The organism is Streptomyces sp. A01 (genome assembly GCF_059026195.1).
The window spans coordinates 1-111,710 of the sequence record NZ_JBWLKN010000013.1 but is presented as its reverse complement, the minus strand read 5'-3'; the positions used below and the strand labels follow the sequence as shown (position 1 = coordinate 111,710).

Annotated in this window: 104 protein-coding genes, 1 tRNA gene, 4 pseudogenes and 1 riboswitch (1 of these 110 running past the window's edge); of the genes and pseudogenes, 55 read left to right on the top strand and 54 right to left on the bottom strand. The window is 71.4% G+C overall.

Features of this window, described 5'->3' with window-relative positions:
- On the top strand, nt 1–294 hold the 3' portion of the coding sequence (locus tag AC5P1B_RS19340) for an amino acid permease (RefSeq protein WP_493888543.1). It extends 1,140 nt beyond the left edge of the window; the window shows 294 of its 1,434 coding nt (coding positions 1,141–1,434); the start codon falls outside the window, past its left edge; its stop codon occupies nt 292–294.
- On the opposite strand, the gene AC5P1B_RS19335 is transcribed toward AC5P1B_RS19340, so the two are convergent.
- Together AC5P1B_RS19335 and AC5P1B_RS19330 are read right to left on the bottom strand one after the other, a co-directional pair.
- Complete coding sequence (locus AC5P1B_RS19335; RefSeq protein ID WP_493888542.1) at nt 222–983, bottom strand: SDR family NAD(P)-dependent oxidoreductase; 762 nt, start codon at nt 981–983, stop codon at nt 222–224. The two genes, AC5P1B_RS19340 and AC5P1B_RS19335, sit on opposite strands and share 73 nt — an antisense overlap.
- A 166-nt stretch (nt 984–1,149) precedes the next feature.
- On the bottom strand, nt 1,150–1,731 hold the full coding sequence (locus AC5P1B_RS19330; protein WP_493888541.1) for a TetR/AcrR family transcriptional regulator: 582 nt from the start codon (nt 1,729–1,731) through the stop codon (nt 1,150–1,152).
- Between the two features lie 181 nt (nt 1,732–1,912).
- On the opposite strand from AC5P1B_RS19330, the gene AC5P1B_RS19325 reads away from it, so the two are divergent.
- Nucleotides 1,913–5,158: a chondroitinase family polysaccharide lyase gene (locus AC5P1B_RS19325; protein WP_493888540.1), complete on the top strand. Its 3,246-nt coding sequence runs from the start codon at nt 1,913–1,915 to the stop codon at nt 5,156–5,158.
- A gap of 64 nt (nt 5,159–5,222) precedes the next feature.
- Here AC5P1B_RS19325 and AC5P1B_RS19320 read toward each other — a convergent pair whose 3' ends face one another.
- Together AC5P1B_RS19320 and AC5P1B_RS19315 are read right to left on the bottom strand one after the other, a co-directional pair.
- Nucleotides 5,223–7,823, bottom strand: coding sequence for a SpoIIE family protein phosphatase (locus AC5P1B_RS19320; RefSeq protein WP_493888539.1), 2,601 nt, complete (start codon nt 7,821–7,823; stop codon nt 5,223–5,225).
- Between the two features lie 276 nt (nt 7,824–8,099).
- Nucleotides 8,100–9,491 (bottom strand): aldehyde dehydrogenase family protein, encoded by a 1,392-nt coding sequence (locus AC5P1B_RS19315; RefSeq protein WP_493888538.1) that lies wholly within the window; start codon nt 9,489–9,491, stop codon nt 8,100–8,102.
- Between the two features lie 266 nt (nt 9,492–9,757).
- Between AC5P1B_RS19315 and AC5P1B_RS19310 the strand changes: the two genes are divergently transcribed.
- Nucleotides 9,758–10,186 carry a MarR family winged helix-turn-helix transcriptional regulator gene (locus AC5P1B_RS19310; protein WP_493888632.1) on the top strand — a complete coding sequence of 143 codons (429 nt, stop codon included), beginning with the start codon at nt 9,758–9,760 and terminating at the stop codon, nt 10,184–10,186.
- Between the two features lie 79 nt (nt 10,187–10,265).
- Here the strand turns inward: AC5P1B_RS19310 and AC5P1B_RS19305 are convergent, their stop codons facing one another.
- Nucleotides 10,266–11,210 carry a YobF C-terminal domain-containing protein gene (locus AC5P1B_RS19305; protein ID WP_493888537.1) on the bottom strand — a complete coding sequence of 315 codons (945 nt, stop codon included), beginning with the start codon at nt 11,208–11,210 and terminating at the stop codon, nt 10,266–10,268.
- 261 nt (nt 11,211–11,471) lie between these two features.
- Here AC5P1B_RS19305 and AC5P1B_RS19300 point away from each other — a divergent pair.
- Nucleotides 11,472–12,050: pseudogene (locus AC5P1B_RS19300) on the top strand (class I SAM-dependent methyltransferase); the annotation flags it as partial.
- A gap of 425 nt (nt 12,051–12,475) precedes the next feature.
- Nucleotides 12,476–13,201 (top strand): nucleoside/nucleotide kinase family protein, encoded by a 726-nt coding sequence (locus tag AC5P1B_RS19295; protein ID WP_493888536.1) that lies wholly within the window; start codon nt 12,476–12,478, stop codon nt 13,199–13,201.
- 45 nt (nt 13,202–13,246) lie between these two features.
- Here the strand turns inward: AC5P1B_RS19295 and AC5P1B_RS19290 are convergent, their stop codons facing one another.
- Nucleotides 13,247–13,978, bottom strand: coding sequence for a GAF and ANTAR domain-containing protein (locus AC5P1B_RS19290; RefSeq protein ID WP_493888535.1), 732 nt, complete (start codon nt 13,976–13,978; stop codon nt 13,247–13,249).
- Between the two features lie 69 nt (nt 13,979–14,047).
- On the opposite strand from AC5P1B_RS19290, the gene AC5P1B_RS19285 reads away from it, so the two are divergent.
- From AC5P1B_RS19285 to AC5P1B_RS19275, 3 genes are all read left to right on the top strand, one after another.
- The gene (locus AC5P1B_RS19285; protein WP_493888534.1) at nt 14,048–14,251 is read left to right on the top strand and encodes a hypothetical protein; all 204 of its coding nucleotides are present in this window, start codon (nt 14,048–14,050) and stop codon (nt 14,249–14,251) included.
- A 161-nt stretch (nt 14,252–14,412) separates the two neighbouring features.
- Nucleotides 14,413–14,871: an SRPBCC family protein gene (locus tag AC5P1B_RS19280; protein WP_493888533.1), complete on the top strand. Its 459-nt coding sequence runs from the start codon at nt 14,413–14,415 to the stop codon at nt 14,869–14,871.
- 457 nt (nt 14,872–15,328) lie between these two features.
- Nucleotides 15,329–15,712 carry a nuclear transport factor 2 family protein gene (locus tag AC5P1B_RS19275; RefSeq protein WP_493888532.1) on the top strand — a complete coding sequence of 128 codons (384 nt, stop codon included), beginning with the start codon at nt 15,329–15,331 and terminating at the stop codon, nt 15,710–15,712.
- Between the two features lie 116 nt (nt 15,713–15,828).
- Here AC5P1B_RS19275 and AC5P1B_RS19270 read toward each other — a convergent pair whose 3' ends face one another.
- A complete protein-coding gene (locus AC5P1B_RS19270) occupies nt 15,829–16,632 on the bottom strand; it encodes a helix-turn-helix domain-containing protein (protein ID WP_493888531.1) in 804 nt (267 codons plus the stop codon).
- Between the two features lie 103 nt (nt 16,633–16,735).
- Here AC5P1B_RS19270 and AC5P1B_RS19265 point away from each other — a divergent pair, with 103 nt between their 5' ends.
- The gene (locus AC5P1B_RS19265; protein WP_493888530.1) at nt 16,736–17,041 is read left to right on the top strand and encodes a 4a-hydroxytetrahydrobiopterin dehydratase; all 306 of its coding nucleotides are present in this window, start codon (nt 16,736–16,738) and stop codon (nt 17,039–17,041) included.
- 156 nt (nt 17,042–17,197) lie between these two features.
- On the opposite strand, the gene AC5P1B_RS19260 is transcribed toward AC5P1B_RS19265, so the two are convergent.
- From AC5P1B_RS19260 to AC5P1B_RS19250, 3 genes are all read right to left on the bottom strand, one after another.
- Nucleotides 17,198–17,536 carry an Asp23/Gls24 family envelope stress response protein gene (locus AC5P1B_RS19260; protein WP_493888529.1) on the bottom strand — a complete coding sequence of 113 codons (339 nt, stop codon included), beginning with the start codon at nt 17,534–17,536 and terminating at the stop codon, nt 17,198–17,200.
- Complete coding sequence (locus tag AC5P1B_RS19255) at nt 17,533–17,775, bottom strand: hypothetical protein (RefSeq protein ID WP_493888528.1); 243 nt, start codon at nt 17,773–17,775, stop codon at nt 17,533–17,535. Before AC5P1B_RS19255 ends, AC5P1B_RS19260 begins: the two co-directional genes overlap by 4 nt.
- Nucleotides 17,776–17,868: 93 nt before the next feature.
- Nucleotides 17,869–18,363 (bottom strand): Asp23/Gls24 family envelope stress response protein, encoded by a 495-nt coding sequence (locus AC5P1B_RS19250; protein ID WP_493888527.1) that lies wholly within the window; start codon nt 18,361–18,363, stop codon nt 17,869–17,871.
- A 261-nt stretch (nt 18,364–18,624) separates the two neighbouring features.
- On the opposite strand from AC5P1B_RS19250, the gene AC5P1B_RS19245 reads away from it, so the two are divergent.
- The 3 genes from AC5P1B_RS19245 to AC5P1B_RS19235 are packed head-to-tail and all read left to right on the top strand — an operon-like array spanning nt 18,625 to nt 20,623.
- Entirely contained in the window at nt 18,625–19,170 is a 546-nt protein-coding gene (locus AC5P1B_RS19245; protein ID WP_493888526.1) for an RNA polymerase sigma factor, read from the top strand.
- Nucleotides 19,161–20,255 (top strand): hypothetical protein, encoded by a 1,095-nt coding sequence (locus AC5P1B_RS19240; RefSeq protein WP_493888525.1) that lies wholly within the window; start codon nt 19,161–19,163, stop codon nt 20,253–20,255. Before AC5P1B_RS19245 ends, AC5P1B_RS19240 begins: the two co-directional genes overlap by 10 nt.
- Nucleotides 20,252–20,623 (top strand): Asp23/Gls24 family envelope stress response protein, encoded by a 372-nt coding sequence (locus AC5P1B_RS19235; protein WP_493888524.1) that lies wholly within the window; start codon nt 20,252–20,254, stop codon nt 20,621–20,623. The genes AC5P1B_RS19240 and AC5P1B_RS19235 overlap by 4 nt, the downstream gene beginning before the upstream one ends.
- Before the next feature lie 444 nt (nt 20,624–21,067).
- Here the strand turns inward: AC5P1B_RS19235 and AC5P1B_RS19230 are convergent, their stop codons facing one another.
- The 5 genes from AC5P1B_RS19230 to AC5P1B_RS19210 form a co-directional block, all read right to left on the bottom strand.
- On the bottom strand, nt 21,068–22,231 hold the full coding sequence (locus tag AC5P1B_RS19230) for a S1 family peptidase (RefSeq protein ID WP_493888523.1): 1,164 nt from the start codon (nt 22,229–22,231) through the stop codon (nt 21,068–21,070).
- 192 nt (nt 22,232–22,423) lie between these two features.
- Nucleotides 22,424–23,416 (bottom strand): LysR family transcriptional regulator, encoded by a 993-nt coding sequence (locus AC5P1B_RS19225; RefSeq protein WP_493888522.1) that lies wholly within the window; start codon nt 23,414–23,416, stop codon nt 22,424–22,426.
- A 259-nt stretch (nt 23,417–23,675) separates the two neighbouring features.
- Entirely contained in the window at nt 23,676–24,509 is an 834-nt protein-coding gene (locus AC5P1B_RS19220) for an aldo/keto reductase (protein WP_493888521.1), read from the bottom strand.
- A 127-nt stretch (nt 24,510–24,636) separates the two neighbouring features.
- Entirely contained in the window at nt 24,637–26,460 is a 1,824-nt protein-coding gene (locus AC5P1B_RS19215) for an AMP-dependent synthetase/ligase (RefSeq protein ID WP_493888520.1), read from the bottom strand.
- A 549-nt stretch (nt 26,461–27,009) separates the two neighbouring features.
- Nucleotides 27,010–27,906, bottom strand: coding sequence for a LysR family transcriptional regulator (locus AC5P1B_RS19210; protein ID WP_493888519.1), 897 nt, complete (start codon nt 27,904–27,906; stop codon nt 27,010–27,012).
- Between the two features lie 169 nt (nt 27,907–28,075).
- Between AC5P1B_RS19210 and AC5P1B_RS19205 the strand changes: the two genes are divergently transcribed.
- A complete protein-coding gene (locus tag AC5P1B_RS19205) occupies nt 28,076–29,143 on the top strand; it encodes a bile acid:sodium symporter family protein (RefSeq protein WP_493888518.1) in 1,068 nt (355 codons plus the stop codon).
- A 57-nt stretch (nt 29,144–29,200) separates the two neighbouring features.
- Here the strand turns inward: AC5P1B_RS19205 and AC5P1B_RS19200 are convergent, their stop codons facing one another.
- On the bottom strand, nt 29,201–31,234 hold the full coding sequence (locus AC5P1B_RS19200; RefSeq protein WP_493888517.1) for an exo-alpha-sialidase: 2,034 nt from the start codon (nt 31,232–31,234) through the stop codon (nt 29,201–29,203).
- 147 nt (nt 31,235–31,381) lie between these two features.
- Nucleotides 31,382–32,323, bottom strand: a complete 942-nt coding sequence (locus tag AC5P1B_RS19195) for a quinone oxidoreductase family protein (protein WP_493888516.1) — start codon at nt 32,321–32,323, stop codon at nt 31,382–31,384.
- A 90-nt stretch (nt 32,324–32,413) separates the two neighbouring features.
- On the opposite strand from AC5P1B_RS19195, the gene AC5P1B_RS19190 reads away from it, so the two are divergent.
- A complete protein-coding gene (locus AC5P1B_RS19190; protein ID WP_493888515.1) occupies nt 32,414–32,881 on the top strand; it encodes a MarR family winged helix-turn-helix transcriptional regulator in 468 nt (155 codons plus the stop codon).
- Between the two features lie 26 nt (nt 32,882–32,907).
- Here AC5P1B_RS19190 and AC5P1B_RS19185 read toward each other — a convergent pair whose 3' ends face one another.
- Together AC5P1B_RS19185 and fdhD are read right to left on the bottom strand one after the other, a co-directional pair.
- The gene (locus tag AC5P1B_RS19185; protein WP_493888514.1) at nt 32,908–34,308 is read right to left on the bottom strand and encodes a serine hydrolase domain-containing protein; all 1,401 of its coding nucleotides are present in this window, start codon (nt 34,306–34,308) and stop codon (nt 32,908–32,910) included.
- Nucleotides 34,309–34,564: 256 nt separating this feature from the next.
- Nucleotides 34,565–35,533, bottom strand: a complete 969-nt coding sequence (gene fdhD, locus AC5P1B_RS19180) for a formate dehydrogenase accessory sulfurtransferase FdhD (protein WP_493888513.1) — start codon at nt 35,531–35,533, stop codon at nt 34,565–34,567.
- A gap of 288 nt (nt 35,534–35,821) precedes the next feature.
- Here fdhD and AC5P1B_RS19175 point away from each other — a divergent pair, with 288 nt between their 5' ends.
- From AC5P1B_RS19175 to AC5P1B_RS19150, 6 genes are all read left to right on the top strand, one after another.
- The gene (locus tag AC5P1B_RS19175) at nt 35,822–37,369 is read left to right on the top strand and encodes an aldehyde dehydrogenase family protein (protein WP_493888512.1); all 1,548 of its coding nucleotides are present in this window, start codon (nt 35,822–35,824) and stop codon (nt 37,367–37,369) included.
- A gap of 450 nt (nt 37,370–37,819) precedes the next feature.
- Nucleotides 37,820–37,907, top strand: a tRNA-Leu gene (locus tag AC5P1B_RS19170).
- Between the two features lie 388 nt (nt 37,908–38,295).
- Nucleotides 38,296–39,513: a helix-turn-helix domain-containing protein gene (locus AC5P1B_RS19165; RefSeq protein WP_493888511.1), complete on the top strand. Its 1,218-nt coding sequence runs from the start codon at nt 38,296–38,298 to the stop codon at nt 39,511–39,513.
- Between the two features lie 376 nt (nt 39,514–39,889).
- Entirely contained in the window at nt 39,890–40,069 is a 180-nt protein-coding gene (locus AC5P1B_RS19160) for a DUF7848 domain-containing protein (RefSeq protein WP_493888510.1), read from the top strand.
- Between the two features lie 742 nt (nt 40,070–40,811).
- On the top strand, nt 40,812–40,964 hold the full coding sequence (locus tag AC5P1B_RS19155) for a hypothetical protein (RefSeq protein WP_493888509.1): 153 nt from the start codon (nt 40,812–40,814) through the stop codon (nt 40,962–40,964).
- 46 nt (nt 40,965–41,010) lie between these two features.
- Complete coding sequence (locus AC5P1B_RS19150; protein WP_493888508.1) at nt 41,011–41,505, top strand: NUDIX domain-containing protein; 495 nt, start codon at nt 41,011–41,013, stop codon at nt 41,503–41,505.
- Between the two features lie 294 nt (nt 41,506–41,799).
- On the opposite strand, the gene AC5P1B_RS19145 is transcribed toward AC5P1B_RS19150, so the two are convergent.
- On the bottom strand, nt 41,800–41,991 hold the full coding sequence (locus tag AC5P1B_RS19145) for a hypothetical protein (RefSeq protein ID WP_493888507.1): 192 nt from the start codon (nt 41,989–41,991) through the stop codon (nt 41,800–41,802).
- A gap of 661 nt (nt 41,992–42,652) precedes the next feature.
- Here AC5P1B_RS19145 and AC5P1B_RS19140 point away from each other — a divergent pair.
- Entirely contained in the window at nt 42,653–43,555 is a 903-nt protein-coding gene (locus AC5P1B_RS19140) for a radical SAM/SPASM domain-containing protein (protein ID WP_493888506.1), read from the top strand.
- A gap of 20 nt (nt 43,556–43,575) precedes the next feature.
- The gene (locus AC5P1B_RS19135; protein WP_493888505.1) at nt 43,576–44,382 is read left to right on the top strand and encodes a protein kinase; all 807 of its coding nucleotides are present in this window, start codon (nt 43,576–43,578) and stop codon (nt 44,380–44,382) included.
- Nucleotides 44,383–45,260: 878 nt separating this feature from the next.
- Here AC5P1B_RS19135 and AC5P1B_RS19130 read toward each other — a convergent pair.
- Together AC5P1B_RS19130 and AC5P1B_RS19125 are read right to left on the bottom strand one after the other, a co-directional pair.
- Complete coding sequence (locus tag AC5P1B_RS19130) at nt 45,261–46,505, bottom strand: MFS transporter (RefSeq protein ID WP_493888631.1); 1,245 nt, start codon at nt 46,503–46,505, stop codon at nt 45,261–45,263.
- Nucleotides 46,502–47,866 (bottom strand): FAD-dependent oxidoreductase, encoded by a 1,365-nt coding sequence (locus tag AC5P1B_RS19125; RefSeq protein WP_493888504.1) that lies wholly within the window; start codon nt 47,864–47,866, stop codon nt 46,502–46,504. Before AC5P1B_RS19125 ends, AC5P1B_RS19130 begins: the two co-directional genes overlap by 4 nt.
- A 106-nt stretch (nt 47,867–47,972) precedes the next feature.
- On the opposite strand from AC5P1B_RS19125, the gene AC5P1B_RS19120 reads away from it, so the two are divergent.
- Entirely contained in the window at nt 47,973–49,046 is a 1,074-nt protein-coding gene (locus tag AC5P1B_RS19120) for a flavin-containing monooxygenase (protein ID WP_493888503.1), read from the top strand.
- 7 nt (nt 49,047–49,053) lie between these two features.
- Here the strand turns inward: AC5P1B_RS19120 and AC5P1B_RS19115 are convergent, their stop codons facing one another.
- The 4 genes from AC5P1B_RS19115 to AC5P1B_RS19100 are packed head-to-tail and all read right to left on the bottom strand — an operon-like array spanning nt 49,054 to nt 51,747.
- The gene (locus tag AC5P1B_RS19115; RefSeq protein WP_493888502.1) at nt 49,054–50,109 is read right to left on the bottom strand and encodes an ArsO family NAD(P)H-dependent flavin-containing monooxygenase; all 1,056 of its coding nucleotides are present in this window, start codon (nt 50,107–50,109) and stop codon (nt 49,054–49,056) included.
- Nucleotides 50,106–50,321: a hypothetical protein gene (locus AC5P1B_RS19110; RefSeq protein ID WP_493888501.1), complete on the bottom strand. Its 216-nt coding sequence runs from the start codon at nt 50,319–50,321 to the stop codon at nt 50,106–50,108. The genes AC5P1B_RS19115 and AC5P1B_RS19110 overlap by 4 nt, the downstream gene beginning before the upstream one ends.
- A complete protein-coding gene (arsB, locus tag AC5P1B_RS19105) occupies nt 50,321–51,442 on the bottom strand; it encodes an ACR3 family arsenite efflux transporter (RefSeq protein WP_493888500.1) in 1,122 nt (373 codons plus the stop codon). The genes AC5P1B_RS19110 and arsB overlap by 1 nt, the downstream gene beginning before the upstream one ends.
- Entirely contained in the window at nt 51,439–51,747 is a 309-nt protein-coding gene (locus AC5P1B_RS19100) for an ArsR/SmtB family transcription factor (RefSeq protein WP_493888499.1), read from the bottom strand. Before AC5P1B_RS19100 ends, arsB begins: the two co-directional genes overlap by 4 nt.
- Before the next feature lie 90 nt (nt 51,748–51,837).
- On the opposite strand from AC5P1B_RS19100, the gene AC5P1B_RS19095 reads away from it, so the two are divergent.
- Together AC5P1B_RS19095 and AC5P1B_RS19090 are read left to right on the top strand one after the other, a co-directional pair.
- Nucleotides 51,838–52,257 carry an arsenate reductase ArsC gene (locus AC5P1B_RS19095; RefSeq protein WP_493888498.1) on the top strand — a complete coding sequence of 140 codons (420 nt, stop codon included), beginning with the start codon at nt 51,838–51,840 and terminating at the stop codon, nt 52,255–52,257.
- Between the two features lie 416 nt (nt 52,258–52,673).
- A complete protein-coding gene (locus AC5P1B_RS19090; protein WP_493888497.1) occupies nt 52,674–53,003 on the top strand; it encodes a hypothetical protein in 330 nt (109 codons plus the stop codon).
- A gap of 390 nt (nt 53,004–53,393) precedes the next feature.
- On the opposite strand, the gene AC5P1B_RS19085 is transcribed toward AC5P1B_RS19090, so the two are convergent.
- Nucleotides 53,394–53,987 (bottom strand): TetR/AcrR family transcriptional regulator, encoded by a 594-nt coding sequence (locus AC5P1B_RS19085; RefSeq protein WP_493888496.1) that lies wholly within the window; start codon nt 53,985–53,987, stop codon nt 53,394–53,396.
- A gap of 93 nt (nt 53,988–54,080) precedes the next feature.
- On the opposite strand from AC5P1B_RS19085, the gene AC5P1B_RS19080 reads away from it, so the two are divergent.
- Nucleotides 54,081–54,506: a nuclear transport factor 2 family protein gene (locus AC5P1B_RS19080; RefSeq protein ID WP_493888495.1), complete on the top strand. Its 426-nt coding sequence runs from the start codon at nt 54,081–54,083 to the stop codon at nt 54,504–54,506.
- A complete protein-coding gene (locus tag AC5P1B_RS19075; protein ID WP_493888494.1) occupies nt 54,503–55,357 on the top strand; it encodes a Rossmann-fold NAD(P)-binding domain-containing protein in 855 nt (284 codons plus the stop codon). The genes AC5P1B_RS19080 and AC5P1B_RS19075 overlap by 4 nt, the downstream gene beginning before the upstream one ends.
- An 88-nt stretch (nt 55,358–55,445) precedes the next feature.
- Here AC5P1B_RS19075 and AC5P1B_RS19070 read toward each other — a convergent pair whose 3' ends face one another.
- Together AC5P1B_RS19070 and AC5P1B_RS19065 are read right to left on the bottom strand one after the other, a co-directional pair.
- Nucleotides 55,446–56,273: a M55 family metallopeptidase gene (locus AC5P1B_RS19070; RefSeq protein ID WP_493888493.1), complete on the bottom strand. Its 828-nt coding sequence runs from the start codon at nt 56,271–56,273 to the stop codon at nt 55,446–55,448.
- 179 nt (nt 56,274–56,452) lie between these two features.
- Complete coding sequence (locus AC5P1B_RS19065; protein ID WP_493888492.1) at nt 56,453–57,046, bottom strand: MBL fold metallo-hydrolase; 594 nt, start codon at nt 57,044–57,046, stop codon at nt 56,453–56,455.
- A 94-nt stretch (nt 57,047–57,140) separates the two neighbouring features.
- Here AC5P1B_RS19065 and AC5P1B_RS19060 point away from each other — a divergent pair, with 94 nt between their 5' ends.
- From AC5P1B_RS19060 to AC5P1B_RS19045, 4 genes are all read left to right on the top strand, one after another.
- Nucleotides 57,141–58,085: a GlxA family transcriptional regulator gene (locus AC5P1B_RS19060; protein ID WP_493888630.1), complete on the top strand. Its 945-nt coding sequence runs from the start codon at nt 57,141–57,143 to the stop codon at nt 58,083–58,085.
- A 770-nt stretch (nt 58,086–58,855) separates the two neighbouring features.
- Nucleotides 58,856–59,014, top strand: coding sequence for a hypothetical protein (locus AC5P1B_RS19055; protein ID WP_493888491.1), 159 nt, complete (start codon nt 58,856–58,858; stop codon nt 59,012–59,014).
- 487 nt (nt 59,015–59,501) lie between these two features.
- A complete protein-coding gene (locus tag AC5P1B_RS19050; RefSeq protein ID WP_493888490.1) occupies nt 59,502–59,792 on the top strand; it encodes a DUF2690 domain-containing protein in 291 nt (96 codons plus the stop codon).
- Between the two features lie 316 nt (nt 59,793–60,108).
- Nucleotides 60,109–60,304, top strand: a riboswitch (cyclic di-AMP (ydaO/yuaA leader).
- A gap of 7 nt (nt 60,305–60,311) precedes the next feature.
- Nucleotides 60,312–61,496 (top strand): transglycosylase family protein, encoded by a 1,185-nt coding sequence (locus tag AC5P1B_RS19045; RefSeq protein ID WP_493888489.1) that lies wholly within the window; start codon nt 60,312–60,314, stop codon nt 61,494–61,496.
- 115 nt (nt 61,497–61,611) lie between these two features.
- On the opposite strand, the gene AC5P1B_RS19040 is transcribed toward AC5P1B_RS19045, so the two are convergent.
- On the bottom strand, nt 61,612–62,151 hold the full coding sequence (locus AC5P1B_RS19040; RefSeq protein ID WP_493888488.1) for an AAA family ATPase: 540 nt from the start codon (nt 62,149–62,151) through the stop codon (nt 61,612–61,614).
- 184 nt (nt 62,152–62,335) lie between these two features.
- On the opposite strand from AC5P1B_RS19040, the gene AC5P1B_RS19035 reads away from it, so the two are divergent.
- From AC5P1B_RS19035 to AC5P1B_RS19010, 6 genes are all read left to right on the top strand, one after another.
- A complete protein-coding gene (locus AC5P1B_RS19035) occupies nt 62,336–62,953 on the top strand; it encodes a sigma-70 family RNA polymerase sigma factor (protein ID WP_493888487.1) in 618 nt (205 codons plus the stop codon).
- A gap of 508 nt (nt 62,954–63,461) precedes the next feature.
- Nucleotides 63,462–64,733 (top strand): S1 family peptidase, encoded by a 1,272-nt coding sequence (locus AC5P1B_RS19030; RefSeq protein ID WP_493888486.1) that lies wholly within the window; start codon nt 63,462–63,464, stop codon nt 64,731–64,733.
- A 107-nt stretch (nt 64,734–64,840) separates the two neighbouring features.
- A complete protein-coding gene (locus AC5P1B_RS19025) occupies nt 64,841–65,701 on the top strand; it encodes an RNA polymerase sigma factor SigF (protein ID WP_493888485.1) in 861 nt (286 codons plus the stop codon).
- A 385-nt stretch (nt 65,702–66,086) separates the two neighbouring features.
- Nucleotides 66,087–67,598, top strand: coding sequence for an MFS transporter (locus AC5P1B_RS19020; RefSeq protein WP_493888484.1), 1,512 nt, complete (start codon nt 66,087–66,089; stop codon nt 67,596–67,598).
- 195 nt (nt 67,599–67,793) lie between these two features.
- Nucleotides 67,794–68,516, top strand: a complete 723-nt coding sequence (locus tag AC5P1B_RS19015) for a response regulator transcription factor (protein ID WP_493888483.1) — start codon at nt 67,794–67,796, stop codon at nt 68,514–68,516.
- Nucleotides 68,513–69,973: a sensor histidine kinase gene (locus AC5P1B_RS19010; RefSeq protein ID WP_493888482.1), complete on the top strand. Its 1,461-nt coding sequence runs from the start codon at nt 68,513–68,515 to the stop codon at nt 69,971–69,973. Before AC5P1B_RS19015 ends, AC5P1B_RS19010 begins: the two co-directional genes overlap by 4 nt.
- 9 nt (nt 69,974–69,982) lie before the next feature.
- Here the strand turns inward: AC5P1B_RS19010 and AC5P1B_RS19005 are convergent, their stop codons facing one another.
- The 4 genes from AC5P1B_RS19005 to AC5P1B_RS18990 form a co-directional block, all read right to left on the bottom strand.
- Nucleotides 69,983–71,056 (bottom strand): TAXI family TRAP transporter solute-binding subunit, encoded by a 1,074-nt coding sequence (locus AC5P1B_RS19005; RefSeq protein WP_493888481.1) that lies wholly within the window; start codon nt 71,054–71,056, stop codon nt 69,983–69,985.
- 134 nt (nt 71,057–71,190) lie between these two features.
- Nucleotides 71,191–71,619: a hypothetical protein gene (locus AC5P1B_RS19000; protein WP_493888480.1), complete on the bottom strand. Its 429-nt coding sequence runs from the start codon at nt 71,617–71,619 to the stop codon at nt 71,191–71,193.
- Nucleotides 71,619–72,254, bottom strand: a complete 636-nt coding sequence (locus tag AC5P1B_RS18995) for a hypothetical protein (RefSeq protein WP_493888479.1) — start codon at nt 72,252–72,254, stop codon at nt 71,619–71,621. The genes AC5P1B_RS19000 and AC5P1B_RS18995 overlap by 1 nt, the downstream gene beginning before the upstream one ends.
- Before the next feature lie 529 nt (nt 72,255–72,783).
- Nucleotides 72,784–73,347 (bottom strand): dihydrofolate reductase family protein, encoded by a 564-nt coding sequence (locus tag AC5P1B_RS18990; protein ID WP_493888478.1) that lies wholly within the window; start codon nt 73,345–73,347, stop codon nt 72,784–72,786.
- Between the two features lie 240 nt (nt 73,348–73,587).
- Between AC5P1B_RS18990 and AC5P1B_RS18985 the strand changes: the two are divergent.
- Together AC5P1B_RS18985 and AC5P1B_RS18980 are read left to right on the top strand one after the other, a co-directional pair.
- Nucleotides 73,588–73,743 (top strand): annotated as a pseudogene (locus AC5P1B_RS18985) (helix-turn-helix domain-containing protein); the annotation flags it as partial.
- 16 nt (nt 73,744–73,759) lie between these two features.
- Nucleotides 73,760–73,999 (top strand): annotated as a pseudogene (locus tag AC5P1B_RS18980) (radical SAM protein); the annotation flags it as partial.
- 80 nt (nt 74,000–74,079) lie between these two features.
- Here AC5P1B_RS18980 and AC5P1B_RS18975 read toward each other — a convergent pair.
- The gene (locus tag AC5P1B_RS18975) at nt 74,080–74,883 is read right to left on the bottom strand and encodes an alpha/beta fold hydrolase (protein WP_493888477.1); all 804 of its coding nucleotides are present in this window, start codon (nt 74,881–74,883) and stop codon (nt 74,080–74,082) included.
- A gap of 293 nt (nt 74,884–75,176) precedes the next feature.
- Here AC5P1B_RS18975 and AC5P1B_RS18970 point away from each other — a divergent pair.
- Nucleotides 75,177–75,896, top strand: a pseudogene (locus AC5P1B_RS18970) (phosphatase PAP2 family protein); the annotation flags it as partial.
- Here the strand turns inward: AC5P1B_RS18970 and AC5P1B_RS18965 are convergent.
- The 3 genes from AC5P1B_RS18965 to AC5P1B_RS18955 all read right to left on the bottom strand — a co-directional run bounded on the left by AC5P1B_RS18965 (nt 75,876) and on the right by AC5P1B_RS18955 (nt 79,668).
- Nucleotides 75,876–76,526 carry a response regulator gene (locus AC5P1B_RS18965; RefSeq protein WP_493888629.1) on the bottom strand — a complete coding sequence of 217 codons (651 nt, stop codon included), beginning with the start codon at nt 76,524–76,526 and terminating at the stop codon, nt 75,876–75,878. The pseudogene AC5P1B_RS18970 and the gene AC5P1B_RS18965 overlap by 21 nt on opposite strands.
- Before the next feature lie 40 nt (nt 76,527–76,566).
- Entirely contained in the window at nt 76,567–78,267 is a 1,701-nt protein-coding gene (locus tag AC5P1B_RS18960) for a sensor histidine kinase (protein WP_493888628.1), read from the bottom strand.
- Between the two features lie 198 nt (nt 78,268–78,465).
- Nucleotides 78,466–79,668, bottom strand: a complete 1,203-nt coding sequence (locus tag AC5P1B_RS18955; RefSeq protein ID WP_493888476.1) for a DUF1266 domain-containing protein — start codon at nt 79,666–79,668, stop codon at nt 78,466–78,468.
- Between the two features lie 248 nt (nt 79,669–79,916).
- On the opposite strand from AC5P1B_RS18955, the gene AC5P1B_RS18950 reads away from it, so the two are divergent.
- On the top strand, nt 79,917–80,423 hold the full coding sequence (locus AC5P1B_RS18950) for a hypothetical protein (protein WP_493888475.1): 507 nt from the start codon (nt 79,917–79,919) through the stop codon (nt 80,421–80,423).
- Between the two features lie 252 nt (nt 80,424–80,675).
- Here AC5P1B_RS18950 and AC5P1B_RS18945 read toward each other — a convergent pair whose 3' ends face one another.
- Nucleotides 80,676–80,936 carry a hypothetical protein gene (locus AC5P1B_RS18945; RefSeq protein WP_493888474.1) on the bottom strand — a complete coding sequence of 87 codons (261 nt, stop codon included), beginning with the start codon at nt 80,934–80,936 and terminating at the stop codon, nt 80,676–80,678.
- 318 nt (nt 80,937–81,254) lie between these two features.
- Between AC5P1B_RS18945 and AC5P1B_RS18940 the strand changes: the two genes are divergently transcribed.
- Nucleotides 81,255–82,526: a sensor histidine kinase gene (locus tag AC5P1B_RS18940; RefSeq protein ID WP_493888473.1), complete on the top strand. Its 1,272-nt coding sequence runs from the start codon at nt 81,255–81,257 to the stop codon at nt 82,524–82,526.
- A gap of 56 nt (nt 82,527–82,582) precedes the next feature.
- The gene (locus AC5P1B_RS18935) at nt 82,583–83,287 is read left to right on the top strand and encodes a response regulator (RefSeq protein WP_493888472.1); all 705 of its coding nucleotides are present in this window, start codon (nt 82,583–82,585) and stop codon (nt 83,285–83,287) included.
- Nucleotides 83,288–83,458: 171 nt separating this feature from the next.
- Here the strand turns inward: AC5P1B_RS18935 and AC5P1B_RS18930 are convergent, their stop codons facing one another.
- From AC5P1B_RS18930 to AC5P1B_RS18905, 6 genes are all read right to left on the bottom strand, one after another.
- Nucleotides 83,459–83,719, bottom strand: a complete 261-nt coding sequence (locus AC5P1B_RS18930; RefSeq protein ID WP_493888471.1) for a DUF5988 family protein — start codon at nt 83,717–83,719, stop codon at nt 83,459–83,461.
- 219 nt (nt 83,720–83,938) lie between these two features.
- Nucleotides 83,939–85,642, bottom strand: a complete 1,704-nt coding sequence (locus AC5P1B_RS18925) for an ABC transporter ATP-binding protein (protein ID WP_493888470.1) — start codon at nt 85,640–85,642, stop codon at nt 83,939–83,941.
- A 116-nt stretch (nt 85,643–85,758) separates the two neighbouring features.
- Nucleotides 85,759–86,637, bottom strand: coding sequence for an ABC transporter permease (locus tag AC5P1B_RS18920; RefSeq protein WP_493888469.1), 879 nt, complete (start codon nt 86,635–86,637; stop codon nt 85,759–85,761).
- Nucleotides 86,634–87,689 (bottom strand): ABC transporter permease, encoded by a 1,056-nt coding sequence (locus AC5P1B_RS18915; protein ID WP_493888468.1) that lies wholly within the window; start codon nt 87,687–87,689, stop codon nt 86,634–86,636. Before AC5P1B_RS18915 ends, AC5P1B_RS18920 begins: the two co-directional genes overlap by 4 nt.
- Entirely contained in the window at nt 87,674–89,224 is a 1,551-nt protein-coding gene (locus AC5P1B_RS18910) for an ABC transporter substrate-binding protein (protein WP_493888467.1), read from the bottom strand. Before AC5P1B_RS18910 ends, AC5P1B_RS18915 begins: the two co-directional genes overlap by 16 nt.
- Nucleotides 89,225–89,531: 307 nt before the next feature.
- Nucleotides 89,532–91,223 carry a helix-turn-helix domain-containing protein gene (locus AC5P1B_RS18905; RefSeq protein ID WP_493888466.1) on the bottom strand — a complete coding sequence of 564 codons (1,692 nt, stop codon included), beginning with the start codon at nt 91,221–91,223 and terminating at the stop codon, nt 89,532–89,534.
- A gap of 149 nt (nt 91,224–91,372) precedes the next feature.
- Here AC5P1B_RS18905 and AC5P1B_RS18900 point away from each other — a divergent pair, with 149 nt between their 5' ends.
- Nucleotides 91,373–92,227, top strand: a complete 855-nt coding sequence (locus AC5P1B_RS18900; RefSeq protein ID WP_493888465.1) for an isocitrate lyase/PEP mutase family protein — start codon at nt 91,373–91,375, stop codon at nt 92,225–92,227.
- Here the strand turns inward: AC5P1B_RS18900 and AC5P1B_RS18895 are convergent.
- Both AC5P1B_RS18895 and ssgD read right to left on the bottom strand, forming a co-directional pair.
- Nucleotides 92,188–93,273, bottom strand: a complete 1,086-nt coding sequence (locus AC5P1B_RS18895) for a PP2C family protein-serine/threonine phosphatase (RefSeq protein ID WP_493888464.1) — start codon at nt 93,271–93,273, stop codon at nt 92,188–92,190. The two genes, AC5P1B_RS18900 and AC5P1B_RS18895, sit on opposite strands and share 40 nt — an antisense overlap.
- A gap of 4 nt (nt 93,274–93,277) precedes the next feature.
- Nucleotides 93,278–93,691: a spore wall synthesis regulator SsgD gene (gene ssgD / locus AC5P1B_RS18890; RefSeq protein ID WP_493888463.1), complete on the bottom strand. Its 414-nt coding sequence runs from the start codon at nt 93,689–93,691 to the stop codon at nt 93,278–93,280.
- Between the two features lie 203 nt (nt 93,692–93,894).
- Between ssgD and AC5P1B_RS18885 the strand changes: the two genes are divergently transcribed.
- A complete protein-coding gene (locus AC5P1B_RS18885) occupies nt 93,895–95,367 on the top strand; it encodes a sigma factor (protein ID WP_493888462.1) in 1,473 nt (490 codons plus the stop codon).
- Between the two features lie 44 nt (nt 95,368–95,411).
- On the opposite strand, the gene AC5P1B_RS18880 is transcribed toward AC5P1B_RS18885, so the two are convergent.
- The 3 genes from AC5P1B_RS18880 to AC5P1B_RS18870 are packed head-to-tail and all read right to left on the bottom strand — an operon-like array spanning nt 95,412 to nt 96,428.
- Entirely contained in the window at nt 95,412–95,831 is a 420-nt protein-coding gene (locus AC5P1B_RS18880; RefSeq protein ID WP_493888461.1) for a (4Fe-4S)-binding protein, read from the bottom strand.
- A gap of 31 nt (nt 95,832–95,862) precedes the next feature.
- Nucleotides 95,863–96,165 carry a GNAT family N-acetyltransferase gene (locus AC5P1B_RS18875; protein WP_493888460.1) on the bottom strand — a complete coding sequence of 101 codons (303 nt, stop codon included), beginning with the start codon at nt 96,163–96,165 and terminating at the stop codon, nt 95,863–95,865.
- Nucleotides 96,162–96,428 carry a DUF2630 family protein gene (locus AC5P1B_RS18870; protein ID WP_493888459.1) on the bottom strand — a complete coding sequence of 89 codons (267 nt, stop codon included), beginning with the start codon at nt 96,426–96,428 and terminating at the stop codon, nt 96,162–96,164. The genes AC5P1B_RS18875 and AC5P1B_RS18870 overlap by 4 nt, the downstream gene beginning before the upstream one ends.
- A 129-nt stretch (nt 96,429–96,557) precedes the next feature.
- Here AC5P1B_RS18870 and AC5P1B_RS18865 point away from each other — a divergent pair, with 129 nt between their 5' ends.
- Nucleotides 96,558–97,688, top strand: a complete 1,131-nt coding sequence (locus tag AC5P1B_RS18865) for a WD40/YVTN/BNR-like repeat-containing protein (protein WP_493888458.1) — start codon at nt 96,558–96,560, stop codon at nt 97,686–97,688.
- 337 nt (nt 97,689–98,025) lie between these two features.
- Here the strand turns inward: AC5P1B_RS18865 and AC5P1B_RS18860 are convergent, their stop codons facing one another.
- Nucleotides 98,026–98,325: a YciI family protein gene (locus AC5P1B_RS18860; RefSeq protein WP_493888457.1), complete on the bottom strand. Its 300-nt coding sequence runs from the start codon at nt 98,323–98,325 to the stop codon at nt 98,026–98,028.
- A gap of 75 nt (nt 98,326–98,400) precedes the next feature.
- Here AC5P1B_RS18860 and AC5P1B_RS18855 point away from each other — a divergent pair, with 75 nt between their 5' ends.
- On the top strand, nt 98,401–99,117 hold the full coding sequence (locus AC5P1B_RS18855) for an endonuclease V (protein ID WP_493888456.1): 717 nt from the start codon (nt 98,401–98,403) through the stop codon (nt 99,115–99,117).
- A gap of 47 nt (nt 99,118–99,164) precedes the next feature.
- Nucleotides 99,165–99,329, top strand: a complete 165-nt coding sequence (locus AC5P1B_RS18850) for a hypothetical protein (RefSeq protein ID WP_493888455.1) — start codon at nt 99,165–99,167, stop codon at nt 99,327–99,329.
- Between the two features lie 13 nt (nt 99,330–99,342).
- Here the strand turns inward: AC5P1B_RS18850 and AC5P1B_RS18845 are convergent, their stop codons facing one another.
- Together AC5P1B_RS18845 and AC5P1B_RS18840 are read right to left on the bottom strand one after the other, a co-directional pair.
- Nucleotides 99,343–99,885, bottom strand: coding sequence for a DUF1203 domain-containing protein (locus AC5P1B_RS18845; RefSeq protein WP_493888454.1), 543 nt, complete (start codon nt 99,883–99,885; stop codon nt 99,343–99,345).
- Between the two features lie 98 nt (nt 99,886–99,983).
- On the bottom strand, nt 99,984–101,177 hold the full coding sequence (locus AC5P1B_RS18840; protein WP_493888453.1) for a saccharopine dehydrogenase family protein: 1,194 nt from the start codon (nt 101,175–101,177) through the stop codon (nt 99,984–99,986).
- A 278-nt stretch (nt 101,178–101,455) separates the two neighbouring features.
- Here AC5P1B_RS18840 and AC5P1B_RS18835 point away from each other — a divergent pair, with 278 nt between their 5' ends.
- The 7 genes from AC5P1B_RS18835 to AC5P1B_RS18805 all read left to right on the top strand — a co-directional run bounded on the left by AC5P1B_RS18835 (nt 101,456) and on the right by AC5P1B_RS18805 (nt 110,650).
- The gene (locus AC5P1B_RS18835; protein WP_493888452.1) at nt 101,456–102,394 is read left to right on the top strand and encodes a dihydrodipicolinate synthase family protein; all 939 of its coding nucleotides are present in this window, start codon (nt 101,456–101,458) and stop codon (nt 102,392–102,394) included.
- Nucleotides 102,391–103,926 carry a sialate:H+ symport family MFS transporter gene (locus AC5P1B_RS18830; protein ID WP_493888451.1) on the top strand — a complete coding sequence of 512 codons (1,536 nt, stop codon included), beginning with the start codon at nt 102,391–102,393 and terminating at the stop codon, nt 103,924–103,926. Before AC5P1B_RS18835 ends, AC5P1B_RS18830 begins: the two co-directional genes overlap by 4 nt.
- A gap of 58 nt (nt 103,927–103,984) precedes the next feature.
- Complete coding sequence (locus AC5P1B_RS18825; protein WP_493888450.1) at nt 103,985–104,386, top strand: MmcQ/YjbR family DNA-binding protein; 402 nt, start codon at nt 103,985–103,987, stop codon at nt 104,384–104,386.
- Nucleotides 104,387–104,659: 273 nt separating this feature from the next.
- Nucleotides 104,660–105,790, top strand: a complete 1,131-nt coding sequence (locus AC5P1B_RS18820; protein WP_493888449.1) for a CaiB/BaiF CoA transferase family protein — start codon at nt 104,660–104,662, stop codon at nt 105,788–105,790.
- Between the two features lie 72 nt (nt 105,791–105,862).
- Complete coding sequence (locus AC5P1B_RS18815; protein WP_493888448.1) at nt 105,863–107,005, top strand: acyl-CoA dehydrogenase family protein; 1,143 nt, start codon at nt 105,863–105,865, stop codon at nt 107,003–107,005.
- Nucleotides 107,006–107,063: 58 nt separating this feature from the next.
- The gene (locus tag AC5P1B_RS18810) at nt 107,064–108,278 is read left to right on the top strand and encodes an acetyl-CoA C-acetyltransferase (RefSeq protein ID WP_493888447.1); all 1,215 of its coding nucleotides are present in this window, start codon (nt 107,064–107,066) and stop codon (nt 108,276–108,278) included.
- A 188-nt stretch (nt 108,279–108,466) separates the two neighbouring features.
- Nucleotides 108,467–110,650 (top strand): 3-hydroxyacyl-CoA dehydrogenase NAD-binding domain-containing protein, encoded by a 2,184-nt coding sequence (locus AC5P1B_RS18805; protein ID WP_493888446.1) that lies wholly within the window; start codon nt 108,467–108,469, stop codon nt 110,648–110,650.
- A gap of 78 nt (nt 110,651–110,728) precedes the next feature.
- On the opposite strand, the gene AC5P1B_RS18800 is transcribed toward AC5P1B_RS18805, so the two are convergent.
- The gene (locus AC5P1B_RS18800; protein ID WP_493888445.1) at nt 110,729–111,478 is read right to left on the bottom strand and encodes a MerR family transcriptional regulator; all 750 of its coding nucleotides are present in this window, start codon (nt 111,476–111,478) and stop codon (nt 110,729–110,731) included.
- Nucleotides 111,479–111,710: the final 232 nt, after the last annotated feature.

The window sequence follows — 111,710 nt, the reverse complement described above, 5'->3', positions numbered from 1 at the left end:
GACGTCCGCCCGGGGCGCCTGGTGCGCGACGCGGCGCTGGCCCTGACCGCCTTCGGTTTCTCGCTGTGGCTGGTGGCAGGCGCCGGGTACGCGGCGGTCTACCAGGGCGTGCTGTTCCTCTTCGCCGGAATCCCGGTCTACGTCTGGCTGGCGGCCCGGCGCCCCTCCACGACGCCTTCCGGCGCCGGTCCTTCTCCCGGCGCCGGGCCGCCCGCGCCCCGTCAGGCGCTGACGCCGCCGTCCACCACCAGGTCGGCGCCGACCGTGGAGGCCGCGTCGTCGGAGGCGAGGTAGAGCACCGCGGCGGCGATCTCGGCCGCGTACGCCGCGCGCCCCGTGGGCACCTGCTGCCGCATCCGTGCGGCCTTCGCCTCGGGCGTCTCGCCCGGCAGCGTGGACATCGGCGCGTCGACCTTGCCCGGGCTCACGGCGTTGATGCGCACCCCCTCGCCGATGTGGTCCAGCGCGGCGTTGCGGGTCAGCGCGCTGACGGCGGCCTTGCTGGTGACGTACGCGGCGACGTTCGCCTGCCGCCTGTGCGCGCCGAGGTTCGAGGCGATGTTCACGATCGCCCCGCCGCCGTGCTGCCGCATGTAGCCGATCTCGTGCTTCATCGACAGCCAGACCCCGGTCAGGTTCACGTCGATGACGCGCCGCCAGTCGTCCTCGGCGACATCGGCCACCGGGGCCGGGGGAAGGGACAGACCGGCGTTGTTCACCGCGACGTCGAGGCTGCCGAAGCGCGCTACGGCCTCCTCGACCATCCGTGCCATGTCCGGGGCGCGCGTCACGTCGGCGACGACGGCCGCGGCCTCGCCGCCCTCGGCCTCGATCAGCGCGACGGTCTCCTTCAGCGGCCCCGTCTCCCGTCCCGCGACGACGACGCGGGCACCTTCACGCGCGAAGGACAGCGCTATGGCCCGGCCGATACCCGAACCGCCGCCGGTGACGAGGACGGTCTTGCCGGTGAAGCGTGCGTTCATGATGACAACTCCTTGAGGAGGTGGGCATGGAGGCCGGAGGCGGTTGGTGCTGGGACGCGTCGTGCTATACGAGATCGGTCGGTCTTGAATTGGTGCGTACGTATGCGCATGTACGCGTACGCGTGGGTGTCAGCGGCTGTCCGTGGGGCGGCCGCCCGGAGGGTCTTCAGTCCAGCAGGGTCAGCGCCTGGTCGGCGGCGTCGGTCAGCCGGCCTGGCCGCTCACCCGATCTGCTGATCACGCGCAGCCCCTGGAACACCACGAGCAGCATCCTGGCCAGGGCGCGCGGGTCGCGCTCGGCGGACAGCTCGCCCTGCGCCTTCGCGCGGATCAATGCCGAGGTGAGCGCGGTCTCCAGGGAGTCCCAGCTCGCCCCGACCAGGCGGGCCATCTCCGGGTCGTGCGGGGCCAGCTCCACCGCCGTGTTGGTGACGAAGCAGCCGCGGTGCCGTCCGGCGCCGGTGGCCTCGGTGGCGAAGCGCCGCACCACGGCCCGCACGGCGGGCAGGGCGGGCCCCGGCTGGGACAGCGCCTCGACGAGGCTCGGGCCGTGCTGCTCGTCGTACCGCTCAAGCGCCTTGGCGTACAGCTCGCGCTTGCCGCCGAAGGTCGCGTAGAGGCTGGCCCTGGCGATGCCGAGGTGGGAGACGAGATCCGCCATCGACGTCGCTTCGTAGCCGCGCCGCCAGAACAGTTCAAGGGCTGCCTGGAGCGCGGCGTCCGGATCGAATTCCTTGGTCCTGGCCACGACCAAGACCGTACTTCTATCGAGAACGATCGGTCAATAATTGAGAGGCTGTCAGGCTGCCGGGCCGTCAGCGACGCGGGGCACCGTCCCTGGCGGGGCGCGAACGGCCCGTCTTGGGCGGGCCGGAGCCGCGCGGCGGGTATCACTCCCGTCAGGAACCCGCGACGACCGAAGGAGTCCCATGGACGCGCGCCCCGCATCGCCCGTTTCCCGGCGCAGACTGCTCGCGTACGGTGCCGCCGCCACCGGAGCCGTCACGGTGCCGTTCCTCCCGGACGCCTTCGGCGCCCAGCCGGCCGACGCGGCCGGTGCCGCCTCCGGCGCCGGGGCCGGTCGCTCCGCGCCCTCCGCCGACCCCACCGCACTGGAAGAACGCGCGCTGGCCCTCACCCCGCCCGCGTTCCTCCTGGAGAGCGCGGTCCCGGAGCGGATCACGGCCGACGCGGGCAGCGAACTGTCCATCACCGACGACCACGGCGCGGTCTGCGGCCGCCACGCCCTGCGCTGGGACCACGGCCCGCGCTCCACGATCACCGTCAAGGCCGACCTGGCCTGGGCCCCCGACCCGTACCGCACCAAGCCGCTCGCCGACCAGGCGTGGCAGGGCACCGTCGACACGTTCGCGGTGTGGATCTACAACGAGACGGCCGGGGACGACGTGGTGCGGTTCGAGTTCGGGCGGGGCGACCGCACCGACTGCTGGTTCGCGTTCCGGCTGGACTTCACCGGCTGGCGGACCACCTGGGTGCGGTACGCCTACGACACGCACGGCCATCCACGGCGCGGCATGGACACCCTGCGGATCATCGCGCCGCGCCGCCCCGGCACGCTGTGGATCGACCAGTTGCTGCTGAACGTCGCGCTGCGCCCCGACGCCCCCTGCCGCGACGCCCAGGTCACCGAGATCGGCATCGAAGGCGACGGCTGGGACCAGCAGCACTGGCAGGCGCTGTACCTCTTCGACCGGCTGCTGACCCGTACGCCCGTGGAGACCCCCGCCCCGTCCCCGGCGGAGCGCGCCGCACTGCGCACCGTGGTCAGCCGCTACCGCGAGGACTACCTGCCCGGCGGGCCCCCGGTCACCGACGCCTACGTCGCCGAACTGACCAGCAGGACCAGCGAGCTGACGGAAGGCCGCGCGGCCTTCGCGTACCAGTCGCAGATCTACCCGCCCGAGATCAGCGCCGACCTGAAGGCCTTCGTGGGCGCCGCCGAGCTGAAGGCCGTCACCGACCACCTGCGGAAGATCGCGCAGGCGTACGACGCGGCGGGCGCCCCGCACCGCGGGGAGCTGGGCGCGCTGTACGTGCGGATCGTGCGGCGGCTGCGCGAGCTGGGCTGGACGTACGGCAGCTGCCAGGGCACCATCCACCACCTCGGCTTCAGCATGACCGGCTACTACGACTCCGTCTTCCTCATGCGCGACGTGCTGCGCGACGCGGGACTGCTGGCAGCGGTACGGGCGGACCTGACCTGGCTGGTGGGGTTCGGCCGCATCCGCAGGGGCTTCGGCTTCCGCAACGGCCACGGCTCCACCGCGGACATCCTCAACACCAATCTGCGCGGCATGTTCGCGGTCGCCCTGCTCCAGGACGGCACGGCCCGCCGATGCGGATACCTGCGGGCGCTGCGGGACTGGCTCAGCGCGTACCTCATGCCCACCGACGGCATCCAGGACGGCCTCAAGACCGACGGCACCACGTTCCACCACGTCGGCTTCTATCCCGACTACGCGCGGGACGGCTTCACCGGCGCCACCCCCATCGTCTACCTGCTCAGCCGCAGCGCCTTCCGGATCTCCGCCGAAGCCCACGAGACGCTGCGGCGCGCCGTGCTGACGCTGCGCGTGGTCGCCAACACCTACCACTGGCCCATCCCCCTCAGCGGCCGCAACCCGTCGGGCACCACCGGGATGTTCCTCGCCCCGTACCAGTGGCTGACGATCGCGGGCACCCCCGACGGCGGCGCCGAACTCGACCCGGAGCTGGGCGCCGCGTTCCTGCGGCTGCTGCCCGTCGCGCCCGCCGCGCCCACCCCGGCCCAGCAGAGGATCGCCGAACGGCTCGCGGCCGCGGGAATCAGCGCCGAGAGCGCCCCGTCGGGCGCCTGGGCGTACAACTACGCCGCCCTGGCCGTTCAGCGCCGCGACGAGTGGCAGGTCACCGTCCGGGGTCACAACCGCTACCTGTGGTCGACCGAGGTGTACGAGGCCGCCAACTGGTACGGCCGCTACAACACCTACGGGCACATCCATGTCCTGCACCGCGCCAGTCCCAGCAGCCCCGACGGTCGCAGAGCCCCCATCAGCAACCTCGCCAGCGGCTACCAGCACGACGGCTACGACTGGAACCGCCGCCCCGGCACCACCACCCTGCACAAGCCCTGGGACGAGCTGAAGGCCGACCTCACCGGCACCATCGAGGAGATGCTGCTCGCTGAGGAGCGGTTCGCCGGGGCGCACACCATCGACGGCCGCCACGGCATGTTCGCCATGCGGCTGCGCGAGCACCCCAAGCACGACCCCACGCACCACGCGCGCACGTCGGTGTTCCTGTTCGGCGACCGGGTCATCGCCCTCGGCACAGGCATCGGCAACAGCGACCGCCGCAACGAGACCGAGACCACCCTCTTCCAGACCCGCCTCGCCACCACCGCCGACCCCACCTACATCGGCCGCGCCGACCCGGTCACCGACTTCCCCTACGAGCACCCCGACCGCCCGCTCACCGCGCCGACCTGGCTGCTGGACGACAAGGGCCTCGGCTACTACCTCCCGGCCGGGCAGCGCCTCGGCCTCACCCGTTCCCGCCAGAGCTCCCGACACCACGGCACCGGCGCCGAGACGCACGGCGACTTCGCCACCGCCTGGCTGCGCCACGGCACGGCGCCGCGCGCCGCCACCTACCAGTACGCACTGCTCGTCGGCGCCACCCCGCAGTCGATGGCCGCCTTCACCCGGGACATGGCCGACGCGGCCACCGCCCCGTACACCGTGCGCCGCGCCGACGACACCGCCCACATCGTCAGCGACCGCGCCACCGGCATCACCGGCTACGCCGCCTTCGAGGCCACGGACTCCCTCGGCGCCGGTGCCGTACGAGCCGTCGACACCCCAGCCCTGCTGCTGACCCGAGCCGACGGCGAGCGTGGGCTGGTGCTGTCGGTGTGCGACCCGGACCTGCGGCTGTACGAGGGCCGCGACCCCGACCAGTACGAGAACGGCCGCTACACCGGCCACTGGACCGCGTACTCCCGGCCCTGGATGACCAGTCCCAGCAAGGAACACACCCTCCGGGTGACGCTGGAAGGCCACTGGCGCGCCGGGGACGGACAGCCCTGCACGGCGCTGATCCGGGGGAGTCGCACGGTCGTCAGCTTCCGCACCGTGCACGGCCGCCCCGTACAGGCCAGGCTCGTGCGAGGCTGACCTGGCGCCCGCGCGCGCGTGCCGGCCGGGCCCCGGCATGGCACCAGCGGGCGGAGCGGACCGCTCACGCCCGCTGGGCGGTCCGCAGCAGGACCATGGCGATGTCGTCGTGCGGCGTCTGCGCCGCGGCGGGCGTGACGATGAGATCGGCCAGCCTGTCGAGACTGCCGCGCGGGCCGCCCGCCCCGCCCGGTGCCGCCTGGCCCGGCGTCGTGACGTCCTCCGCACCGGGCGGGGCCGTCGCCTCCCCGGCCGCGGCGTCCGCACCCGCCGCCGAGGCGGCCCACGCGCTGAGCTGGTCCCTGAGCCGGGCGACGGCGGCGCCGTAGTCCTCACCCACCCGCTCCACCAGGCCGTCGGTGTACAGCAGCAGCGTCGCCCCGGGCGGCAGGTCGTGCCGCATGACCGGGTACACACTGTCGGCATAGCAGCCGAGGGGCAGCCCGCCCGGGACGTGCAGTTCCCCCGCCGAGCCGTCGGGGCGCAGCAGCAGCGGGTAGGGATGCCCGGCCCTGACGAGCTGGCAGGAGCCGTCGGCAGGGGAGATGTCCACGATGCAGCAGGTCGCGAGGAGCTCGGTGTCCAGCTCGTACAGCGCCTGGTTGCCGCGGCACATCAGCTCGCTGAGCGTGTGCCCCTCGCGCGCGTGCGCGCGCATCGCCGTACGCAACTGCCCCATCACGGCGGCCGCCTGCGCGCTGTGCCCCTGCACGTCCCCGATGACCAGGGCGACGCGGTCGTCGCGGCCCAGCAGCACGTCGTACCAGTCGCCGCCCACCTCAAGCCCCTCCGAGCCCGGCAGATAGCGGACACACAGGTCAAGGCCAGGCACCCGCGGGTGGTCGCGGGGCAGCATCATCCGCTGTAGTTCGGTCATCTGGCTGCGGCGCTCGTCGAAGAGCCTGGCCCGCGCCAGCGACTGGGCGAGGATGCCGGAGACCGTGGTGAGCGTCAGATGGTCGTCCCCGCTGAACACCCGCGGCCTGCCGAAGCTGAGGCTGCACACCCCGACCAGGCCATCGGCGGTGGCCAGCGGCAGCAGGCACCAGGCGTGCTCGTCGGGCAACGGCCGCAGCCGCTCGTCGGGGAACAGCTCCCGGTGCTCCCGCCTGCTCTCGATGAGGACGGGCTGCGCGTCCCGGATACGCGCCAGGCGCGGGTGGTCGTGGGTCATCTCGCTGGCGATACGTAGCCTGCGCAGCCCAGCCTCGTCGTAGCCGTGCGCCCCCGTCAGGCGCATCTCGCCGCCGTCGCTGAGGTAGACGGCGAGCCGCAGCGCCTCGAACGCGGGCAGCAGGGTGCGCGCCACGGTGGAAATGACGTCCTGGGTGGAGAGCGAGGCCGCGAACCCGCGGGTCAGGGCGAGGATGAGCTCCTTGCGCTCGCGGGTGCGCCGCTCCCGCTCGTACTCCTCCGTGCGGTCCTGGGCGACGCCGAGCATGCCCTGCGGGCGCCCGGCGGAATCGCGGAAGACCTGTCCGCTGGCGTCGATCCACCGGATCGCCCCGTCAGGGCGCACGATGCGGTAGACCGCCTTGAAGTCACCGCTCTCCTCGCTCTCCTCAAGCGCGGTGTGGACGGCGTCACGGTCGTCCGGGTGGACGGCGGAGAAGAACGTCTCGATCCGCTCGTCGAACTCCTCGGGCCTGAAGCCGAACAGGCGGCACAGCCGCTCGTCCCACACCACCCGGTGCGAGGAGTAGTCCCAGTCGAACGCGCCGATAGCCGCGTTGGTCATCGCCAGTTCCAGCCGCGCGGCCCGGGTGCGGCTTTCCACCATCCGCACCGCTTGGCTGAGCCGTGCGCCGTGCGCGGGGCGCAGCCCCGTCCGCAGGGACAGCAGATGCGCGAGACGGTGCGCCATCACACTTGCGATGAGGGCGAGCGCCAGCCGGTCGCCGTCGGTCGCGGTCCGCAGCCGGAAGGTGAGCGTGCCCAGGCACTCGGTGTCCACCAGCAGCGGGAGTACGGCGCATCCGGCGGTCTCCGCCTGGCTGGGGTCCGGCGGTGGGGCGGGGCCAGGGGCGGGGAGGTAGACCGCTCGCCGGGTCCGGACGGCCTCGGCCGCGGGCAGGTCGGCGGCCGGGTTGATCATGAGGCGGGAGACGGCTGAGCCCTCGCTGAAGCCGCGCGAGGTCGCCAGCCGCAGCCAGCCGTCGTCCTGCCGGAAATGCAGCGCGCCGACGTCCGGATCGATGGCGGGCACACCGGTGTCCACGGCCGCTGTCAGCAGGGTCTGCGGGTCATGGCAGGAAAGCATCCTGATCAGCGCGCCGCTCGGCACGTCCACGGGCGCGGCCGGAGGCCGACCGGGTGCGAAGCCCGCGGTCTGGGCCGGTGCCCCTTCGGAGGTCTCGTCACACCCGTCGTCGGCCGAGGTGCCGCTCGCCGTGCCGCCGGCGGTGTCGTTTCGAGTGCCCTTCGCGGTACCGGTCGGCGGCCCGGCCGGGGAGCCGGAGGCGCCGCCGTCCGGTCCGGGGTCCGCAGCGGAGTCGCCCGTACCGGCGACCGGAGCGGAGGGCGGTGCGGCGGGCCGCGGCTCCCCGGCGGCCGCCGCGGCGGATGCGGCGTCCTCGGCGACGGAGGCGGCGGGCGGGGCGTCGCCGGAGGACGGCATATCGGCGTCCGGCGCACCGGGTGGAGACCCGTCCGGGACTTCGGTCATGTCGCGCGTCCTTCGTGACCGTGTGTGCGGTGGACCCCGGGCGGTCACATCGCCTGGGGCGTCAGTCTCCTCCTCACCAGGACCCGAGAGCACACCTGCTCTTATCAGAACACCAGCCCGGCATGGGGGCGACCGGAGGCGGTCACCGACTGACTGCCCGGCAAGCGCCACCCGGACACCATGCCGTCGTCACATGCCCCGCGAGACCTCCTTCCCCACCGCGGCCCACACCGGCCACCATGCGGCGCGCCGCTCCCTCGCGGCCCACCGCCCCGGTCAGCCGAGCGGCTTGTCGAGGACGGCCTTGCGGTGGCTGAACGTCTCGATCGAGTACCGGCCGTGGTAGCTGCCCATGCCGCTCTCGCCGACGCCGCCGAAGGGCAGGTCGGAGACCGTCAGATGGGCCAGTGGCAGACCGAGTCCGAGGGCTCCCGAAGAGGTCTCGGCGGCCAGCCGCTCCCGGGTGGTCCGCGAGTCGGTGAACGCGTAGAGGGCCAGCGGCTTGTCCCGGTCGTTGATGAAGCGGATGGCCTCGTCGAGCCCGGCGACCTCGATGATGGGCAGCACCGGGCCGAAGATCTCCTCCCGCATGACGGGCGCGTCGGGCGACACGTCGGCGAGCACGGTGGGCGCGATGTACTTCGTCGCCCGGTCATGGGCGCCGCCGACCACCGTGCGGCCGGAGCCGAGCAGGGCCGTGAGCCGGTCGAAGTGCCGCTCGTTGACGATGCGCCCGTACTCGGGGGACTGCGCCGGTTCGGTTCCGTACAGCGCCTCGACGGCCTTCGTCAGCGCGCCTTCCAGCGCCTTGGCCGTGTCCGGGTCGGTCAGCACGTAGTCCGGGGCGACACAGGTCTGCCCGGCGTTGAGGAACTTGCCCGCTGCCAGCCGCGTGGCGACGACCTCCAGGTCGACGCCCCGGTCCACATACGCGGGTGACTTGCCACCGAGTTCGAGTGTGACCGGGGTGAGGTGCTTGGCGGCGGCGGTCATCACGATGCGCCCCACGGTGCCGTTGCCGGTGTAGAAGATGTGGTCGAAGCGCTCTGCCAGCAGGGCGGTGGTCTCAGGAACGGCGCCTTCCACCACGGCGACAGCATCGGTGTCCAGGAACGCGGGCAGCAGCCTGGCCAGGGTGGCCGAGGTGGCGGGGGCCAGTTCACTGGGCTTGGCGACCACGCAGTTGCCCGCTGCCAGGGCGCCGACCATGGGCGCGAGGAGCAGCTGGGCCGGGTAGTTCCACGGCGCGATCACGAGCACGACGCCGAGCGGGTCGTAGACCGTCCACGCGCTCGCCTCGCCCAGCGAGGCCGGTACGGGGGCGGGCTCGGGCCGCAGCCACTCCGCGAGGTGTTCGAGGGTGTGGTCGATCTCGCGGAGCGTGAAGTCGATCTCGGAGCGGTACGCCTCCGTGCGGCTCTTGCCCAGGTCGGCGCGCAGGGCCTCGGCGAGGTCGGCGCCGTGCTCGGTGAGCAGGGCCCGCAGCGCGCGCAGCTGCCCCGTGCGCCAGGCCAGCGGTGCCGTACGGCCCGTACGGAAAGTGGCGCGCAGCCGGGCGACGATCTCGGCGGCCGACTGGGGCGACGCGGCCGACTCGGGCGAGGCGTTCGGGCCGGGGCTGCCAGTGCTGCTGGGGATGCCGGTGCTGCTGGAGGCGGGGAGACTCATGGATCTTCCTTCTGTGGCGCTGCGAGGGCGTTCGGCGCGAGGCGGGCGCGGGGCGGCCGCCCCGGCGAGCGCCGCTGCGGGTGGCCCGGGGCGCGCGAGAGTGACGGCGGAGCCCCGGACGGCGGGCCGGGTGTGGCGTGACATCCCGACCTGGCGGTCACTTGATATGCTCAATGAACTAGAAACATGTAAACGCCAAATATTAACGATGTCAAGTGACTGTCCCGGGCGATGGTCAAGCGACAGGAGTACGCGAAGTGGACCCCATGGCCAACCCGACGCCCCCCGTGGCGGCCGACCTGCTGGAGCCGCTGGCCCTGGTGGTGCGGGGCCACTACGACGACCTCGCCGCCGCCGCCACCCGGCACGGCCTCAGCACGTCCCAGGCCCGCGCCCTCATCGCGCTGAACGAGCCGATGCCCATGCGCGCCGTCGCCGACCACCTGGTGTGCGACGCCTCCAACGCCACCGGCCTGATCGCCCGCATGGAAGCCCGTGGCCTGGTCCGTCGCACGCCGTCCCCCGACGACCGCCGCAGCAAGATGGCCAGCCGCACACCGGAAGGCACCGCACTGGCGTCCCGCCTGCGGGCCGAGATGCACGCGGTGCACGCCGCCCTTGAGGCGCTCACCCCGCAGGAACGCGCGGACCTGCTGCCCCTGCTGAACCGGCTGGGGCAACTGCTCAGCCGGTGAGCCACCGCGAGGAGCCGCGGGGCGGCTGACCCTGGTGGGTGGGTCCGCTACCCGGCGGCCTCGCGACAGGGGCGGCGGCTCAGCCGGAAGCGGTGACTCCGATGGCCGCCGTGAGCGCCGCTCGCAGCTGCTCGTACGTGGGCGCCAGCCGTCGCAGTCCCGCTGCCAGTGTCTGCTCGTCCCCGACGACAAGAGGGTGCTGCAGGCTTCCGAGAATCCGGGCCTGACCGGCCGCCACCGCCGCGGCGTCAGCCAGGCCCAGCATGGCCAGGCAGGCGGCCGCGTCGCTGAGGCGGCGGGCGCCGACGCGGATGCCGAACGCCTCCAGCAGCGTGCGGTTGTCCGGGCTGAGTCCCTGGAGCACCAGCGCGACCAGCCCCTCCACCGCGGCGGCGCCACCGAGCGATCCCGGCGGCACCGGCAGATCCTCACGCCCGGCCAGCCATCGCACGGCCCGGGGCAGCGACTGCCGCAGCGCCTCGGGGGCGGTGACCTCGCGCTTCCGGACGAATCCGGTGCGCATCACGAACGGTGCGTCGGTATAGATGATCGCCTTGGCTTCCCAGGAAGCGGCGAACGCGGCGGTCGGCAGCGTCGCATAGGGATGCCCGTACGGGTCGTGGAGCAGCACGGTGTCATCTTCGACGCCGAGAACCACGACGTAGTGGTCGCCGCCCTCGGCGGCCGGTGTGCCGGGCTGGTAGAGCAGCAGACCCATGTCCAGCGGCCCCACCATGACGGGCCCCCGGGCGCAGGCCGTGCGCAGCCGGGCCAGCGCCTCCTCGGGGGTCCCGCCGTCGCTTCGCTCGCAGCTCCAGCCGAGCAGCTCGATGGCGTCGTCCACACCGATCTCCGGGTCCCAGCCGTACGGGTCGAAGAACGGCAGGGTCCCGGCCACCAGCTGGGCGCCGAAGGGAGAGCCGGTCAGCGTCTCGGTGACCGCCGGTGCGGGGGCCTCGGGGCCGAGCAGCATCGTCAGGCAACTGGTGTAGCAGTAGGGGCCGGAGCCGACGTAGGCAAGCATGCGGGACCTTCCATCTGTGCGGGTGGCTGACGTGCCGGGGCCGGTCACCCGGCTGCCGGGAGGGGCTGAGCACGACTCCGTCAGTACAGGGCCTCACACGAGGGGAGAGTCAACGCCCACAGACGCGGAAGGTTCTTCGGCGCGGGCATCGGGCCGGCTTCCTCTGCCGTGGCTCCGTGCCCCGTGCTTGGAGCCCCGTGCCTCCGGGCCCGCCCCCGTGCCCCGTCCCCCGCGCGGCATGATGGGCCGTGAGCGACGACCATGACCGGGAGCGGCCATGGCCCCTCGCGGCCGTCGCGGTGGCCACGGCGCCGCAGGGGCCGCCGCGGCGGCACACGGCACCGGCAGGGGCCGCCCGCGCTCGCCGCGGGATGCTCCAGGGCGGTTTTCAGGAGGAGGTGGCGCATGACCACGCGCGCGCAGGCGCAGTCGTTCGACCGTGTCGCTGAGGACTACGACCGGTTGGGCGAACTGACCGGGGACACCATCGGGCAGTGGCTGCCCGGGGTTCTGCCACGCGCGGGCGGGCGCGCGCTGGATCTCGGCTGCGGAGGCGGGCGGCACGCGGTGCTGCTCGCTCAGCGGTTCGCTCACGTCGATGCCGTCGATCTGTCCGCCCCGATGATCGACCTCGCCCGCCGCCGAAGGCCCCGGCCCAACATCACGTACCGGCAGGCGAGTCTGCTCGACGTCGAGGGACCCGGCCGCTACGACGTCGTCCTCAGCGTCGCCACCCTCCACCATGTGCCCGACCTCGCTGCCGCACTGCGCCACATCAGGACCCTGGTCGCCCCCGGCGGGCGGGCCGTCCTCGTCGACACCGTCTCGCCACGCCCGGTCAACCCGCGCTGGTGGCTGTACGGCGGCGTGGTCCGCGCGCTGGCCCGTAACCTCGTGCGCCGTGGCCCGGCCGAGGCGTGGGAGATCTACCGGCTGTCCTCCGGCGCGTGGCTCGATCACCGGGTCAGCGACCGCTACCTGAGCCGCGAGGGGTTCGAGCGCGTGTATCAGGACGTCTTCCGCACCGGCCGCTGCTGCCGCGTGAACGGGGCGCACGCCCTGGTGTGGGACGCCCCCGCGGCCGCGCCGCCGACGAGGCGTAGCGCGGCAGCGTGTGACCCGCCGCCGCGGGCGACAACCCGTAGGCGTGTACCGGCCTTGGAAGCAGAGCAGAGCAGAGCAGAGCAGAAGCAGAAGCAGAAGCAGAAGCCGGAGCCAGGGCCAGGGCCAGAGCCGGAGCCGGCGCCGACCGGTACTTTTCCCCCATGGGATCTCCACGGGTGGACGTACGTCATGCGGTTTCGACCTGGCAGCAGCCGTGTCCTCCGGCCGCCTCCGCCGAACGCAGCGCGCTGGTCGAGTCGATCGCGCAGCGCGTCGCGACGCTCGGCGAGGGCCGTCTGCTCGTCGGAATCGACGGTTTCACCGCCGCGGGCAAGACGAGCTTCGGGCACGAGCTGGCGCAGCGTGTCAGCGCCGCGGGGCGCCCCGTGCTTCGGGCGACCCTCGATGACTTCAAGAAGCCGTGGAAGGACCGGCATCTGTATGACCGGGAGTCAGGAGAGGGCTACTACCGCAACGCGTATGACTATGACGCGGTCAGGCGCCTGTTGCTGGACCCCTGCCGTACGCTGGAAGCGTCCTCCGCCGTGCTGTGCTCCATCGATCCGCTCACGCAGCAGGACCACACGTCGGAGGCGATATCGCTCGCTCCGGACGCGGTGCTGATCGTGGACGGGGTGTTCGCCTTCCGGCCCGAGATCAACGACTACTGGGACTTCCGCGTCTGGCTGCGGGTGGACGCGGAACTGTCCGTTCGGCGAGGCGCTGAACGTGACCAGGACTGGGCCGGGTCCGACGCGGAATCGATCCACCGCGACAGATACCTGGTGGCGGAGCACATCTATCTGCGGGAGGTCGACCCGCTGCCGATGATGGACGTCGTCATCGACAATTCGACGTTCGCCAAGCCACGCGTCGTGACGCCGTAGCGTCGCGGCCGTTGCGCGCTGACGCCGCCATGCCCGCGTAGCGTCTCACCGCGGTGCGTCGGTACCGATGCGGACCGTGCCGTCGATGACCTGCCGGGCCATCGTGGCGAGGTTTCGCTGGTCATGGCGTGCCTGGCCGCGCAGGAGCGCGAATGCCTCGTCGGGGGAGCGGTTGAGGCGCTCGGCGAGAATGCCCTTGGCCTGCTCGATGACGACTCTGCTGTCCAGCGCCTGCTGCAACTGCTCGGCGCGAGTGCGGAGTGTCGTACGGGTCCGCTGGTGGACGAGGCTGGCCGCCGTGGCGTCGGCGAGATGCTGCGCCATGTCGATATGGGTGCTGGTGAGGCCGCCGAAGTGGTGCTGGAAGAGATTCAGCGCGCCAAGGACCCGGCCCCCGTCGTCCAGCGGTACGGCGGCGGTCGCCTGGAGGCCGAAGCCCAGGGCCTTGGGCGCGAAAAGTGGCCAGCGCGCCCGGCAGTGGGGGTGCGCCAGCGGCAGTTCCGCCAGCACCCGGCCCGTACGAACGCAGTCGAAGCTGGGGCCCTCGCCCAGGTCGAGCTGGGTGTGCTCCAGTGCGCTGACGGCCTCATCGGACGCGTTCGCACAGGAGAGGCGGCCGTCCGTGTCGTTGTGGACGACGGCGGCACCGGCTATGGGCAACACGTCCACGCAGACGGTGGTCAGCTGAAGCAGCACTTCGTCACCGCCCACAAGGGAGGCGGCCGCCAGGTCGGCGAAAGCCCTGCCTACCCTCTGTCCGAGTGCCGTGCCGGCCATGGCTTTCCCCATCCGTCGTCCGTAAGCCAGCTTGAGGCTGCCCTTGGTCCCGCTCCCAGCCTTCCAGGCATGAGCTCCCATGCCAAGGCGTACGAAATGGCGCGCGCCCCGCGCCCCTTCGCTGTCCGTCGCCGATGGCCCAGCGGCGGCTGCGGCGGCACGTGCCCCCGCCTGGGCGAGCACACCGGCGAGGCGCTGACGCTCTCGGCTGCCGCCCGGCCGGTGGCGGGCCTGAGAGGGGCGCGCCGGGTGGACTGGCGTGGCTTTCCGTGACTTCTCGCGCCATAGACCAGCGCGGCGGCAGGCGAACCGTGCATCGACTGGAGATCGCTGTTGTAGATGAGCGGTGATCGGGTACCCGTCGCCGCGTAGCAAGATCCGGCGCGGCGGACAGACGGACGCCGCGTGGCAGTCACCACGGAGGAGGCGCAGCGATGAGCACGGTGAAGGAGACGGTCGAGGTCGAGGTCCCCGTCAGCACCGCCTACAACCAGTGGACGCAGTTCGAGGAGTTCCCGAACTTCATGGAGGGCGTGGAGCGGATCACGCAGCTCGATGACCGCCACAACCATTGGACGACCAAGATCGGAGGAGTCCGGCGGGAGTTCGACACCGAGATCGTCGACCAGCTCCCTGATGAGCGGATCACCTGGCGCACGACCAGCGGCGACACCCAGCAAAAGGGCATGGTCCGCTTCCAGCGCCTGGACGACACGCACACGCGGGTTGAGCTGGTGATGGATATCGAGCCCAGTGGAGCCGCGGAGAAGACCGCTGACATGACAGGGCTCATCGACCGGCGCGTCAAGGGCGACATGCGGCGCTTCAAGGACTTCATCGAACACCGAGGCGGCGAAACCGGCTCCTGGCGCGGCCGCATCAAGCCCGGCTGACCTGACCCCTGCACGACCCGCTGCCGACCGTCTCGCCCACCCGCCTCCCGGGACCGGTTCCCCGGCCAGGGAGGCGGGCAGCGCGAGCGCCCGGGCCGCCGCGGGCACGCCCGGCACGTACAGCACAGCGGTACGGACCCGCACGGCCCGTACCGCATACCCGTAGGCGGTATCAACGGCATCCGGTCTCAAAGACACCCGGTCTCAACGACACCCAATCTCAACGACACCCGGTCTCAACGGCATCAAGAACATCACGGACACAGACCCCCGCCCCGTCGGTCCGCTGCGGCCGCCGCACTCGCGGGGCGGAGGCGTCGTGCGCGGCGACCGCCATTACCTGGGCGGTAATCGCGCCCACGGCGCGTTCTCGGCAGAGTGAGGGCCAACGGATTCCGGCACGGCGCACTCCGCGGCGGAAACCGTTCCCTGGACCTTCGCACCGAGGAGAACCGACATGTCCGAGACCGTCACCACCAGCTATGAGACCGCCGTCGCGCGCTACTTCGAGGCGTGGAACGCGACCGACCCTGCGGAGCTGGCCAAGGCCGTCGCCGCCGCTTGGGCGGAGGACGGTTCGTACACCGACCCGCTCGCCGATGTCAGCGGGCACGACCAGCTGGCGGCTGTGATCAGCGGCGCCCATGCGCAGTTCCCCGGGTTCACCTTCCGGCACACCGGCACCGTCGACGGGCATCACCACACCGCACGCTTCGGCTGGGAACTGGTATCTGACGCCGACGGATCGGCGCCCGTCGCCGGATTCGATGTGATCACGCTTGCCGAGGACGGCCGCATCCGGTCCGTGTTGGGTTTCCTTGACCGGCTGCCCGCCGCCTGAGCGTTCCCGGAGGCGTACGTCCGGGCGCCGTACGCCGGGACGCGGGGCGAGTGCCCCGCGTCCCGGACGACGGGCGATCAGCGGCGCGGGCCGGTGATCAGCGTTTCAGTGCCCGTTCACGGGCGCTGCCCGCGCAGGTACTCGGCTGTCTCCCGGTCGGCGGGCAGCAGGGTCTCCACCGCCAGCTCGGAAACGGTCACGTCCATCGGGGTGTTGAAGGTGGCGATGGTCGAGATGAGGGACAGCACCCTGCCGTCGTGCTCGATGACCATCGGCAGCGCGAAGGGCACATGATCCGCGCTGTACACGGCGGTCTGCGCCCCGCCGTCCGGCAGCGGGTAGGCGCTGACCTCGTCATACAGCGCGCGCAGCGGCGAGGACCGCATCAGCGCCAGTTGCCGCTCCATCTGCTCCAGCAGATGTCCCCGCCACTCGCGGTAGTTGAGGATGCGCCGGGACAGCCCCTCCGGGTGCATCGTGACGCGCATGGCGTTCATCGGCGGCCGCAGCAGATGCTCCGCGATGCCCGCGGCCAGCATGCCGATGCCCGCGTTCGCCGCGACCACGTCGTACGTACCGTCGACCACGAGCGCCGGATACGGCTCGTACCCCGTCAGCAGTCGTTGCAGTCCATCGCGGAGCCCGTCGAGACAGGGGTCGTCCATGGCGGACTCCGGGTAGTGCGGCGCGTAACCCGCTGCGATGAGCAAGGCGTTGCGCTCCCGTACGGGGACGTCGAGATGGTCGGCGAGCCGCAGCACCATCTCCTGGCTCGGCCGGGACCTGCCGGTCTCGATGAAGCTGATATGCCGGGCGGAGGAGTCGGCGCGCAGCGACAGCTCCAACTGGCTGATGCGGCGCCGGTCCCGCCATTCGCGCAGCAACGCGCCCACACCCGGAGCAACAGCGACGGTCGTCATCCCCTGACCGTAACCCGTCCCATGTCACGCTGGGTACTCAGTATCCGCGCACGCTGCCGAGCCGCCCGCCGCCCGCGCGTGCTTCGACGAAGGGGAAGCCCCCATGGCTGTAGAACCGCTGTCGCGGAAGGAGATCGAGGAGCGGCTTGAGGAGCTGCCCGGCTGGTCGCTGGACGGCGACCGGATCACCCGGACCTTCGCGTTCGGCAAGCACCTTCCGGCCGCGGCGATGGTCGTGCATGTCGCCCAGATCCAGGAGGAGCTGAATCACCACGCGGACTTGCTGCTCAGCTACAACAAGCTGACCGTCACCGTGAACACCCACAGCGTCGGCGGCAAGGTCACCGAGCTCGACTGCGAGCTGGCGCGCCGCGTCACCGAGATCGCGCCCGGGCACGGGGCGAGCTAGCGCGGCGCCGTGTCACCGCCCCGCGCCGGACGCTTCCCGGCCGGGCCCGGCCGGGAGGCCGCGGGGCGGCCTCACCGGGCGGGCCCGTCTGCCCGTCTGCCCGTCTGCCCGTCTGCCCGTCTGCCCGTCTGCCCGTCCGCCGGTCCGCGCGGTCGGTCAGCGCACCTCCCGGCGGCCGGACTTCGGCTGGGCCGGCAGGATCAGCCGTTCGACGCGCACGCGGACGGCCGCGACGGGCAAGCCCGTCAACCACGCCGTCCGGTCGGCGACATGCCGCTGGACCGCGGCGGCGATCGCGGCGATGTCGGTCGGGTAGGGAAGGTCGAGCGACAGGCAGACGCGTGCGCTCCCGCGCCGGACACCGGCGCTGCCACGGGCGGCGGCGACGTCACCCTCGACCTTCTCCAGTGCCTCACGGGCCGCGCCCGTGGCGATGCGCGCCACGACCCGGTCGGCGATGACCGTCGCGCCGCGCTCGGCGGCCGGGACCTTCACTTGACCCTGCCGCTGCGACCGGAGCCTCCGGCCGGGCCGCGCCCCGTCCCGCCACCGGAACCACGGCCCTCCCGGGGCCGGACGAACTGCGTCCAGTCCAGTTCGCCCTCGACCAGGCGGCCCACGATGAAGCCCACCGCGCCCAGCGCGGCGACCAGCAGGAACGCCGTGAACCCGCCGAAGTACCCGGCGAACCCCAGCGCCATGCCGACCGCGAGCCCCACGACCGCTCTACTCATGACCTGCTCCTCGGAGTCCTGGTTCTGCCCGGCGGGGCCCAGCCCGCGGGCCTGTCGGTCCGCTCGGCGTGCCGGGCCCGCCGGGACGGGTGACTACTGGACGCGGGCTTCGTCGTCGTCAGCGTCGTCGTAGGGCAGGTGTACGTCGATCACAGCGACGTTCACCTCGACGACCTCAAGACCCGTCATGCGCTCCACGGCGGCGATGACGTTCTCCCTGATGTCACCGGCGACCTCGGTGATCGGCACCCCGTACTCGACCACGATGTCCAGGTCGACGGCGGTCTGCCGCTCGCCGACCTCGACCTTCACGCCTCGCCCGATGTTCGGGCGGCCACCGGGAACCCGGTCCCGTACGGCGCCGAGCGTGCGCGCGAGGCCACCGCCCAGGGCGTGCACGCCGGACACCTCACGAGCCGCCATACCGGCGATCTTCTCGACCACGCCGTCGGCGATCGAGGTCTTGCCGCGAGTCGCCGGCTGGCCGTCAGGGCCCGAGGTGCTCACGTCGAGAGTGGTGCCCGGGGACGACTGGCCCCCGCCGGTGCGGGGCTCGTTGATCGAAGGGCTGACCGTCTTCGTCGTCATGAGACTGCGCTCCTTGTTGGTTGTTGCCTCGTTGGGGGTTACCGACGCTTGTTCATATCGCCGATCGGGGCGTTCCGGCAGGGACTTGGACCCGCCTGTACCTCGTTTGTCACGCAGTAGCCGCGTTTCTCTTCGCAGGTACCCCAGGAGCCGTACCGTGACGCAGCCCACACGTGACAGAAGCGGCCCGCTCGTGTCGAAGCGAAAAGCGGTAGGTGACGTAGCAGGCTGTAGTGGTAGGAAACGGAGAGGAGCCGATGAGTGCCCGAACCCAGCGACACCTTGCTGGCCGTGCGGGCCGGGGAAGGCGACGAGGCGGCTTTCGAGCTGCTGGTGCGTCGGCACAGCGGGCAGTTGCTCAGCCTGGCGACCCGGCTCCTCGGCAGCCGGGCGGACGCGGAGGACGCCGTGCAGGAGGCCTTCGTGAGTGCCTGGCGAAGACTGCCGGACTTCCGGGCCGACGCGGCCTTCTCGACGTGGATGTACCGCATCGTGACCAATCGGTGTCTGAATCTGCTCCGCTCCCGCCGCCCCACGCAGGATCTCAGCTCCGTCGCCGAGCCGTCCGCGCCCGAGCATGCCGCGTCCCCCGTACGAGCCGCCGAGTCCACCGCGGCCGTCCGGGCCCTGGCGGACGCCTTGACCGGGCTCACTCCCGAACAACGTGCTTGCTGGGTGCTGCGAGAGCTGCACGGCCTGTCGTACGAGGAAGTCGCCGACGTGGTGCACATCAGCCAGCAGGCCGCACGCGGCAGGATTTTCCGAGCACGGCGCTACCTGACGGAGGCGATGGGCGCATGGCGCTAGGCATGTACCGCGGTTCGCCCGGCGACCGGCTGGACCGGGACCCCAACCGGAACCATGAGCGAGACGGAGACACCGCACACGTCCACGGGGACGGCGCGTACACCAGCGCGAGCGACGGCGCGATCCCCGGCGGCGAGGGCAGTCGGCGCGAGCACGGTGACGAGCAGCGCGCGGCGCACGATCACGAGCAGCGGAGCGCGGACGGTGCGAGCACCGGCTCCGGCTCCGGCTCCGGCACCGGGAACGGCTCCGGCACCGGGAACGGCTCCGCCACGGGCGCGCACGAAATCGGAAGCGGAACCGGAACCGGAACCGGAAGCGGAACCGGCAGCGGCGCCGAGGGTGCTGGAAGCAACGGCCGTGGCGGTGATGACCACGGCTCCGGCGGTCACGACGGCGGCCATGCCGAAGACGACGGCGAAGACGACGGCGACGGCGACGGCGACGGCGACGGCGACGAGATCCTGCTGTGCGGGCGCTCGCTTTCAGCCGTCTGGGAGTCGAGTGAGGCGCCCGACGCGCACGCCGCCGAGTGCCCGTACTGCGAGCAGGCGCTGGCCGGTCTCGGGGTGCTCGACCAGTACGTCCGTGAGGAGCGGTCCGCGACGGAGCCGCCCGCCGAGGCCATCACGGCCCGGGTGATGGGCCTGGTCCGCGCTGAGCTGCGCCCGGGGCGGCTGCTGCCGCTCGGTGAGCCCGCCGAGGACGCGTGGATCGCCGAGGTCGCCGCGGCCAAGGCGTTCCGGGCGGCCGCCGAGACCCTGCCGGGTGTGTTCGCGGGCAGCTGCAAGGTCGTGCCGGTCGACGCGGGGGCGGCGCGCCGTTCCCTCCTGCCCGGCGGGAGTCCCCACCGCGGTCCGGCGCGTGTGTCGCTGCAACTGGCGGCGACGCTCGACTGGACCGTTCCCGACCTGGCAGGTCTCGTCCGGCAGCTGATCGCCGACGCCGCGCGGGATGCCGTGGGCATGGACATCGCGGAGATCGACGTGACGGTCGTCGATGTGCTCGGGGACGTCCTCGGAGATGTCGTCGGGGGCGACCTCGGTGACCAGCCTCCGTTCTTCCGTGAAAGGAGAGACCAGTGATCCCCTCGCGGGAAGAGGCCAAGGAGTACACGGCGGTGCTTGAGGCGGTGGCTGAGGCGGCCCGTCAGACGCCCGGCGTCGCCTACCTGCGGCCGGGATTCGGCGATCTGGTGCGCGGCGCCGCCGCTCGCTACCGCGGCCGCTCGGCCACCCCGCCCGCCCGCATAGCGGGCGTCCGGGCGGACCGTCTCACCAGCCCGCCCGGGTGGGACCTCCGGGTCCATCTCGCCGTCGTACGCGGGCACCGCGCACTGGACGTCACCCGGGCGGTCCGCGCCGCTGTCACCTCGGCGGTACGGGATCTCGCCGCCGAAGGCGCCGCCGAGCCACGGGTGAGTGTGAGCATCACCGTCACCGACATCGCCTGATACCCGAGCGGAATACGTCACCGCCCGGCTCCACGCGTGCCGCGCTCGCTCGGGACCCGCCCAGGGGCGGTTTCGACTGGCGGGACTTCCCGGCGGACCACCTCGCGAAGGTCCAGGCCGACGTTCCTTCCCATCCCCGCCCGACGCCTGCCGGGACCCCAGCGAGTCGGCAGCGGTGCGGCTGACCGGTGCCAACACCGGACGCCGCCGCCCGGAAAGGGGCGACGGCGTCGGTGATATGGGGTGAGCGGGCGCGACGAACACCGCACAGCCGCGTGAGCTGGGTGATGTGCTCGACCGGCTGCGTCGGGCCGTCGAGCTGTCGAGCCGTCGATGGATTGGATTGTCAGACGTGTGGGACTAGCGCGCCGTCCGGAGCGCCGGGGGGTTCAGCGTGCCGGGCTGCCCGGCTGCTGAGGGCGCCGGAGCGCCGCGGTGGTGTGGTCAGCCCGTGGTCAGGGTGAGTCCGTAGGCGGAGAGGATCGGGTTCACCGGCTGGTAGTAGGTCGTACCGCCGCTGCGGCAGTTGCCGGAGCCGCCGGAGGTGACGCCCTGCGCCTGGCTGCCGGAGATGTACGAGCCTCCGGAGTCGCCGGGCTCGGCGCAGACGCTCGTGCGGGTCACACCGGAGATGGTGCCCTGCGGGTAGGTGACGCTGGTGTTGTGCTGCTGGATGGTGCCGCAGTGCCAGCCGGTGGTGGAGCCGGAGCGGCAGACGGACGAGCCGACCGGTGCCTGCTGTGAGCCGGAGACCGTGACGTTGCTGTTGCCGGACTTCACCCAGGGGCGGGGGGTCCACTGGCTGTTGGTGGCGACCCAGGCCATGTCGCTGCCGGGGAAGCGGGACGCCTGGAAGGTGCCCTGCGCGACGCGGTTGTAGCCGGTGGTGGTCGCCCCGGCCCGGCCGCAGTGACCGGCGGTGACGAAGCCGCCCTGGCTGCCCTTGGTGATGGAGAAGCCGATGGAACAGCGTGAGCTGCTGCCGATGTAGTACGCGTCGCCGCCACGGAGGTCATAGAACGTCCGCGGCTTCTCGGCGGACTTGACGACACGTACCAGCGAGCTGTCCGCGCCGCTCGCGGCGATCAGGGCGCGGGCGTCGGCGGTCTTGGCCGCCCGTACGACGACACTGTTGCTCTGGACATCGACGTACCAGACGGGCGCGGCGGTGGAGCCGTCGGAGTGGGCGGCCCGGTCCAGGGCCTTCTTCGCGGCGTTCAGCTCACTCAGGCTGTGCTTGACGACCTGCGCCTTGGCGCCCGCCGCTGCGATGGCCGCGCTGTCACTGGCGTCGGTGGTGGCGACGACGAGCTTCGCGGTCTTGCCTGTGGTCCAGGAGCCGCCGAAGTCGGCGGCGAGGGACTTGCGGAGGGTGGGCTCAAGGGAGCCCGCCTTGAACTCGTTGGCCATCCGCGATGTGGCCTCGGCGGGGGTCAGACCGAGGTCGCGTTCCATGGCCTTGAGCATTCCGGCCGGGATCTTCGGCGCGGCGCTCTCGGTGGGGGGAGTGGATGAGGGGCCGTTGACGGCCGATGCGGGGAGAGCAGTCAGGGAGAAGGCGGTTATCGCGATGGCGCAACCGGCGATCAAGCCACGTCTGCGGGGCATCTCAGGTTCTCCTCATGTCGGGGGTGGCGTCACCGTAATGCGGAGAGCGCTCGTCGCGGACCTGTCAACTGACCCATAACATCGTGGTATGGACCTCTAGGCGCGCCCCGGGTGCCCCGCATGACGCCTCCGGGTACGCCGCTTGCTCCGCGAACACGTCCCGCCGTCGCGCGGGGCCCAGGGCGGCGCGCCTCAGGATGTGGCCGTCGAGGCGCCGACCGCGGTCCCGTAGGCCGCGCCGCACTGCGGGTTCGACGCCAGCCAGGTCGTGTACGGCACGCTGCGGCGCACCGCGTCGGCGTGCGCCGCCCGCGCGTGACCGGCCACGGCGGGCGCGGTGTCGGCGGCGGGCGCCCCGGGGTGCCAGCCGATCAGATGCCGCCAGCTCAGGGGCGTGCCCGCGAGCGGACGTACGACGACGCCGGGTGTCGGCGGGAACGTCGCACGGCACAGGCCCACCGCCCGCCCCACCTGCACCAGATGGACACACGAGGCGGTGTCGGTCTCGAAGACCGAGACCGGGGTGAATCCGGCGCGCGCGCAGGCCGCGGCGAAGCAGTCGGCGAAGCAGCCGTCGCCTGGTACGTCCGTCCAGGACTCCGAGGCGAGAGAGCTGAGCTTCAGCTCCATGTCCCCGGCGAGTGGGTGGTCCTCCACCAGCATCACGAAGACCGGGTCGGTGCCCACGGGCTGCCACGTCAGCTGGTCGTTCGCCGGGGGCGGGCTCTGGCCGCAGGCGCCGACGAGGGCGAAGTCGAGCCGTCCCTCGGTGACCATCGTGCTGAGTTCCTCAACGGACCAGGAGGTGTACGTGCTGACGGGCGCCGAGGGGTGCGCGGTCGCGAGCCGGTCGATCAGCCCGCCGAGCAGCGGGCCATGCGTCCCGCCGATCCGGAAGCGCTGGACCTGCACCCACGCGTTCGCGAACCGTACGGCCTCCTCCTGGAGTTCACGCACGGCGGGCAGCAGCACCCTGGCCCGGTCGAGAACCAGCTCCCCCAGCGGGGTCGGACGGGCGCCCGTCCGGTCCCGGATGAACAGCGGGCCGCCCAGCGCCCGCTCGATCCGCTTGAGCTGGGTGCTGAGCGCGGGCTGGGCGAGGCCCAGCGAGGCGGCGGCCTTGGTGAGCGAGCCGGTATCGGCTATCGCGCGAATCGCTCTGAGGTGCCGCAGCTCAAGCTCCATGTCCGAAAGTTATGGGCACCGTGGCGCGGCAGCAATACACGTGCCTGTCCCTCTCGTACGACCTGGGCCGCCGCGTGTGCCCACTGGCCGCATACCGGTGGAATTCCTCCCCGGGGGCGGTGGCCGGCCCATGCGAACACTCCACTCGGGCCTGCTGCCGCGCACCGCGCTGACGTGTCCGGGTACGGCAGGACCGGCCCGGTCGATGACCGGGCCGGTCCTGTGCGGGCCCGAGCTCGCGCTCAGACCAGGCTCGTGCTCAGACCAGGTCGAAGGTGTCCGGGTCGGGACCCAGCCGCTTGCCTTCATCCAGGGCGGCGATGGCCGCCATGTCGTCGGCGTCCAGCTCGAAGCCGAAGACGTCGATGTTCTCCTGGATACGGGACGCAGTCACGGACTTGGGGATGACCACGTTGCCCAGCTGGATATGCCAGCGGAGAACGACCTGAGCGGGCGTCTTGTCGTGCTTGCGCGCGACGCTGCTGATCGTCTCGTCACCCAGGAGGCCCTTGCCCTGCCCGAGCGGGGACCACGCCTCGGTGGCGATGTCGTGCTCGGCGTGGAAGGCGCGGGCGTCGGACTGCTGGAGCTGCGGGTGCAGCTCGATCTGGTTGAGCACCGGGACGACGGACGTCTCGCTGATCAGCCGCTGAAGATGGGCGGGCTGGAAGTTGGACACGCCGATCGACTTGGCACGGCCGTCGGCGAGGATCTTCTCCAGCGCCTTGTACGTGTCGATGTACGTGTCGCGGGCGGGCAGCGGCCAGTGGATGAGGTAGAGATCCACAAAGTCGAGGCCGAGCTTGCCGAGCGAGGTGTCGAAGGCGCGGAGCGCGGAGTCGTAACCCTGATCCGTGTTCCACAGCTTCGTGGTGATGAACAGTTCGTCGCGCGGGATGCCCGACTCGGCGACCGCTTTGCCCGTGCCCTCTTCGTTGCCGTAGATGGCGGCGGTGTCGATGCTGCGGTATCCGGCCTGGAGGGCCGTGGACACCGCGGCGGTCGCCTCGTCGTCCGCCACCTGCCAGACGCCGAACCCGAGCTGCGGGATCTGCACGCCGTTGTTGAGGGTGATGGAGGGGACCTTGCTCACGAGCAATCGATCCTTACGTTGGAGATGTGGTACTCCAGCCTCAACGATCAGTGCCGTGATCGCATTCCTGGGCAAGCATGCGAATTTCCGACGCGTGCCATCGCGTGCCATCGCGTTTCAGATGTGCTCACGTGTGGTAGAGGGCGTCAACTTCCGTTGCGTACGCCTGTTCGATGGCCTTGCGCTTGAGCTTCAGGGAAGGGGTGAGCAGCCCGTGTTCCTCGTTGAACTGGGCGGCCAGTATCCGGAACGTACGGATGGACTCGGCCTGTGAGACGAGGGTGTTGGCCGCGACCACGGCCCGCCGGATCTCGGTCTCCAGATCCGGGTCACGGACCAGTTCGGACGGCGGCAGCTCGGGCTTCCCGCGCATCTGGAGCCAGTGCTTGACGGCGTCAGGGTCGAGAGTGACCAGGGCGGCGATGAACGGGCGGTCGTTGCCGACGACGATGCACTGGGCCACCAGTGGGTGGGCGCGGACCCTTTCCTCCAGGGCCACGGGGGAGACCGTCTTGCCGCCGGAGGTCACCAGGACCTCCTTCTTGCGGCCGGTGATCGTGAGGTAGCCGTCCTCATCGAGCGCGCCGATGTCGCCGGTGGCGAGCCAGCCGTTCCGCAGCGTGGCGGCCGTGGCCTTCGGGTCGCCGAGATATCCGGAGAAGATCTGGCCGCCGCGCAGCCACACCTCGCCGTCCTCGGCGATGCGCACGGTGGTGCCGGGGATCGGCTGGCCGACGGTGCCGAACCGCGTCTGCTCCGGTGGGTTGGCGGTGGCCGCCGCCGTGGACTCCGTGAGGCCGTACCCCTCGTAGATCGTGACGCCCGCGCCCTGGAAGAACAGGCCGAGCCGCCGCCCCATCGCCGAGCCGCCCGACATGGCGTGCCGGAGGCGGCCGCCCATCGCCTCGCGAATCTTGCTGTAGACGAGCTTCTCGTACAGCTGATGCTGCATGCGCAGTGAGGCGCCGGGGCCGCCACCGGTGCCGAACGCCTTGTGCTCGCTGGCCTCCGCGTGCCGCACGGCGACCTCGACGGCCTTGTCGAAGGGGCCCGCCTTGCCGTCCGCCTCGGCCTTGCGCCGGGCCGAGGCGAAGACCTTCTCGAAGACGTACGGCACGGCCAGGATGAACGTGGGCCGGAACGAGCGCAGGTCGGGCAGGAGCGCGGCGGCGGACAGCTCCGGCTGGTGCCCCAGCTTCACCCGGGCGCGGACGGCGGCGACCTGCACCATGCGGCCGAAGACGTGGGCCAGCGGGAGGAAGAGCAGCGTGCTCGGCTCGTCGCCCGGCCGGGTGTGGAACACCGACTCGTAGCGCGCGACGATGTTGTCGGTCTCCGCCATGAAGTTGGCGTGGGTGATGACGCAGCCCTTGGGACGGCCCGTGGTGCCGGAGGTGTAGATGATCGTGGCGGGGGAGTCCGGCGTCAGGGCGAGCCGGTGCCGGTGCACCACCTCGTCGTCGATGCCCTCCCCGGCCGCCAGCAGCTCGTCCAGGGCTCCCGCGTCAAGCTGCCACAGCCGCGCCAGCCGGGGCAGCCGGTCGATCACCGAGCCGACCGTCATGGCGTGGTCCTCGTGCTCGACCACGCACGCGGAGACCCCCGCGTCGTGCAGCATCCAGAACACCTGGTCGGCGGAGGACGTCGGGTAGAACGGCACCGACTGGGCGCCGATCGACCACAGCGCGAAGTCGATCAGGGTCCACTCGTAGCGCGTACGGCACATGATCGCGACCCGGTCGCCGAACCGCACGCCCTGCGCGAGAAACCCCTTGGCCAGTGCGAGCACCTCGTCCCGGAACTCCGCAGAGGTCACATCCCGCCATCGGCCGTCCAGCTTGCGGGCGAAGGCCACGCGCCCCGGATCGTCGGCGGCATTGTCGAACACGGCGTCCGCCAGTCCTCCGACCTGGGGCGCCGTCGCCAAGGCAGGGACGGTGAACTCGCGCAACGATTGCCTCCTCGGGCTCCACGCAGCGCCGCGACCGTACCCGATCGCAAGCCCGGCCGGGAGGGGGGTTCACCAACCGGAATACTCGGCATCGGCGCTGGTCAATGGGGAAAGACTGGTCCGTTCGCAGAGCCCCGGCCGCCCGATGGGCGCATGGCGCGATCTTTGCGGCCGAATTCTGCACCGAATCTTCCCAGGCGAGGCACCGTGGCTCTACAGTCGCGCGCCGTCGACCGGGCCCGCGTGCCACGCCCGCGCGGCACGCGGCACAAACCCTCCCAACCGTGATGCCGTCCTCGTCGCCCCGGCTCGCGTGATCCGCGCCACGCCCTGGCTTCAGGGGCGGTTATCGGCCGTCCCACGCCCCGTCCCACGCCGTCCCGCCCACCGACCGCGGCCGGTCCGCCGGCGAGCCGTACGGGCGGCCGCCACGGGCGCCGCAGAGAGGCGCGGCCCCGCCTGCCGATACGTCGATACAGGGAGCGGTCGCAGAGTCCGGTTGCGGAGACCGGTTGCCGGGACAGGTTGCAGAGTCCGGTCAGGGACCGGTTACAGGGACCGGTGCAGTCGGTCGCCGCCCGCCAGGATGGCCGCAGCCAACTCCGTCGCGGCCGCATGCGCGGCGTCCTCCGCGGGCACGCCCGCACCCGTCCCCGCGCGCCGCTCACCGCGCAGCAGCGCGAACTCCACCGGGCCCAGGTCCGGCAGGCCCACGCGGTCAGGGACCCGGGCCAGGCCGGGCGGGATCATGCCCTGGGTGTGCGCCATCACGCCGAGCCCCGCCCGTGCCGCCGCCACCAGGCCGTTCAGGCTGCCACTGGTGCAGGCGATCCGCCACGGGCGGCCGTGCTGCTCCAGAACGTCCAGGGCGCGGGCCCTGGTGAGGCCGGGGGGCGGGAAGAGGATCAGCGGCAGCGGCCGGTCCGGGTCCACGCGCAGCCGGTCGCCGCCGATCCACACCAGCTTGTCCCGCCACACCAGCTGACCCCCCGGCCGGTCGGCGGAGCGCTTGGCGAGCGCGAGGTCGAGCCGCCCCGCGTCCAGCAGCTCGTGCAGCGTCCCCGACAGCTCGACGGTCAGCTCCAGGTCCACCTCGGGGTGGTCGCGGCGGAAACCTTCCAGGATCTCCGGGAGCCGGGAGAGGACGAAGTCCTCGGAGGCGCCGAAGCGCAACCGGCCGCGCAGCCTGGTGCCGGCGAACCAGTTCGCCGCCCGCTCGTTCGCCGCGAGGATCGTCCTGGCGAAGCCGAGCATGGCCTCCCCGTCCTCGGTCAGCTCCACGCTGTGCGTATCGCGGGTGAACAGCTGCCGCCCCGCCGCCGCCTCCAGCTTCCGCACCTGCTGGCTGACGGTGGACTGGCGCAGGCCGAGCCGCTGGGCGGCCTGCGTGAAGCTCAGGGTCTGCGCGACCGTACGGAAGGTACGCAACTGCGCCGGATCGAACACACCACGAGCCTACTCCGCTATCGCATCCCGTGATGGCAGTGAGAGCGGTGAACGCCTTTCCCGATGGGCTGGGCGCGCGGCAGGGTGGAAGGCATGCGCAGGGTGGAGTGAGAGCGTCCGTCCGCGCCCCGTCGCGCGCGGCCGAGGAGAGGCACAGGTAAGAGAGATCATGCGTCGGCCCAAGCTCGCGTTCCCGTCCTGGCTGCCCCTGGACGGATACCTCCTGGCGCTCCTCGGGACCGTCCTGCTCGCCGCCCTCCTGCCCGCCACCGGACAGGCGGCGGCCGTCGCCGACGACTCCACGACCGTCGCCGTCGCCGGTCTCTTCTTCCTCTACGGGGCACGGCTGTCCACGCAGGAGGCCCTGCGCGGGCTGCGCCACTGGCGGCTGCATCTCACCGTGCTGGCCTGCACGTTCGTGCTCTTCCCCGCCCTGGGCCTGGCCGCGCGGGGCCTCGTGCCCTACGTGCTGACCCAGCCGCTCTACACCGGCCTGCTCTTCCTGTGCCTGGTGCCCTCGACCATCCAGTCGTCGATCGCCTTCACCTCGATCGCGCGCGGCAACGTCGCCGCCGCCATCTGCGCGGGCTCGTTCTCCAGCCTGATCGGCGTCCTGGTGACGCCCGTACTGGCCGGGCTGCTGCTGGGCGGGAGCGCCGGGTTCTCGGCCGGTTCCCTCCTGTCGATCGTGCTGCACCTGCTCGTACCGTTCCTCGCCGGACAGGTGCTGCGGCGCTGGATCGGCGCCTTCATCACCCGTCACAAGCGGACGCTCGGCTTCGCCGACCGGGGCTCGATCCTCCTCGTCGTGTACACCGCGTTCAGCCAGGGCATGGCGGAAGGCGTCTGGCACCAGGTCACCCCGCTGCGGCTGCTGGCGCTGCTCGGTGTGGAGGCCGTCCTGCTCGCGACCATGCTCAGCGTCACCTCGTACGGCTCACGCAAGCTCGGCTTCCCGCGCGCCGACCGCATCACGATCGTCTTCGCCGGATCGAAGAAGAGCCTGGCGGCCGGGCTGCCCATGGCGAGCGTGCTGTTCGGCGCCGAGGCGAGTCTGGCGGTACTGCCGCTGATGCTCTTCCACCAGATGCAGCTGATGGTCTGCGCGGTACTCGCCAAGCGGTACGCGGCACAGGCGCCACCACAGGAACAGGAACAGCCACCGGAAAAGCGACAGGGAAAGCCACCGGAAGAGCCACAGGAACAGGAACAGGCCGCAGGACGGGCTTCCCGCTAGCCGCACCCCCGGCCCGTGCGGCCAAGAGCTGAGCCCCGGGCCGCACGGAGGCGCGCCCTACTTCGGCGGGCGCACCCGGTCGAGCGGCAGCCACAGCACCGCGCCCTCACGGGCGACGGACCGCGCCGACGACGTGCCCAGCCGCCGCACCTCGGCGTCCGGCAGCGCGCGGCCGACGACAAGCACCTCATCCAGCGCGCCCGCCAGATGCGACCTGCTGTCCACCTTCTGGCCGACATGCACACCGAACACGGAGCCGCGGCTGACCGCGCCGGGCTGAGCCTTCGCGCTGACCGGGGTGCCGTCCACGAAGAGGGTGAGCTCGCCGCCGCCACGCCGCAGCGCCAGATGGTGCCAGTGCCCGTCGTTGTACGCCTGCGTGGTGCGCACCGTCGTGGTGACGGGCGGGGCGGCACCGGCGACCGTGAGGGTCGATGCCGTGATCCGGTTGCTTCCCGGCTCTCCCCGCACCGCCACCTGCGGGGACTTGTTGCCCACCCCGCCCATCCAGAGGAAGGGCTGTTCGCCGGAGGTGGCGGCGTACCGGAACCACAGGCTCACGGTGAAGTCCCTGTCGCCCAGCGGCAGCGACTCGCGGAACGGCAGCCGCACCGCGTCGTCCGCACCGTCGAACTCCACCGCCCCGCCGAACCGCCCCTTGCCCGTACGGGCCCCGCCGAGCACCGCCGCGGGGCGGGCGTGCCGTGCCCCGTCCGCCGTCGTCGGGTCGGGGCCCCGGCGAGAGCCGAGCCAGGACTCGGTGAACCGGGCGAAGCGGATCTCATCGCGGGCGTCGGCCGCCCCGCCCTCGTAGAGCAGGCCGACCGTGCCGTCGGAGACGCGGACCATGTCCGAGTAGCCGGACCAGTCGGTCGTGACGACCTTCCCCCGGTCGACGCTCTCCCAGCTGCGCCCCTCGTCGTAGGAGGAGCGGATCATCATCGTCCGCCGCCGGTCCGGGTCGGCGGGCGCGGACATGAGCATCCGCCCCGGGTGGTGCCCCTGGCGGCCGCGCAGCTTCACGATGGCGCCCTGCACCATGGGGGTGTAGAGGCTGGGCAGTGCCCGGAAGGGCCTGCTGAAGCTGTCGCCGCCATCCTCGCTGACCGTGTGGTCGCGGTGCCCGAGGTCTGTGCCGTCCTGTTCGCGGCCGTTGACGTAGATGGTGCCGTCGTCGTGTTCCACCAGGGTCATCTCGGACGGTTTCTGACGGAACGTTCCGTTCGCCGCGAGTGGCCAGCTGTCCACCGCGCCGACTTTCCAGCTGTCGCCGCCGTCGTCGCTGTGGACCAGGGCCGCGTGGTTCTCGGTGATCCGGCCGCCCTTGTAGCTCTCCGCGTTGACGCCGAAGACCAGCTGCCCGGCATCCTTGCCATGGCGGAGCTGAACGCCGTGCACGGGTCCCGTGGCATACCAGGCGTTCCACTCGGGGTCGCGGATGTCACCGGTCAGATCGCGGGGAGTGGACCAGGTCGCGCCGTCGTCGTCGCTGTGTTGCAGATGCGGCCTGCGGTCACAGGGGACCTCGCAGTTCCCGGCGTCGTCCCGGCCCTTGTTGTACGTGGTGGCCAGCACGATCCGGCCCGTGTTCCGGTCGACGATCGGCGCCGGGTTGCCGTGGGTGTCACCGTTGCCCTCGTCGATCACCTGGAGCGGGCTCCAGGTGCGCCCGCCGTCGAAGGAGCGCTTGAGGACGAGGTCTATGTCCCCGGCGTCCCCGCAGGTGTCCACCCGGCCCTCAGCGAAGGCCAGCAGCGTCTTGTCCTTCGTCTCGACGATCGCCGGAATGCGGAAGCAGGCGTACCCACCGTCCTGGGAAGCCTTGAAGAGCACCTGCTGTTCGAAGTCCGCGCGGGCCGCGGCCCCGGACGCTGAGTCATCCGGGGCCGCGGCCCACACGGGGGCCGGAAGGAGGCTGAGCGCCACGGCGGCCACCAACGCCGGAAGGCGGAGCCGCCCGAAGGCCCGCGAGCCCCGCCGGCCCCACGCGTCACGCGAGCCGGGTGCCGCGGGTGTGCCGGGTGGTGTACGTAAGGAGTAGGGGTGAGGTCTGCCGCGTCTTGCGGGATCTGACTGAAGCTCTGACGCCATATTCGGACCTGCCCTTCGAAGGCATCTGGACATCAAGACATCCCACGTCCCATGTGCGCTGCGCAGAAGTTACTTGCCTCGTGCCCGTCCCCACAAGAACCGCGCGTGCCTGCGCTTCACCCGCTCAGTGACCCGTGCTTCACCCGCTCAGGGGACCAGGACGACCTTTCCGAGACCCGTGCGGGATTCGACGATCCGGTGGGCCTGCGCTGCCTGGGCCAACGGGAGTTCGGCATGCACGGGGACGCGCAGCCGACCGGCGTCGAGCAGGGCCCACAGCGAGCGGTGGCGCTCGGCCAGCAGCGCGGGCCGGGTGGTGGCGAGCCGGGCCATCGACATCCCGGTCACCGTCTTCGAACCGGCCAGCAGGTCGAAGGCCGGGACAGTGCCACCGCCTGAGCTGAAGGCGACCAGCCTGCCGAAGGGCGCGAGCGCCGCCACAGCGCGCGGCAGCAGGTCGCCGCCGACACCGTCCAGCACGAAGTCCACGGGCTCGCCCCAGCTCTCACGGTCGTACGTCACCACCTCGTCGACACCGAGACCGAGCAGGAATTCCGCCTTGCTCGGTGAGCTGGCGGCGGCGACGACCCGGGAGGCCCCGCGCAGCCTGGCCAGCTGGACGGCGAGCTGCCCGACTCCGCTGGCGGCGGCCGTGACCAGCGCCGACTCTCCCTCGGTGGGGCGCGCGGCGTGCAGTGCGGCGAGCGCGACCTGGCCGCTACGGGCCAGGGCGACGGCGGTGGCGGCGTCGGCTCCCGGCGGTATCGGCGCGGCCGTGAAGGCGGGGGCGGTGACCAGTTCGGCGTACGAGCCGGTGAACGAGATGGCGGTGACGCGCTCGCCCACCGCGACGCCGGTGACGTCCGGCCCGGTCGCCACGACCTCCCCGGCGACCTCGCCGCCGACCGTGGCGGGCAGCGGGACCCCGCCTCCGCCGGGCTCGCCACGTGTCTTCCGTACCGCGGGAAGGCTGACACCGATCGCCTGCGTACGGATGAGAAGTTCGCAGGGGCCGGGCACGGGCGGCTCCGCTTCCTCCACGCGCAGAACCTCGGGGCCGCCGTACTCATGAAACCGGACTCTGCGCATGGGGCCTCCCGTAGGCGATATTCATTGGGGGGTCCAACGGTACACGCCTTTCGTTGGTCGCCCCAATGGATATCGGGATAGCATCGGGGCATGGCCGACACCCCCTTCGCCCCCTCCCGTATCCGTGCCCTCCCCAGCTGGCTGCTCGGCCGCGCCGCCGCCCGCGGGCACCGGCTCGTCGGCGAGGCACTGGCCCGCGAGGGGATGCGGATGATGCACCACGCCGTGCTCTCCGCCGTCGCCGAACTCGGCCCGGTCTCGCAGGCGGAGCTGGGCCGCTGTGTCCGTATCGACCCCAAGGACATGGTCGCCGTCCTCAACGACCTGCAAGGCGACGGACTTGTCACGCGCAGCCCCGATCCAGCCGACCGCAGGAAGAACGCCATCACCGTCTCCGCGGAGGGTGAGCGACGCCTGCGGCGTACGGAGAAGCTGGGCGACGAGGCGAACGACGAACTGACCGCCCCACTGACCGATGCCGAACGCCGACAGCTCGTCGCCCTGCTCACCCGCCTGGTCGAGGCGGGAGAACAGGGCGAGCGAGGCGAGCGGGGGTAGCGCGGCCTGGTCAGGCGGCGAGCCGATCAGATGGTGGGTCGTACGGGGCGGGCGACGGCAGTGACGGTGGCGTGGCTGGTGCCGGTGCTGGTGCTGGTGGCGCCGCTGCCGGTACTGCTGGTGCTCTCAGCGCTGCCGGTGCGGTGGGCGCTGTCGCTGTCGTTGCTGCTGTCGCTGTCGCTGTCGCCGCCGGTGTCGCACAGCGCGCGGTCGATGAGCGCCTTGACCGCGGCGTCGGTGCGATCCTGCTTCTCGCCGTCGACGGTGTCGAAGCTGTTCACCGAGACGGTCACGGCGCGCCGCCCGTCAGTGGTGATGCCGTTCTCGCTGGCGTAGCCGAGGGCATTGCCACCGTGATGCCAGTAGGAGCCACCGCAGCTGAGCGGGGTGGTCTCCAGCCCCAGGCCGTAGCCGCGCCCCGGCTCGTCCGGTATCGGATGTGTCTTCTGCATCTCGGTCAGTTGGGCCGGGCGGAGCAGACGGCCGTTGATCAGTGCGGTGAAGAACGTGTTGATGTCGCGGGGCGTACTGACCACCGCGCCCGACGCGTCCGCGACGGTGGCGTTCATCAGGGTGGTGTCGAGCTGACGGCCGGGTCCCTGCCCGTCCTCGGCGGGGTAGGTGTGATAGCCGTGTGCGTACGGCCCCCGCAGACGGGGGTCGTCGCCGGGCAACCAGGTGCCCTTCAGCCGCAGCGGGCGGATGACCCGCTCGCGCACCTCGCCCTCCCAGGAGTTCCCCGTGACCTTGTCGATGATCATCCCGAGGAGTACGTAATTGGTGTTGGAGTAACGCCAGTTGGTGCCGGGCTCGAAGTTCGGCGGATGCCGCAGCGCCCCACTGACCAGCTCGCCCGAGGTCACATGCCGGTACCGGTTCTCGTAGTAGCCGCGCGCGGAGTGCCCGGCGGGGAAGCTTTCCGGATAGCTCGTGTAGTTGGCGAGACCGCTGGTGTGCCGCATCAGCTGCCGGACCGTGACGCGGCGGCCGTCGTTCCCGTCGCCGCGGACGACACCGGGCAGCCACTTCTCGACACTGTCCGACAAGGACAGCTCGCCCTCGCCCACGAGCTGCAACGCGACGGCGGCGACGAAGGTCTTCGTCGTGCTGCCCGCCCGGTAGCGGGCGTCGGTGGGTACGGGTCCGCCGGTGCCGAGTCGGGCCTCACCGCTACTGGCGGCCGTGATCCCCACCGGGGTGGAGAGCGTCGCGGTGACACCGACCGCCCCCGTGCGGTGGACGGCGGCGACGTCGCGCTCCAGTGCCGAGCGCCGACGGTCAGGGCCCGGGTCGGTGTGCGCGGCCGAGGCGGGAGCCGCGGCGGCCAGCGCGGCGACGGCGGCACCGCACACGAGGGCGGCGACACCGGCCCGCGCGGCACGCCTCGTACGGCGCTGCGCCGGGGAGACGGATGGCGCTGAGGGCATGACAGGGACCTCCTGGGCGTGGGATCTCCTGGAGCGGGGCGAGGACGAGGGCCAGGGTGGCGATCGGTGCATGACCGCCACTGTGCGGGCCGGACCGGCCGCGAAGCGATCGGGCAGGCACCCCGTTCGCGCGTAGGGCTGGCCCGTACAGGACTGCTGGGGCCTGCCCACCCCTAGAGATGAGGGCAACCCGAACAGCGCGCACCCGCACCCGCCGACGGCAATGCGTTGACGTGCCGAGTGCACCTGCCCCTGCTCAGAGGTCGAGGACGATCCTGTGCTCTCCCGCGTACACGTTCATGTCCTGCCCCCGCAGGAAGCCCACGAGCGTCAGCCCTGTCTCGGCGGCCAGGTCCACGGCGAGGGAGGACGGCGCGGAGACGGCGGCGAGCACCGGGATGCCCGCCATCACGGCCTTCTGCGCCAACTCGAACGAGGCACGCCCGGAGACGAGCAGCACGCTCGTCGTCAGGGGCAGCCGCCCCTGTTGCAGCGCCCGGCCGACGAGCTTGTCCACGGCGTTGTGACGGCCCACGTCCTCCCGTACGTCCAGGAGTTCGCCGTCCGCCGTGAAGAGCGCCGCCGCGTGCAGGCCCCCCGTACGGTCGAACACACGCTGCGCCGCACGCAACCGGTCGGGCAGTGCGGAGAGCGTGGCGGGGGAGACCATGACCGGGGAAGCGGGATCACCGACCGGCCACCGGGCGATCGTCCGTACGGCGTCCAGACTGGCCTTGCCGCACAACCCGCAGGAGGACGTGGTGTAGACGTTGCGTTCCAGCGTGATGTCGGGGATGGGGACGCCTGCCGCGAGCCGCACATCGACCACGTTGTACGTGTTGTACACGGTGGACGTGTTGGACGTGGTGGATGCCAGGGCACCCACGGCCAGGTGCGCGGCGCCGTCGCCACCCCATGAGGTGGGGGCAGGACCACCCGCGCTCCTTCCGGCGGCCGCCGTGGCATCGTCGTCGACGGGTTCGGTGGTCGCGCCCGCGCAGTAGACAATGTTGGCCAGCTCGTCCGCGCGCCCCAGCACGCCCTCGCTCACCAGGAAACCGGCGGCCAGCGCGAAGTCGTCGCCGGGCGTGCGCATGGTGATCGCCAGCGGCGTGCCGTTCAGCCTGATCTCCAGCGGCTCCTCGGCGACGAGCGTGTCAGGTCGGGCGGTGACCGCGCCGCCCCTGATCCGCAGAGTCCGTCGCCGCTCGGTGACCCGTCCCATGTCGTCGCGATCCGTCCCCGGCCGTCTCGAAGTGGCTGGCCAGCCCCTGACCACCGCATTGTCCCGCACCGTGGCGCGGGGCCCGCACACCGTCGGCCGCACCACCGTTCACTCGTCCCCTCTTTCCGGGTTTCCCGGTTTCCGGCCGCGGGTGTCCGTTCACAGTGCGCCAGTGCGTGATGTGAGCCATAACGCGGGCGATCTCATACCACCGTCCACGCCTTGGGCACTACCGTCCAGCACAGCGCCACCTCCCGCCCGCAGTGCACACGAGAGCGGATAACTTTGATGGCAGCACCCACCCTCATCCTCAAACCGCGAACGGCCTGGACCGACGCCTGGCAGCGCTGTCTGACCGTGGCTCCCGAGGCGTTCCTCGACGACCGTGTCCGCAACCTCTGGGGCGGCGCATGGCAGGCCGACGGCCGTGTCCTCGCCGCGACCACCCCCGTGGACGGGACCCCCATAGCGGGCCCGCCGCGACTCGACGCCCCCACCGCGGCCAACGCGGTCCGGGCCTCCCTCGACCAGCATCGCGAGTGGCGGCACACACCGCTGCCCGAGCGCCGGGCGCGCGTCACCGCCGCCCTGGACTCCCTCACCGAACACCGCGAACTCCTCGCCCTCCTCCTCGTCTGGGAGATCGGCAAGCCCTGGCGGCTCGCCCAGGCCGACGTGGACCGGGCGATCGACGGCGTGCGCTGGTACGTCGAGGAGATCGACCGCATGCTCCAGTGCCGGACACCCCTCCCGGGGCCGGTCAGCAACATCGCCAGCTGGAACTACCCGATGAGCGTGCTCGTCCACGCCATGCTCGTCCAGGCCCTCGCCGGAAACGCCGTCATCGCCAAGACCCCGACCGACGGTGGCGTCGCCTGCCTCACCCTCGCCACGGCGCTCGCCACCCGCGCGGGGCTGCCCATCACCCTCGTCAGCGGCAGCGGCGGGGAACTCTCCGGGGCACTGGTCCGCGCGCCCGAGATCGGCTGTGTGTCCTTCGTCGGTGGCCGCGACACCGGCGCGCGCGTGGCGACGGCCGTCGCCGACCTCGGCAAACGGCACATCCTCGAACAGGAGGGCCTCAACACCTGGGGCGTCTGGAACTACACCGACTGGCCCGCGCTGGCCACCCAGATCCGTAAGACCTTCGACTACGGGAAGCAGCGCTGCACGGCCTACCCGAGGTTCGTCGTCCAGCGCTCGTCCTTCGACGCCTTCCTCGCGGCCTACCTTCCCGCCGTACGGTCGCTGCGCCTGGGCCACCCGCTGGCCGTGGCCGCCCCCGACGACGACCTGCCCGAGCTGGACTTCGGCCCGCTGATCAACGCGGCCAAGGCCAAGGAACTCGGCGACCAGGTCACCGAGGCCGTCGAACGCGGTGCCGTCCCGCTGCACCGGGGCAACATCGCCGACGGGCACTTCCTCCCAGGCCAGGACACCTCGGCCTACCTGCCACCGGTCACCCTCCTGAACCCGCCGCCGTCCTCACCACTGCACCACGCCGAACCGTTCGGGCCGGTCGACACCATCGTCCTGGTGGACACCGAGGCGGAACTGCTCGCGGCCATGAACGCCAGCAACGGCGCGCTGGTCGCCACGCTGTCCTGCGACGACGAGCAGACCTTCGAACGGCTCGCCCCGCAGGTCAGGGCCTTCAAGGTGGGCCAGGGCAAGCCACGTTCGCGCGGCGACAGGGACGAGCTGTTCGGCGGCTTCGGCGCCTCCTGGCGAGGCGCCTTCGTCGGCGGCGAGCTGCTGGTACGCGCCGTCACCGAGGGCCCCGCCGACGAGCGCCTCCCGGGCAACTTCCCCGACTACCACCTGATGCCCGACTGACCCACCCGCCCCGACGGCGATCACCCCCCACGGGCCGCACACACGCCACACGCCACGCCGCCCACCGTCCCCGCCCGCCCCGAACCGCAGTGACTACTCACTGCCAGGAACTGACTACGTACCGACTAGGACTACGTACCGACTAGGACTACGTACTGACTACGTACTGACTACGTACTGATCGTCCGGAGACCGCACGCGTCCCCGGCCGGCTGGGGCCCGACCCCGACCGGCCGGGGAAGCGGCGCTCGCTGGGCGGTCACGGGTACGGGGGAGGGGTGTGCGGTCCCGTATGGGCGGCGATCGCGCGTTCACCGGTTCGGCCCATCCGACGGCTCCCGCCCCAGCCCCGGGACGGCAGCCTCGCAGTGGTGGATACGCAGGTGAAACGCACTGCGAAACCTTGGTATCGTTATCCATGTCGCCGCGGGAAGCCGCGGAGCACACCTTGTCCGGGTGGCGGAATGGCAGACGCGCTAGCTTGAGGTGCTAGTGCCCTTTATCGGGCGTGGGGGTTCAAGTCCCCCCTCGGACACCAGCTCATTACCTTTCTGACCTGCACTGATGTGCCTACAGGGCCGCGCTGCGGGTTCGCAGTGTTGATCTCAGTCACCTGCTGTTTTTGCCCGCTCTCGGGCGCTGCTGGTCACGCGGCCAACGAGCCTCGGGGCAGATTCGCGGGTGCTCCGCGGCCCCTCCGGAGGATCGTGCAGCCGCAGAGCGGGAGCGAGCGCCCCGGCGCTTTCGCAAGAGCGGCGGAACGTGCTGCGGTCTGCTGTTCAATGGCGCGCCGCAAGAGCACTGACGCGGTAGCCGCCGCACATCGGCCCGCCCCCGCCAGGTACGGGAGCGGGCCATTGGCGTCTCGTGTGCTGCTGCGAGCCTGTCGGAGCGTACCGTTGGCACGAGGCGTCTCAACTCTCCTGATGGGCAGGGCCATGGCGGCATCACTTGGGGATCGACTCGTTGAACTGCGTCTGCGTAGCGGCCTGACACAAGAACAACTCGCTGAGAGGGCGGACCTCAGCGTTGACACGGTCCGGAAGCTAGAGCAGAACCAGCGAATGACGGCTCGGATGAGCACACTTGGCAAGCTCGCGCGGACGCTAGACGTGGAGACTTCCGTACTCTTAGGAGCGCCCAGGGTGTTGGAGCCTAGCAACGGGGAAGAGTCGCCGAGCCTCCTTGCCTTGCGCCAGGCGGTGACCCCTCTCTCGGACTTTCCCGGAGTCGGCGAACCTGAAGACCTTCCTGTCCCCATAATCGCCCAGCTACGTGACAGCATCCGAAGCACCGAGCGCATCCGCCGCCAGGGCGAGTTGACGAAGATCACCGCCCTTCTACCGACTCTCCTGGCCGATGCCCGCGCTGCCGTACGTGAGTACACCGGCGATGACCGAGCGGCGGCCTACGCCGTGCTGGCTGAGGCGTACCAGGTAGCGGCCACCACACTCACCGCATTCGGCAAGGAAGATGCCGCTTACACGGCTATAGAACGCTCCATGGCTGCGGCTCAAAAGTCCGATGATCCTCGCTTGGAGATCGTCGGGGTTTCCTCACTCTCGTGGATCTTCTCTAAGCAGGGTCGCGTATCGGACGCTGAAACCGTCGCAGTACGCATGGCCGAACGCATCGAGCCTGGTTTCCGTTCAGCACCTATCGACTTGTCGCTGTGGGGCATTCTTCTACTCCGCGGCGCCAGTGCCGCGGTTCGAGCCGAACGAATCGACACAGCGGAAGATCTTCTCTCTCTAGCCACTGCGGCAGCCTCGCGCATTGGCGTAGATCGGCTTGACTATGCAACACCTTTCGGACCTACGAACGCCGGGGTAGCGGCTGTAAACGCCTATCTGGACATGGGCAAGCCAGACAAAGCGCTGAAGCATGCTGAGAGGATCACCAATGTGAGGAGCCTCCCCCCCACGTGGCTCGCTCGGCACTACCTTGACCGCGCTCTTGCCAATGCGGAGATGAACCGCGACGCCGAAGCGACATTGGCCTTGCTGACGGCGGAGCGCACGGCACCAGAGTGGATGCGATACCACTCGGCATCCCGTCACCTGGTGGCAGAGCTTCGGGAGCGCCAACGGCGGCGCAGTTCTGCTATCGCGCAGTTGGCTGCTCGCTTGGAGATCGATGCTTGAGTAGGACGCCATGTCCTACCTGACTTGCGTACTCGCACGTCCTGTCCCTGGGTGAAGGCCGTCTACGGCCGCACGCTAGTCACCAGATCGCCAAAGATCTGGAGGCACTGGGTATGGCGAACGCAGGAGACTGCTCCGATGCTGGGCACGTCTTGGCTGGCTTGGGACGCATCACGAGAATGTTCAGCCAGTCCATCCATCACAGGCCCCCGCCCTTGCCCGGGGACGCGTTGAAGTGGCCCCCGTGCGCGTGCGGCAACCCGGACCTGTGCCGGGAGGCTCACGGTAAGCCCCCGCAGCCGCTCACCCCGCATGGCATTCGCGGGGGCACATTGTGAGTGTCCTCGCGGGCCTCGCACTCCGCCAAGGCCGGCCGATGGCCCAGCAGTTTGAAGCCACGTGTACGGCCTGCCGTGCCTCGTTCGGCATCCGTGATGACGAGGAAGCCGTACAGGACTGGTGCCAGGGGCACGCGAACCGCAACCCGGGCCACGGCCAGTTCAGAGTCACGGTCACCGGTTACACGTCCGTCCCATTTGGCCGGACGGGCGCCTGACAGAGGGCGAGCTGCGGCAGCTCCCCAGATGAAAAAGCGAGTAATGAAACCCCACGAACCGCACCGGAAGCCTGACACGTACTGCGGGCTCTGCGTGGGCCACAAAGCGATCTGGTGTCCCTCCTGCGGCGGTCTCTCAGGCTGCTCGGTCTGTGAGCAAAAAAGGAGAGTCCCCTGCCCTGAGTGCTCGGGCGGGAACGTCGAACCCCTTCAATGGTGAAAGGGCAAGAAGTGATCATACTCAAGATGGTATTCGGAGTTGGCGTGCTGCTCGGGTGCATTTTGATTCCCTAGGCCGGAGCCACTGGTCGAATCTAAACCTCGCCCCAACGACCTTGCATAAAAAGAGAGTTGTGTTTCTCAAGGTTCTGGCGTCGTCGGACTGGCCTGGAATTGGGCAGCAGTTTTCCACACTCATGCTGGCCTGCCGCAGGCTGATGCGGCGAAAGCCGACATGTTTGTGTGTGACGGTGAAGACTACGGGATACCGGCACACCTGCGTCAACTGCAAAACATCCTGGATCGGGTAGCGGTATACACCCTGATGGGAAAGTCGCAGTCCTGTGGGCCGCTGTAGCGGTACTCGCCTTCGCGGTCGCTATCTGGCTGACATCATGAGGATTCCGCTAGGAGTGCGCTACGTGCCGGCCTTTGATGGTCCAGGCGGCGGGCTAGAGCCCCGCCCTGGCTCTCAAGCACAGGAGAGTAGACGTCAGGAGTCTCAAAACAACGTGAGGAAAGCATGGGAAAGAAGAAGGACACCGTAAGCGCAGCCAAAGCGGAGATAAAGCGTGAGACCGGGAAGCGGGAGTCCGGCCCGAAGGACACGCAACAAGCCCTGGCAGACAGGCATGTTCGGCACAACACCCCGGAACGGCTGTACGACAACAAGTAATCCGTGTCTCGGCGAGAAGCCCGAGAACCTAGCAGGAGGTAAACGAATGGCTCACGAAGACATCGATCCACTCAACCCGCCCGCGCGGCGGCTCGGTGCCATGGTGCTGCTCCTGGACGAGGACGGCCGCGTACTACTGGTCCATCCGACTTACCGCGACCACTGGCAACTTCCGGGCGGCGGTGTCCATGAGGGCGAAAGCATCGCGGATGCCGCAACGCGGGAGCTGAAGGAGGAGACGGGGCTCATCCGCGAGTTCACATCGTTCGTGGCTGTGGACCAGATGCGGGCGCGGCCGGACGCGGCGGAGGGTCTGACGTTCATCTGTTCGAGTGACCGCGTAAGCGGCGACGAAGCCCCGTCCGTAGCTGTGCCACCTGAGGCCGCCGGGGAACTGTCTGAGTGCCGATGGGTTCCCCTCAACGAGTTGGACGTGTACACGGTGCCGTACTGGGAGCGGCGCATCCGCGAAGCACATGACGCCATCACTCAGGGCCAGTACCTGCCTCTCCTCAGCGATGGCGAACGCGTCGGCGCTTAGCGCCTCATACTCCGCCCCTCGCTCTGATCGAACAACCCCTACGCCACGTCCGGGGCGAGGGGCGGGCCTCCTGTCAGTTCGGCTCATCTCACCTCACTGGTACTGAAAGGCGGCTTGGCTGTGCTCGGCTTATCTGATCCCCGTGTACTTCCCTCCTGTGTCCTGGGCTATTACCAGGCGAATAGCTGCCAGTTGATCACTAATGGGCACGGATCAACTGTTTGGAAGATAGCCACCCCAACGGGGCAGCTAATGGGAAAAGTTGGCTACCCTGCCGAACGCAAATACTCAGCGTTAGCCCCAGGACGTGACGGGGCTGTCGCGGTGCAGGCCGACGACGGCAGCGCAGTCCGGCACGGATACGGGCTTGAAGGCACCTGGTTCGTCAGGCCATGGCACGAGGGCTTGGGCCTGTGGGATATGTGGGAGCCCTGCCGTCAGCAGTGCCAGGCCCCCGACCTGGCCGAGGCGGCTGCCTGCGCTCAAGCGCTGGCCCACCTTCACACCCGAGGATGGGTCCACGGGAATGTGGCGCCCTCGCACCTCGTCATCGGCCCCGCGGGAGCCCACCTGATTGACCTTTCCCTTGCGCAAGGCCGCCCCGTCCCCTCACATGCGGACTTCCCCTACCCTGGGGCCAGCACGCCCTTTTATGAGGCCCCCGAGATTTCCCTCAGTGTGCTCAGCCGACAGATCCCCGTACCCACGCCTGAGAGCGATGTGTATGCCCTTGGCGCCTCTCTCCTCATGGCGGCTACCGGGCAGCGGGCCGTGGCGTATGAGGAGGGGGCTGAAGAGGTCTCGCAGCGTGAGGCGAACGTCTACGGCGATTTCCAAGGCGTGTACGTACAGGGGGCTTTAGGGGGCCTCTTGGTACGCATGTTGAGCTTCACGCCTGACGACCGGCCGAGCGCACCGGAGGTCTTCCGCACCTTGGCCCGCATGCGGGGGTGAGCGACGACTGACGGCCGCGGCCTTACCGCTCGGGCATGGGGCTGCATACCGCGATCAGATCTCACTTCGGATCTACGGCGAGATTAGTACTACCCATGGCGACCGAATCGGGTCAGGGTCGCAATGCAACTCCCAGACTCCCGCCCCAGCGAGGCGGGCCACCAGATCGCTGGCAAACAACAGAGGAGAGGCCATGACAGCAACCGACGAACGCCTGGTCAGGCTGGCTACAAAAAAATCGGAATTCCTCTGGATCGACCTGACACGGCGGTGTCAACTCCAGTGCACCCACTGCTATAACGCCTCGGGCCCGGACGGCACACACGGCACCATGACCCGCGAGGACTGGGTCAGTGTCTTAGACCAGTCCGCCGCCTGTGGTGTGCGCCGCGTCCAGATCATCGGCGGTGAGCCGACCCTTCATCCGGATTTCCTGGGCCTGACGGACCACGCGCTGAACCTCGGTCTTCAGACCGAGGTCTACAGCAACCTGGTACACGTATCGGACGCATGTTGGACGGTCTTCCAACGTCCCGGATTCACGCTCGCCACGTCCTACTATTCGGACACCGCCGCCGAGCACAACACTGTCACTGGGCGCCCCAGCCACGCCCGCACCCTGGCAAACATCAAGACGGCTGTACGGCTGGGTGTTCCGCTGCGCGCGGGAATCATCGGGATCACCGAGACGCAGCGTGTAGAAGAGGCCCAGCGCGAGCTGGAGGCTCTTGGGGTCAGGCACATCGGCATCGACCATGCTCGTCCCTTCGGGCGAGCCGCGCAGGGCCAGGCGCCCAACCCGGCTAACCTCTGTGGCTGGTGCGGTGTTGGTACCGCCGCCATCAGCCCGACCGGCGATGTCTCGCCGTGTGTTTTCTCCGACTGGATGAGCGTCGGGAACGTCCATGACACCGCCTTGGGTGAAATTCTCGCGGGTTCTGCTATGTCTGAAGTCACTGCGACTATTCGCGGCGCGCGCGGGGCCATGACATGCTCTCCCGATTGTGTTCCCAATAATCCGTGTGACCCGAGGTGCGAACCAAACTCCGCTTGTCGGCCAGGTACACCGCCCAGTGAGTGCCGGCCGAAGAACTGAAACGACTGAGAGGGCCTGGCGTGGCCGATTTGCCCGACTCCCACTTTCGGGAACTGATCTACCCGCACACTGGTGACGTGACTGAAGTTCGGGTCCCGAGTCGTGGGTTCAGCTCTGATTTCGCCGCGATCATCACATGCGAGAAGGGGTCGTTCTTCACCAAGGCCATGTTCAATCATCCGGGAGGCCGACGAGACTCCATCGTCCGGGAACGGCTGATCAACCCGTACGTGCAGCCCCTCTCACCTCCCCTGCTCTGGAGCGTCGAGGGGGAGGGGTGGATCATCCTCGGGTTCGAAGCTGTCACAGGGCGGTCATCTCGCTTCGAACCCGGTTCGCCAGACCTCCCCGCGATTGTCGGTGCCGTTGACCGCATCGGAGACATCCATCCTCCTGGGCTCGCGCAGGACTGGCGGGAGGACCGATGGGACGAATTCACGTCGGGCGAGTCGGAAGCAGGACTGTTCCGGGGGGACGCGCTGCTTCACACCGACATCAACCCGAGCAACATCATGCTCGGCGACAACGCTGCATGGGTGGTGGACTGGTCTTGGCCTACTCACGGTGCGAGGTTCATCGACCCGGCGTGCCTCGTCGTGCAACTCATCGCCGCCGGGCACAGTGCCGAGTCCGCCGAATCCTGGGCGGCTGGCTGCGCAGCGTGGGGGGGCGCAGATCCGAGGGCAGTCGATGCCTTCGCCAAGGCCACCTTGCGCATGCATCGCGCGTTCGCTGAGCGGAAACCCGATGCGGCATGGCTCAGGGAGATGGCGACAGCCGCACAAGCGTGGGCCGCTCACCGAGGTGTCGGTGTCGCAGGGGTCTGACGGGCAGGACCGAGAGCGCACCGCGGGCGGTGTCCGCCGGGGGCGCGACATAGTCAGGGCCTGACAGGCACACGATGATGCTAAGAACTGGCTCCCCAGCCCTGGAGGCTGGGGAGCCAGTGCGTTGGCGCAGCTCAACGAGTCGGTCTCCAAGTGATGCCGTCATGGCCCTACCTATCAGGAGAGTGAGAGGTCTCGCACCAACGGTACGCCGCTGTCCACCGGCGACGAGCCCTGAGCAGACCAGCGCGCCCAGGCGTGCGGCGCTCGTCGCGGCCTCCTCATTGCTACGGGCCGCTTGGCTGCTGACCACCAGGACAACGAGGACCTGAGAGCGGCACATCGCAAGGCGGGCGCGGGTTCGTGGCCAAGGGGCCTGTATTTTTCGTGGGTTGGGCTATGGCCACCCGTCGCTGGGTAGGCCGCAGTCCCTGGCCCCAGGCGTCGGCGTCATGCACTCCCCTGTGGCGACCGGAACAGGGCAGGGTCGCATCCATATCACCGCACACTTGGGGAGGCACGCCAGAGCGACAGCGAACCACACGAGGATCACCGACTGATGGGCACACGAATGACCGTGACGTCGATCAAGACAGCGTTGCTGGCAGAGACCACCACGACACAATTTCTGTGGCTGGACCCCTCAGCGCGGCGCCTGCCGTACCGCGCCATGGTGTAGCCCGGCGAGTGGTGCCGGGCGTTGGCCGAGACCTCTACAGGTTCTCGTGGTTGTTGCGTACACGGGCGGGCAGTCGCCGTTGGTCGTGCGCCATATGCCGGTCGGCGGGACAGTGTGGGCGGACCGCGGCGAGTGCGCAGGCGCGTCGCGCGGGGCTGCCGGGCCGCCGGGCCGCCGGGCCGCCGGGCCAAGTATGGCGTCACGTCCCCTCGTTGGGCCGTCCTGTCATCCCCGTCCCGAGCGCGAGGGCGGCCGCGGTCAGGGAGAGGGCGGCCAGGAGCGTGAAGAGGTTGGTGTAGCCGCCGAGCGGTCCGGAGAGTGCTGCCCCGGCGAAGGGAGCGAGGGCGGTGGCGGTGGTGACCGGTGCGGCGAGCAAAGAGCTGAGGCGGCCGTAGTGCGCGGTGCCCCAGCGGTCGCTGACAGCGGTGGCGCGGAGGAGGGTGAGGTTGCCGCGGACCATGCCGGCGATGACCGCGATGAGGGTCAGCAGCGCGATCGGGCCGGGCGTCACGGCCAGGGCCGCGGTGGTGGCGGCTCCGGCCGCGATGAGGGCAGCGGTACGGGTGGTGGTCGGGGTGCGGCGGGCGAGGGTGGCGTAGAGGGTGCGTCCGAGGGCCTGGCCCGCTCCTCCCAGGCCCAAGGCCCACGCGGCGGCGGTGGTGGACGCGCCGCGTTCGGTGAGCAGCGGGACAAGCGCGATGACGACGGCGGACATCGCGAATCCGGAGAGGGTGAGGGCGGCGGCGAGCAGGATGAAGGGGCGGCCGCGCGTCACCGGCGGGGAGCCGCGTGTCTGGTGGTGGCCGGACGCCGACGGCGGGGCGGCCGGCCAGGGGGCGCGTAGCGCGAGGGCGTGGACAGGGATGGTGACGACGGCCAGGATCGCGGCGAGCACGCCGTAGGTCGCACGCCAGGACAGGTGCTCGGCGAGCGCCGCGGTCAGGGGGGCGAAGACGGTAGAGGCCAACCCGCCGGAGAGGGTGACGATCGTCAGTGCCCGGACGCGGTCTTGTGCCCACCACCGGGTGAGAGCGGCGAACGCGGGCTGGTAGAAGGTGGCTGCCATCGCCACCCCGGCGAGCAGCCACGCGGTGGTGAAGACGGTGAGGTTGGGCGCGTACGCCACGGCCAGCACGCTGGCGGCGGCGAGGACGGAGCCGCCGGTCATCACCGCGCGTGGTCCGCGGGTGTCCAGGACGCGGCCGATGGGGATGCCGACCAGTGCGGAGACGAGCAGGGCCGCCGAGAAGGCCGCGGTGGTGGCGGTCGGGGACCAGCCGGTGCTGGAGGTGATGGCCGGATTCAGGACGGGGAAGGCGTAGTAGACGACGCCCCAACTGATGATCTGCGTCAGGCACAGAGCGGGCAGTACGGCGCGCGGCCGCGACCGGCCCCCTCCGCCGGTCGCGGCCGCGCGGGCGTCCAGGCTGGCCACTTCGGTCAGCAACCCCCCGGCATGGCGACCGGTGTGCCGACGCCGGTCTGCGCGGTGGCCGGGGCCGCGCAGCAGCCACCCCCGCCGGCCTGGTCGGCTTCGGGCTCGTCGAAGAGGCCGGCGCCGCCGCACACCCCGGTCTCGGGCAGGGTCAGCTCCACGCGTTCCGCCGCCTCCCGGTCGCCGGCCAGCGCGGCGGCGATGGAACGGACCTGCTCGTAGCCGGTCATCGCCAGGAACGTCGGGGCGCGGCCGTAGGACTTCATGCCGACGAGGTAGACGTCCGGCTCAGGGTGGGACAGTTCGCCCGCTCCGTGGGGGTAGACGGTGCCGCAGGAGTGCTGGTTGGGGTCGATGAGCGGGGCGAGTGCGACCGGCGCCTGGAGGCGCTCGTCCAGACCGAGGCGGATTTCGGAGAGGAAGGACAGGTCGGGGCGGAAGCCGGTGAGGGCGATGACCTCGTCGACCGGCTCGGCGCGGCGGCCGTCGTCATCGACCAGGATGAGCCGCCCCTGGCCGTCACGCTCGATTTCGGCGGTGCGAAAGCCCGTGACCGCCGAGGCGTAGCCGTCGTCGACCGCGGCCTTCGCGGCGAGGCCCAGCGCACCGCGGGCGGGAAGCTGGTCGGCTTCACCACCGCCGTAGGTGCTGCCGCTGATGCCGCGCCGCAGAACCCACACCGCGTGCGTTCCTGCTTCGTTCTTGGCCAGGTCCGCCAGCATGGCCAGCGCGGTGAACGCGGAGGCGCCGGAGCCGATGACGGCGGTGCGCCGACCGGCGTAGCGGGCGCGGACAGCCGGGTCCTTCAGGTCAGGCACCTGGTAGGAGACGCGGTCGGCGGCGGCCTTCTCCCCGAGTGCGGGCAGACCGCTGCCGCCGACGGGGCTCGGGGTGGACCAGGTGCCGGAGGCGTCGATCACCGCGCGGGCAAAAACGCGCCTCTCGCGGCCGTCGGCCGAGGTGACATGCAGGAGGAAGGGCTGTCGCTCGCGGTCGGCGTCCACGATCCGGTCCCGCCCGGCGCGTGAGACACCGGTGACGGTGGCGTTGTAGTGGACCGCGTCTCCCAGGGCGTCGGCCAGCGGCTGGAGGTAGAGCGCTGCCCAGTCGCCACCGCTGGGGTAGGCGGCGCCGTCCGGGCGGACCCAGCCGGTGGGGGCCAGGAGCTTCTCGGCGGCGGGATCGGTGACCTCGGCCCAGGGGGAGAACAGCCGCACATGCGCCCATTCCCGGACTGCGGACGCGGCGGACGGGCCCGCCTCCAGGATCAGGGGCTGAAGGCCGCGCTCGGTCAGATGGGCGGCGGCGGCCAGGCCGACGGGGCCTGCCCCGATGACGACGACGGGCAGCTCGGTGATGGGCGCGTTCACGACGACTCCTTCTGCTTCGACACGCATCGATGGATTGCGCGGTCAGCATGACATCTGATTCGATAGGCGTCAACATAGACGTACGTCGAATCAAGGGGGCTGGAACGTGGAGCACATAGACGTCGCGGTGATCGGGGGCGGACAGTCAGGGCTGGCCGCCGCGCACGCCATACGGGAGACGGGGCTTACCCCGGTGGTACTGGAGGCATCCGGGCGGGCGGCCGGTTCGTGGCCGCAGTACTACGACAGCCTCACCCTGTTCTCTCCCGCCCGCTACAGCGCCCTGCCCGGCCTGCCCTTCGGCGGCGACGGAGACCGCTACCCGCACCGCGATGAAGTCGTCGACTACCTCACCCGCTACGCGGACCGGCTGGATGCCGAGATCCGCACCCGCACCCGTATCGAGGCTGTGGAGGCCGACGATGCCGGATTCCTCCTGCGCACCGCCGAGGGGCGCGGCATCGTGGCGTCCGGGATCGTCGCGGCCACCGGCGCCTTCGCCAATCCGCTGCTGCCCGCCCTGCCCGGCCAGGAGACCTTCACCGGCGAATTGCTGCACGCCGCCGGCTACCGCGGCCCCGAGCCGTACGCGGGCAAGCGTGTGGTCGTCGTGGGCAGCGGCAACACGGCCGTCCAGATCGGCCACGAGCTCGCGGAGGTGGCTCCGGTGACGCTCGCCAGCCGCAACCCCGTGCGGTTCCTGGCCCAGCGACGCGGGGGCCGGGACATCCACCACTGGCTGACGGCCACCGGCTTCGACCAGCTGCCGCCCGCCTGGCTCACCCACTACGTCGGCGGCACCCTCGTTCTGGACAGCGGCCGCTATCGAAAGGCCCTGGAAACCGGGCCCCTTGACAGGCGGCCGATGTTCACCGCGCTCGAAGGTGACGCGGTGCTCTGGGCGGACGGCGCCCACGAGAGGGTCGACACGGTCTTGTTGGCCACCGGATACCGGCCCAGCCTGGGCTACCTGAGGCCGCTCGGCGCGCTGGACGCCGACGGCATGCCGCTGCACAGCGGCGGCCTTTCCGCGACCCACCCCGGCCTGGTCTACCTGGGTCTGGAGTTCCAGCGCTCCTTTGCCTCCAACACCCTGCGCGGTGTCGGACGCGACGCCGATTACGTCATCCCGCCGCTGGCCGCCCATGTGCGCGGGGCGCCGGCTGCCACCGGGCTCTGACGCGCTGTCAGCGCAGCAGCCCGGCGATCTGACGCGCCGCGTCGCGGGCGGGTCGGCCGACACCGATGAGGGTCGCGGACGCGGGTCCGGTCCAGTCGCCGTAGCCCAGCAGGTGCAGACGCGGCTCGTTGACGGCTCGTGTGCCGTCGGTGGGAATGTGCCCGCGCGGGCCGCGCAGTCCCAGGGGCGCGAGGTGGGAGAGGGCGGGGCGGAATCCGGTGCACCAGATCACCGCGTCCGCCCGCTCCCGGGTCCCGTCGGCCCACTCGACGCCGCTTCGGGTGAGGCGCGCGAACATCGGCTGGGCTTTGAGCAGCCCCGCGTCGCGGGCCGCCCGAACCGGGGGGACGGCGACGATGTCACCCAGCGAGGCGACCCCGCCGGTATCCGCCACCCCGGTGTCCAGAGCGCGTCGGCGGGCGGTGGCCGCGTCGAACAGGGCTCGTCCGTCGATGTCGTCGGCCAGAAACCGCGGCGGGCGCTGGGTGACCCACGCCAGGTCGGCGCCAGGGGCAAGGTCGGCGGCGATCTGGGCCCCGGAGTTGCCACCGCCGACGACGATGACCCGCTGCCCGGCGAACTCGGCCGGGGAGCGGTATTCCACGGTGTGCAGCTGGCGCCCGCTGTACAGGCCGCGTCCGGGGACGGCCGGCAGGAAGGGCCGCCACCACGTACCGGTCGCTGAGACGACCGCGCGGGCGGACCAGTCCCCGGTGCCGGTTTCCACGCGCAGCCGCTCGCCGTCGCGGTGGACGGCTTCCACGTGTACGGGGCGCTGGACGGGCAGGTCGTAGCGCTGTTCGTACGCGGCCAGATACTCCACGACGTGTCCGGCGCCGGGGTACTCCACTCCCGCCTCGGCGGGCATCAGCCAGCCGGGAAGGGAGGAGTACGCCGCGGGCGAGAACAGGTGCAGGGAGTCCCAGGTGCGCTGCCACGCGCCGCCCGGCGTCCGCCGGGCGTCGAGAATGACGAAGGCCAGGCCCTGGCGGCGCAGGTGGTAGCCGGCGGCGAGCCCCGCCTGTCCGCCTCCGACCACCACCACATCGGTCGCCGTGGTCACGAGACCGCGGCCACGGTGAGGGCCTCGTCGTACGTACGCACCCCACACACAGCCACGCGGGCCGCCTGCGAGTGCCCGGGCACGGGCAGGGTGGCCAGGCGTACCTGCCGGGTGGTCAACCAGGCACGGCCCGGGCGGGCAGCGGCGCCGCGGGCGCGGCACACGCCGACCGCGCTGGTCGCGGGGTGGGGGTGGTGGTTGAGGCGGCTCATCAGCGCGCCGAGCCGCTCGTGGTGACTGCTGTGGGGGCGAACTTCCTGCGCCACGCGAGAGAGACGTAGACCAGACCGATCAGGACGGGGACCTCGATCAGCGGGCCGACGACGCCGGACAGGGCCTGGCCGGAGGTGACGCCGAACGTCGCGATGGCGACCGCGATGGCGAGTTCGAAGTTGTTGCCGGCCGCGGTGAAGGCGAGCGTCGTGGTGCGGTCGTAGGCCAGGCCGATGCCCTTGCCCAGCAGGAAGCTGCCCGCCCACATGAGCGCGAAATAGACCAGCAGCGGCAGCGCGATCCGGGCGACGTCCAGCGGCTGCGAGGTGATCGTCTTCCCTTGCAGGGCGAAGAGGATGACGATCGTGAACAGCAGCCCGTACAGCGCGAAGGGGCCGATCTTCGGGAGGAACGCCGCCTCGTAGTGCTCAAGGCCCATCTTCTTCTCGCCCAGGCGGCGGGTGAGGAAACCGGCGAGCAGGGGGATGCCGAGGAAGACGACGACGTTCAGTGCGATCTTCCACATCGAGATGTCGAGCTGTTCACCGTCGCCGAGGCCGAGCCAACCGGGCAGCAGGTCGAGGTAGAGCCAACCGAGCAGACCGAAGGCGATGACCTGGAAGACGGAGTTGAGCGCGACCAGAACGGCGGCGGCCTCCCGGTCGCCGCAGGCCAGGTCGTTCCAGATGATGACCATGGCGATGCAGCGGGCGAGCCCGACGATGATCAGGCCGGTGCGGTACTCCGGCAGGTCGGGCAGGAAGATCCAAGCCAGCGCGAACATCACCGCCGGTCCGACGATCCAGTTGATGACCAGCGAGGAGACCATCAGCTTCTTGTCGCCGGTGACCGCGTCGAGCTTGTCGTAGCGGACCTTGGCCAGGACCGGATACATCATGATCAGCAGGCCGGCGGCGATGGGCAGCGAGATACCGCCTATCTCGACCTTGGCGAGCGCGTCGTCCAGCCCGGGGATCAGGCGGCCGAGCCCCAGACCGAGAGCCATGGCGAGCAGAATCCACACGGCCAGGAAACGGTCGAGGGTGGACAGCTTGGCGACGACCGACGCCTCCTCACCGCTCTGCGGGGGTGCGATGGTGGTCGGTTCTGTGGGGGTCACGGACAGGCCCTCTTGTTCTCGGCAGCGGTACGAGCGGACTCGGCCAGGTCGGCGAACTGACCCGCGAGCTGGGCGATGACCTCTGGCCGCAGCTTGTAGTAGGTGAACCGGCCACACGGCTCGGTCTCCACCACTCCGGCCTCCCGTAGCACCCGCAGGTGGTTGGACAGGTTCGTCTGCCGGGCGCCGGTCTCCTCCACCAGGTGCGTCGTGCACAGGGTCTCGCGGGCCAGCAGAGTCACGATCTTCAGCCTGAGCGGGTCACCCAGTACCCGGATCAGTTCAGTGTCGACTGACGTCATCATGGGCTGATACTGTCACATCAGTGGCAGCTGACGCCACCGGGCGCTGACGTCAAGGGTGCCTGATCCCGACGCGAGACAAGAGAGACCCGGATGTCCGACAAGCCCTCCGTGCTGTTCGTCTGTGTCCACAACGCGGGCCGGTCCCAGATGGCGGCCGCCTGGCTGACCCATCTGGCCGGAGACCGCGTCGAGGTCCGCTCCGCCGGTTCCAGCCCCGGCCCGGCCGTCAACCCGGCCGCCGTCGAGGCGATGCGCGAGGTCGGCATCGACATCTCCGCCCAGACCCCGAAGATCCTCACCACCGACGCGGTCAGGGAATCCGATGTGTGCGTCACCATGGGCTGCGGTGACACCTGCCCGGTCTTCCCGGGCAAGCGCTACCTGGACTGGCAGCTGGAGGACCCGGCAGGACAGAGCGTCGAAGCCGTCCGCCCGATCCGTGACGAGATCAAGACCCTGGTCGAAGACCTGATCGCCGAGATCGCCCCGACGCCGCGGGCCACCGCGTGAGCGGTGTGCGCGAGGCCGTCATCATCGCCTCCGGCCCCGTCGGACACGCCGCCGCTGTGTGGCTGCCCGCGCGCGCCGGACGGGCGTCAGTGCCCGGGCCGGGTGGGCGTCGCGCGAAAGCGGCGAACTCGCGCCAGGTTCTCTGAAGGTCGCGCGCGTCGTGCCGCTCGGCGCCCTTGGAGCCGTCCCGCAGCAGTGTCCTGAGCTGGGGCCGTAGGAACATCTTCGCCTCCTTGGCGGGGGTCAGGTCCGCGGGGCGCCGGGTTCGGGCTCGCGCCGGGTGATCTGGAGACCGTGCACCTCATAGTCTCGGCGGTGGCAAGGCGGAAAGGACTTTCGATGAAGGTCGGGCGTACCGCGATACTCACCCTCACCGTGATCACCTTCGTCGGCGTCACCGCCGGGACGGCAGCAACGTGAGCGCCCGCTGGCGGATCATCGCCGTCTGGGTGGGGCTGTGCCTGGCCGGCATCGCCGCCACCTCCGCCCTCAACGGCGAGCCCTCCACGCGCACCTCGGATTCCCCCGCCGGGGAGCCCACGTCGGCGACGGGCACGTACGCGGTCGTCTGCCAGGAGATCGCCGACGATCTCGAACGAGCCCGCGCCGAGGCCAAGCGCGAGCAGCAGGAAGCGCTCAACCCGTCCGCGACACCTGGGCACCAGGCCACACTCACCGCCAAGGACGTAGCGGTGCCAGAGGAGTGCGCGGACGAACTCCAAGACCGCGGCCTGACGACACGCTGAGGGCGGTGCTTCCCGCGACTTTCATGTGCGGTGCGGGTCTCACCCGCGTGCTCGTACCCACGTGCCGCGCGGAGACCGGTAGGCGCGTCTGCCGACCGCACCTCCCGGAGGCGGGCGCGTGGGAGAGTTCATCCGCGATCTCGACGCCGCTCCCCGGGCCTGAGTGCGGATCAGGTACCGGAGTCCCCCGAAGGCATCCAGAGGACACCGCCAGTGGGACTCGTTGATGGCGCCTCCGCGCGGGCACCAATGGCCGCCCAGGGCTGAGGCACCCACGCGGCGTAGAAGTCGATGACGCGCCGCACAACCGCACGTAGCCGTTTGTGATCCTCGCTGTCCCGTGCCACTGCGAGCCAGGAGGGCCGCGCGTAGTGCGGACCGGGCGCGAGATCAAACCAGTGGTGCTCGGGGTTCCAGGACTCCGGTGGTGAAGGCCCGCAGGTGATCCCGCATCTGCTGGCGTGTCATCCGCTGTTGGCCGACGAGGTGTTCGACGAGGTCGGCACGGGTGGCGGCAAGCAGAGCGTGCGCGGTGAAATCGCTGTTGGCGAGTCCCGGAACCTGCTCCAGCGCGGTCTGGAGTGTGCTGTGCCACCGCTCGTAGTGTTCTGCCGCATAAGGGCTGTCGCCGCCGGTTCCCTCCAGTGCCAGGGCAAGGTGGCGGTTGTCGAGCTTGAAGCACAGGACGGCGTCGAGGAGTGCGGGTACACGCTGGAGTGGTGGGGTGGCGGGCCCCAGGGGTGGTGCGCCTTCTTCGACGGCCAGCCTGATCGGTGCGAGCCGCATCTCGTACAGCGCGTGGATCAGACCGGTGCGGTCGCCGAAGCCACGGAAGAGCGTTGCCTTACCGACGCCGGCTGCCGCCGCGATGTCGGCCATGGTGACCGCCTCAGGGCTTCCGCAACGGGCGAAGAGTGTGTCGGCAGCCGCAAGGACGGCCTCGCGGTTGCGAGTGGCGTCCGCGCGTGGCTTGCGCTCGGGCATGCGGTTCCTCCGGTTGCAAAGCGGACCCTGGGTCCGTATCGTCGGGCACATGAAACGGACCCAGGGTCCGTATCGTACGGGATGGAGTAACCCATGACCGCGAACACCGCACCGGCGGACCTTTATCGGCACGGCTTGCAGCTGCTACTGGACAAGGACATCCCCGCCTGGGTCGACCTGTGGGACGAGAACGGGATTTTCGAGTTCCCCTTCGCTCCGGAAGGCTGGCCGAAGCGGCTGGAGGGCAAGGCGGCCGTCGCCGAGTACATGCGTGACTACCCCGACCGCATAGACCTTCATGACTTCCCCGAGGTCGAGATTCACCAGACCATCGCCCCGGAGACCATCGTGGTCGAGATGCGCGGTGTGGGCCGCCTGGTGCAGACGGAAAGCCCCTTCGACATGTCCTACATCGCCGTTGTCACCATCGAGAACGGCCTCATCACCCGCTACCGCGACTACTGGAACCCGCTCGTCGTCCAGGACCCCGCCACCAACTTCGCCGGGAGTAACTCATGAATGTGTCCCAGGAGTTCGCGCTGGTCATCGGGGCCACCGGCACCACTGGTGGCCGCGTCGCCGCCCGACTGGCCGCCGGAGGCCGGCGTGTCAAGGCCGCCAGCCGACGCGCCACCCCGGTGGGCGGCTGCTGTCCCGTGCGGTTCGACTGGGACGACCCCGCGTCCTTCGAAGGCGCCCTCGACGGCGCGGACCGGGTCTATCTCATCCCGCCGCTCGGCGTGCCGGACCCGGCAGCCGTCATGCTGCCCTTCCTCCGGCAGGCCCGCACCGGGGGAGTCCGCCGCGCGGTCCTGCTCAGCTCGTCGGCGATCCCCGCCGGTGGCCCTGCCGTGGGTCAGGTCCACCAGGCCCTGCCCGGCCTGTTCTCGCAATGGGCGGTCCTGCGGCCCTCGTGGTTCATGCAGAACTTCACCGGCGACCACGCGCACGCCCGAACCATCCGAGCGGACGGGACCATCCGAACGGCAGCCGGCGAGGGCCGTGTCGGGTTCGTCGACGCCGACGACATCGCCGCCGTCGCCGTGCGCGCACTGACCGAGGCGCGGTCGCCGAACACCGACCTGGTCATCACCGGGCCGCAAGCGCTGAGCTACGGAGACATCGCCGCCATCCTCACCCAGGTCACCGGCAGGACCATCACCCACTGTCAGCTGACCTACGAGCAGATGCGCCACCGCCTGGCCGCCGACATGCCCGCCGAGTTCGCCGCGATGCTCGCAGGCATGGACCACGCCATCGCCGAAGGCGCCGAGGACCGCACCACCGACACCGTTCAGCGCCTCACTGGCCACCCGCCGCGCGGCTTTCGCGCTTTCGCGGAACGGGAGATGGGCCGACTCCGGAGCTGACATCCCCGGTCCCGCCATGCGTGACCACGTGTCCGGGACGGACAACTCCCTCACCACTACGGCCGATAGCGTCAAGGCGGCCACGGCACTAGCCGGGTTTGACAGCGGCGAGCTGCACGAGCAGCAGGACCAGCCGATAGGCGTCGGCGAAGTCGGCGGCGGTGAAGGCGATCGTACGGCCGCCCTCCGCACGTGAGACACCCGGCACGAGTGTCGCCAGATCGACCATGTACGGGCCGGAAAGGTCCACCTCGACATCAAGCGGTCCGGCCATGGCCAGCGGCGCGACCGACGCACGCCGCGTGATGGCCTCGGCAGCCGCCCGGCGCAACCGCTCCCGGGATTCTTCGGGATGCAGGGCGACAGCGGCGGCCTGGCCGAGGGCTTGTTTGACCTCAACGGTCACCGCGGAGGGGACCAGATCACCCAGTTCGGCGCAGGCGATGTCGTCACCGCTGAGCAGCACGACCGGCACGCCCAAATGCCCGGCCATGGCGGCGTTAAGACCGATCTCGCCCAGGGAGCGTCCGGCCACCCGCACGTCGAGGATGGCGTCGCTCATGGTGTGCGCCAGCACGGCCGGCCCGCCACCGGCTCGGGCGTGATAGCCGACGAACAAAGCAGCGTCGGTGTGCTCGTCGAGCCCGCCGAGCATGCCCAGCGGGCGGGGCTTGCCACGAACCAGACGCGCCCGGCGGTCAAGTTCCTCTGGCAGCAGGTTCCGGAAAGGCCCGTACGCGTCGGCGACCCACACCACGGCAGTGGGTTCGGCATCCAGAACACCAGCGATCACGGCGTTCGCCTCGGCCGTCATCAACGCCCGGCCCCGCTCATAGTCGTAGCGATCCGGATTCGTCTCGGTGGGATGCACGATTCCCGAGATGCCCTCCATATCAACAGAGATCAGCACCTTCATGACTCGGGAGTGTACGTACCACCGGCACAGCGCAAGATACTTTTGGCGGCGCGACGGGCAGACACCGCACGCGGGTTGGTGCTCGTCGCCAACGGCGAAAGCCTCCGCCATGGGTCGAGCCCAGCCGTCTGGGCACGCCCCTCCCTCCGCCGCGCCGGAGAGCGGGACATGCCGGGCGGCTAGCGCGGTGCGGTGTCGTCGGCCGGGAAGGGGGCGCCGTGACCGGGCACGATCACGTCGGCGGCGGCCAGCACCCGCAGCCGGGAGGCGCGCAGGAGCTCGCGGTCCGGGGCCACCGGGTCCTCCGCCGGGCCGGTCTGGCGCCACCACAGGTCGCCCACGAATGCCACGACACCGGCGTCCGTGCCCACCAGCAGCGTGATGTCCTCGGGGCTGTGTCCAGGGGTGCGGATGAGTCGCACTGACGCGGTGAGTTCATGGCCCTCGGCGTCCCGGTCGGTCCACTGGTCCCTTTCGTAGATCGCCTTGTGGTCATGGACCCGGGCCTGCCCGAAGAGGCCCACGTTCATGGTGTTGTCCGGGTGGTGGTGACTGAGGATCACGTCGGTGATGTCGTCGGGGCCGAGCCCCGACTCCGCCAGCGGGCCGAGGATGCGGTCGCGGTGCGCCACCATGCCCGGGTCCACGATCACATGGCGGCCCGCGTCGGAGATGTAGGAGACGGTCGCGGCGACTCCGGGGCCGGTCGAGAGGGTGTAGCCGGTGGTCAGGATCTTGTAGCTGGCGCTGCGGCCGAGCGGTGCGTCTGTCATGGCCTCAAGCTTTCCGGGCCGGAAGACCGCGCACGAGTGGCCCTGTTGCCACTGATCGCAGGAAACGTGCCACACTGCCCGCGTGCCTCCTTTCATGACGGTCTCCGCCTACGCGCCGCCCGGTGTCGGCATGCTCGCGGTCGGCATCGTGGCCGAGGTGTTCGGCCCACGCGGGGAGGGGCTGCCCGGTTTCGACTTCGCGCTGTGCGCCGACCGGCCCGGGCAGGTCCGTACCGACCTCGGCGTGCCGCTCGCGATCGGGCACGGCCTGGACCGGCTGGCCGCCGCCGATCTGGTGATCGCCCTGCCCTGGGCCGACTTCCGCACGCCGCCTCCTCCCGCCGCGCTTGACGCGCTGGCGGCCGCCGAGGAGCGCGGCTCGCTGGTCGCGGCCCACTGCGTCGGGGCGTTCGCGCTCGCTGCCGCCGGGCTGCTCGACGGCCGACGGGCCACCACCCACTGGCGGTTCGCTGACCTGCTGGCCCGCCGCCACCCGGACGTCACCGTCGAACCCGCGTCCTTGTACGTCGACGAAGGGCGGATCATCACGGGGGCGGGAGCAGCGGCGGGCTTCGACCTCTGCCTGCACCTGCTGCGGCGGGAGTACGGCGCGGCGACAGCCAACGCCATCGCCCGGGACCTGGTGCTGCCCTCGCACCGCGACGGCGGACAGGCCCAGTACCTGGCCGCACCCGTGCCCGAGGACTGCCAGGACGAGCGTCTCGCCGAGGTGCTGGGCTGGGCGCGCGAACATCTCCACGAGCCGCTTCCTGTCGCTGAGCTGGCCCGGCGCGCGCTGATGAGCAAGCGTTCCTTCGCCCGCCGCTTCGTTGCCGCGACCGGCACCACACCGCACGCCTGGCTGCTCAACCTGCGGTTGAGCAGTGCGGAGGAGCTGCTGGAGACCACGGACCTGCCGGTCGAGGAGATCGCCCGCAGGGTCGGATACGGAAGCGCGGCCGTACTGCGCGAACAGTTCGTACGCCGCCGGGGAGTGCCGCCCCGCGCCTACCGCCGCTCCTTCTCCCGCACCCCGTAGCGAACAGCGCGAGCCGCACGGGCGGCGGCGCCGTTCGCGTACGCCGCCGCCGTCACATGCGGCTGCCGCCCTACCTGATCGGTGATCGGTCCCTGGCCCCATGGGCCTTCTACCGTGGACAGCCGACAGCCGACAGCCGACAGCCGACAGCCGACAGCACGCCGTCCCGCCGGATGGCCGGCGGGACGACGTGCGAGACCCCTATGGCTGCGTCGGGTCTCTCCCCCGTGCGCAGGAGGCTGCCGCTTGTGGGCGCCGATCAGATGGATCAGTACTTCGAGGAGGCCCACACGTATGCGCCCTGGGGCCCCACAGGCGGTGCCACTTGGCGGCTGCTTCGACCCCGTCCCCTGCCGGGAGCTGGGCCTGGGCCGCGGTGGTTGTCCGAGGCTGGGTCGTAGATTCCGCGGCGATCGCGCCGGAGAGCGGGGTCAGGGCGAGTCCTCCGCCGAGCACGGTGTCGCCGCCGACAGAGCGAGGCTCTTACGTACGTTCATGATGTGCGTTTTCCTCCCCGTCCGGTGTGCACCACAGATGATGCCGTGGCGTGGCGGCCAACGACGAGAGCCGCAGGCCCAGTTGGTCGCCGCTGAGTCGTCCCACGCGCTGACCTGCTGGGACGCTGCCCGGGGAGACGCCGCGATGGGACGACGCTGGGACATCGGCGGTGTTCGCATCCCAGAATGGCCGCTTCTCGGTGGGAACCGGAGGCGGGAATGTGATGTCGTCCTCGGCATAGGGGCACGGCGCCTCAAGGAATGTCGACGCGTGTGGAGTGGAACATGCCGCGTTGGAAAGAACTGCCTGCTTCTCTGGATCACCGGGTGGCGCAACTCATCATTCAGTTGCGCAAGTTAAAAGATCGCAGCGGACTCAGCCTCGCCTCCCTGGCGACCAGGACCCCGTACAGCAAGTCGTCATGGGCGTGATACCTCAGCGGGGAGAAGCCGCCGCCGCGGGAGGCCGTGGTCGCGCTGTGCCGACTGGCGGGTGAGCCCACCGGGCGGCTGGTGGCGCTGTGGGAACTGGCGGACGCGGCCTGGAGCGGCCGGGCCCGGTTGACGGCCGAGGGCGAGAGGCGCCGTACCGAACGGGAGCGGTACGGCGTGCACGGCGAGTGCCGCGCGGCCGCCCCGCCCGGGAGCGCCGCAGGGCAGTCACGGGGGGAGCGAACGGGCCCCAGGCTGGCGGTGCTGGTGGCGGGGGGCTGCGCCGGGGTGGCTGCCGTCGCGGCTGGAGTGATCAGCGTGACGGCGGTCGGCGCGGACGGCGACCGTCCGCCGGACGGTCGCGGTCGCCGACGGCGGCCGCGCCGCCCGGCTGCCACGGAGAGTCCTGCCACGGAGAGTCCTGCCACGGAGAGTCCTGCGACGGTGGGGACCCGCTGGCGCTGGGGTGCGTGGATGGGGGCGGGCGGTGACGGTGCTGGACAAGGCGGCCGCCGGGGGGCGGCGGGTGCAGATCCGGTACAGCGAGGCATGCGCGGCGGCGTGGGGGCGGCTGGTGCAGGGAGAGCAGGGGGACCGGATAGCGATGTCGGTGGCGGGAACCGCCCTGAAGCGGGTGGAGACCAATGACGCGTACGCGGATCGCGGCTACCGCTTCACGCCGATGGCGCCGGCCGCCGGGCCGGGGGACATGAGGCTGTGCCTCGACCCGGCGGGCAAAGCGCCGCGCCAGTGCTTCCAGGCGCCTGGAGCGCGCTAGCGGACCTGACGCGAAACCGGACCATTGGGGCATCTCGGGCGCCAGTGACGCAGCTCACTGAATTGCGAGGCAACCTGTTACTCGGTGCGTCCGTCTGAATTCGGCAATCGTCAATCGTGCCCGTACGCAGGAAACTTATCGATGATCGCTGCGGTCGCTTATTGCTGTGAGAAATGGATCTCATGCACAGCGTGATGTCGGGCCGCCCGAATGTGCCGTAGTGGATCTCCAGTTGCTTGATCAAGCTTGTCGCGGAGAAATTCATGTGTTTACTTTGGCGCCCCGCTGAAACGCAGGCGGGAATCCGCAGCCGGAATGCCGAATCTTGCCGCCGGCCGCGGAGAAACCTCGACTGATCACGGCAAGAGCGGGGGAACCAGGTAAGCGCCGGACCGTGCTTTTCGCGGTACGGCTAGGGGTGAAGACGCGAGGCGGCGTAAGCCGCGGCAATGTGCGTCCGGGCAACTCCAGCCCGAATCCGACAGCTCACCTCGTAGGCATAGGAGAGGAAACACCCCTATGTCTAGTCGTGGACGCCACCGCCGTATCACCACCGGCCGCCTCGCGCGGATCTCGCTCGCCCTGACCGCGGGCGGCGCCGGTCTGGCCATCCCGTTCCTGGGCGCGACCCAGGCGAACGCCGCTTCGGTCGATACCTGGGACAAGGTCGCCGAGTGCGAGAGCACTGGCAACTGGAGCATCAACACGGGTAACGGCTTCTACGGTGGCCTGCAGTTCACCGAGAGCACCTGGCGGGAGTTCGGCGGCACCGCTTACGCCCCGCGCGCCGACCTGGCCACCAAGGACCAGCAGATCGCCATCGCCGAGAAGGTCCTGGCCAGCCAGGGCCCGGGCGCCTGGCCGGTGTGCTCGGGCAAGGCCGGTCTCACCGCTGGTGGCGAGGCTCCCCAGATCGCGCCGAACGGCACCAAGGAGAAGGCCCCGACGACCCGCGACGCGCGTCCCGCGCCCGCGCCGAAGGCCGACAGCAAGCCCGCCGCCCGCGCCGAGAGGGCGAAGCCCGTACACGGCGACTCGTACACCGTGCGGACCCACGACACCCTCTTCAAGATCGCCAACGCTGAGGGCATCGAGGGCGGCTGGCGCGCCGTCTACAACGCCAACGAGGACGTCGTCGGGTCCGACCCGGACCTGATCTACCCCGGTCAGAAGCTGAGCCTGCCGGGCGAGGGCAAGGCCCCGGCCACCCCGAAGCCGCAGGCGGCGAAGCCCAAGGCGGCGGCGCCGAAGGCCGAGTCGAAGCCCGCACCGGCCAAGGCCGAGCAGCCCTCGTCGTCCGGGTTCACCGCGCCGGTGGCCAACACCACCCTGGGGACCCCGTACCACCAGTCGGGCGGCAGCTGGTCCAGCGGCTACCACACCGGCGTTGACTTCCCGGTGTCGACCGGCACCCAGGTCAAGGCCATCGGTGCTGGTGAGGTCGTCTCCGCCGCTTCCGGCGGCGCGTACGGCAACGAGGTCGTGATCCGTCACGCCGACGGCAGGTACAGCCAGTACGCGCACCTGTCGCAGCTGTCCGTGTCCGCCGGGCAGTCGGTCACCTCCGGCCAGCAGATCGGCCTGTCGGGCAGCACCGGCAACAGCAGCGGCCCGCACCTGCACTTCGAGGTCCGCAGCGGTGCCGGCTACGGGTCGGACATCGACCCCATCGCCTACCTCCGTGCCAAGGGCGTCAACCTCTGAGCCCACTATGGCTCACGCGTCACTCCTGACGTCCCAGTGCCCCTCCTCGCCGCATGTGGCGAGGAGGGGCACTCTCGTTGGCCGAGACCGGGGCCGGGGCCGCACTCGCCGATCGTCAGCGGTCGGCGCCGACCAGGGTCAGCACCTCGTCGGCCAGCTCGTGCGCGGGCCGTTCGCCGTCCAGGAGAACGGTGTCGGCGGGCAAGGTGTCGACGGCGGCCGCGCACCGCGCGATCTGCGCCTTCCCCCACTGACGCGCCGCCTCATCGCGCTCCGGGTCCCCCGGCGCGACCACGCGCGCGTCGATCCGTGCGGCAAGCACCTCCGGCGGGACCTTGAGGAAGAAGTGGTGCAGAGCCACTCCCGCCTCCCGGAACGCGCCGAAGATCTCGTCCATGTACCCCGGGTCGACCAGCGTCATGGGGGCGAGGACCGGCCGCTCGTACTCCTCGACCAGTCCGAGGGCGACGGACGCCACCTGCCGCCGCCACAGCCTGAGATCCTGGAAGTCACCGGTCGGCACGTCCACGATCTCCCGCAGCAGATAACCGACGTGCTCGGGGTCGTACACCAACGGCGCGGGCCAGCGCCGGTGCAATTCGCCGACCAGGGTGGTCTTCCCGCTGCCGAAAGCCCCGTTCACCCAGACGATCACGCATGTCTCCCCTCCGCCGCCGCTGTCAGCAGGCACGCTAACCCGCGACATCCCGGCTGCCCACGCTGGGCCGGTGGTGCGGGGGCGCAGCCCATGGCCAGGCAGTTGGCAAGGCGAATGGGCAATCCCGACAAGGATTGGTCAGCGAGGCGGAGGCCGGGGCGGCGGCTGGCACCATGCCGACGTGGACACCGCAGACGTACCGCGACCCGTGCGGCGCCTCCGGGAGCGGGGCGCTGGGGAGAGCGACGAGCAGGTGACCCGCTGGGCGCTGGAGGCGCGCGGCGGTGACGCGGAGGCGGCGGAACGGTTCGTACGCGCCACTCATCGCGACACCTGGCGGTTCGTCGCCTGGCTGAGCGGCGACGTCCCGGGCGCTGACGACCTCACCCAGGAGACGTACCTACGGGCTCTGAGCAGTCTTCCCGGGTTCGCCGGGCGCTCAAGTGCCCGCACCTGGCTGCGGGTCATCGCCCGCCGGGTGCTCGTCGACCGCTACCGCTCCGCCTCCGTACGGCCCTCGGTCGCCGACACCGCCGACTGGGTGCCGGTCGCCGAGCACGCCCAGCCGACTGGACTGCCGGGGTTCGAGGAGGGCGTGGCGCTGCTCGACCTCCTGGACACCCTGGACGCCTCCCGGCGGGAGGCGTTCATCCTCACGCAGCTGCTGGGGCTGCCCTACGGGCGGGTGGCGGCGGCGGTCGGCTGCCCGATAGGCACCGTACGGTCCCGGGTGGCCCGCGCCCGCGCGGAGCTCGCCCGCCTGATCCGCTCGGCCGAGGCCGGGGCGCTGCCCGCGTAGGCCGTGTCCGGCGGATCGTGCTGGGGGCGCCGGGGGGCTCCTGTCGGTGTGTCGTGCGGGTGCGGGTGCGGGTTGCGTTGTGGTTGGTCGCGCGGTTCCCCGCGCCCCTGGTGGGGCGCATCCCTGTGCTGGGCTGGGCCCCTTCGGCGGAGTGTGCTGGGGGAGACCCTGTCCGTGCGTTGTGGTGTGCCGGTGCGTTGTGGATGGTCGCGCGGTTCCTCGCGCCCCTGACGGGGCACATCTCTGTGCTGGGCCTGGGGCCCCAGCCTCGCCTGGCCGCTGTCGCGGCGCGTGTTCGTATCAGCGGGCCTACGCGGGGTGCGTCGCCCATGGGCCGGGGAATCCTACGTGCCCCGCGCGGCGCTCAGGGGAATTTCATCGCACCTTGAGTAGCCACGAAACGAGGACCCGCGTGCTCCGTACCGTCTGGCGAGCAGCGCATCTGGTCGCTGCGGACGCGGCACACGTTCCCGTATGTGCCGTACGTACTCCCGACAGGAGGCCGGAGTTGAGTCACCGACATGTGAACAAGCGAAGCGGAGCCATAGCCGGGACGGCGGCTGGCGCGCTCGTGGCAGCGGTTGTCCTGCTTCCGCGCGCCGACGCCACCCCGGACCAGGCGGCCCCCACGCCCAGGACGCTGACCTATCCGTCCGCTGTGCGGCTCGCGTCAGGGCTCGCCTCGGACATGGGGAAGGAAGTGGCGGGTTGGTACTACGACGTCAGCACGCGCCGGGTGGTCGTCAACGTGCTCGACGAGGACGCCGCCCGCCAAGTGCGCGCCAAGGGCGGGGTGCCGAAGACCGTGGAGCACAGCATGGGCACACTGCGGTCGGCCACGCGGACCCTGCGCCACTCGGCCGCCATGCCGGGCACGGCCTGGTCGATCGACCCGAAGGCGAACAAGGTCGTGGTCACAGCCGACAGAACAGTGGACTCCGCCGAGCTGTCGACACTGATCAGGACAACGGAACGCATGGGCTCAGCGGTGACGGTCAAGCGGTCGGCGGGGGAGTTCAAACAGTTCGACGACGGTCACGGGGCCACGAGCGGCACGAGCGGCCCGCGCGGTGGCGCCGGGTCAGGCGCGGGGACGGACGCCGGGCAGGACGCCGGGCAGGACGCCGGGCGGGACACCGGGGGCGAGGAGGCGGGCAGCGGCACCGCTGCGGCCGGGGGCGATGCCATCTTCGGGGGCGGCGCTCGCTGCTCCCTCGGTTTCAACGTCACACTGGACGGAGCGCCGGCCTTCCTCACCGCGGGCCACTGCGGCAACGCCTCGCCGACCTGGTCATCCGACCAGGCGGGGAACGAGCAGCTGGGCACGGTGGTGGAATCGCAGTTCCCCGGCAACGACTTCGCCGTGGTGGCCTACGACGACCCGGCCACCGAGGCGCCGAGCACGGTCAGCCTTGAGGACGGCACCTCGCAGGAGATCACCGGTGTCGTCGAGGCAAGTGTGGGCCTGGTCGTACAGCGAGCGGGCAGCACGACAGGGCTCAGGGACGGCACGGTCACCGGCCTGGACGCCACGGTCAACTACGGCAACGGTGACATCGTCAACGGCCTCATCCAGACCGATGTGTGCGCGGAGCCCGGTGACAGCGGCGGCTCCCTGTTCTCCGGGGAGTCGGCGGTCGGACTCACGTCCGGCGGCAGCGGCGACTGCACACAGGGTGGCGAGACCTTCTTCCAGCCGGTGTCCACGGTCCTCCAAGCCACCGGCGCCGTGCTCGGTGACGACGGCGCGGGCAGCGGTGACGCCTCGGCACCGGAGTAGGCCACCCGCACGGGGACATCGCACGGGGACATGAATCCGGTGACGCGGGGTATGCGGCGGTCGTCCATGAAGGGTGTCGGTCGACGCCACGATTCCCGGGAGGTCTCATGACGACGCCGGTGAGGTCCGCAGCGGCGGCTGGTACGACGGTGGCCAGGGACGGGTGCCTGCCGGAGGTGGCGGAGCCGCACAAGCTCGCGCCGAAGGACGCCCGTTCGATCTCCAAGCTCTTCTTCGAGCGGCTGGCCGTGCTGGAAGAGGGCACACAGGCATACCAGGACGCGCGCAACACCCTCATCGAGATGAACATGTCGCTGGTGCGCTACGCCGCCGGGCGGTTCCGCGGCCGGGCCGATGAGAGGGAGGACATCGTCCAGGTCGGAATGATCGGCCTCATCAAGGCCATCGACCGGTTCGAGCTGTCCCGTGAGGTGGAGTTCCCCACCTTCGCCGTGCCGTACATCGTCGGCGAGATCAAGCGGTTCTTCCGCGACACGAGCTGGGCCGTGCACGTCCCCCGCCGGCTCCAGGAGGCCCGCGTCGAACTGGCCAAGGCCACCGACGAGCTGAGCACCCGGCTGGGGCGCTCGCCCACCGTCGGCGAGCTGGCGGCGCTGACGGACCTCACCGAGGAAGAGATCATCGAGGCCCGGCTGGCGTCCAACGGCTACAACTCCTCGTCGCTGGACGCGGCCGTCAGTGGTGAGGGCCCGGACAGCGCCACGTCCCTGGCGGACTTCCTCGGTGCCGAGGACCCGGCCCTGGAACTGGTCGAGGACCTCCACTCGCTCGCCCCGCTGCTCGCCGGGCTCGACGAGCGGGAACGCGGCATCCTGCGTCTGCGGTACGTCGAAGAGCTGACCCAGACCCAGATCGGCAAGGAGCTCGGCATCTCGCAGATGCACGTCTCCCGGCTGCTCTCCCGCGTCCTCGCCCGCCTGCACCACGGCCTTCTCACCTCCAGGTGAGCCAGCCGCCCGCACGAGCCGGGCGGCTGTACGGCCGGCCCGGGTAACCGCGCCGGCCGTACGTGGTGCCGCCCGCTGCAATTGACCGGCACCGCGCCGCGCCGATCCCGGACGACACCGCGCAGCGCGGCAGACATGGCAGTCCCGCATGTCAGTCCTGGGTACAGCGTGCGGCACCACTCGGTGCCTGCGGCACGGGCGGCACGTGGGGTGGCACGCCACCAGCGGTGCCGGTCCTGTGGGCCTTTCCGCACCGGGTCCCGATACCGGGTCCCATTCTTAGCGGGAGGTTAGATCTTCTTCTTGAGCCTTGTTCGCCCATGGCGGCCGAACGCAAGCTCTGGACACTTCGCACCGCACCCACCAGGACCTTTCTGGAGCCGCCATGCCATCGCCCGCCGTGCCGACCCCGCCTCCGGAAGACGTCCGGCTGTCCGCCGAAGACGCCCGGCCGTCCGCCGAAGACGTCCGTAAGAAGCGCCGTCTCGCCCTGATCGGCGGGTCACTGGGCAACCTTGTCGAGTGGTACGACTGGTTCATCTACGCCAGCTTCGCGATCTACTTCGCCGATTCCTTCTTCCCTGGCGACAACCCGACCACGAAGCTGATGAACACGGCGGGCATCTTCGCGGTGGGCTTCCTGATGCGTCCCGTCGGCGGCTGGGTGCTCGGCCGGGCGGCGGACCGGCACGGACGCAAGAGCGCGCTCACGCTCACCGTCACCATGATGTCGGTGGCCGCCCTGCTGATCGCGATCGCGCCCACGTACGACCAGTCCGGTTACTTCGGCGCGCTCGTGCTGCTGCTCGCCCGGCTGCTCCAGGGCATGAGCATCGGCGGCGAGTACGCGGCGAGCGCCACCTATCTGACCGAGGTGTCGGCGCGGAATCACCGCGGTCTGGGGTCGTCGTTCCAGTACGTCTCCATGACCTGCGGCCAGCTGCTCGGCCTCTGCATGCTGATCATCATGCAGCACACCCTCACCACGTCCCAACTGGAGAGCTGGGGCTGGCGGGTGCCGTTCCTGCTGGGCGCTGTCTTCGCGCTGGTGGTGTTCTGGCTGCGGCGGCGCCTGGCGGAGACCGACGCGTTCAAGGAGAAGTCGGACGACGGCCCCGACGACGGGGCGGGCACGCTCAAGATCCTGTGGCAGCACCGTCGACAGGCCGGGCTGGTCATGGCGCTGACCCTTGGCGGGACGGTGTCCTACTACACGTACACGACGTATCTGACCAAGTACCTGATCGGCAGCGCCGGCATGGAGAAGTCCACCGCCTCGCTGGTGAGTTTCACCGCGCTGGCCGTCTTCGCCGTGCTGCAGCCCTTCGCCGGGGCGCTGTCCGACCGGATCGGCCGCCGCCCGCTGCTGATCACCTTCGCGGTCGGCTGTACCTTCGGCACCTATCCGATCATGACCGCCCTCGGGTCGGTGTCGTCGTACTGGTCCGCGCTCGCGCTGTCACTGCTGGCCCTGGTCATCGTCACCGGGTACACCTCGATCAACGCCGCCGTGAAGGCGGAACTGTTCCCCACCCGCGTGCGCGCCCTCGGCGTGGCCTTGCCGTACGCGATCGCCAACGCGCTCTTCGGCGGGACGGCCGAATATGTGGCGCTGTGGTTCAAGAAGAGCGGCCACGAGAATCTGTTCTTCTGGTACGTGTCCGCCTGCGCGCTCGTTTCTCTGGTCACCTACGTCCTGATGCCGGACACCAGGAACGCCGCGATGAGCCGCGCCGAAGAGGAAGCCGACGAGCAGAGCGGGCAGGACTGCCAGCACGGGCAGGACGGCGAGGAGGGAAAGAACGGAAAGGCGGGGTGCGACGGGAACATTGCGCCTGGTCGTGATGATGGGACCGCCGCGTCGCCGACGCCCGTCTCCGCGGGCGCCGACCGCTGAGCTTCAGCGGAATGCGGGGAATACGGGGCATGACGGGAATGCGGGAGGGCTGGGAAGCGGGAGCGCACGAGCACGCGGGAACGCACAGGCACAGGACCAGGCCCCGTCCAGGCGCGCGCACGGGCCGGGTTCTGTGCCCGTGCGGGACACGTGATATCCCGGTAGCCGCTGCCGCAGGTCACCAGGAGAGTTCCCATGCACACGCTTCTCGTCGAAGACGACGACCGCATGGCGCACGCCCTCGGTACAGCCCTCGCCCTGCGGGGGCACACCGTACGCCGGGTCGGCCGTGCCCTCGACGCGCTACGGGTCGCACGGGAGGCCGAGTTCGTCCTGCTCGACCTTGGCCTTCCCGACCTGGACGGGCTTGAGCTGCTGCGGCGACTGCGGACCGTCCGCGCCGCGCCGCTCATCGTGGTCACCGCCCGCTGCGAGGAACGCGACATCGTGCAGGGACTGCGGGCGGGCGCCGACGACTATGTGGTCAAGCCCTTCCGGATGGCCGAGCTGATGGCCCGTATCGACTCCGTACGCCGCCGCACCGCCCTGCCGACGAGCGCGGCGGCAGCGGCTTACGACGGTACGGGCCCGGGCGCACCGGCTCCGGGGCCGGTGCGTACCGGAGACGTCGCCATCGACCTGGCGGGCCGTACCGTCACCGTGGCCGGAGCGGAGGTGCGGCTGACCCGGCGCGAGTTCGATGTGCTCGCCTTCCTCGCCGCCCGCCCGCGTGAGGCGCACTCCCGGGAGGAGATCCTCGACCGCGTCTGGGGCGACGCCTTCCTCGCCGCCTCCCGCTCGCTCGATGTGCACGTGGCGGGCATCCGCTCCAAGACCGGCAGGCCCGAGCTGGTCCGCACCGTCCGGAAGTTCGGGTACCAGCTCGGTGCCTGGCTCGCGGAACCGGGCGTGCGGTGAGGCGCAGACTGCTGGCCGTTCTGATGGCGCTCATCGGGGCGGCGACCCTGCTGCTCTCCGTCCCGCTGGCCGACGCCTACGCGCGCGGGCGCACGGAGCACCTGCTGCTGCAACGGCGGGCCGACGCCGCGCGGTTCGCCGATCTCGCCGACCGGGCCCTGACCGCAGCCGACCGGGCCGAGCTGTCCTCGGAGATCCACCGGTACGCGCAGTTGTACGGGGCCGGAGTGCTCATCACCGACACCACTGGGCACACCGTTGTGCGGGCCGGGCCGAGTGCGTCATGGCGGAGCGAGACGGACGCCAGGAACCAGGCGCTGGCCGGACGTTCCTCGGACTGGTTGCCGACCATCAGGCCGTGGGGCCCGGACACCGTGGTCCTGGCCGAGCCGGTCGGAAGGGACGAGCGCGTCAGCGGAGCGGCCTTGCTGACCGTCCCCACCGATGCCGCCCGCCGGGATGTGGCGGTGCGCTGGTCGCTCATCGCGGCAGGCGCGGTCGTCGCCTTCGCCGCCGCGGCCCTGGCGGCGGCCGTGATCACCCGCTGGCTGATGCGCCCCGTCCGGGACCTCGACCAGGCCGTCGGGGGCCTGACCGCCGGGAGTCTCCAGACGCGCGTGGTCTCCGCCTCGGGGCCGCCGGAGCTGCGCCGTCTCCGGCGGCATTTCAACACGATGGCGGAGGGCATGGCCGACTCCATCCGCCGCCAACGCGACTTCGTCGCCGACGCCTCCCATCAGCTGCGGAACCCGCTGGCCACTCTGGTCCTGCAACTGGAGAACGTCGAGCCCTACTTGGCCGAAGCGGGCCGGGCCGAACACACTCGCGCGATGGACGAGGCGGAACGCCTCGAAGACCTGCTGGACGGTCTCCTCGCACTGGCCCGGGTGGAGTCGGCCACGGTGGAACCGGCCGACCAGGACGCGTCGTCGGCCGTACGGGAGCGGACCGTGGCCTGGGAGCCCGTCTTCCGTGACGCCGGGCTTCAGCTCGCCACCGAGGTCCCGGACGGGCTGCGGGTGCGGGCGCTGCCCGACGCGGTGGGCCGGATTCTTGACGCACTGCTCGACAACGCGACCAAGTTCGTACCGCCTGGCGGCCGGGTGGAGGTCCGCGCCGCCCCGCACGACGGGGAGGTTCTGGTACGTGTCGCGGACGACGGGCCCGGCATGGCGGAGGCGGAACTGCCCACGCTGCTCCGGCGCTTCACGCGCGGCCTTGAGCACCAGAACGTGCCCGGCAGCGGCCTCGGCCTCGCGATCGCCGACGACATCGCACGGGCCAGCGGCGGCCGGCTGACACCGCTGGCGGGCACCCCGCACGGGCTGGTCGTGGAGCTCCTGCTGCCGGCAGCGGAGGGCCCGGGCGCGACCACCGACGGGACCAGCGGCATGACCACCGACGCGACCATCGGCATGACCGCTGAAGCGACCGCTGAAGCGACCACCGGCCGGTAGCCCTTCTTCTCAGTCGTACACCGACCGGTAGTACGCCGTCGCGCCCGGGTGGAGGGGGACGCCGCCGGTGGAGATGGCGAACCGGGGCTCAAGCCGGGCCCCCGCCGTCACCTCCCGCAGCAGGTCCCGCCACCGGCCGAACACCACCTGGAGCAGTTCGCGCGTGGCGCGCTCGGGGACGTCGGCGCGCGCTGTCAGATAGTTGCTCACGCCGAGGGTGCGGACCGGCTCGCGGAGCCCGTACACCCCGGACGGCAGTGTCACCGCCGTGTAGACGGGGCCGTAGGTGCCGCGCAGCGCTCGTACGTGACCGTCCAGGGCGATCAGGCGCAGCGGCATCTTCCGGGCGAGGGCCGAAAGGGTCGGCGTGGGCACGCCTCCGGACCAGATCAAGGCGTCGACCGTCCCGTCGCGCAGGGCGTGCGCGGATTCCGTCAGGCCGAGGGGGGATTCCCGTACCGCTCGGTCCCCGGTCAGGCCCGCAGTACGCAGCAACCGGCGGGCCACGCCCTGCACCCCGGACCCGGCCGCGCCGACGGCCACCGGCCGTCCCGCGAGATCGCGGACCGACAGGACCGGCCCGTTGGCCGGGACCACCAGGTGGGTGTAGTTGACGTAGACGCGGGCCAAGGCCGTCACCGGTACCGGCGTGGCGAACACCGCCCGCCCGCGCACCGCGTCCTCAGCGGTGTCCGCCATGGCCAGGGCCAGCTGTACGTCGCCATCGGCCAGCCGCCGCAGGTTGTCCACACTCGCCGAGGTGGCCACCGGCACCACCTCAAGGCGGCGGCCGCTGCCGGTGACCGCCTGTGCCAGCGCCCTGCCGAAGGCGTTGTACGGGCCGCCTTCGGGACCGGTGGCCAGGCGGAGCCGGTGCACGGGGCCGGAGTCGGAGGAGCAGGCCGCCGCTGTGGCGGCGGCCCCGGCCACAGCGGCTCGCAGCAGCCACCGGCGGCTCGCGAGGTCCCGGGGGCTTGTGGCCGGCCGGCTCGGCGGCGCCGCCGGACAGCGCTCCGTGCGGCGGGGCGGCCACGACCGCCCCGCCGCACGGTTGTCTGGGGCGGGCACCTCCGCACTGGTCACCACGGAAGGCTAAACGAACGCGCACGGGAGCCGCCGTGCCCCTCCTCGGCCGGTGGACCGGGGCTGTCGGCCACGGCCAAGTGCCCTGGTCGGTCAACCGCCAGTCCACTGCCGCTCTGCTCCGCCCCGTGCGCCTACAGGCGCAGGAGGTGTTCGGTGACCTCTCGGTACCGCTGGAGCGCGAGGCGCAGTTCCTCCGTCTCAGCGGCGGTGTCCTGGCCCTGCCAGCTCGCCCGGAGGGTGTGCTGCCGCTTCGCCAGGGCCTCCGAGATATGGGCGGTGGCCTCGTCGAAGGCGGTGTCGGCTTCCTCCACCGCACGGCGCGGGCTGTCCACGAAGCGCTTGACCGCTTGCTGGAGACGCAGGGTCAGCCTCTCCCGTTCACTTGCCGGGAGCAGTCGTTCCGACCCTGCGGCGTTGTCCTGGCCGTGCGCGCCGACGCCCGGCTGTTCTTGTTTCCGGGCTGGCCCCGGGTGGGCGGTCGCGGTCGGCGGGACGATCGGTTCGGCGGGCGCCGACGGCTGCGCGGCGGGCCGCTGTGCGGGCTCGGGGCCGTACGTCATCACATGCCACTTCCCTTCGCGTGATGCCGGTGCGGAGCCCATGGCGCGCGCTGCCGGCCACCTGGGGACGCCGAGGACGCGTGGCGCCGGTCCGGTCCGGTCGCTCGCTCCGTGACCAGCGCGTCGAAGAGGCCGCGCGCGTTGATCATGGCTTCGCGCATCTCTTCCGTACCGCTCAGGCCGCGCGCCGCCGTGTGGACCCTGCGGTAACCGTGGACCTGCCCGGGGTGGTGCACCGAGAGTGCGGCGATCTGCTCCTCGAACCGCGTTCCGGTGGGGAAGCCGCGCTCCTCAGCGAGCCGCGCCAGCAACGCGTCGGCCTCGATGACGGCCTGCTCGGGTGACTCGACGAACCGCTCCTGGACATTGGCCCACTGGGCCGTGTACTGCTCGCGGGCCCCGGGCGGCAGCGGCCGCTCGGTGAAGGACCCGTACCGCTTCACGCGCTCGCCGAGCTCCCGCTCGGCTGCCTTGGTGTCTCCCTCGTGGCGGGCGACGGCACGGTCGTACTCAGGGCCGAAGCGCCGCTTCAGTCCGCGTCCGCGTTCGGGCCCGCTGCCGGTCCTGCCGACCGCGAGGAAGACGATGGCGGCCACAGCGACGACGGCCACGGCGATGATCACGATGGTGAGCATGGCTACCTCCGCTGGCGTTGGGTTCGTAGGTCGGTCTGCTTCATTTCCGTCAACCCCTGTGGTTTGCGCCTCCCGGGTGCCTGCCGGGTGATGCCCATGCGACATGGGCACGACCCAGGGTGTGCCTGGTCGGCGCTTGAGGCGTTCTTGTCTTCTTCGCCGGTCTTGTCGCCTGGCGGCGACGTCCGATGACGTCGGGGCCACCGGGAGCCACCAGCGAGCGCGCCCTCAACTCCGCGGTGTCCTCGTCCTTTTCGGCTTGCCGGGCGCTGGTACCGAGTAGCCCCCGCCGCCGATGTCAAACGCTGGCCCGGTGCTTCGCCTGTCATGCCCCCGCCGCCGCACCCCCGCCACCCCGCGCTGCCCGGCGGGCGGCGGCTCTGATCCGCTGGGTGGTGGCGGTTACATCTTGACCACTGGGCAGGGTCCGGTAGTGGTGGATGTGAAGCCGCACTGCCGGCTGTCCACCCCAGTGGTGGCGTTCACGTTCGCGTGGACCCGGCAGGCGGTCGAGTCGCGTGACGGGCGCTCAGCGCCTCGTCTCGTACCTGGTCAGGATCACGCCGCAGGGAAGCGTCCGCGTCTCCACCAGGTTCAGGTTCACCCAGCTGTCCAGCGCGGTGAAGAACGGCGTGCCGCCGCCCACCAGGACCGGCGCGGTGGCCAGCACGTACTCGTCAATCAGCCCGGCCCGCATGGCCGCCCCGGCGAGCGTCGCGCCGCCGATGTCCATCGGGCCGCCGTCCTCGGCCTTGAGCCGGGTGATCTCGGCGACCGCGTCGCCGGTGACCAGGCGGGTGTTCCAGTCGACCTTGTCGATCGTCGAGGAGAACACCACCTTCGACATGTCCCGCCAGCGGCGCGCGAACTCGATCTCCGCCGGGGTGGCGTTGGGCTGCTGGTCGCCGGTCGGCCAGTAGGAGCTCATCGTCTGCCACAGCTTGCGCCCGTACAGTGACAGGTCGGTCGCCTGCAACTGGTCGGACCAAAACTGGAACAGCTCGTCGCTCGGCACGCTCCAGCCGATGTCGTCGCCGGGCGCGGCGATGTAGCCGTCCAGGGTCAGGTTCATGCCGTAGCTCAGTTTCCGCATGGCGCCAGCCTTCCATGAGTCGGTCTCACGCTACAGACCGGCGCGGCGCGGGAAACTCATCGGTGCGCGATCTGAGCTCGCATGTAGTCCTCGTGCTCGGTGGCTCAGCCGCAGACTCATCGTTCCGCCGAGGAAATGGCATCGATCTGAGACTGATCTTGGGTGACATCGCGGTGAGACAACAGAGAACCAGCAGGTCACAGAAGGTCGACATGTCATCGGCGGCGAGACCCTACATCAGTGGCGCGTACTACGTTGATCACATCAGCCGAAGGGGGGTTCACGCAGCTCAGGTATGCGTTCCGGCTCTCTCCGAACAATGCTCAGCGCCCGGCGCTGGCCTGGTCGTTCGGGTGCGCACGTGTCGTGTTCAACGACGCTTCGCGTACGCGTGAGGCTGCCCGAGCTGCCGCCCGGCGAGGAGCGCTACGTGGGCAGGGACGAGTGGCACCGCCGCATCCTGGACTCCACCGAGGTGTTCGGCCCCCGCGACGTCATCCCCACCTTCGTCGCGGGCGTGGAGATGGCCGAGCCCTTCGGGTTCACGACGGTGAACGAGGCGATCGACTCGACCACCGAGGGCCCGCGGTTGTTCATGTCGCGCGGCGTCGTGCCCCGCCACCGTGGGGGGGCAGGCGGGCTGACCACACCGGGGCCGGTCGCGGGACGGGCCATGAGGTCACGGCCCGGCTCGCGACCGGCCCCGCCGCTGATGTCCGTGCTGCCGGTCGGTCAACCCGTGGCCCGCCGCTGGTCCGTGAGGAAATCCAGGACGAGAGGGCTCGCGAGGTCGCGGAACTCCTCGAAATAGGCGTGCCGCGCCCCGGGGATCAACCGGAGCCGGGCGCCGGGAACGCGGCCGGCGAGCAGCGCCGCGTTCGCCGTGGGGTTGAGCAGGTCGTCCGTGCCGTGCACCACCAGCGTGGGCGCCTGGATGCCGGGCAGCGCCTCCCACGCGTCGTGCCCGCGGCTGGCGGCCAGGTGCCCGCGGCGGGCGTGGGCGGGCATGGTGGGGTCGCCGAGCGTGTGGTGCTCCGTGGCGTCGTCACCGCTGTGGGCCGCCAGCCAGGCAGGGGTGTACATCAGCTCAAGCAGGGCCTGCCTGGCCGCCGGTCCGGTCCCGGCCAGCGCCGCGCGTACGTCATGGCCGCGTTCGACGCCGTGCCGCCCGCCGGGTGACGTGCAGCCGAGCACCAGGGCGCGGACCCGGTCCGGGTACCGGGCGGCGACCCACTGGGCGACGCGTCCGCCCATGGAGGTGCCGTAGACGTGGGCCTGGTCGACGCCGAGGTCGTCGAGCACCGCGATGACGTCCCGCGCGAACCCCTCGGTGCTGTATGGCCTGTCGGGTTTGTCGCTCTGCCCTGTGCCCCGGTAGTCGAGCGTGATCGTGCGGTGGGCGGCGTCGAAGTCCTCGCGTACGCGATCCCACCAGCGGTGCGTGTTCGCCTGTCCGGCCAGCAGGACGAGCGGGACACCGTCACCCGTGGACTGGTAGGCGATGCGGACCCCGTCCGCGCTCTTGGCGTGCGGCACGGTGTGTCTCCTTTCGGGTGGAACACGGCACCTGGCCGCACGATCGGTCGTTTGCCCCTCCGCAGCGCCCACCGCTGTCGCTCTGTTCCCTGCGGGCGGCCACCACCACGCGGTGTGACGCCGGTAGGGCGCAGGCGAGTTCCTGTGCGTACGCCGACGCCCGCCGCATGATCCGGGACCCGGCCACCGGCCTGACCGCACAGCGGCCGGGCGTCAACCCCGACGTTCGTCCAGGGACGGGCCCGCCGTTCGGCTCGGGTTCTTCGTGACCGCCGCTTCTACGTTCGGTGACCATGGAAAGGAACTCTCAAGAAGTCTTTCGCGTCGGCCCACCACTGTTCGCGCTCGGGTTGCTGGGCGTGGCCGGTGGGGTGGTCGGCTGGCTCTCGCCAGGCGGCCTGGGGGAGGCCGATGCCGTCGAGGTGACGGATGGCGCCTCGGCCTCCGCGTACCGCCGGGTGACCGAGACGATGGCGGACGTCCCGTCGTGGCTGGCCTCGCTCCTTGAACTGGCCAGTGACGGCACGCTGGTGGTCCTCGGCGCGCTGCTCGTGTGGATGTGGTGGACGGGTGTCCGCCGTGCGGAGCCGCGCAGGGCGGCTGGGGCCGTGCTGACCGGCGTCGGCACCGCCGCTGCCTACGCGGTCAGCGAGGCGGTGAAGCTGGCGGTGGACCAGGAGCGGCCGTGCCGCGCGCTGCGCGGCGCCGAGGCGCTGGCGGAGTGCCCGGCGGCGGGGGACTGGTCGTTCCCGAGCAACCACGCCACGCTGGCCGCCGGGCTCGCGGTGGGACTGGCCATCCTGTGGCCGCGCCTGGCCGCCGTGACGCTGCCGCTGGCCGGGGCCGCCGCGCTGCTGCGCCTGCTGGTCGGCGTGCACTATCCGCATGACGTGCTCGCCGGTGCGGTGCTCGGCGGCGCGAGCGTCGCGGCCCTGCTGATCGCCTTCATGCCGCTCGCGCTCCGCGTGACGCTGTCGCTGGGCAAGCGGCGGTCACGGCTGCGGGGGCCCGGCGGCGGGGACGATCCCGGCCTCGTGGGCGACCACAGCGGCGGCGGCCCGGTTGTCGACACCCAAACCCGCGAGGATGGCGCTGACATGGGCCTTGACCGTGCCCTCCACCACATGGAGCCGGCGGGCGATCTGGCCGTTGGACAGCCCGCCGCCGAGGAAGGACAGGACCTCGCGTTCTCGGGCGGTGAGCGCGTGGACACGGGCCTCGGCGGAGGTACGCCGACCGGCCGCGGCGCCCGCACCGCTCGCCGCGAGATGGGCGACCACCCTGGCAGCGACCTTCGGTGACAGACAGGCGGCGCCGTCGGCCACCGCGCGTACCCCGGCGATCAGTTCCTCGGGCTCGCCGGACTTGATCAGGAAGCCGACGGCGCCGCCGCTCAGCGCCCGCAGGATGTAGTCGTCCTCGCCGAACGTCGTCAGCATGATGACGCGCGTCGCCGGTGCCGTCCTGCGGATCTCCGCCGCCGCCTCGATGCCGCCCGCACCCGGCATCCGGATGTCGAGCACGGCCACCTCGGGCCGGTGACGCAGCACCAGGTCGACCGCCTCGCGCCCGTCACCGGCCTCGGCGACGACCTCGATGCCCGGATCGGTGGACAGCACGGCCCGTACGCCCGCGCGGATCATCGCCTCGTCGTCGGCGATCAGCACCCGGATCACCGGACGCTCACGGCCTCAGGGCGGCCAGCGAGACCAGGGTGTCCCGCTGGAAGCACAGCCGGTACGCGTCGCCGGACCGGTCGTCGAACGGGTTGGCCGTCATCGCGTAGTACTCGCACGTAATGCCGTGTCCCTTCGGTTCCGGAGCGGGTGGCCTCTTGGTCGTCTGGTGGCCGGGCAGGAGCCGCTCCACCTCGGAACGATGTTGCCCCACCCGAAGTCCCGCGTAGTCACCCGGGTCCAGGACCGCCCGCGACGCCATCAGCGCACTCCACCCCATCAGTACGGCGCTCAGCACCGCACCCGTCACCAGCGGCAGCATGACCGCGGCCACCAGCGTGCGCGCCAGGCGGCGGCGGCCACGCCGGTGCTCCTGCGGCAGCCCGCCACCGGACAGGCCCGGCGGCGGAGCGGCGGCGGGCGGCGGCTGCGCCGGGGGCGTGTGCGGCATCCGGGCGACGACCGCGAACCCGTCCTGGCGCGCCCCGTAGGTGAACGAGCCGCCCGCCAGCCGTACGCGCTCATCGAGACCGATCAGGCCACGCCCGCCTCCCTTGCCGCGCGCGGCACCGGCCGCGGGACGGGTGATGCCTGCCCTCTCCGCTCCGCGTTCCCCGGTCAGGGTGCGGAGGCGGATACCGGCGAACCCGCGCCGGGACTCCGGGCGGTGGGCCGGCGACCGTGGGTCCGGATCAGCCCGGGCCCAGACACCGGCCTCCTTACTGTCGCGCTTGTCGCGGCTGTCGCGGGTCCGGGTGCCGACGGGACCGTCATGGGCCCCGGTGGCGGGCCGTGGTGGGCCGTTTTCCACCACCACCTCCGTCGCCGTGGCCGCATGCGCCACCCGGACGGCCACCGGCGCACCGGGGGCGTGCTTGGCGGCATTGGTCAGCGCCTCCTGTACGACGCGGTACGCGGCCCTCTCCACCACCGGCGGCACCTTCCCGGTCGCGTCCTCGACCTGCGCGTCGATCACGAGACCGGCCGCCGACGCCGCACCGATCAGGTGCGCGACGCTGGCGTCGGCGGGCCGGGCCGCCGCCTCGTCCGTCTCCTCGCGCAGCACGCCGATCACCTGCCCCAGGCGCTCCACCGCGCCCGCCGCCCTGGCCCTGATGTCACGGGCGGCCTCCCGGTGCTGCCCTTCGAGCCCCGGCGCGAGTTGCAGCGCGCCCGCCGACAGCGCGATCAGGCTGAGGTCATGGCCGATGACGTCGTGCATGTCCTGGGCGATACGGGCCCGTTCCCGCGACCGGGCCTGGTCCGCGATCAGCCGCTGCTCCCGTTCAAGCTGCTCGGCCCGCTCCCAGCCGGCCCGGACGAGGTCCTGGTACTGCCGCAGGAACCGACCCGCGAACCAGGGCGGCATCACCGCCACGACCACGACCGCCACGAACCGCTCTGCCAGCACGAGCCAGCCCGGAACCACGGTCACCGCCACCACACCGGCCGCGGTCACCGCCACCAGCGCGAGCGCTGTCGGCCGCGTGGGTCCGGGCCGCCGCCCGGCGAGAAAGGCGCAGGCCGCGGTCGGCAGGGCCCACCACACACTGGTCACGCTGAGGCCGAGCGCGGCCGCGGCGGCGGCCGTCGGCAGACTCCCCGCATGAGCGGCGACGAACTGGCGGACACGGCTATGCCCGGCCGCGGAACGGGGCGGAGCACCGATGCCGGTATGAGGCGCCGCCTCGCCGCCCGTACGGGGCATCGTTCCCGTACCCGCTCCGGGCTCCGTCGCTGTCCCCGAGTCCGCCCCGATCGCGCCACCGGTCGTTGTCTCGTTCACGTGCGCGACAGTACGGAACCGGCTGACCGTACGGCACTGCCGAAAGTCACGTTTCCCGAGCGCCGCCGAGGAGCACGACGGCGCGCACGCGCGGCCGCACCGCCTGTGGCCGCGCCGTGGTCAGCCGGGCGGGAGCTGGAAGGGCAGAGTCCGCCACGGGCTGGCGGCATGCTCGACGAGCACGCGGTGCGGGGCCAGTGCCGAGGCGTACATCGGGCCGAACGCCTCCTCGTCGAAGCGCAGCACCCGTCCCAGGATGTAACCGGCGGAGAACTCCTCCCACGAGTCATAACGCTCCCGGCACAGCTCCCCGGCGCGGATCACCGCCTGCTCGGCCTCCGGCCGCGTCGCGTAGCGGGCGCCCAGGCCCCAGCGGGCGACGCTCACCGCCCGCCCGTAGTCGTATCCGGCGGCTGACCGCACATAGCCGTCGGGTGGCAGCAGGCCGTCAGCCCGGAACCGCGCCTCGTAGCGGACGATGCGCCGTATCAGGGCGCACACCTCGGCCACCTCGTCCTCGCTGGTCCCGCGCTCCGTCAGGGTCCTGGCCGCCAGCCGCTGCCAGAGCTGCGCGTCGGTGTGCGCACCCGGGTCGCGGCGCGCGATCAGACCGCGCAGCCGCAGCACGAACTCCGGCTGCGGCGGGCTGTTCATGGCCTGGAGGAGCAGGTCCAACTGGCGCTTCCAGTGCGTACGGTGCGTGACGCCCCAGGCGCTGCGCAGGATGTCGGCGTCGCCTCGGTAGTCCGCGTAGACGTCGGTGAGGTCGTTCCACAGCGCGCGGCGGTGCACCGACAGGTGGGCGCCGCAGGCGAGCCCGGTCGCCAGCGGACCGCGCAGCGGACCGGTGTACTTGGTGAGCAACGTGGCGCCGCTCGTATCGCTGTCCTCCGCGAGCGGTGTCTCCTCCTTGAGGGCCAGCCAGCGGCGGCGCTTGCGCCTGGCATCCGGGAAGTACGCCTCGGTGGGCGTCCCCGGGTTGACCACGAGCCCCCGCAGCTTCCCGCCCCACCAGACGTAGGGCGCCATCGGCAGTGAGACGTCGCAGGCGACGACGTCGTCGCGGGGCGCCGTCAGTTCGCCGCGGGTGTAGACCGCGAGGTATCTGGGGCCGCGCGGGGCGCCGTAGGGGAGCCACGAGATGAGCTTGTCGTCGTCAACCATGTCCCTGGGCGCGTACGCGAACGTGGCGACGCCGAACAGGACACGTAGATAACCGTCCCAGTCCTCCCGTGACTTGGCCTCGAACAGCGCCTTTTCCACCTCGGTCGGCGGCACCCACGCGGGCATCCGCGCCGCCGCCCCCACGAACGAAGTCCCCATGGGCACCAGTATTCCCTCGTCGCCGCCCGGCGTGTGGCCGGACCGGCCCACATCGCGGCCCAGTCGGCACACGCAGCCGAATTCGAGCCAATCCGGTCAGCCCCTCGGCGGAGGCTGGAAGCGACCGATGCAACGGCTGGATATCGATTCTGTCCCTGTGTTTCGACGAACCCGCCCAGGGCCCGGACGGGCAGTTCTGACCTGCTAGGTTGCGCTGGCAATTGAACTGGTCATGACGGGGGATTCTCGTGCGGAACAAGACATGGATGGTCGCCGCCACCGCGGTGCTGGCGCTGACGCTGACCGGCTGCGGCGATGACGGCGACGACGAGGGCGGGAGCCCGTTCGGCAAGCCGCCGGGCAAGGGCGGCAGCCAGGCGATCGGCGGCGCGGACTCCGGTGGCGCGGGCGACATCAAGGTCCCCACGCCCAGTGGCATCAGCGGCGGGACGTCGGGCGGTTCGACCACCGGAGGCGGCACGGGCGGCGACAGCGCGCAGGGCGTCTGGTACCACGAGGACAAGGGCCCCAACGGTGAGGTCGGCATCCTGACCGTCACAGGAACCACGTTCTTCATGTCGCTCGGCAGCGTCGCCTGTAGCGGTACCGCCAACGAGAGCATGGACGTCACCGCGACCTGCGCGGGCGACACCATGACCGGCAAGGCCGCGATCAGTGAAGGCGGCCAGAAGATGGTCATCACCTGGAACGACGGCACCGACGACACGTTCACGCGCACCAGGCCGACGGGATGACGGCGTAGCCGGACCCTCGCCAGGGGCGCACGGGCCGGGCCGACGCGGGTGGCGACCCGGCGTGCGAGGAGCGCCCCGGCGACACCGCCCATGCTGGTCACCGCGATGAGACCGCCCACCACGCCGGGTGCCGGACCCGCCTCCCGGGTCAGAAAAACGACCTGAAGCGACTGGTAGCCCCATCAGGGCCCCCGCATCACAGCGGCCGGACATCGCGGTGCCGACGCACGAGGCAGCCGCTGGCGGCCATGGTCACCTGCCGCTCCGGTCCGTGCGGCCCAGGTCGGCGCCGCACGGGTCGGCGTGCTCCCGGTGCGCGGGCGCCCGGGCCGTGCGCTCCTCGCCCGCGCGACCGTCGTCATCGCTGGGGCCCTGAACGCCACGGTTCTGGACGCTGGGGCCCTGAACGTCGCGGTCCTGGCGGGGGAAGGACCGGAGCTGGACGATCACGGGCCGCGCGTCGGCGTCGGAGGCGGCGTCATCGGCGGGCGTGTGGCGGTCGATGACGGCCACCAGGTCGGCGCTGAGAGCGGCGAGTCGGCCGGCCGTGAGCCGCAGGTGGTGCCAGCCCGGACACGGTCGGGCGTGGTGCGCCGCGCGCCGCCCTCAGCGGCGGCCTCAGCAGTGGCCGCGCTGCCGGGATCGGCGCCGGGAGCCCTGTCGGTCATGCGGGCATCGTGCATCGGGCATCGCGGAGACTCCTCTGCACAGAGTTCTCTGTACGTCGCCCGTCTCCCTCATATGGCTGTCCCGGTGTACAACCAGCGACTTATTCCGGGTGTCCACCGCTGAGTTGATGACGAACGGCGGAACCGGGCCTACGCTGCGGTGATGTCCATCAGGCGAGCGCTGTCGGGACGTCCCCGAAGGGTGCGACCATGGGTCGTGGACGCGCTGCTCGCGCTGTCATTCACCGTCGTCAGTCTGCTGCTCGGCCATGAAGACCCGCCCGGCGCGCAGTGGGAACGCCTGGACGCGTCCGGCTCGCTGCTGACCTGTGTCGTCAACCTGCCGCTCGTGGCGCGGCGCCGGGCGCCCGTCCTGGTCTGTCTCGGCGTCTGCGCCGCGTGGGCCGTGTACGTCGGGTTCGGCTACTGGCCCGTGGTGAACTCCCTCGGGCCGCTCCTCGCCCTCTACACGGTCGCCGCCGCTCGTCGGCCCGCCGTCGCCCTCGGCTGCTCCGCCGCGCTGGCCGCCGTATGGAACTTCGCGGGCTTCATGGCCGAGGAGAGTTCCTGGGCGACGATCCTCGGCCAGAGCGTCGTCTACCCCATCGTGCTGTGCTGGTTCGGGCATATCGCCCGTACCTCGGTGCGGCGCAATGTGGAACTCGCGCGTCTCACGGCCGAGCTGGAGCTGGCCCAGGAGGAACGCGAGCGCCGCGCGGTGACGGACGAACGGGTGCGTATCGCCCGTGAACTGCACGATGTGGTCGCACACCACATCACGGTCATCTCCGTCCAGGCCGGTCTCGCCGAGTACGTCTTCTCCTCCGACCCCGACACCTCACGCGCCGCGCTGGCGACCGTCTCCCACACCAGCGGCGAGGCGCTGGAGGAGCTGCGGCGGCTGCTGGCCGTGCTCCGGGTGGAATGGGAGGAGAGCGACGCCGATGCCGAACGCGCCGCGGGGGACGGAGCGGACACGGACCCGCGGTGGCAAGGGGAGCGAGGAGGGGAACTGGCGCCGGCTCCCGGCATCGACCAGCTGCCCGCGCTCGTGGAGCGGATCAGAGGCGCCGGCGTACCGGTCGAACTGAAGGTCAGCGGCAAGCGGCCGTCGCTGGCTCCCGGCGCCGAGCTGTGTGTCTACCGCATCGTTCAGGAGGCCCTGACCAACGTCCTGAAGCACGCCGGTTCGGCCCGGACCACGGTGCGCGTGGAGTACAGCGCGCAGCGGGCGACGGTCATCGTGTCCGACGACGGGCAGCAGAGGGTTTCGGCCATACCCCGCTCAGGCTCCGGACACGGCTTGATTGGCATGCGTGAGCGGGCCAAGCTCTACGGCGGCACACTGACGGCCGGTGCGCAGCCGACGGGAGGCTTCCAGGTCCGGCTGGTGCTTCCGGCCACACTCGCCCCTCCGGTCGTGGAACGTCCTTGACCGTCGCTGGCGTCTACCGGTTCGGCAGCGTCATGAGGGCGGGGGAGCGGGGGCACATGACCAGCGTTCTAGTTGTGGACGATCAGGAACTGATCCGGGCGGGGGTCGCGGCACTGCTGCGCGCCGCCCCGGATATCGACCAGGTCGCGGAGGCCGCTGACGGTGAGGAGGCCATCGCCATGGCGGCGGCCACCCGCCCGGACGTCATCCTCATGGATATCCGGATGCCCGGCATCGACGGCATCACCGCCTCGGAACGCATTCTGGCGGCGGCGGGTGAACCGCCGCCCCGCATCCTGGTGCTGACCACCTTCGACCTCGATGAGTACGTGTACGCCGCGCTCCGGGTCGGCACCTGCGGCTTCCTGCTCAAGGACGCGGGCACGGCCCGCCTCCTGGCCGCCGTCAACTCGGTCGCCGCCGGGGACATGCTCTTCGCGCCGAGCGTCACCCGGCGGCTCATCGAGGCGTACGTGCCGTGGCGGGAGAGCTCTTCGGGGTGCCCGTCGGCGGAACTCGACCCGCTCACGGCCCGCGAGGTGGAGGTGCTGCGGCTGGTCGCGCGCGGCATGAGCAACGCGGAGATCGCGGACCAGCTCGTCGTCAGTGAGGCCACCGTCAAGACCCATCTGAACCGCGTGATGACCAAGCTCAACCTGCACAGCAGAGCGCAGGCCGTGGTCGTCGCCTACGAGACGGGGCTGGTCACCCCGCGGCCGCGGGGTGACCAGCCCGCTCCGGGGAAGCAGCGCGACGGCTGACCGCGCGGGCAGGGCCGGATGGTGTCCGCACGTCCGCACGTTCGTGCCCCATGCCCACCAGCGCCGATTCCCCGGTGCCGGGACACCAGGATTCTCCGGGCCCGGACACCAAACCGTGGGCCGCGGAACGTACTCCGCGGCCCACGGCCATGGCTGGGTGGGGGCCGGCCATTATTCGGCGACGTATGTGCAGCCCGTCCATCGGAATACCTGGAGATCGCGTTCGTCGTGGGTAACGCTCTCGGTGGTCGGGGCGAAATGCTCGTAATGATCGCCGCGGGGGATTTTGAGCGTCGTCTCCCTGTCCGGCACGTATCGAATTCGCTCGTGTTCGGGGAAGTCCGCCGCGGGACCACCACGAAGAATCACGTTCGCTTCTTCGGCAACGACTTCATCTGTCAGAACGTCTTGAGCCACGGCTTTCTCGGGCACGATGAGAAGCTCCTCTCGTGATGGAGCGAGACGGAGATGATGAATCTCGGCCAGTGATCCGGCGGGTGTTCTTGTCCACCATTAGTTCACCAGCAGCCACTCGTCCCGAGTAACCCCTAATCTCCCCCTCAAGGGGGTTCCCATACTGGGGGCGTTAGGGGCTTGGCAGGCCGCTGCGCTACGGGACAGGTGGGCACGGCGACCGGCGCGCGCACCGGGCTATGCCACGGACACCGTGCCCGTGGCCGGGAGATGACCGGCGAGCAGGGCCTCGGTCACCGGGTGCGCCGGTGCCTCGAAGACGCGGGCGGTCGGGCCGGACTCGACGATGCGCCCCGCGTCGAGGACCAGCACGGTGTCGGTACGGTCAGCGATCAGCCGTAGGTCATGGCTGATCAGCACCAGCGCGAGCCGGTGCTCGTCCCGCAGGCCCACCAGCAGACGCATGAGGGAGTCGGCGGTCTCCTCATCGAGCGCCGAGGTCACCTCGTCGCATACCAGCACCTCAGGACCGGCCGCCAGCGCGCGGGCGATCGAGACGCGTTGCCGCTGCCCGCCGGAGAGCTCGTGCGGGTACCGTCCGGCGAAGTCGGCGGGCAGCGCCACCTGTTCGAGGAGTTCGGCGACCCGCTCGCGCGCCACCGCGCCGCTCGCCCCGTGGTGGAGCCGCAGCGGACGGCCGATGGCCGCGCCGGCCGTGATGCTCGGGTTGAGCGCGCCCAGCGGGTCCTGCGGCACGAGTTGCAGCCTGCGGCGCTGATCGCGGGAGCGGCCGTGGACGGAGGCGGCGAGCGTGGCGCCACTGAGGGTGACCGTCCCCGTGGACGGCTTGTGCAGCCCCACCAGCGCCCGGGCCAGGGTGGTCTTGCCGGAGCCCGAAGCGCCGACGACGCCGATGGAGCCGCCGGGTGGCAGTCCGAGGCGTACGTCGTGCAGCACCGCCCGCCGGGAGCGCCTGGCGCCGGAGCCGACCGTGGCCGAAAGGTCCTGGACCGCGAGTACTTCGGCACAGGGTCCGACGGCGGCGGAGGCGTCGGTGCCTGTGCCAGTACCTGTGCCAGTGCTGGTGTCAATGCCGGTGCTGGGGTCCGCAGCGGTGTCAGCGCTCCTGTCCGGACTCGGCAGCGCCTTCGGGGCGGAGGCGGCCTTCCGTAGCGCGGTGGCGGCGGTGGGGCGGTGGACCGCGGTCGCTGACGCCTGGCCGGTACGGCCCGCCGGGCGCAGCTCGACGACCTCGTCGGCGAGCCGTGCCACCAGGTTGGCGTCGTGGCAGGAGAGCGCGATGGCGAGCTGGTGCTCGGCCGCCAGGTGCCGCAGCAGATCGGCGACCTCGTCGCGCAGAGCGGGGTGCAGCCCGGCCGTCGGCTCGTCGAGCAGCAGGACGGCGGGCCGCCGGGCCAGCGCCCTGGCCAGCGCGACGCGGCGCTGCTGGCCGCCGGAGAGGGCGCCGGGGCGGCGGTCGGCCAGCCCCTCGTCCACCGGCAGCCGCACCTCGGTCAGGAGCTGGCGAACGGCTTCCGGGCCACGTTCCACGGCCGTCTCCAGCAGCAACGACCGCACCCGCATCCGGGGGTTGAGGCCGGAGCCGGGGTCCTGGCCCACATACGCGAGCCGGTGCCGCCGCAGGGCGCGCAGCTCCCGGTCGGTGAGCCGCAGCACTTCCGTGCCCAGCACCTCGACCGTGCCGCCGTCGCGCCGTGTGCCGGGCGGCAGGATGCCGGTGACGGCCCGTAGCAGCGTGGTCTTGCCGGAGCCGGAGGGGCCGGTCAATGCGACGACCTGGCCGGGGCACACGGTCATCGAACCGCCGTCGAGCAGCGGGCGGCCGTCGGCCGCGCTGACGACCGACAGGTCGCTGACCCGCACGGCCGGGACACCGGCCTCGTCCGTGGCCGCCAGGCGGGCCGCTGACGCCGCGTGCACGAGGGACTCCGGAGACGCCGCAGAGTCCGGCGACGGGGCAGGCTCAGGAGACGGCGCAGTGGGCCGGGGCGCGCCGGAGGGGGGCGCTGTCTCGGACTGCCAGCGCGGGTTGTGGGTCATAGCGCGGTCACCGCCTTCCGGCCGGTCTGCGGGGCGAGGGCGGCGGCGGCCAGGTTGACGCTCATGGCGAGCAGCCCGATGGCGATGCTGGGGGCGACGACCGACCAGGGGTTGAGCACGATGCCCGCCGAGTTCTCGCGGATCATCAGGGCCCAGTCGGCCGTTGGTGGTTGCGGGCCCACCTGGAGGAAGCCCGCGGTGGCCACGATGTACACGGCGGCGACGAACCGCAGCCCGAACAGGGCCAGCAAGGTGGCGCGCAAGTTCGGCAGCACCTCGCGGACGACCAGATGCCACAGGCTTTCGCCGCCCGCCGTCGCGGCCTCGATATAGCCCGAGGACGCGATGGGGGCGGCCGCGCCCGCCGTCAGCCGCACCGCGTACGGCACGCCCATCACGACGGCGGCGGTGATCACAGCGAGCCGGTCGCCGTCCGGCCAGGAGAGCGAGATCAGCAGGATGCCGAGCACGGCGGGCAGCAGCATCAGGACGTCGGCGGCCCGTTCCACGAACCGGCCGACGCTCGGCCGCAGGGCGCTGACCGCGCCCAGCACGGCGGCCAGGCCGGTGACGAGCACGGCCACCACCAGGGAGGTGCCGATCAGTTGCCGCCCCCCGGCGAGCAGCCGGGTCAGCACGTCGCGGCCGAGCTGGTCGCCGCCCAGTGGGGCGTCGGCGCTCGGCTCGGCGTACGGGGCGGTGAGGGGCGCGTCCACGGCGTGCGGCGCCAGCCACGGCCCGGCCACCGCGAGGGTGACCAGCAGCAGCGCGGGCAGCGTACGCAGCGCGATACCGGCGCGGCCGGGACGCCTGACGCGGCCGGGGTGTTCGGGCTGTTCGGGGCGGTCCGTGGAAGCCCGTACTGGGGATGTCATACGCGCCCTCCGGACGCCTTGGCCCGTACCAGGTCGGCCAGCAGGAGCACACCGCTGATGACCGCGCCGGTCAGTGTCACGACACCGGCGATGACGGGGCTGTCCCGGTCGGTGACGGCGCCGGAGAGCACCGTGCCGACCCCCGGGTAATTGAAGATCGTCTCGACCACGACGGCGCCACCGAGCAGCATTCCGGTCGAGGTCGCCGCGCCCGCGGCGATGGCGGGCAGCGCTCCCGGCAGCAGATGGTGGGTCAGCACCCGGTGTCTGGGCAGCCCGTCGATGATCGCGGCTTCCACATGCGGGGCCTTGGCCTCGTCGGCGAGGGTGGCGCGGACGATGCGCGTGTTCCAGCCGATCTGGGGGATGGCCAGGGCCAGGACCGGCAGGATCAGCATGTCCCAGGAGGCGGGGGAGCCGGAGGCGTCGGTGAGGGTGACGGCGGGCAGCCAGCCCGTCCACTGCGAGAACACGAGCACGAGCGCGACGGCCACGACGAACTCGGGCAGCGCCAGCACCGCCGTCGCCGTCCCGGAGACGGCCCGGTCCACGAGGCCGCCGGGCCGCAGCGCCGCCCAGCACCCCAGCGCCAGCGACACCGCGACCGTCAGCAGCAGTGCGAGGCCGCCGAGCAGCAGCGTGTTGGGGAACGGGCCGCTCAGCAGCGAGCTGACCGGCTCACCGCGCGCCGAGGTGCCCAGATCGCCGGTGGGCAGCGCGGCCATCCAGTCGGCGAAGCGTTCGAGGACGGGCCGGTCCAGGCCGAGGAGCGCGCGCCGCGCGTCGATGTCAGCGGCGCTCTCGCCGCGTTCGGACGTGGCGGTCGCCGCGTCGCCCGGCAGGAGTTCGACGGCGGCGAAGACGAGGGCGAGAAGCACGGCGAGCAGCAGCGCGCGCCGGGCCAGGAGCCCGGCCAGGCGCAGCAGCGCGGCGGCGGCCCGTGCGCCGGGCCGCCGCTCCGCGGTCGCGGGATCGGCTGCGGGACCGCTCGCGGGCGAGCGGTCCCCGCCTGCTGCGGACCGCTTCGCCGTGTCCCTCAGCGCGCCAGCCACGTGTGCTCAAGCTGGACGCGACCGTAACCGGGCATCTTGGGAAGGCCGCGCACGGCCGCGGCGGCGAGGTCGATACCGTCTGCCACGCCCCACAGCAGGTAACCGGACTTCTCGTGCTGGATCTTCTGGAGCTCACGCAGCAGGGACTTGCGTTCGCTCGCGTCGGCGGTACGCATCGCCTTGCGGTACGCGGCGTCGAACGTGGAGTCCTTCCAGCCCGCCTCGTTCTGCGCGGAGTCGGAGGACAGCGTCTTGCTGGCGAAGAACACCACGGAGTCGTTGGTGCCCCAGTACGTGGTGTAGAGGTCGCCCTTGAGCCAGGTCTTGTCGTAGAAGACGGCGGATTCCCGCTTGACCACCTTCACCTTGACCCCGGCCTCGCGGACCTGGGTGGCGAAGAGGGTGGCGGCCTCGGCGAGTGCGGGGACGTCCTCGGTGGTGACGAGTTCGTACGTCTTGGAGAGGTCGAAACCGGCCTCCCGCAGGAGCTTCTTGGCCTTGTCGAGGTCGCGTACGCGCTGGGGTATGGACCGGTCGTAGGCGGGGTCGCCGGTGCCCATGACGTCGTTGCCGACCTTGCCGTACCCGGACAGCGCCTGCTTGACCATGGCGTCACGGTCGACGGCGAGCCGCATCGCCTCACGCACCCGGGCGTCGGCGAACGGGCCGTCGGCCGCGCGCATCACGATGGGCATCGCCATGTCGTCGGGGCGCCGGATGACCTGGATGTCCTGGCGCTTCTCAGCGGTGCGGGCGGAGACGGCGCCGACATTGGAAGCGAGGTCGATCTGGCCCGACAGCAGCGCGTTGGACATCGCCTGCGGGCTCTCGAAGAGCCGTACCTCGACGGCGTCGAGCATCACCTCGCCGCCGTGCCACTTGTCGTTGCGCACCAGGCGGGCGTTGCCGCCGCGGAACCACGCGAGCTTGAACGGGCCGGTGCCCGGGCTCTTGTGGATCTCCTTCTCCGGGGTGCCCTTCTTCAGGATGAACGTGGACAGCCGCAGGAGCTGGGGAAGCTCGGCGTTGGGATAGTCGGAGACGAGGATGACGCCGTTGTCGTCCAGCGGTTTGATGTTCTCGGGCTTGATGCCAGGGAGACGGGAGGCGCCCGACGGGGTGCCGCGCAGCCGCCGCAGCGACCAGACCAGATCCTCGGCGGTGACCGGGGACCCGTCGTGGAACGTGGCGTCCTTGGCGACCGTCAGGCGCCAGGTCTTGAGGTCCTTCGACGCCTTCCAGTCCGCGGCGAGGCGCGGCGCGGTGTTGGTCTTCTCGCCGGGCGCGGTGAGAGTGTCGTAGAGCAGGCTGATGATGAGGTAGTCGCTCTCATTGGCCTGTACGCCGTGCGGGTCGCGTGTGATGGCCGAGGAGCGGCCGAGCGCACCGACCTTCAAGGTGCCGCCCTTGCGGGGTTTTTCGGATGAATTGGACTGGGCACCGGATTTCTTGTCGTTGCCTCCGCACGCGCCGAGCAGGGTGGTCGCCCCCAATGCGCCTGTGGCCCAGAGGAGTTGCCTTCTCGTCGCGTTCACGCTGACCCCGATCCGCTGTGTGTTCCGACTGTCCAGATGCGCGACGAACATTAAGTAAGGCTTGCCTAATAACGCAAGCCGCGCCCCGCTCAGGAGCTTGTGATCGTGGTCGCAGTCGACGTCGCGGTGGAATGCGCGTACCCCGGGAAGGTGTAATGCGCGCCGCGTGCGCGCGATGAGGGTGGGCGATATGCGTACGACCGCTCGAATGTCCGCCGCGCGCATTGCCGTACATGGCTAAACGTGGCCGCGAATGGCTGCTCATGGCTGGAGGTGGCTGTAGATGAGCGAGCGGAGTGCCTCCCGCTCAGGAGTCGCCGGTCACCCAGCCCCCGTCGGCCGCCCAGTAGCCGTAGTCCGGCCGTCCCTTGACCCCACTCGTACGGAACGGCTTGCCGCCGTCGTCGATCCGCACCGTGCCCTTACGGCCGCCGCTGGCCCAGTCGAGCTCCAGATACCAGCTGCAATCGCATTTCACCGTACGGGCGTTGACGCGCAGCACCTCGGGATCGGTGGCGGAGACCCGGTACGGGAAGCGCACGGCGGGCAGAGGCTTCTCGCCGTCGTGGCCGTCGGTGGGCTGGGCCAGCGGGCGGGCGGCGTCGAGGTTGACGGAGAAGGCGCGCGGGGTGAGCGAACCGCCGCACCCGTTGTCCATGGCGAAGGACGACCAGGCCAGCGGGGCCCCGCGCCCCACGACCCGTACGTGCAGCGCGCGCAGCACCACCGCACGCGATGACCGGCCCTCCACCGTCACCTCGACGTTCGTCGTACCGCCGTGCACCGCGCGATGCGCTCCGGCCCAGCCGGGCGCGTCCTGTTCGACGGGCGGCGGGGCGACATCGGAGGGCGGCCGGTTGATGAGGTACCGGTGGTCGCAGCCGTTCTCCCAGACATGCGAACGGGTGCTGACGGAGACGGGGACAGCGCTGTCGCCACCCGTGTCCTTGGGCGGCCCGTCGCCATCAGGCCCGGCCGACGCGCCAGGGCCGCGCGCCCCACCGGACGGTGCCCCGTTCTCCCGCTTCTCGCCCGGCCTCGGCTCCTTTTTGCCTTCCTTGTCTTCCTTCTCTTCCCCGTTCTTCTCCCTGGCCTTCTCCTCGCCCTTCTCTCCCAGCGGGTCCTTGTGGTGCGGGCCCGCTGTCGCCGACGTACCGGGCGAGGGGTCCGTCCCGGGGCGCGCGGCCGCGCGCTTGTCGCTGCCGTCGCCGGACGACGAGGACTGCGCGGCCGCCACACCTATGGCGGTCGCGGCAAGCACCGAGGCGACGGCCGCCCACACCGCTACGCGACGCTCGCGCCCCTGCCACGGGGCGCGCCCCTGGCTCCACGCGCCCCACCGGAGGCGCGGCTGCGACGGCGGCCATCCGGCCTGGCGGTGGTGCTGGTCCCGGCTGGTGCTGGTGCTGGTGCTGGTGTTGGTGCTGGTGCTGGTGGTTGTGCCCGTGCGGACGCGGTCGCCGTTGCTGTCGCTGTCGCTTTCGGCTTCGGTGCCGGTGCCAGTTTCCGTTTCCGTGTCCGTGTCCGCGTCGGTGGCTTGGGCCGGGCTCGGGCGTGTGGTCGCGCCGCGGGCCGAACCAGAGCGGCGGGCCGCGTCCGCGAGAATCCAGCGGCGGTGCAGCTCGACCAGTTCCTCGGAGTTCGCCGCGCAGAGCCGGGCCAGTCGTTCCACTGGTGCGTAGTCCGCGGGTACGGCGTCGCCGTTGCAGTAGCGGTGCAGTGTCGACGTGCTGACATGCAATCGCCCGGCCAGTACTCCGTAGCTCCGTCCTGACCGTTCCTTCAGCATCCGCAGAAACTCCGCGAACTTCTCGATCTCGGTCGCGCTCCCCACCCCGCGCCCCCCTGTTCCCGTGCTCTGATCGGCCCGGTCGTCCCGCGCCCCGTAGCGGGCGCGTGCGGTCCCGGGGCCTGCCCTCTCCCAAGTCGGCGTACGGACGGGCCCTTGACGGTCCTCGCTTCGTACGCCGCCGACATGGGAGCGGCGGCTGATACTCATGCTGACACCCAAGGTGACCGACATAGCGCCGCGACGGTTGCGGTGAGAACACGGCGAATCAGCCGCGGAGCACTGGCAAGACTCTGCCCCACCACTGTGATGTCGGAAAACCGCCAGCCCCTGTCGTGGCGGGCTGATGGAATCGGCCCATGAGCGACAACCGTGAGACGACAGCGCTGGCCGAGCGGGCCAGGATCTTCCGTGACCTGCACACGGGCGGCCGGGTGCTGACCCTGCCCAACGCGTGGGACACCGCCAGCGCGCGGATCATCGAGAGCGCCGGGGCCAGTGCCGTGGCCACCACCAGTGCGGGCGTCGGCTGGGGACTGGGGTCGGCCGACGGCGAAGGGCTGGCCAGGAGCGAGGCGCTGGACCTCGTCGCCCGGGTCGTCGCCTCGGTCGACGTGCCGGTGACGGCCGATATCGAGTGCGGTTACGCGGACGACCCCGAGGGTGTCGCCGAGACGATCCGTGGCGTACTCGCCGCCGGGGCGGTCGGGGTGAACCTGGAGGACGCGTACTACGGCGGCGCCTCCCCGGTGCGTACGGCGAAGGAACACGCGGAGCGGATCGCGGCCGCCAGGAGCGCCGCCGACAGCGCGGGGGTGCCGCTGTTCATCAACGCCCGCACCGATCTGTATCTGAAGTCCGTCGGGGACCCCACGGCCCGGCTGGCAGAGACCCTGGACCGGGCGGCGGCCTATGTCGCCGCCGGTGCGGACGGGATCTTCGTGCCGGGCGTCGTCGAACCGGAGACCGTCGCCGCGCTCGTCCAGGGCATCGCCGCCCCGCTCAACGTGATGGCGGGGCCCGGGGCGCCCCCGGTGGAGGAACTGGCCGCACTCGGTGTCGCACGGGTCAGCGTCGGCGCGGGCATAGCCCAGGCTGTCCACGCGCTCACGCGGCGGGCGGCGCACGAACTGCTCACCCACGGCACGTACGACGCGTTCGCCGAAGGACTCGGCTACCCGGAGCTGAACACCCTCTTCGGGCGCCGCCGGTAGCGCGGGCCGGGGCAGCCGGACATCCGGGCGGCGCGCCGGACCGCGACCACGGCCATGTCGTCGGTGAGCGGCGCGCCCGTGTGCCGCAGGACGTCGCGGTGCAGTACGTCGATCAGGTCCGTGGGGGCCGCGCTGCCGAACCTGGCCAGCCGCGCCACCGGGTCGTAGAAGACGCCTTCCGCGTCCCGCGCCTCGGTGACCCCGTCCGTGAACAGCAGCAGCGAGGCGCCCTCGGGGAACGGCACCGTGTCCGTTCCCGCCGGGGGCTCGCCGGGACCGGCGAAGCGGCTCAGCCCCAGCGGCAGGCTCCGCCGCCGTGGCTCCAGCCTCCGCACCCGGCCGGGGAGCAGCATCAGGGGCGCGGGATGGCCGAGGTTGAGCAGGCGTACCGTCTCGCCGTCCGGGTTGATCTCCGCGATCAGCACGGTCGCGAAGTGTTCGTCCGCGAGGTGTTCGTCCGCTTCGGGGCCGAAGCCGGTCGGCCCGGGATGCCCGGCTTCCATGCCGTTCGCGCTCTCCATGCCGTTCGCGGTGTTCATGGTGAATTGACCGTGGCGTACGGGCTGTTCGGGTGCCCCGGGTGGTGCACCGGACGACCGGGGATGAGGCAGGGACTCCGCCGACGCCGTGGACTGGGCCGACAGCGCGGCCTCCAGAACGCTCGCCAGGGCGGGAAGCCGCGGTGTCCGGTCGGCGGCCTGGACGAAGGCTTCCCGCAGTGCGGCCGCCCCCGCGGCGGCCCTCGGGCCCTTGCCGCGTACGTCACCGATCAGCAACCGCGTGCCGAACGGGGTGTGCTGGACGGCGCACACGTCACCGCTGGCACCGCTGACCGAGTCGGCGGGTACGTTGCGGGCCGCCGTGGTGAGGACGGCGGTGGCCGTGCCACCGGCGTCGCGCGCCGGGGTGGGCGTCAGGGGAGCGGGCTGGGTGGCGGACCGGGTGTGCGAACCGGCCGGGGACGTGGCGAGACCGGCGACGGCAGTGTCGTCGCCTGGCCCGGCGCCGGAGCCGGGCGTCGCGCTGGCGGGGCACCGGAGAGTCATCGGCTCAGGCGTCCCGCAGCAGCGCGGCGAGGTCGGCGTCGACGTCCAGCTGGCCGTCCTCGCTGCCCTCGGGGACGAGAGCGTAGGACCGGCTGAGGAACTCGCGGAGGTCGGCGGTGTTCAGCTGCACCATCGCCATGCCCTCCAGCGCGTGCAGCTCCAGCACGGTCCGCTCCGGACCGCAGGGCCACAGATGGACGTCGCCGCTGCCCGCCGAGCCACGCAAGCCGGCCTCCAGCAGCTCGCGCCCGAACGTCCACTCCACCTCCATCCCGTCGAGGGACGCCATAGGAGGGAACGAGACGTGGATCGCGAACGGGTCCCTCGCCTCGTACCGCAGATGCGCGGCGATCGCGCGGGCCTTCGGCGCGGCCGCGATGAGCCGGGCCTCGACGGCTTGGTCAATGACGGTGGACAACGCCTGCTCCCTTCGTTTGGTGCGGGTCCTTGCCTCTTCGACCCGTTAGACGGCCGGTGCATTACGCCAGTGCACTCAAACCCCGCGTGAGTTGCGTCACGACCCGCGGGTAGTCCCCACATTCGGGTTCTACGCTTACCAACCCCTACGAAGCCCACGAGTCCCCGTCTTATCGCGCGTCACACCCAGAGGTGCCCTCCCACATGTCCGAGACCTCTCCAGTACTGGACACCACCGCCTACACGCGGCTGTACGAACGGGAGCACCCCCGTCTCGTCGCGTACGCGCGCAGCCTGACCAGGAACACCTGGATGGCCGAAGATCTGGTCGCCGAGGCGCACTTCCGCGTCTGGCGCCGACTGCGCGCCGGCCACCGCATCGACAACGTCCCCGCCTACCTGACCACCACCGTCCGCAACCTCTCCACCAGCGGCGGATGGGCCTCCCAGGAGATCCCTCACGACCCCTTGGCGGGCGCTGTCGAGCAGCCGTGGCCCGGCGTGAGCGGCGTGAGCCAGGACCCGTCGCAGCGCGTCGCGTACGTGGATCTGCTCACCCGGGTCATGGGCCGTCTGCCGGAGCGCTGGGTGAAGGCGCTGTGGCTGGCCGAGGCGGAGGACCAGCCGCTGGAGACGGTCGGCCGCCAGCTCGGGACGAACACCGGCGCCACCGCCGTCCTGCTGCACCGGGCCAGGGAAGGCATGCGGCAGGCGTTCCTCAGCGAGCAGCCGGGCAGCCCGGAGAACCCGGCGTGCGCGGCGCACTGGGAGCGGATGCCCGCGCACGTGCGCGGCACCGATTCGCCCCGCCAGGCGGAGACCATCGCGCTGCACGTGGAGGACTGCCCGGACTGCCGGGACCGGCTCGCCGTGCTGGTCCAGGCGAACACCCGGCTGCCCGCGCTCGTCGGGCCCGCGCTGCTGGTGCTGTTCGCGGGTGGCGGCGCGAAGTTCCTGGTGCCGCTGCTCGGCGCCGCCGGGGCGGGTGCCGGCAAGGCGGGGGGTGCCGGTGCCTGGACATCCGTACGGCATCTGCTGCGCGGCCAGGTCAGCCAGGCGGGACCCGTCGGGGCCGCGGTGGCCGGGGCCGGTGTGGTGGCCATCGCCGGAGTGGCGGTCGCCGCGGGGCTGGCGCTCGGCGGTGGTGACGGGGCGGCGTCCCGCCAGCGAGCCGACGCGCCCGCGGCGGCCTCCACCCGCGCACCGGACGCGTCGCGCCCCGCCCCGTCCACCGGCGGCGGGGAGTCCTCACCGGGTGCGACGTCGTCCGCTCCTCCCAGCGCGTCCGCGCCCGCGTCGCCCCGGCCCTCGGCGTCGGCCACCGAGGGCGCTCCGGCGCCGGTGGAGTCGAAGCCCGGCACGGACCCGGAGCCCACGGGGCGGGAGAGCGGGAAGCCGGGCGAGGAGACGCCCCCGGCACCGACGCCCACGCTGCCCCCGACCCCCACCCCCACCGGCATACCGACGCCCACCCAGACGCCCACGCCGACGCCCACCCCCACCGAGACACCCACGCCCACACCTACGCCGACCCCCACCCCCACCCCGACGCCCACGCCCACTCCCACACCGGAGCCGACGGCCTCCTCGCCGACACCGTCGCCGACGGCCGGCACGTCAGGCGGCGGGCGCTGCGAACCGCGGGTCCCGGGCTGGGCTGCCTGCTGGTACCGCTGACGGCCCGGCACCGGCCCGGCACCGGGCCCGGCCGGCCCGCCCGGCTAGTCGCCGGACGCGGTCCCGCAGGCGCCCGCGTGGTCGCAGAACGGCTGGTTGGCGCTCGCGCCGCAGCCGCACAGCACCAGCCGCGTCTCCTGGCGCGGGCCGTCCGGCGTGATGACGCGCACGTCACCGCGCAGCACGAACTGCCCCGTGCGGGTACGGACGACGGAGGTCGGCCGGTCCGGGGCCTCCTCCTGGCCATCGGCCAGGCGGTATTGGAGCGCCCCGGTCGGGCAGCGCCGCACGATCTCGGCGACCAGTTCGGCGGGGGCCCGGTCGGGTTGCGCCCACGGCCGCTTCTCCAGGTCGAAGACCTGCGGCAGACCACGCAGGCATTCCGCGGCGTGCAGGCAGCGCCCCGCCTCGAAGCTCACGGTGGCGACTGCCCCGCGGTACGGCTTTCCGTGTTCGGTGCCCATGGCACTCGGCTCCTCGTCCGCGGTCCTGACGTCAGTCGGAGACCTGGCTGCGGTTCTGGTACGCCATTTCCTGGTACTCCGGATGCCGGGCCATCCAGTTGAGGATGAACGGGCACACCGCCAGCACCCGCAGCTCGTCCGCGCGCGCCGCGTCCAGTGCGGCCCTGGCCAGATCCGCACCGACCCCCTGGCCCTCGTAGGAGGGGTCCACCTCCGTGTGCAGGAAGGCGATCAGGTGCGGGGTGCGGACGTACTGGGCGAATCCGGCGAGTGAGCCGTCCACGTGCGCCTCGTAACGGTGCTCCTCGATCACATCGCGCACCTCGGCGGTCATGACTCGTAGCCCTCCACCTGCGAGGCGGGGCGCACCTGCGCCGCGCCGGGGTCCTCGCCGAACTCGCGCTTCGCGCGGCGCTGGCGCAGCAGATCCCAGCACTGGTCCAGCGCGCGCTCAAGCTCGGCGAGCCGCTCCCGTTCCGTCGGCGCGTCGATCGTTCCGTCGGCGAGCTGGTCCCGGAGGTCCCTCTCGTCGTTCACCATCGCGCTGATGCGTTCCAGAATGCGCCGCTGTCCCGTGGCGTCGTCATGCTCTTCCAAAGGGCACCTCCCAGGTTCCCCCGCACCACTGTAAGAACGGTGCCGCCCGCTCGCTATTCGGTGACAGCTGTTCGGCTGCCGTGCGCCAACCGTGGACGCCGCCCGGCGGATGGGCTAGCTTCCACCGCCATGAGGGGCATGGGGACGACGCGACGGATGATGTCGGCTGGGCTGTGCGGGCTGGTCTTGGCGGCTGTGCTCTCCGCGCCCGCGGGCGCGGAGCCGGGCCACGGCGCGAGGGCCGGGGCGGCGGGGGAGACGGCGGAGGCGCCGCTGGGCTGGCGGCTCACCGAGAGCGGCAGCGACGCCCGCTTCCGGGGGCTGGCCGCCGTCAGTCGCGACACCGCGTGGGTGGCGGGCACCAAGGGCACCGTGCTGCGCACCCGCGACGGGGGACGCGGCTGGCGTGACGTCTCGCCTCCCGGCGCCGGTGGTCTGGAGTTCAGGGACGTCGAGGCGTTCGACGGGCGGCGCGCGGTGGTGTTGGCGATCGGCGAGGGAGAGGCGTCCCGGGTCTTCCGTACGGAGGACGGCGGCGCGAGCTGGACGGAGAGCTTCCGCAACACCGACCCGGCGGCCTTCTACGACTGCATGACGTTCTTCGACGCGCGGCACGGCATCGCGCTGAGCGATCCGGTGGACGGCAAGTACCGCGTCCTCTCCACGGGCGACGGCGGGCGGAGCTGGCGCGTGCTGCCGTCGGCGGGGATGCCCGCCGCGCAGCCGGGGGAGGCCGCGTTCGCCGCCAGTGGCCAGTGCCTGGTCAGCTCGGGCGGCCGGGACGCGTGGATCGCCACCGGCGGCGCCGCCACCGCCCGCGTGCTGCACTCCGCGGACCGTGGCCTGACCTGGTCGGCGACGACCGCTCCCCTCCCGGCCGGTGACCCGGCACGGGGTGTTTTCGCGCTGGCCTTCCGGGACACCCGGCACGGCCTCGCCGTGGGCGGCGACTACCGCTCGGGAGAGACGTCGCCGCTGACGGCGGCGGTCAGCGGCGACGGCGGCGCCTCCTGGGCGCCCGCGCGACGGCAGCCGCCCGCTTACCGCTCGGGTGTGGCATGGCTGCCGCACAGCCGGTCCGCCGCGCTCGCGGTCGGCCCGACAGGCAGCGAGCTGACCACCGACGGCGGCCGCCGCTGGCGGACCTTCGACAAGGGCTCGTACGACACGGTGGCCTGCACCCCCGACCTGAGCTGCTGGGCAGCCGGTGAGAAGGGACGCCTCGCCCGGCTGTCACTGACTCCGACGACGGGCCGGTAGCCGGGCCGTACCGGTCCGCCCGTCCGGGCGGACCGGTACGGCGGCTCGGGGCTGTCCCGCAGCGGCGCAGGGGAGTGCCCCGTGAGGGGCGCGGGGAACTGCGCGACCAGTCAGGACGCACCGGCGGTCCGCGACGCACGGCCAGGGGCTGAGCCTGGGGCTGCCCAGGCCGCCAGCTCCGGGAAAGGCCCCCGCACGCTGCGGCGCAGGGGTGTGCCCCGCTAGGGGCGCGGGGAACTGCGCGATCAGCCACGACGCACCCGCGGCCCGCGACGCACGGACAGGGGCCCCCAGCACGATGCACCGGACACGGCCTACGCGCCCGCTCGCGCGCGGGTCAAGCAGGCAGCGTCTGCTGGTACGCGGCCAGCGCGGGGGCGGTCTTCGTCGCCACGAACTCCGTGACGCGGTACGTGCATACTCCCGCGACCGTGAACGGGTCCGTGGCGACGATCTTCTCGATCTCCGCCCGGTCGTCGCCCACGGCGATGATGACCCCGCCGTCGCGCGGCACCTTCCGCCCGGAGGCGATGAAGACGCCCGCCTCGTAGTGCGTGGTCAGCCAGGCCACATGGTCGGCGAGTACGGCGTCCACACGCTCGATCGGGGCGCTGTAGCTGAGCTCAAGGAGGAACATGGCGCCAGGGTACGCGGGTGATCACCGGGCCCGGCGGGGGGCCGCCTCTCGGGCTCGCTTAGCATGATCAGTGACATGAGCCCCTCCTCCGAACCGCCCGTGGCGCCGCCTGCCGGCTGGCCGACGACCGAAGCCGAAGCGACCGCCGTCCAGGAGGCGTTGCGCGCCCGGGTCGAACGGACCGCCCCGAGCGGCACCGGCCTTCAGCCCGGCGCGCCGGGCGTCGTCGTCGGCGTGGACGTCGCCTACGACGACGGCCGCGACCTCGTCGCTGCCGCCGCCGTGGCGCTCGACGCGCTCACCCTCGCCGTCGTCGAGGAGACCACCGCGGTGGGCAGGGTCTCCTTCCCGTACGTTCCCGGGCTGCTGGCCTTCCGTGAGATCCCCACCGTCCTGGCCGCCCTCGACCGCCTCAGCGAACCCCCGGACCTGGTGGTCTGCGACGGTTACGGACTGGCCCACCCGCGCCGGTTCGGTTTGGCGAGCCACCTCGGGGTGCTCACCGGGCTGCCGACGATCGGTGTTGCGAAGAACCCCTTCACCTTCCGCTACGAGCAGCCGGGCCCGTCCCGGGGTGACGCCGCCCCGCTGTGGGACGGCGACGAGGAAGTGGGCCGGGCGCTGCGGACCCGAAGTGGCGTGAAACCGGTCTTCGTCTCCGTCGGCCACCGGCTGGATCTGGACGCCGCCTGCGCCCACACGCTGCTGCTGACGCCGCGCTACCGGTTGCCGGAGACCACCCGCAGGGCGGACGCGCTGTGCCGCAGGGCGCTGGCCGATACCGGACGGTAATTGCCGGAAGGGAAAAACAAGTTGCCTTTTGTCGATATCTTGAGGGTATGGAAGAGCATGACTACCGGTCGATGAACCGGTCTCGCTGGCAGCGAAGACTGGACCCCGTAGTGGCGACGGTGTTGTTGATCGGCATTGTGTACGGGGCTTTCTGGCTGCTGTGGCAGTTGTGCACGTCCTACGCCGGGGTGGTCAGCAACCTGTGGGACTGATCAGCGGGCCTGCTCAGCCGCCCTGCGCCGCGCGTCGCGTCTCCACGAGGAAGCAGCCGAACTCCACGGCCCGGACATGCACGGCTGCCACGCGGGGGTCGTCGTACAACTGGGCCAGCGCGCCCTCGACGTCGGCGTCCTCGCCTTCGACGAGCCGCCCGCCGAGGATGTCGCCGGACGCCGTGTAGGCGCGCAGCACCCTGCGCTCGCCCCACATCTCGCGCGGAAAGCCTGAGTCGCCGAGTCCGCTCAGCGGCCAGCCACCGCAGTCCTCCCGGTGGATGAAGACCGGGCCCAGCTCCAGATACGGCCCAGGCGTGGCGCCCGTTTCGGCGGCCCAGCGGCGCAGCGGCGCGTACGACACCAGGTATATGGTCTCGCCCGGCTTGCTCCGGCCCATGCAGCAGCGCAGCGGGCTGCCGCCGTCCTCGTCGACCACGGAGCGCGGCGGCTGGCCCGCGTCGTCGAGTTCGCGCAGCGCGGCCACCACCTCCTGCGGGATGGCCCGGATCTCGTACGTCCCGGTGTGCGGCGGGGTCTGTGTGTCGGTGTTCATGCGCACCATGCTGCGCACCGGCCGTCCGGGAAGCTGGCGGGAATCGGACGTCGTTCTCTCCGGGAGAGGCGGGACGCCGATCCGCGCCGACGCCGGGCTCAGCCGGATTCGACCACGCGGAAGACCAGGCCCGCGCGGGTCAGCCGTTCGGTGAGCGCGTCGCCCATCGCTGTGCCGGTCGTCACCTGGCCCGATGTGCGGGGAAGGTCGTCCAGGGCCAGGCACAGGGCCGACTCGGCGAGCATCTTCGCCGTCTCGTCGTAGCCGGGGTCGCCACCGGAGACCTCGGTGACGACCCGGCGTCCGCCGCCCTGGCCGACGAAGCGGACGGTGAACCAGCTCTTCGCGCGCCGCTCCTCGCTCGGGCCTTCGCCGGGCTTGCGGCGGCCCGACAGCCAGGCGCGGGCCGGGGGAATCTGCGCGAGGCCGAGCACGGCGCCGAGGCCGGCGACCCCTGCCACGGCCACCGGCAGATGCCGTACGGCCGCGAAGTGCCGGTAGCGGAAATGCGGCCCGTACCGCTCGGACGCCGCCGCGGAGCGGGCGATGATCCGCGGGTCGATCGTGGGCAGCGGCAGGGCCCAGGCGCGGACGTCCCGGTTGCGGTGCGGCGTGCCGAGCGGGGCGCGCACCGAGCGCCCGGCGGGGCGGCGTTCGACGCGCTGCCTGGCCCTGGCGGCGCGCATCATGCCGCCGGGGCGGGAGGCGGCGGTCAGGGCGGAGGCGAAGGTCCCGCCGGAGAAGGTCGCGTTGCTGCGGACGAAGCCGTCGACGCGCAGCGGCACCCCTTCCGGGAGCAGTCCGACCGTGAAGCGCACCCCGAGGTCGTGCGGGATGGAGTCGAAGCCGCAGGCGTGCACGATGCGGGCGCCGGTGGTGCGGGCGCGCTCGTGGTGGCGCAGGTACATCCGGTCGACGAACTCCGGCTCCCCCGTGAGGTCGGCGTAGTCGGTGCCCGCCTCGGCGCAGGCCGCGACCAGCGGTTCGCCGTAGGTGAGGAACGGGCCGACGGTGGTGGCGACGACGCGCGCGCTGGTGGCGATCTCGCGCAGCGCGGCGGAGTCGGTGATGTCGGCGGTGAGCAGCGGCAGCCCGGCGTGGGACGGGTCGATGGCGGCCAGCCGCGCGCGCAGCTCCCCGAGCCGCCGTTCGCTGCGCCCCGCGAGCGCCCAGCGGAATCCGTCGGGGGCGTGCTCGGCCAGGTAGGCGGCGGTGAGCGCGCCCGCGAAGCCGGTCGCCCCGAACAGCACCAGGTCGTAGGTGCGCTGTGCCCGTTCCGCTGCTCGCGGCATCGCGGTTCCATCCGTGTCGTCGGCCACCCGGTGATCCCGCGCCGCGCGCGGCCGGGGGCCGCCACAGTAGGCAGCTGTTGACGCCGGGTCAATGAGCGACGGGCCGGGCCCGATGGCTTGACAGCCCCCCGACGCTCCGTCACATTCGGGCTCAGATGTAGGACGTCCAACGTCCGGACTGGCCCAATTGTCCCTGATCTGTTCTCTGGCCTCATCCCTCACCCCTCCGCGCCCGTCTCGCAGACCTTCAGCCGGCATCCGCAGAAAGCTGATCCCCGATGCGCCTCCCCGTCCCCCTCAGCGGCGTGATCCCGCCGCTGTGCACCCCCCTCACCCACGCGGGCGACATCGACACCCGCTCCCTGGCCGCACTCACCCACCGGCTGATCGGCGCGGGCGTGCACGGCCTGTTCGCCCTCGGCTCCAGCGGCGAGAGCGTGTACCTCACCGACGCCCAGCGCCGCACCGCCCTGGAAACGGTCGTCGAAGCGGCGGACGGGCGGGTGCCGGTGCTCGCCGGGGTCATCGACATGACGACGGCGCGCGTCCTGGAACAGGCCGCGAGCGCCGCCGCCTGCGGCGCGGACGCACTCGTCGCCACCGCGCCCTTCTACACCCGCACCCACCCCGCCGAGATCTCCGATCACTTCCGCCGGGTGCGCGCGGGCACTGGGCTGCCGCTGTTCGCCTACGACATCCCGGTCGCCGTGCGCACCAAGCTGACCGCGTCCCTTCTGCTGCCGCTCGCCGCCGACGGCACGATCGCCGGGTTCAAGGACAGCAGCGGCGACGACGGCGCCCTGCGCCGCCTGCTGGTCGAGGCCCGCCGCCAGGGGCTGGACACGCGGTTCTCCGTGCTGACCGGCTCCGAACTCTGCGTCGACGGCGCACTGCTGGCCGGAGCGCGGGGCGTCGTGCCCGGCCTGGGCAACGTGGACCCGGACGGCTATGTGCGGCTGTACGCGCACGCCCGCGCGGGCCGCTGGGCCGAGGCCGCCGCCGAGCAGGACCGGCTCGCCGCCTTGTTCGCCATCACCGGCGCCGGTGACCCCGCGGTGATGGGCGCCAGCTCCGCGGGGCTCGGCGGGTTCAAGGCCGCCCTGCGGCTGCTCGGCGTCATCGAGTGCCCGGCCACCGCGGCGCCGCAGGTCCCGCTCGACGACGAGGCGGTCGAACGGGTCCGGCAACTCCTCGAAGACGCCGGGCTGCTGCCGTGAGTGCCCCGGCGAAGGAGCGGACGCGGTGGTACCGCGAGGTGTCGGCGCGGCAGTGGAAGGCGATGTTCGCCGCCTGGGTGGGCTATCTGCTGGACGGGTTCGACTTCGTCCTGATCACCCTTGTCCTGACCGAGATCGCCGACGAGTTCGACCTGAGCACGGTGCAGGCCGCCAGCCTCGTCTCGGGAGCCTTCATCACCCGCTGGCTCGGCGGGGCGCTGCTCGGCGCGTTCGGCGACCGCTACGGCCGCAAGAGCGCGATGATCGCCAGCATTCTGCTGTACTCGCTCGGCACCTTCGCGTGCGGCTTCGCGTGGGGGTACACGAGCCTGTTCGTCGCCCGGCTGCTGATCGGCATGGGGATGGCGGGGGAGTACAGCGCGAGCGCGACGTACGTACTGGAGAGCTGGCCGCCCCGGCTGCGCAACCGCGCCTCGGGGTTCCTGATCTCCGGCTACGCGGGCGGCACGATCATCGCCTCGAAGCTGTACGAATGGGTGGTGCCGAACTGGGGCTGGCGCTGGATGTTCTGGATCGGCGTCCTGCCGGTGCTGGTCGCCCTGTGGGTGCGGCGGTCGCTGCCCGAGGCCGCGGACTGGAGCGCGGAGGTCGGGACCGCGCGGGAGCGGCCGAACCCGTTCGCGCCGCTGTTCGCCGAGCGGGCGCGCGCGTGGCTGAACACCGTGCTCGCGGTCCTCGCCAGTGTCGCGCTGTTCTGTGTGTTCACCCCGGCGGGCGCGGGCCTGGTGTGGCCGCTTTCGGTCCTCGCCGCGGGCTGCCTGATCGCGTTCGCGGTGCAGCTGGGCGGGCGGCGGCGCTGGGTGCTGTACGTGTCGCTGATGGCCACCGTGTTCTGCGCGTTCCTCTACAGCTGGCCGATCCAGGCGCTGCTGCCGACCTACCTCAAGACCGAGATGGGGTACTCGCCGTCGCAGGTCACCGACGTCATGTTCTACGCCGGGTTCGGCACCATGTGCGGCTGCTGGCTGGCGGGGTTCGTCGGCGACTGGCTTGGCACCCGGCGCGCTTACGCGTGGACCTTGACCGCCTCGCTCGGCTTCGTCTTCCCGGTGTTCGCCGTCCAGGAGAGTCTGGTGGGACTCGGAGTGCTGCTGTTCGCCCTGCTCGCGCTCAGCCAGGGCATCTCCGGCATCCTGCCCAAATACATCGCCAGCCACTTCCCGACGGAGAACCGGGCCGCCTCCCTGGGCTTCGTCTACAACGTCGGCGCGCTCGGCGGCGCGGTCGCCCCGGTGCTCGGAGCGCGGCTGGCCGAGGGCATGTCCCTGGGGCGGGCGCTGGCCACGCTGACATCCGGCCTGACGCTGGTGGTGATCGTCCTGGTCGGCTGCAACGTCCCCCAGCGGCTGGCGCGGCTGACCGACCCGGACGCGCCCGACGATCATCTGGTGCCCGCGCCGTTGTCAGTGGCCGGGGCTAGCGTGGAGGCGGCCACGCGGGACGGCGTGCCGGGCGCCGAACCAGGGGCCGGGCCGTGCGACGCGGGCCATGACGCACGGAGCGGCTGCTGACCGGCCGCGTGCCCGTGGCGGTCATCCAGTGCGACGGCGACAGCGATACGGAGGCCCGATGGCAGGTTTGACAGGTTTGACAGGCCCCCTCAAGGTGCGTGAGCGCGTGCGGGCGTTCGCCCTGACCCTGCCGGGCGCGGTGGAGGAGTTCCCCTGGGGCGAGAGCGTCGTGAAGGTCAACAAGAAGATCTTCGTCTTCCTCGGCCTCGACGCGTCCGTGGACGGCGGCGGCGACCGCCCCGCGATCACCGTCAAGCTCAAGGACCCGCAGGCCCATGAGCACGCCATGGCCGCGCCGGGCGCCGAGCCCTGCGGGTACGGGCTGGGCAAGGCGGGATGGGTGATCGTGCCGCTGACCCCGCAGGACGCTCCCGCCGCCGAGCTCCTGTGCGACTGGGTGGAGGAGAGCTACCGCGTCGTGGCGCCGAAGCGGCTGGTCGCGGAGCTGGACGCGAGCTGACCTCCGCCCGGCCCGCCGCCCTCGCCGGTCGCCCCCGAGCCCTCGGCGGGGGCCCCGGCGCGCGTCGTACGGGTGGGGCGCCGCCGCGTGGACCAGGTGCGGGACCCTCCCGGTGAGCCCCCGAACGGAAGAGCCAAGTGGCCGTCCGGTCGGGGGTTTTCGTGCGCTCCCGGCCAGCCGTGGCGGCCGCGGATCTGGGGGTTGTGGAAACTGGAACGTGTTCTTAGCATCAGTGGTGTTACAGCAGTGGTGTCACAACGACGTGGGGGCCGCATGACGGCAGCACAGCAAGGGCCGCTGACCGGGGTGCGCGTCGTCGAGCTCGCGGGCATCGGCCCCGGCCCCTACGCGGCGATGCTCCTCGCCGACCTCGGCGCCGACGTCGTACGCGTCGACCGGCCCGGTGGGCCGAGCATGGCCATCGACCCGGCGCACGACATCACCAACCGGAACAAGCGCTCGGTGACCGTCGACCTGAAATCCACCGGCGGGCCGGGCACCGTGCTCGACCTGGCGGAGCGCGCCGACGTGCTCATCGAGGGCTACCGCCCCGGCGTCGCCGAACGCCTCGGCGTCGGCCCGCAGGAGTGCCTGGCCCGCAACCCGCGGCTGGTCTACGGGCGGATGACCGGCTGGGGCCAGGACGGCCCGCTCGCCCACCGGGCGGGACACGACATCGGCTATATCGCCATCACCGGCGTCCTCGGCATGATCGGTCCTCCCGACGGGCCGCCCGCCATCCCGGCCAACCTCATCGGTGACTACGCGGGCGGCTCGCTCTATCTCGTCATCGGCGTCCTCGCCGCCCTCCAGCACGCCCGCACCCCCGGCGGCGCCGGGCAGGTCGTCGACGCGGCGATCGTGGACGGCACGGCCCATCTGTCCTCCATGATCCACGGCATGATGGCGGCCGGGAGCTGGCAGGACCGCAGGGGCGCCAACCTCCTCGACGGCGGCTGCCCGTTCTACGGCGTGTACGAGACCGCCGACGGCGGCCATATGGCGGTCGGCGCGCTGGAGCCGCAGTTCTACGCCGAGTTCGTCCGGCTCCTCGGCATCGCGGACCAGGCACCCGAGCAGGGGGACCTCGCACGGTGGGCGGAGCTGCGGGCCGCCGTCGCCGCCCGCTTCAAGACCCGTACCCGCGAGGAGTGGACGGCCGTCTTCGCCCCCTCCGACGCCTGCGCCGCGCCCGTGCTGTCGCTGCGCGAGGCACCCTCGCACCCGCACCTCGCGGCCCGCGGCACCTTCACCGAGCACGCGGGGATCGTCCAGCCCGCCCCCGCCCCGCGCTTCTCGGCCACCCAGGGCGACGTACGGCGGCCCCCGGCGCTGCCGGGCGCGCACACCGCCGAGGTGGCCGGGGACTGGGACGTCCCCGCGCTCACCGAGACGGCCGGCTGACCGGCACCACCGCGCACCCGAGACACCCGCCAGGCAGCGAACGGGCATCCGCCCCCAGGAGGAGACACAGACGTGAAGCGCGAGATCTTCACCGCCGACCACGAGGCGTTCCGCGAGACCGTGCGGACGTTCCTGGCCAAGGAGGTGCTGCCGCACTACGAGCGGTGGGAGCGGAACGGCATCGTGGACCGGGAGGCGTGGCTGGCGGCTGGCCGGCAGGGCCTCCTGGGCCTCGCGGTGCCGGAGGAGTACGGGGGCGGCGGCAACGACGACTTCCGCTACAGCGTGGTCCTCGGTGAGGAGTTCACCCGCGCGGGCGCGCCGGGCCTCGCGCTCGGTCTGCACAACGACATCATCGGCCCGTATCTGACCTCGCTCGCCACCGACGAGCAAAAGCGCCGCTGGCTGCCGGGGTTCTGCTCCGGCGAGATCATCACGGCCATCGCCATGACCGAGCCGGGCGCGGGCTCCGACCTCCAGGCCATCCGCACCTCCGCCGAGGACAAGGGCGACCACTGGGTGGTCAACGGGTCCAAGACGTTCATCTCCAACGGCATCCTCGCCGACCTGGTGATCGTCGTGGCCAAGACGACGCCCGAGGGCGGGGCGCGCGGACTGAGCCTGCTGGTCGTCGAGCGCGGCATGGCCGGGTTCGAGCGCGGCCGCAACCTCGACAAGATCGGCCAGAAGTCCCAGGACACCGCCGAGCTGTTCTTCAACGACGTGGTCGTGCCGAAGGAGAACCTGCTGGGCGAGCTGGACGGCGCGTTCATCCACCTGATGACCAACCTCGCCCAGGAGCGGCTGAACATCGCCGTGGCCTCCATCGCCGGAGCCGAGCACGTCCTGGCGACGACGATGAGCTACGTCAAGGAGCGCGAGGCGTTCGGGCGTCCGCTCGCCAAGCTCCAGCACATCCGCTTCGAGATCGCCGAGATGGCCACCGAGTGCGCGGTCACCCGCGCCTTCGTCGACCGCTGCATCGTCGACCACGACAAGGGCGAGCTCGACGCCGCGCACGCCTCGATGGCCAAGTGGTGGGCGAGCGAGCTGCAGAAGCGGGTGACCGACCGCTGCCTCCAGCTGTACGGCGGCTACGGCTACATGACCGAGTACCCCATCGCGCGGGCGTTCACGGACGGCCGCATCCAGACGATCTACGGCGGTACGACCGAGATCATGAAGGAGATCATCGGCCGGTCCCTGCTCTCCTGACCCCTCCCCGGTCTCCGGTGGGAGACCCCCGCCCCGCTCCCTTTGAAAGGCTTCCGACGTGAGCACCGAAGCGTACGTATACGACGCCATCCGCACCCCGCGCGGGCGCGGCAAGGCCAACGGCGCCCTGCACGGCACCAAGCCCATCGACCTGGTCGTCGGCCTGATCCACGAGATCCGCCGCCGCTTCCCCGATCTGGACCCGGCCGCCATCGACGACATCGTGCTCGGTGTCGTCGGCCCGGTCGGCGACCAGGGGTCCGACATCGCGAAGGTCGCCGCCATCGCCGCCGGGCTGCCCGACACCGTCGCCGGTGTCCAGGAGAACCGCTTCTGCGCCTCCGGCCTGGAAGCGGTCAACATGGCGGCGGCGAAGGTGCGTTCCGGCTGGGAGGACCTGGTGCTCGCGGGCGGCGTCGAGTCGATGTCGCGGGTGCCGATGGCCTCCGACGGCGGCGCCTGGTTCGCCGACCCGATGACCAACTACGAGACGGGCTTCGTCCCCCAGGGCATCGGCGCCGACCTCATCGCCACCCTCGGGGGCTTCTCCCGGTACGACGTGGACAGCTTCGCCGCGCTGTCCCAGGACCGGGCGGCCGAGGCGTGGAAGGACGGCCGGTTCGACCGTTCCGTCGTGCCGGTCCGTGACCGCAACGGCCTGGTCGTCCTCGACCGCGACGAGCACCTGCGGCCCGGTACGACGGCCGAGTCGCTGGCGTCCCTCAAGCCGTCCTTCGCCGGGATCGGTGACATGGGCGGCTTCGACGCGGTGGCCCTCCAGAAGTACCACTGGGTCGAGGCCATCGAGCACGTACACCACGCGGGCAACTCCTCCGGCATCGTGGACGGGTCCGCGCTCGTCGCCATCGGCAACCGCGAGGTGGGAGAGCGCTACGGGCTCACGCCGCGCGCCCGCATCGTCTCCGCGGCCGTCTCGGGCGACGACCCGACCATCATGCTCACCGGCCCCGCCCCCGCCTCCCGCAAGGCCCTCGCCAAGGCGGGCCTGACCATCGACGACATCGACCTGGTGGAGATCAACGAGGCGTTCGCCGCGGTCGTGCTGCGCTTCGTCAAGGACATGGGCCTGAGCCTGGACAAGGTCAACGTCAACGGTGGCGCCATCGCGCTCGGCCACCCGCTCGGCGCGACCGGCGCGATGCTGCTCGGCACGCTCATCGACGAGCTGGAGCGGCGCGACCAGCGGTACGGCCTGATCACCCTGTGCGTGGGCGGCGGCATGGGCGCCGCCACGGTGATCGAACGCCTCTGAGTCCGCGCAGTTCCCCGCCGGTCGCGGCCGGCCCCGGCACCGCCGGTCCACGCCGCCGGGCCCGCCACGACGGCGCGCGCCCCGCGTGAACCGGGAAGGCAGCGCCCGCCCAGCGCAGCGGGAGCGGCCGGGAATCCGCCGCGACCGTGTCCCCGCGTCCCCCTCAACATCCTCATGGAGACCTCCAGATGACCGAGAGCAGCACGATCCGCTGGGAGCGGAGCGACGACGGCGTGGTCACCCTCGTCCTCGACGACCCCGACCAGTCCGCGAACACCATGAACGCCGCCTTCAAGGCGTCCCTCGCCACGGTGGCCGACCGGCTTGAGGCCGAGCGCGACACGGTCCGCGGCATCATCGTTACCTCGGCGAAGAAGACCTTCTTCGCGGGCGGCGACCTGCGCGACCTGATCGCCGTCACCCCCGACCAGGCGCAGCAGGTCCTCGAAGCGGGCAGCGACGTCAAGCGCGACCTGCGCCGCATCGAGACCCTGGGCAAGCCCGTCGTCGCCGCGATCAACGGCGCCGCGCTCGGCGGTGGCTACGAGATCGCCCTCGCCTGCCACCACCGGATCGCCCTCGACGCGCCCGGCAGCAAGATCGGCCTGCCGGAGGTCACCCTGGGCCTGCTGCCCGGCGGCGGTGGCGTGGTGCGCACCGTACGCCTGCTCGGCATCACCGACGCGCTGCTGAAGGTGCTGCTCCAGGGCACCCAGTACGCGCCCGCCCGCGCGCTGGAGGCCGGGCTCGTCCACGCGGTCGCCGCCGACCAGGACGAACTGATCGCCAAGGCCCGCGCCTTCATCGACGAGCACCCCGAGTCGCAGCAGCCGTGGGACGTCAAGGGATACAAGATCCCCGGCGGTACGCCCGCGCACCCGAAGTTCGCCGCCAACCTCCCGGCGTTCCCCGCCAACCTCAAGAAGCAGCTGAACGGCGCCCACTACCCGGCTCCGCGCAACATCATGGCCGCCGCGGTCGAAGGCGCGCAGGTCGACTTCGAGACCGCGCAGACCATCGAGGCCAGGTACTTCACGGAGCTGGTCACCGGCCAGATCTCCAAGAACATGACCCAGGCGTTCTTCTTCGACCTCCAGGCCGTCAACTCCGGCGCCAACCGCCCCAAGGACGCCCCGCCGTACACCGTACGCAAGGTCGCCGTGCTCGGCGCGGGCATGATGGGCGCGGGCATCGCGTACTCCTGCGCCAAGGCCGGGATGGAGGTCGTCCTCAAGGACGTCAGCGTCGAGGCCGCCCAGAAGGGCAAGGGCTACTCCGAGAAGCTGTGCGCCAAGGCAGTCTCGCGGGGCCGTACGACGCGGGAGAAGGCGGACGCGCTGCTCGCCCGCATCACCCCGGCCGCCGACCCGCGGGACCTGGCGGGCTGCGACGCGGTGATCGAGGCGGTCTTCGAGGACACCGCGCTCAAGCACAAGGTGTTCCAGGAGATCGAGGGCGTCATCGAGCCGGACGCGCTGCTGTGCTCCAACACCTCGACGCTGCCGATCACCACGCTCGCCGAGGGCGTACGGCGCCCGGTGGACTTCGTGGGCCTGCACTTCTTCTCGCCCGTCGACAAGATGCCCCTGGTGGAGATCATCCGGGGTGAGAAGACCGGCGACGTCGCGCTGGCCCGCGCCTTCGACCTCGTACGGCAGATCAAGAAGACCCCGATCGTCGTGAACGACTCACGTGGCTTCTTCACCTCCCGCGTCATCGGCCACTTCATCAACGAAGGTGTCTCGATGCTCGCCGAGGGCATCCCGGCGAGCACCATCGAGCAGGCCGCGGGCCAGGCGGGCTACCCGGCCAAGGTCCTCGCGCTGATGGACGAGCTGACCCTCACCCTGCCGCGCAAGATCCGCGAGGAGACCAAGCGCGCCGTCGAGGAGGCGGGCGGCGTCTGGGAGACGCACCCGGCGGAGGCCGTCATCGACCGGATGGTCCTGGAGTTCGAGCGCCCAGGCCGCAGTGGCGGCGCCGGGTTCTACGACTACGTGGACGGCAAGCGCGCCGGTCTGTGGCCGGGGCTGCGCGAGCACTTCGGGACCGGCACCGCGTTCACCGAGGGCACCGTCCCGTTCGAGGACCTCAAGGAGCGGATGCTGTTCGCCGAGGCGATCGACACCGTCCGCTGCCTGGAAGAGGGCGTGCTGACGTCGGTCGCCGACGCCAACATCGGCTCCATCTTCGGCATCGGCTTCCCTGCCTGGTCCGGCGGTGTGCTCCAGTACATCAACGGTTACGAGGGCGGCCTGCTCGGCTTCGTGGCCCGCGCGCGGGAACTCGCCGAGCGCTACGGGGAGCGCTTCACGCCGACCGCGCTGCTGCTCGAAAAGGCCGAGAAGGGCGAGAAGTTCAGCGACGCCTGACCCGGCCCCCGGACCCGGCTCGCGCGCCGGGTCCGGGACTCGCCCCTGAAGCCGGAGCAGCCGGAGCGCAGGAGTGGCTCAGCCGTCTTTGAGCCACTCCCGCAGCTCCTGCCTCAGGGACCGCTGGAACGCGGTCACCAGCGCCTGGACCACCATCGGCTGCATATGGGCGGAGAGCGACTTCATCGCGGCGACCCGCTCGGGGTCGGACTCCCGCTCCTGATACGGCTCCCACACCTCGTCCCGGAACAGCCTGCTCAGCTCGCGCGCCGCCGCCTGGGTGTGGTCGAGCACCACCGTACGGGCCGCCAGGATCGACTCCAGCGAGATCGGCACATCGAGCAGCCGCACCCCCAAGTGCAAGATCGCCGGATCGACCTGGAAGACCTCGGGGTCCTCGGTCCTGGCCAGCACGTTCATCGCGGCCAGCCGGTCGATGTCGGCTTCGCTCAGCGGGCGCCCGCAGCGCCGGTCCAGCTGCTCCCGGGTGGCCTCCCCGGCCGCGTCCGGCGTCCATGAGGCGACCAGCGCCCGGTGGATCGCCAGGTCGTGCGCGCTGATGTCCTCCGGCAGCTGCTGGAGGTAGCGCTCGATCGCCGCGAGGGTCATCCCGTGGTGCTGCAACTCCTCGATGAGCGCCAGCCGCGACAGGTGCTCGGGCCCGTACCTGCCCACCCGGCGCGGGCCGATCTGCGGCGGCGGGAGCAGGCCACGGGTGCCGTAGAAACGCACGGTCCGCACGGTCACCCCGGCGCGGGCCGCCAACTCGTCGACGGTCAGCCCAAGACTCCCGGGTTCGTCCGCTTCCGCTGTCACCGGCTGAGTCATCGGCTGCGCCTCACTCCCTGGCCACTCTCGCACCGTGTCTGGCCGGTCTCGGCCTTGTCCGACGCGACACCTGTCCATCAGAGTTCAACAGTATTGCTGTCTCACCGCTCTTGTGAAACCTTCCAGACGCGCAGTCCGTCCGGCATCCGCTCCGCTGTGACCGTTCGCGATAGTTGGCGGATGTCCGCGATAGTTGGCGAGCCGACATCAGAGAGCGATCAACTTACGCAGA

What these genes read in the sequence shown, in the direction of transcription:
- AC5P1B_RS19335 (WP_493888542.1), bottom strand. Translation starts at nt 983, where the DNA reads ATGAACGCACGCTTCACCGGCAAGACCGTCCTCGTCACCGGCGGCGGT.
- AC5P1B_RS19325 (WP_493888540.1), top strand. Translation starts at nt 1,913, where the DNA reads ATGGACGCGCGCCCCGCATCGCCCGTTTCCCGGCGCAGACTGCTCGCG.
- AC5P1B_RS19310 (WP_493888632.1), top strand. Translation starts at nt 9,758, where the DNA reads ATGGCCAACCCGACGCCCCCCGTGGCGGCCGACCTGCTGGAGCCGCTG.
- AC5P1B_RS19080 (WP_493888495.1), top strand. Translation starts at nt 54,081, where the DNA reads ATGACCGCGAACACCGCACCGGCGGACCTTTATCGGCACGGCTTGCAG.
- AC5P1B_RS19230 (WP_493888523.1), bottom strand. Translation starts at nt 22,231, where the DNA reads ATGCCCCGCAGACGTGGCTTGATCGCCGGTTGCGCCATCGCGATAACC.
- AC5P1B_RS19290 (WP_493888535.1), bottom strand. Translation starts at nt 13,978, where the DNA reads ATGGCCGGCACGGCACTCGGACAGAGGGTAGGCAGGGCTTTCGCCGAC.
- AC5P1B_RS19185 (WP_493888514.1), bottom strand. Translation starts at nt 34,308, where the DNA reads ATGCCCTCAGCGCCATCCGTCTCCCCGGCGCAGCGCCGTACGAGGCGT.
- AC5P1B_RS19150 (WP_493888508.1), top strand. Translation starts at nt 41,011, where the DNA reads ATGGCTCACGAAGACATCGATCCACTCAACCCGCCCGCGCGGCGGCTC.
- AC5P1B_RS18955 (WP_493888476.1), bottom strand. Translation starts at nt 79,668, where the DNA reads ATGGGGACTTCGTTCGTGGGGGCGGCGGCGCGGATGCCCGCGTGGGTG.
- AC5P1B_RS19175 (WP_493888512.1), top strand. Translation starts at nt 35,822, where the DNA reads ATGGCAGCACCCACCCTCATCCTCAAACCGCGAACGGCCTGGACCGAC.
- AC5P1B_RS19280 (WP_493888533.1), top strand. Translation starts at nt 14,413, where the DNA reads ATGAGCACGGTGAAGGAGACGGTCGAGGTCGAGGTCCCCGTCAGCACC.
- AC5P1B_RS19065 (WP_493888492.1), bottom strand. Translation starts at nt 57,046, where the DNA reads ATGACAGACGCACCGCTCGGCCGCAGCGCCAGCTACAAGATCCTGACC.
- AC5P1B_RS19100 (WP_493888499.1), bottom strand. Translation starts at nt 51,747, where the DNA reads ATGATGACGTCAGTCGACACTGAACTGATCCGGGTACTGGGTGACCCG.
- AC5P1B_RS19060 (WP_493888630.1), top strand. Translation starts at nt 57,141, where the DNA reads ATGACGGTCTCCGCCTACGCGCCGCCCGGTGTCGGCATGCTCGCGGTC.
- AC5P1B_RS19320 (WP_493888539.1), bottom strand. Translation starts at nt 7,823, where the DNA reads ATGACCGAAGTCCCGGACGGGTCTCCACCCGGTGCGCCGGACGCCGAT.
- AC5P1B_RS18880 (WP_493888461.1), bottom strand. Translation starts at nt 95,831, where the DNA reads ATGGGCACCGAACACGGAAAGCCGTACCGCGGGGCAGTCGCCACCGTG.
- AC5P1B_RS19255 (WP_493888528.1), bottom strand. Translation starts at nt 17,775, where the DNA reads ATGAGTAGAGCGGTCGTGGGGCTCGCGGTCGGCATGGCGCTGGGGTTC.
- AC5P1B_RS19240 (WP_493888525.1), top strand. Translation starts at nt 19,161, where the DNA reads ATGGCGCTAGGCATGTACCGCGGTTCGCCCGGCGACCGGCTGGACCGG.
- AC5P1B_RS18825 (WP_493888450.1), top strand. Translation starts at nt 103,985, where the DNA reads ATGGCAGGTTTGACAGGTTTGACAGGCCCCCTCAAGGTGCGTGAGCGC.
- AC5P1B_RS19295 (WP_493888536.1), top strand. Translation starts at nt 12,476, where the DNA reads ATGGGATCTCCACGGGTGGACGTACGTCATGCGGTTTCGACCTGGCAG.
- AC5P1B_RS18840 (WP_493888453.1), bottom strand. Translation starts at nt 101,177, where the DNA reads ATGCCGCGAGCAGCGGAACGGGCACAGCGCACCTACGACCTGGTGCTG.
- AC5P1B_RS19225 (WP_493888522.1), bottom strand. Translation starts at nt 23,416, where the DNA reads ATGGAGCTTGAGCTGCGGCACCTCAGAGCGATTCGCGCGATAGCCGAT.
- AC5P1B_RS19195 (WP_493888516.1), bottom strand. Translation starts at nt 32,323, where the DNA reads ATGCGCAGAGTCCGGTTTCATGAGTACGGCGGCCCCGAGGTTCTGCGC.
- AC5P1B_RS19025 (WP_493888485.1), top strand. Translation starts at nt 64,841, where the DNA reads ATGACGACGCCGGTGAGGTCCGCAGCGGCGGCTGGTACGACGGTGGCC.
- AC5P1B_RS19140 (WP_493888506.1), top strand. Translation starts at nt 42,653, where the DNA reads ATGACAGCAACCGACGAACGCCTGGTCAGGCTGGCTACAAAAAAATCG.
- AC5P1B_RS18805 (WP_493888446.1), top strand. Translation starts at nt 108,467, where the DNA reads ATGACCGAGAGCAGCACGATCCGCTGGGAGCGGAGCGACGACGGCGTG.
- AC5P1B_RS19270 (WP_493888531.1), bottom strand. Translation starts at nt 16,632, where the DNA reads ATGACGACCGTCGCTGTTGCTCCGGGTGTGGGCGCGTTGCTGCGCGAA.
- fdhD (WP_493888513.1), bottom strand. Translation starts at nt 35,533, where the DNA reads ATGGGACGGGTCACCGAGCGGCGACGGACTCTGCGGATCAGGGGCGGC.
- AC5P1B_RS18900 (WP_493888465.1), top strand. Translation starts at nt 91,373, where the DNA reads ATGAGCGACAACCGTGAGACGACAGCGCTGGCCGAGCGGGCCAGGATC.
- AC5P1B_RS19205 (WP_493888518.1), top strand. Translation starts at nt 28,076, where the DNA reads ATGCGTCGGCCCAAGCTCGCGTTCCCGTCCTGGCTGCCCCTGGACGGA.
- AC5P1B_RS18875 (WP_493888460.1), bottom strand. Translation starts at nt 96,165, where the DNA reads ATGACCGCCGAGGTGCGCGATGTGATCGAGGAGCACCGTTACGAGGCG.
- AC5P1B_RS18905 (WP_493888466.1), bottom strand. Translation starts at nt 91,223, where the DNA reads ATGAGTATCAGCCGCCGCTCCCATGTCGGCGGCGTACGAAGCGAGGAC.
- AC5P1B_RS19250 (WP_493888527.1), bottom strand. Translation starts at nt 18,363, where the DNA reads ATGACGACGAAGACGGTCAGCCCTTCGATCAACGAGCCCCGCACCGGC.
- AC5P1B_RS19190 (WP_493888515.1), top strand. Translation starts at nt 32,414, where the DNA reads ATGGCCGACACCCCCTTCGCCCCCTCCCGTATCCGTGCCCTCCCCAGC.
- AC5P1B_RS19045 (WP_493888489.1), top strand. Translation starts at nt 60,312, where the DNA reads ATGTCTAGTCGTGGACGCCACCGCCGTATCACCACCGGCCGCCTCGCG.
- AC5P1B_RS19155 (WP_493888509.1), top strand. Translation starts at nt 40,812, where the DNA reads ATGGGAAAGAAGAAGGACACCGTAAGCGCAGCCAAAGCGGAGATAAAG.
- AC5P1B_RS19070 (WP_493888493.1), bottom strand. Translation starts at nt 56,273, where the DNA reads ATGAAGGTGCTGATCTCTGTTGATATGGAGGGCATCTCGGGAATCGTG.
- AC5P1B_RS19265 (WP_493888530.1), top strand. Translation starts at nt 16,736, where the DNA reads ATGGCTGTAGAACCGCTGTCGCGGAAGGAGATCGAGGAGCGGCTTGAG.
- AC5P1B_RS19285 (WP_493888534.1), top strand. Translation starts at nt 14,048, where the DNA reads ATGAGCTCCCATGCCAAGGCGTACGAAATGGCGCGCGCCCCGCGCCCC.
- AC5P1B_RS19095 (WP_493888498.1), top strand. Translation starts at nt 51,838, where the DNA reads ATGTCCGACAAGCCCTCCGTGCTGTTCGTCTGTGTCCACAACGCGGGC.
- AC5P1B_RS19110 (WP_493888501.1), bottom strand. Translation starts at nt 50,321, where the DNA reads ATGAGCCGCCTCAACCACCACCCCCACCCCGCGACCAGCGCGGTCGGC.
- AC5P1B_RS18860 (WP_493888457.1), bottom strand. Translation starts at nt 98,325, where the DNA reads ATGTTCCTCCTTGAGCTCAGCTACAGCGCCCCGATCGAGCGTGTGGAC.
- AC5P1B_RS18865 (WP_493888458.1), top strand. Translation starts at nt 96,558, where the DNA reads ATGAGGGGCATGGGGACGACGCGACGGATGATGTCGGCTGGGCTGTGC.
- AC5P1B_RS18895 (WP_493888464.1), bottom strand. Translation starts at nt 93,273, where the DNA reads ATGACTCTCCGGTGCCCCGCCAGCGCGACGCCCGGCTCCGGCGCCGGG.
- AC5P1B_RS18855 (WP_493888456.1), top strand. Translation starts at nt 98,401, where the DNA reads ATGAGCCCCTCCTCCGAACCGCCCGTGGCGCCGCCTGCCGGCTGGCCG.
- AC5P1B_RS19000 (WP_493888480.1), bottom strand. Translation starts at nt 71,619, where the DNA reads ATGACGTACGGCCCCGAGCCCGCACAGCGGCCCGCCGCGCAGCCGTCG.
- AC5P1B_RS19075 (WP_493888494.1), top strand. Translation starts at nt 54,503, where the DNA reads ATGAATGTGTCCCAGGAGTTCGCGCTGGTCATCGGGGCCACCGGCACC.
- AC5P1B_RS19020 (WP_493888484.1), top strand. Translation starts at nt 66,087, where the DNA reads ATGCCATCGCCCGCCGTGCCGACCCCGCCTCCGGAAGACGTCCGGCTG.
- AC5P1B_RS18990 (WP_493888478.1), bottom strand. Translation starts at nt 73,347, where the DNA reads ATGCGGAAACTGAGCTACGGCATGAACCTGACCCTGGACGGCTACATC.
- AC5P1B_RS18800 (WP_493888445.1), bottom strand. Translation starts at nt 111,478, where the DNA reads ATGACTCAGCCGGTGACAGCGGAAGCGGACGAACCCGGGAGTCTTGGG.
- AC5P1B_RS18920 (WP_493888469.1), bottom strand. Translation starts at nt 86,637, where the DNA reads ATGACATCCCCAGTACGGGCTTCCACGGACCGCCCCGAACAGCCCGAA.
- AC5P1B_RS18995 (WP_493888479.1), bottom strand. Translation starts at nt 72,254, where the DNA reads ATGCTCACCATCGTGATCATCGCCGTGGCCGTCGTCGCTGTGGCCGCC.
- AC5P1B_RS18850 (WP_493888455.1), top strand. Translation starts at nt 99,165, where the DNA reads ATGGAAGAGCATGACTACCGGTCGATGAACCGGTCTCGCTGGCAGCGA.
- AC5P1B_RS19165 (WP_493888511.1), top strand. Translation starts at nt 38,296, where the DNA reads ATGGGCAGGGCCATGGCGGCATCACTTGGGGATCGACTCGTTGAACTG.
- AC5P1B_RS18935 (WP_493888472.1), top strand. Translation starts at nt 82,583, where the DNA reads ATGACCAGCGTTCTAGTTGTGGACGATCAGGAACTGATCCGGGCGGGG.
- AC5P1B_RS18835 (WP_493888452.1), top strand. Translation starts at nt 101,456, where the DNA reads ATGCGCCTCCCCGTCCCCCTCAGCGGCGTGATCCCGCCGCTGTGCACC.
- AC5P1B_RS18820 (WP_493888449.1), top strand. Translation starts at nt 104,660, where the DNA reads ATGACGGCAGCACAGCAAGGGCCGCTGACCGGGGTGCGCGTCGTCGAG.
- AC5P1B_RS19315 (WP_493888538.1), bottom strand. Translation starts at nt 9,491, where the DNA reads ATGAGTCTCCCCGCCTCCAGCAGCACCGGCATCCCCAGCAGCACTGGC.
- AC5P1B_RS19305 (WP_493888537.1), bottom strand. Translation starts at nt 11,210, where the DNA reads ATGCTTGCCTACGTCGGCTCCGGCCCCTACTGCTACACCAGTTGCCTG.
- AC5P1B_RS19160 (WP_493888510.1), top strand. Translation starts at nt 39,890, where the DNA reads ATGGCCCAGCAGTTTGAAGCCACGTGTACGGCCTGCCGTGCCTCGTTC.
- AC5P1B_RS18885 (WP_493888462.1), top strand. Translation starts at nt 93,895, where the DNA reads ATGTCCGAGACCTCTCCAGTACTGGACACCACCGCCTACACGCGGCTG.
- AC5P1B_RS18960 (WP_493888628.1), bottom strand. Translation starts at nt 78,267, where the DNA reads ATGCCCCGTACGGGCGGCGAGGCGGCGCCTCATACCGGCATCGGTGCT.
- AC5P1B_RS18845 (WP_493888454.1), bottom strand. Translation starts at nt 99,885, where the DNA reads ATGAACACCGACACACAGACCCCGCCGCACACCGGGACGTACGAGATC.
- AC5P1B_RS18965 (WP_493888629.1), bottom strand. Translation starts at nt 76,526, where the DNA reads ATGATCCGCGCGGGCGTACGGGCCGTGCTGTCCACCGATCCGGGCATC.
- AC5P1B_RS19015 (WP_493888483.1), top strand. Translation starts at nt 67,794, where the DNA reads ATGCACACGCTTCTCGTCGAAGACGACGACCGCATGGCGCACGCCCTC.
- AC5P1B_RS19275 (WP_493888532.1), top strand. Translation starts at nt 15,329, where the DNA reads ATGTCCGAGACCGTCACCACCAGCTATGAGACCGCCGTCGCGCGCTAC.
- AC5P1B_RS18940 (WP_493888473.1), top strand. Translation starts at nt 81,255, where the DNA reads ATGTCCATCAGGCGAGCGCTGTCGGGACGTCCCCGAAGGGTGCGACCA.
- AC5P1B_RS19200 (WP_493888517.1), bottom strand. Translation starts at nt 31,234, where the DNA reads ATGGCGTCAGAGCTTCAGTCAGATCCCGCAAGACGCGGCAGACCTCAC.
- AC5P1B_RS19085 (WP_493888496.1), bottom strand. Translation starts at nt 53,987, where the DNA reads ATGCCCGAGCGCAAGCCACGCGCGGACGCCACTCGCAACCGCGAGGCC.